The organism is Mogibacterium diversum (assembly GCF_938028775.1).
In the GTDB taxonomy this organism is placed as follows: Bacteria; Bacillota; Clostridia; order Peptostreptococcales; family Anaerovoracaceae; genus Mogibacterium; species Mogibacterium diversum_A.
On sequence record NZ_CALIZG010000018.1, the window covers coordinates 1 to 115,343 of the forward strand.

Here is a 115,343-nt window from a genome sequence, read left to right on the forward strand (position 1 = left end):
ATCGAGTAATCATAGATTACGAGGGAATACCACCAGATAACTAATGACAGGGGCGCATGCGCCCCTGTTTTTATGTGTTCAAATACATATAACATGTGGTATTCTATTATATAAACGATTTATAGTAATAAAATGATATGGGAGAATTTGAACCTTCAATATAGATCGAGCTAAGGAGAACTTTAAAATGCATAGTGGACCGATGAAAAGATCGCCGATGAAAAGATTTTTTAAGGCCATTTTTATAATCGTATTGATTGTAGCTATTGCCTTTGCAGGACTTATAGCATTTATATCTTTAACTGAATATAAGCCTGATAAGGTTGAAGGAGTAAGAATTTATGGGGATTCGTCTAAAGGAGTAAAAAAAGGCGATTCAATAAAGGTGATGTCTTGGAATATAGGATATGGAGCACTAGGTGACAATGCAGACTTCTTTATGGACGGAGGCAATCATGTTTTAACTTCTAGTAAAAATCGCGTTAAGAAAAATATTAAATCAATTTCTGGCGAGATACGTAAACAATCTCCGGATATAACCATGATTCAGGAAGTGGATAAGGATTCAAGACGTTCATATCACATCAATCAAGTTGAAAAGCTTGGGAAAGCCATGGAAGGAAGCGAATACTCCTATGCTAGGAATTATAAAGCGGCTTTTGTGCCATACCCGATACCGCCTCTTGGCAAAATGGATAGCGGCATAATGACTATTTCAAGATTTAAAGATAATTCTGCAAAGCGTGTGAGTCTGCCTGTTTCGTTTACTTGGCCAGTAAGAACGGTAAACCTCAAGCGCTGCCTACTCATATCCAGAACTAAGGTCAAGGGAACCGGCAAGGAACTTGTATATATTAATCTGCATTTAGAAGCATATGACAAAGGCGCAGGCAAAAAGGCGCAGACTAGAGCGTTGAACAGGGTACTTAAGCAGGAAGCTGCGAAAGGCAATTACGTAATCGCTGCGGGTGATTTCAATCAGACGTTTAATAATGTGGATGTAAACGAATATAAAGTAAAAAAAGGATTATGGAAACCAGGTATAATAGATATTAGTGAGTATGATTCCTCGTTAAACTTCGTTATGGATAGTACCACGCCTACATGCAGATCCTTGGATAGACCGCTAAAAGGTGCTAACAAATCAAAGTTCCAGTACTATGTAATTGACGGAATGATTTATTCTTCTAACATAGAGATGATTTATTGCAAAACGGCGGATCTTGGTTTTAAAAATAGCGATCATAATCCAGTAGTTGCCGAGATAAAGCTAAAATAAAGGAGGACACAATGTTACTACTTAATGAACAAGACATAAGAAAAGTTTTCGACATGAACGATGCTATAGATTCAAATATCGAGGCATATAAGATTTTTTCTAGTGGGAACGCAGTTGTACCGCTTCGTCAAGTTATCGCTGCTGATGAAGGAAGAGGCAACTTTGCGTTTATGCCAGCTTATAGCTCAAAGCTTGGAGCGGCGGGCATTAAAATCGTAAACATATTTCCGGGTAATAGAGAGCGTGGTGAATCAACAACTATTGGGCAGGTGCTACTCATGGATGACAAGAATGGGGAAGTATTAGCTCTGATGGATGGTAGCTTTATCACTAAGTTCCGCACAGGAGCAGCGTCGGGTGCAGCTTTTAAACTATTTGCAAGAAACGATGCAAAGATTGGCTGTCTTATTGGAACTGGTGGCCAGGCGGACTGCCAGCTTGAAGCTATGCTGGCGGCATGTAATCTAGATGAGGTTAGAATTGTAGCTAGAGACTTTGCCAAGACGGAGAAGTTCGCTGAAGAGATGTCTGAGAGATTCAAAGACAGCAGCGCTAAGCTGATTGCATACGATGATGCAAACGAAGCTGTAGATGGTGCCGATGTTATAGTAGTAGTGACTGTTTCTACGGAGCCAGTATTCGATGCTAATAGAGTAAAGAAGGGGGCTGTGGTGAGCGGCGTGGGGTCGTATACAGCTGAAATGAATGAGATTGATCCAAAGCTTTTTAAGCTAGCGGATAAGATATACTTCGACTCTAAGGATGCTTGTATTGCTGAGTCAGCAGATATCCAAATCCCTCTTAGGGAAGGATTAGTTTCATTAGAGGGACTTACGGGAGATATAGGAGAGTATGCGCTAGGGGAGATAAGCGGCAGAGAGGCTGACGATGAGATTATTATATTTAAGAATGTAGGGCTTGGAATACTTGATCTTGTAATCGCAAAGCTAATCTATGAAAAAGCAAAAAATAGAAAAATTGGCTACCAGTGGGGATAATTTATAAATAAAATAGTAAATATTACAATAACAAAGCGGTGGTACACATTAAGTTTGTGAAAATGTACAAATGAATTGTTGACAATTGAAATGCAGTCTACTATAATCATCTTGTCAATAAGTGAAAAGGGTTGAAATACAGATTTTAAGTATCAGGAATAGGGGAGTTCTTGATACATCTGAAAACGTTCGTTGTAGCCATTGCGAACAAAGCCGAAGGCGTAGCCTTCGGCTTATTTATTTGCTGACAATTTGCTCATTTCGTTGCCATACTTTTGGCACTAATATATAATTAAACCTTGGAGGCATTATGGCTAATTTTATTGAAGTAAAAGACTTAGTATATATATATTCTAAGGAGCAGGGCGATGATAATCTATGCCCTGCAATTGATCATGTTTCTATTGAAATTAAGCGCGGTGAATACATCGCTATAGCTGGATCTAATGGTTCCGGAAAATCCACATTTGCAAGATGCCTTAATGGGCTTCTACTACCGACTGAAGGCGAGATCCTTGTCGATGGGATGGATACTAATGATGATGATCTAATTTGGGACATTAGAAAGAAAATAGGAATGGTGTTTCAGAATCCTGATAATCAGATTGTATCATCCATGGTTGAAGATGAAGTGGCATTCGGTCCTGAAAACATAGGGATCGAGAATCCAGAGCTACGAAAAAGAGTAGATAATGCACTGAAATCAGTGGGCATGTACGAATACCGAAATCGTGAAGCTCATAAACTCTCTGGAGGACAGAAACAGCGAATTGCAATTGCTGGAGCTGTAGCTATGAGGCCAGATTGTATAGTTTTCGATGAGCCTACTGCAATGCTCGATCCCAAAGGGCGAAATCAGGTTATGAAGGTAATCAGAGAACTGAATGACCAGGGGATTACGATTATATTAATTACGCATTTTATGGAAGAGGTAGCAGAAGCAGATCGAGTGCTAGTCATGAAGTCTGGAAAGCTACTCGCTGACAGTGTGCCGGAAGATGTATTTGCCGATACGAACCTAATTGAGTCGGCAGGACTCGAGATTCCAGCTGCTGTCTTACTGAGAAATAAACTCATTGAGAATGGAATTAGTCTGTCGCATGAGGTTATAAATAAGGACGATTTGGTGGACGCTTTATGTCGATAATTGCAAGACATCTAACACATATATATTCAAAAGGACTCCCAGGGGAGACAGTAGCGCTGGATGATGTTTCGTTTGAAATTGCCAGTGGAGAATGCATAGGCATAATTGGACATACCGGGTCTGGAAAGTCGACGCTCCTTCAGCATATGAACGGATTGCTGAAGCCTCATTCGGGGGAAATAATTGTCTCTGACATGAATATCGGAGACGGTTCAGTCAAGAAGGTTGATATAAGCAAAAATGTAGGGCTTGTATTTCAGTATCCTGAGTATCAGCTCTTTGAGGAAACAGTTGCAAAAGACGTGGCTTTTGGACCGAGAAACCTCGGCGTGCCCGAAGATGAGATTCCTGGCATAGTAAGGGAGTCTATCGAATTGCTCGGACTCGACTACGATGCTGTGGCTGAGAAATCACCATTTGAGTTATCCGGTGGGCAGAAACGTAGAGTTGCCATCGCTGGTGTACTAGCGATGAAGCCAAAGGTTCTTATACTAGATGAACCAACGGCTGGGCTCGACCCCGCATCCAAGCATGATATGCTTGAAGTGATTAAGAGGCTTAGACAGGAAAGAAACTTAATTGTGGTATTCGTCTCACATAACATGAAAGATATAGCCGAACTATCTGACCGTATCATCGTTATGAATGGCGGAAAACTGGTGATGAACGGGAGCCCTAATGAAGTATTTGCAAGGGCTAGTGAATTAAAGAGCATGGGGCTTAGTGTACCGCCTGTGACAGAGATTCTATACGAAGTGTCGGAGAAGCTAGGGCTTGAGTTTAAGCCTATTTTTGAAGAGAGAGAAGCTGCTAAGTACATCGCGGAGCAGTTAAAGGAGAGGCAAAGGTAGTATGATTAAAGACATAACGCTTGGTCAGTATTATCCGGTGGAATCTCCGATTCATAGGCTGGAGGCGCGCACTAAGGTGCTCGGTGTATTTGCGTATCTCGTGGGCCTTTTTCTGGTAAATAAGCTTTGGGGATTTGCAGTTGCGGCGGTTGCAGTTGGAATAGTAATTAAGCTGTCGCGTGTTCCGTTCTCGTACATGGTGCGAGGGCTTAAGGCGATAGTGTTAATCATTGCATTCACTATGATTCTTAACATATTTATGATGGATGGAACCATACTTTGGCAGTGGAAATTCCTGAGGATTACCTATGAGGGACTATATAGGGCTGCATTTATGGGCATAAGACTAGTGCTGCTGATTATAGGCACTTCGCTTCTGACATTTTGCACAAAACCGACTGAATTAACAGATGGCATTGAGAAGCTCCTCAGTCCGTTCTCTAGACTTGGTCTTCCTGCACATGAGATCGCACTGATGATGACAATTGCGCTCAGATTCATCCCTGTATTAATGGACGAGGCGGATAAAATCATGAAGGCGCAGCAATCGAGAGGTGCGGACTTCGAATCTGGGAACATTATCCAGAGGGCTAAGAGTATGATTCCGATAATAGTGCCACTTTTCGTGAGTTCGTTTAGGATTGCGGGAGACCTTGCGCTAGCTATGGAGGCAAGGTGTTACCGAGGTGGTAACGGTAGGACGAAACTTAATGAGACTAGATTTGAGAAACGTGATGTAGTGGCGGCACTGATGCTGATAATATTCCTCGGGGTGCTTGTTGCCAGCAGGTTTTTAACCATATAATCTATATAAAACAGGAGAATATATGAGACAGAGAAAAGTGAAAAATCTGGAAGAGAAATACGCCAGATTCGAAGATATATTGGTATATAATCCAGCAGAGATACGCGGAAAATGGGCAGAGCGCGCTGGTGATAGCAAAGGGATTTATATGGAAGTGGGATGTGGTAAAGGTAGATTTATCTCTAAGCTTGCTTCCCGTGAACCAAATAATTTCTTCATCGCTGTAGAAGGTCATAAGAGCGTGCTACTCCGCGCAATGGAAAAAGTGCATGAGCTTGGACTGACTAATGTCGTGTTCATTCCAGAGTTTATCGAGAACCTGCACGAATGGTTTATCGATAGCGAACTTGACGGAATTTATCTTAATTTCAGTGATCCACTACCAAAGAACTACTCCGCCAAGAAGAGGTTAACTTACCGTGGCAAGCTCAGGCAGTATTTCGATGTGCTCAAGGAAGATGGGGTCGTTAGGTTCAAGACCGACAACACCGATTTATTCAACTACTCGATAAATGAAGTAATTGCATCGAATTTAAGAATCCGAGAGTTCACTAGGGACTTGCATGCTTCGCCTTATAATGAGGACAATATCATGACTGAGTATGAGGAGAAGTTTAGCGATAAGGGGTTCAATATAAAGATGATGGAGATTGGACGTATACGAAGGAAAGGGGAAAAGATGGGTTTAGCAGCACTAAATGGCAGAGAGATTCCGAAGCAAGATAAGGTATTCGGAATTAGTGGCAGAGCGAAAGCAGCTATAAAGGAGAAAGGACACGAAAATGTTGCGAATGCAACAATTGGAGCTTTGTTAGATGATGATGGGGGGTTAATAGTGCTATCTTCTGTAGATGAGGCGGTGAAGAGCCTTGAACCATCACAGTACGCTGAATATGCTCCAATTGCAGGAACTCCAGGGTTTAAGGAGGCGGCAATACAGGCAGCACTCGGTGGTTATGAAACATCTAGACATATAGGGATAGTTTCAACGCCAGGAGGTACAGGCTCGCTTAGAAATGCCATTGCGAATTATTCTTGTCCAGGAGATAAGATTTTGACTCACAACTGGTGCTGGCCGAACTACAAGAATATTGCGGCAGAGCAGGGACGTGGTTTTGAGACTTTTGAAATGTTCGATGAGGATGGTAAATTTAATCTAGCTGATTTCGAATATAAGGTGAACAAGCTGCTGCGTATACAGGATAGATTAGTTCTGATTCTCAATACTCCTGCGAATAACCCTACGGGATATTCGCTTTCTCTTGAAGAATGGAAGAGTGTAATTGAGATTCTTAACAAGGTGCCAGATGACAAAGTAGTGGCATTAGTTGTAGACATAGCATATATCGATTTTGCTGGGGATGAGAAGAAGGTTAGAGAGTTTATTCCAGAGCTTGAAAAGCTTAAAAGTAACGTGCTACCACTACTTGCATACAGCACTTCAAAGACGTTCACCTTCTACGGATTTAGGTGTGCGGCACTGATTTGTCTAGCTGACAGTGAAGAAATCGCTGATGAGTTCGTAAAGGTATGCTCGTATTCAAGCAGATCCACCTGGTCAAACTCACCTCGTGGACCACAGGAAGTAATCGCAAAGATTTACAGTGATAAAGAACTTCTGGCGAAGGTAGACGAAGAACGCAAGGAATTCCGTGATATGCTGCTGGCGCGCGGAAGAGCTTTTGAAGAGGAAGCTAAGAAAGTTAATCTCAAAATAGTACCGTTTAGAGCAGGCTTTTTCGTATCTATTCCATGCGAAAATCCAGATGCATTAAGTGCAAAGCTTGAGGAGAGTGATGTGTACTGCGTACCGATGGATAAGGGTGTGAGAGTGTCGATTGCATCCATATCTGAGGCTAAGTGCAGAAAGCTACCTGAAATTATTAAGCATGCACTTGAGAGCTTATAGCCTACAAAGTGAGGATTGTTAGTAAATAAAATAATATTCGGTTACCAATGTATTGAAATGCATACACCGCTGATATATAATTATTAGGTAAACAAGAGAATATAACGAGCAAGGGGAGCGGTATCGCTGAGAGGTGATGTTGAAATACATTACGACTCTGAACCTGATTTGGATAATGCCAACGTAGGGAGAGTGCTGAATTACATGTGTAATACCCAAGCTAGGGTGTTACACATTTTTTATTACACGAAATATCATAGCATTACATTAGGAGTTAAAACTATGAAAAAAACGGTTAAACAAGGATTAAGTAAGTCGTCCTTGCACGAAAAGCTTAGACTATATGGAATACTCGGAGGTGAAACTCTGCAGGGTATCACATATAGAGATGCCGCTATGCAAGCGATTGATGGCGGTATGACGTGTATGCAGGTTAGAGAAAAGCATTTAGATAAAGAACAGATACTAGATGTGATTTCGGAGATTAAGCCCATCTGTGACGAAGCAGGAGTTCCACTGATAATTAACGATGATCTGGAAATCTGCATAGCATCAGATGCAGATGGTGTCCATCTAGGACTGAGTGATGGGTCAATAGCTGAGGCAAGGAAACTTCTTGGCGATGAAAAGATTATCGGTGCAACTGCACACAATCTTAAGGAAGCACTAGCTGCAGAAGCTGAAGGTGCGGATTACGTAGGGGTAGGGGCAGCTTTTGGCTCTAATTCAAAGGGTAATGCTATAAAACTTCCAAGTCTTGAAGTATACGATCAGATAACCAGTTCTGTAAAAATCCCTGTCATCGCAATCGGTGGCATCAATGTCAATAATATCGGTACACTAGCAGGTCGTCATCTTGCTGGAGTCGCAGCTATTTCGGCTCTGTTCGGGACGCAGGATGTCAAGAAAAGCGCAGAGGATTTAAGAAACATGGCTGATAAGCTGCAGCACGAAAAGGTGAGGTCGGGGATATGAAAATTCCGACCGTTCTATCAATCGCAGGCAGTGATCCAAGCGGCGGAGCGGGTATTCAGGGAGATATAAAGACCATATTTGCAGAAGACTGCTACGGGATGGGGGTAGTCACCGGGCTTACGGTACAAAACACGCTTGGTGTATCTGATGTTATGCCAGTTCCGGCTGACTTCTTATATAGACAGATTGATGAGATTCTATGCGATATAAGACCGGATGCAATAAAGGTGGGCATGATTGTTTCGGCCGAGCAGATTGATGTAGTAGTGAAGTTAATTGAGCGGCATGGTCTTGAAAATATAATCGTCGACCCCGTAATCGCTCCGACTAGTGGAGTAGAATTTGCGGGTGATAAAGTGTTAAAAGCTTTGATAGAAAAGCTCTTTCCTTTATCGACTCTAGTGACACCCAACCTGCCGGAAGCTAAGAGAATATGCGAGATTATAGGATGTCAAAACCTTAAGTTAGAAGGTAATGGGCAGATGCAAGCTCAAGCTAAATCTAAATTTCTATCTCAAATTAAAACGCAAGTTCAGTCTCAATCCCAGTTCCAGTCTCAAACGCCGATTCATGGAAATTCAGCAAATCTATCAGCGCCCGAGCTAGCATGCTTCATAGGTCAAAGCTGTGGCTGTAATGTACTCATCAAAGGCGGTCATGCTGAAGATTACCATGCTACAGATTATCTGTGGACTGCTAGTGATGAGAATAGGATAGGATGCATGGTTGAATTTAAAGGCGAGAGGATAGATGCAACAAGTTCGCACGGGACAGGATGTGCTCTATCTAGCTCAATAGCAGCAAATATGGCGAAAGGGCTAACGCTTGAAGCAGCTATTGATAGAGGCAAGGAATACGTGACAGCAGCTCTTAAGAGTGATATGCACATAGGAACAAGTAATGGCTCGGTAGATCACGGAGCGCTCGTGAGACAATGAAAGATATTTTAAGGGGAATGGGAAAAGGGAAATTTATAATTGCAATTAATGGTCTGAAAAAGGCGGAAAAGAGGAAGAAATGACAAGAACTTATTCGACACAAATAGAAGCAGCAAGAATGGGAATAGTTACACCAGAGCTTGAAACTGTTGCGGCAAAAGAAAATCGATCGGTAGATGAACTGCTACCACTGCTTGCAGAGGGCAAGATGGTTATACCAGCAAATATACATCACACATCAATCGATCCAAATGGTGTTGGAGGAATGCTGAGGACGAAGGTGAATGTTAACCTCGGCATAAGCAGGGACTGCAAGGACTACAATATTGAAATGAAGAAGGTTATGAGCGCGGTTGAGCTCGGTGCGGAATCAATCATGGATTTATCAAGTCATGGTGACACGCAGCCCTTTAGAAGGAAACTCTGCACCGAGTGTCCAGCGATGATCGGAACAGTTCCGGTATACGATTCTGTAATCCATTATCAGAGAGATTTAAATACTCTCACTGCACAGGATTTCCTAGATGTCATCAGGATGCATGCTGAAGACGGAGTTGATTTTGTAACTCTGCACTGCGGAATAACACGCAAGACGATTGAGCAGATTAAGAACGGTACTCGAGAGATGAATATAGTCAGCAGAGGCGGAAGCCTTGTATTTGCATGGATGACCATGACGGGTGAAGAAAATCCATTCTATGAGTACTTCGATGAAATCGTAGAAATTTGTCGTGAACACGATGTAACGATAAGCCTTGGGGATGCATGTAGACCGGGATGCCTCGCTGATGCAACGGATAACTGTCAGATTGAGGAATTGATTAGACTTGGTGAGCTGACAGATAGAGCATGGGCTAGGGACGTACAGGTTATGATTGAGGGTCCAGGCCATGTGCCAATGGACCAGATTGAGGCGAACATGAAGATTCAGGAAACTTTGTGTAAGGGTGCGCCATTTTATGTGCTCGGACCTCTCGTTACAGATATTGCACCAGGATATGACCACATCACTGCTGCTATAGGTGGTGCTATTGCTGCCTGGTCTGGTGCTGCGTTCCTATGTTACGTTACACCGGCAGAACACCTTGCGCTGCCAAATGTAGATGACGTTCATGACGGTATCATCGCTAGTAAAATAGCTGCTCATGCCGCAGATATTGCCAAGGGGATTCCTGGAGCCCGTGACCAGGACGATAGAATGGCGAAGGCTAGAAGAAAGCTCGACTGGGATGCACAGTGGCTCGAGGCGCTTGATCCAGAGACTGCAAAAGCAATAAGAGAGTCAAGAATGCCAGAGGAAGACCACTCCGATACTTGCAGTATGTGCGGAAAATTCTGTGCGGTTAGAAGTATGAATAAAGCGCTTTCTGGTGAGGTAATAGACATCCTATAAGACCAAGCTCTATATAAATTACATCCTAAATAGTCATAAATATAAAAGAAGTGAGCTTAAATGCTCACTTCTTTTATCTGGTGGCTGCTTTTCTCAGTTTACCAAAGCTAGGTCGTTCAAAGCTGATAGGTATTAATTTAATTCTTAAATCACCAGCTTTGATATCATCACCGATAAACACACAACCTCGCTTTGACTCTGGTTCCGCCTGAGAAATAGCATAGTTACCATCGGAGACATCGAATCTGATCAAGGTGTCCGAAACAACCATAGTACCTTTGGCACGAATGATATTCCCGTATCTTTTTCTAATCAAATCCTCTAGGAATAATACAGCATTGCCAATATAAGGCAACTCTGCGTTTGAAACACTGATACTCTCGAACTCAGTTTCTTCCTGGGGTTCAGGAATCTCAATGCTGCCATCTCTCTTTCGAAGCAGAAACTCTTCCCATGCGGTGTGAGGCAGACTGCTGTAATGCTTGCTGATAATATTTGCATCAGCGTTAATAGCTTTTACCTCAGAGACAACAGTCTCTATATCAACATCGACCGACTTATCACACTTTGATAAAATAATAGTATCTGCACATTTTATCTGGTCGGTAAGCAGTTCGTGATATTCACGCATATGCTCGAAAAACTTATTTGGATCGATAATAGTAATCGGTGCTAGCATTTCAATCTGCTCATATTCAATCTGCGAAATGTTGTTTATTACATTAGAAAGGTAGCCGACGCCAGTAGGTTCAACGATGAGATATTCTGGGGCAATGGAATTCGCAATTGTAAGGATGTTTAAGGCAAAATCGGTCTTGCCAGTGCAGCAAATGCACTTTTCGGTGAGTTCCCATACACTAAGTCCCGATTCTTCTTTTAAAATATCTTCATCAATGTTAAGCGATGCATATTCGTTCTCGAGTATTACGAAATCTCGATTTAATGTATTTGACATCGCCTTGATAAACGTGGTCTTCCCAGCTCCTAGAAAGCCAGAAATAATCAGTACCTTCATAAAAATACAATCCTCTTCGCAATAGTTTCCGCTTCGAATATATTAAACCCCCGGCCGCAGGGGAAATGCCCTAAGACATCCATCAGGGCCGGGGAATTCAGCTCTATTTGCCGATATTAACAACTGGCTTGATTAGGTCAGCAGGCTTATCCTTCATGAGCATAAGCGCATCCTCAACATGCTCAAAGCCATCAAATCTGTGTGTGATTAGGTGTCTAACATCGAGCTTACCAACTTCGATTAGGCTAGCGAGCTTCTCGAGTCTTAGTCTACCACCAGGCATTAGTCCACCTGTGATCATCTTGTGACCCATTCCGCATCCCCACTCAACTCGAGGAATTGTTACGTAGGTGCCGGAACCCAGGTAGTTTACGTTACCAATCTTTCCACCTGGCTTAAGAGCCTTGATGATAGGATCAAAGGATTCAACTCCGCCACCAGCAACGATAGCCTTGTCTACTCCTTTGCCACCAGTTAGTTCAAGAACCTGCTCATCGATTGAGCCTTCCTTGTAGCTGATAAAATCAGTTGCACCGTATTTCTTAGCAGCTTCTCTGCAAGCAGGTCTTGTTCCTACACAGATAATTCTTGAAGCGCCCTTTAGGTTTGCTCCAGCAACACTCATCAGACCAACAGGACCAATTCCGTTTACTAGTACAGTGTCACCGAACTGAATATCTGCAAGCTCAACACCGTGGAATCCAGTAGGAACCATGTCAGATAACATACAAGCTTCTTCTGGAGAAACAGCCTCTGGCATATGTGCGAGGTTTCCGTCTGCATCATTTACATGGAAATACTCACCGAATACACCGTCTTTGAAGTTCGAGAACTTCCAGCCTGATAGCATTCCGCCAGAATGCATAGGGTATCCACCCTGAGCTTCTAGCGAAGACCAATCTGGAGTGATAGCAGCAACCATTACACGGTCACCAACCTTAAAATCTTTAACGAGCTCACCAACTTCTTCGACAACTCCACAGCCTTCGTGACCTAGAATCATGTTGTGTCTGTCTCCTAGTGCGCCTTCCCATACGGTGTGAATATCAGAAGTGCAAGGGGATAAAGCTAGCGGTTTGATAATAGCATCAAGCGGTCCGCACTTTGGACGTTCCTTTTCAATCCAACCAGTCTTACCAATTTCTAGCATTGCAAAGCCTTTCATCGTGTTACCTCCAGTTTTTAAATTTTGTTACTTTCATTAAGAATTTTATGTGCAAGCATTCTCTAAAAGTGAGAATACCTGCTATTTGTTAATATATTGACATGAATTTGAAAAGAAAGCAACAAGATTATATTGTAAACAAAATCTAAAAATATTGGAATTTTAAGGGTTATAAAGAGCGACAGAAGGCGATAAGTCTTATATACAAATGAATACATAGGTTATAAAATAAATTTAAATCTTGATATTGATAATTATCTATCAATATCATATATAACTTTAATCGTTAAAATCATCAATTAAAATGAGCAGGTAGAGTGATATTTGGCACTAATAGGTAGATATAGATGTATGAACTATGCAAAATGAATGATGAATATCGATAGCGTGATATATAATTGCGTAATCTAAAAAAGGGATTGACATTCACGATATCAAAGGTTATATTGTGAGTAAGAGAGGACTAACTCTCATAAAAATATTTCTGCATTTAAAGACAGGTATGTAATTCACAGCCTGCCTTTTGAAAAATGCATGAGTTAGATAGAACTAACTAAATAAAGGAGGATATTGGTATGTCTTTAATTAATAAAGAAGTAGCGGATTTTTCAGCTCAGGCTTATGTGAATGATGAGTTTAAAACTATTACCAAAGCGGATATATTAGGAAAGTGGAGCGTTTTCTTTTTCTACCCAGCTGATTTTACTTTCGTGTGCCCAACGGAGCTCGAGGATCTTCAGCTAAAGTATTCAGAGTTCCAGAAAGCTGGATGCGAGGTATATTCAGTATCTTGCGATACTCACTTTGTGCACAAGGCATGGCACGATAATTCGGAGAGTATTGGCAAGATTACTTATCCGATGCTCGCCGACCCTACACAGGCTCTCGCAAGAGACTTTGAAGTTCTAATCGAAGATCAAGGCATTGCAGAAAGAGGAAGCTTCATAGTGAATCCTGAGGGAAAGATTGTAGTATATGAAGTGAATGCAGGAAATGTTGGAAGAAATGCAGAAGAGCTGTTAAGAAAGCTTCAAGCCAGCCAGTTCGTAGCTGAGCATGGTGATCAGGTTTGCCCGGCTAGATGGGCTCCGGGTGCAGCAACACTGAAGCCTGGAATTGATCTAGTAGGGGCTCTATAGATATAGCTAGAGCAACTAAAGGGCAACTAGGTTGACTAAGAATTAGCTAGAGCGGATAAGTGATAACTAGAGTGATTAAGAGATAGCTAAAGCACCTGTAGATCACATATAGGCCACATGAGTAGCAAATCGTAACGAAAAAAAGTGGGGATGCTAATGCATCCCCACTTTTTTAATATTTGGTGGTATATCTCCGATTATCAGAGCTTATACAATGCCCTGCATCATCATAGCTTCTGCAACTCTCTCGAATCCAGCGATGTTAGCACCAGCTACGAGGTTTTCACCGAGGTTGTACTTAGCACAAGCTTCCTCTGTGATCTTGAAGATGTGAACCATGATGTTCTCTAGCTCAGCGTATACTCTCTCCTTGTTCCAGATGAGGTGCTCAGCATTCTGTGCCATCTCGAGGCAAGAGCAAGCAACTCCACCAGCATTAGCAGCCTTGGAAGGAGCAACTACGCAACCATTCTCCATGAGGTACTGAACAGCCTCGTTTGTTGTAGGCATGTTAGCTCCCTCGATGAGGTATCTAGCTCCGTTAGCAACCATTTCCTTAGCCCAATCCATAGTGATGTCGTTCTGCATAGCGCAAGGTAGGTATAGATCAGCCTTAACTTCCCAAGGTCTCTTTCCAGGGATGAACTTAGCGTTAGGGAACTTCTCTACGTAAGGTGCACAAACGTTCTTTCCAGAGTTACGTAGCTCAAGAAGTGTATTAATCTTCTCTGGTGTTGTGATTCCTTCCTCGTCGAGGATGTATCCGTCTGGTCCAGAAATTGTGATTGGCTTTGCACCTAGTTCAACTAGCTTAGTGATTGTTCCCCAAGATACGTTACCGAATCCGGAAACAACTGCAGTCTTTCCTTCAAGGGAATCACCGAAGTGGTTGAGGACCTCTCTAGCGAAGAATACGATACCGAAACCAGTAGCTTCTGTTCTTCCGTTTAGTCCGCCGTTTGTAGTTCCCTTACCAGTCCATGTTCCGTCATACTGGTTAGTCATTCTCTTGTACTGACCCATCATGAAACCGATTTCTCTGCCGCCTACACCCATGTCTCCAGCAGGTACGTCAGTGTTAGGTCCGATGTGCTTGTAGAGCTCTGTTACGAAGCTCTGGCAGAATCTCATAACTTCTGCATCCGACTTTCCAGCTGGATCGAAGTCAGAACCACCCTTACCACCTCCGATTGGAAGTCCTGTTAGGGAATTCTTGAAAATCTGCTCAAATCCGAGGAACTTAAGGATTCCTGGATAAACATTAGCCTGGAATCTTAGACCACCCTTATATGGTCCTAGAGCGCTGTTGAACTGCACTCTGTATCCTCTGTTAACCTGAACTTCACCATTATCATCAACCCAAGGAACTCTGAACGAAATCATTCTTTCAGGCTCGATAAGTCTCTTTACAAGACCAGCCTTCTCATACTCAGGATGAGCTTCAAGAACTGGCTCGATTGATAGTAGAACTTCTTCTACAGTCTGAAGGAACTCAGGCTCGTTTGGATAGTTCTTCTTAGCGATGTCGATGTACTTTTGTGAAATATTAGCCATTTTAAACTCCTTACAAAAAATACAATATAAAAATATATAAATTCTGGTGCCTATGCACCATATAGTTGAATTTTAGCACTCTGATAATACGCTGTCAACGTGTATACAATATGCAGAAATGCGCTATAAATAAAGTCAGAATGATGATTATTCAATACTTTGACAGATTTTTAATATTAGATTAATGCAGGGCACTATGATAAAATTAAAAGTAATTATTTTATGGAAGAAAGTTGAGAAAAATGGATCTGAGCAGACTTAATAAAGAGCAACAAGAAGCGGTAAAGCATATGGAGGGACCACTGCTGATTTTGGCAGGTGCTGGAAGCGGTAAGACCACTATGATGACTCACCGTATAGCATACATGCTAGAAAATGGGGTGAGCCCTTATAATATCTTGGCTGTTACATTTACAAATAAAGCTGCCGGGGAGATGAAGGATAGAATTGAGTCGCTGACTGGAGGTACTCGAGGCATGTGGGTGATGACATTTCACGCCATGTGTGTTCGCATACTCAGAAATCATGGAGAGGTTCTAGGATTTAAAAACGGATTTTCGATATACGATGAGTCAGATAAGAAGGCTCTTCTCAAAAGAATCGTCAAAGACCTTAAGATTGATGAGAAGATTTATCCGGTTTCTTACCTTGGGAGTGTAATAAGCTCTTGTAAGGAGGCTGAGGAAGATCCCGACGATTATATAGAGAACAACTCTATGAATTTCAAAGCCGAGACGGTCGCAAAGGTATACGCGAGATACATGGAAGATCTACAGCAGAATAACGCTATGGATTTTGATGACCTCCTCTGGAATGCAGTCAAGCTGTTTGAAGCGAGTAGCGAGGTTCTTTCGTATTACCAAGAGAGATTTAAATATATAATGGTAGATGAGTATCAGGATACAAATTATCTTCAGTACAAACTCATACATGCTTTGGCCGAGAAGAGCCATAATCTATGCGTGGTCGGTGATGACGACCAATGTATATATCAATGGAGAGGTGCAGATATTAGGAATATTCTCGACTTCGAGAAGGATTTTCCTGAAACCAAGGTCATCAAACTAGAGCAGAACTACAGGTCCGATGCCAACATACTAGATTTAGCTAACTCTGTCATTGCTAACAATAGAAACCGTAAGGCGAAAGAGCTTTGGACGGACAGGAATGAAGGCAGCAAGATAACGTACCGAAGACTCGAGGATGAACAGCGAGAGGCTTGGTATGTAGGCGGTGAAATTCAGCGTTTGCATGATGAAGAGGGTATTCCGTTTAACGATATGGCCATCCTGTACCGAAAGAATGCACAGTCTAGACCGTTCGAAGAAAAGTTTTCATTTAGAGGCATCCCGTACAGGGTTTTAGGCGGCACTAGATTTTACGACCGCAAGGAAATCAAAGATGTGATGTCATACATGCACCTCGTCGAAAATCCCAGTGATGATGTGGCTATGGCGAGGATAATAAACGAGCCTAAGAGGGGACTAGGGCCGAAGAGCCTCGGCGGAATAGTTTCATATGCCAAGGCATACAAACTAAGCATATTTGAAGCACTCAAGGAGCAGGAGGTTCTGGGTTCGCTGTCAAGGAAATCGAGAGCTGCAGTAGAAGATTTAGTTACGATGCTCGATGAACTAGGAACTGAACAGGATAATATGGAGCTTTCAGATATATATGACAATCTGATTAGACGCTCAGGTTATCTGACAGCACTCGAAGCAGAAAATACAGTAGAAGCGGATGCGAGGATAGAGAACATCCTGGAGCTGCGCTCGGTGATAGTAGAATTCGAGGAAAAAGCAGCAGGCTCAGTGCTGACAGATGAAGAAGACGAGTTCAGAGAGGAGAGAGATAGGTTAAGAGAAGATGGATTTGATGTAAAAGAACCCACCTTGCTCCAGTCATTCCTCGAGAGAATCGCACTGCTATCGGACATAGATAATAGAGATGAGAGCGAAGATGCGGTTGTGATGATGACACTGCATAGCTCTAAGGGACTTGAATTTCCAGTGGTTTTCATGCCGGGTATGGAAAACGGTTTGTTCCCAGGGTCAGCATCTATGGATGATCCAAGCAAGATGGAGGAGGAGCGCAGGCTCTGTTACGTTGGAATTACAAGAGCTATGAGAAAGCTTTACCTAACAGGTGCGCAGACTAGGATGCTCTACGGTAGGACGGACTTCACGATTGAATCGGAATTCATGAGAGAGATGGACACAGATCTCCTAGATGGTGATCCGACAGTAGCAGAGAGGTCGGCTAATGCAGGCGGAATCTGCGGAGACGGCGGAATACTCGGAATGAGAGAATTCAAGGGGAGATATGAAGGTAGTGCAGATGGCTATGATGCCAGCTTCTCTAAACCATTTGATGCACTGAAATTCGCTAAGAAACAGGCTTCCAAGGGTATAAGCAACGAAGGCTTTGAGGCAGGAGACAGGATTCGCCATCCGAAGTTCGGAGAAGGTCTGCTCATAGATCAGGATGCTAAAACGCTGACTATTGCCTTTGATTCCGTTGGGATTAAAAAGCTTGGCAAGGGCTTCGTCAAGCTAACTAAAGTCGAGTAGTTACTACCTAGGCAATGGGATTTACAGGAACGAATTCACTAACAGTAAGAGAATTAAATAGGGGACATTATGAATCTTGATGACAAGAAGAGAAGGATAGAGGAGTTAATAGAAACTCTTAACGAGGCTTCGGCAGCGTACTATGACGAGGCTAGTGAGATTATGAGCAATTACGAATACGATGCGCTGTACGATGAGCTTGAATCACTTGAGAAGGAGACGGGGTATACTCCTCTTAATAGTCCGACTAAGAATGTAGGATACACAGTTCAGTCGGAGCTCCCTAAGGAAAGGCACAGAAGCCGTATGCTTAGCCTTGATAAGACTAAGAGCCGTGAGGAGCTCGCGGCTTGGCTTGGAGATCATGAAGGACTTTTATCGTGGAAGCTTGACGGTTTAACTGTAGTTCTCACATACGAGGGAGGAGAGCTAGTTAAGGCCGTGACACGTGGAAACGGGGATATTGGTGAGGTTATCACGCCTAATGCACGGGTGTTTGTCAATGTACCAAAGCACATTCCTTACAAAGGACATGTCGTAATTCGTGGTGAGGCGGTTATCACCTATGAGGAATTTGATAGAATCAATGAGGCGATTGACGACGCAGATGCAAAGTATAAGAATCCGAGAAACCTATGCAGCGGTAGCGTAAGGCAGCTAAATAGCAAAATTACAGCTGAGAGAAATGTTAGGTTCTATGCTTTCACGCTCAGCGAAGCGGATGGCGTTGATTATGAAGGGCTGAGATCCAACCAGATGAAATGGATGGCGGAGCAAGGCTTCGACGTGGTTGAATTCGTGAAAGTGGATAACAAGAATATTTTCGAAGCGATAGACAATTATGCAGAGAGAGTGCATAGTTTCGAGATTCCGTCTGATGGTCTCGTACTGACATTAGAGGATTTAGAATATGCGGCTACACTTGGAACGACCGCGAAATTTCCGCGTGATTCTCTGGCTTTCAAGTGGGCAGATCAGCAAGCGGAGACAATTCTCCGTGAAATCGAATGGAGCCCATCGAGAACTGGTCTGCTAAATCCAATTGCTATATTTGACCCGGTAGAACTCGAAGGAACCACAGTTAAGAGAGCATCGGTTCATAATCTTAATATAATGGAAACCCTGAAGCTAGGCATCGGTGATACTATCACCGTATACAAGGCGAATATGATAATACCGCAGATTGGCGATAACCTTACTAAGAGTGGGAATATTGAGCTTCCTAGCCATTGTCCAGTGTGCGATGGTGCTACAGAGATAAAGCTTATGACAGGCACAAAGGTGCTTACATGCACAAATCCAAATTGCCTGGCTAAGCAGGTGAAGAGATTTTCCCTATTCGTATCGAGGGATGCGCTTAATATCGAGGGACTATCTGAACAGACCTTGCTAAAGTTCATAGGACTCGGTTATATCAAGTCTTTCGCTGATATATTCCGACTAGAGAATCATAGGGATGAAATCGTAGAATTAGATGGTTTCGGTAAAAAGTCATATGATAAATTATCATCATCGATAGAGAAGTCTCGCCATACAGTACCAGCTAGGATTCTTGTTGCACTTGGTATACCTGGAGTTGGTGTTACTACTGCAGCGCAGATTGCGAGAGCGTATGAGAATAAATGGGCTAAAATTTCTTCGCTCACTTACGATGAACTTATATCCGTAAGTGGCATCGGAGAAGTTATGGCTAGAGACTATGAGGCTTTTTTTGCAGATGAACACAACAAGTCTGTCGTTTTGGATCTAGTGGGCGAACTCGACATCGATGAGAGCTATGAGCAGGTGGGGACAGCTTTATCGGGTGAAACCTTTGTTATAACTGGCAGCCTTGAGCATTATAAGAGCCGCACCGAACTCAAGAAGGAGATTGAGACGCAGGGAGGGAAGGTTGCAGGAAGCGTTAGTAAAAACACTAGCTATCTCGTGACCAACAATCCTGAATCAGGTTCGTCAAAGAACAAGGCAGCGGCGGAACTCGGTGTAAAAATCATAACAGAAGACGAAATTCGTATGATGCTCGGATATTAGGGGTTATCGAAAAGACTATTTCGATATATAATGAATATTCGCAGTACTAAATTATAGAATGAGGAGGAGGCCAGTGGAAAATACAAACTTGATTGACCAGGAACAGGCTTTTGAAGAAAGCAAAGAAAAGATATTCGAACTCCTCGAAGAAAAGAAATATTTCCGTTGTAGGGATGAACTGTTAAAATTCAACGCAGTAGATATTGCTGAGCTACTCGAAGAAGTGATGCGAAAGTATAGCATGCAGACAGCTATCATACTGTTTCGCACGCTTCCAAAAGATATATCGGTTGAGGTATTCGCACACTTTGATGTTGACGATCAGGTTGAGATTATCAACATTATCACTGATCCCGAGATCAAATACATAATCGATGCTCTGGACTTCGACGATATGATCGACGTGCTCGAAGAACTTCCAGCCAACATCGTAGATAAGATTTTAGATAAGACGCCTAAGAACGAGCGTAGGCAGATAAATACATTCCTTATGTACAAGGAGTATAGTGCTGGCTCGCTGATGACTCCGGATTATATAAATTTGCGCAAGAATATGACTAAGCGTGAGGCTCTCGACCATATTCGTGATGTGGGAATGAATTCGGAGACGATTTACTCCTGTTACGTTCTCGATGGTGGTCGTAAGCTAGTCGGAGTAGTTTCGCTCAGAAGCTTGGTGCTCGCAGATGAGAATACTAAGGTCTCCGATATTATGAAAGAAGACATCATCTTCGCTCATGTTGATGATGACCAGGAAGAAGTATCTGAACTATTTAAGAAATACGGATTTATCGCGATACCGGTAGTTGATAATGAAGACAGATTGGTCGGAATCATCACTTTCGACGATATCCTCGACGTAATCGAAGAAGAGAACACCGAGGATATGGAGCGTATGGGAGGTGTCATCGATAACACAGACAAGGACTACCTCGATACACCCGTCCTTATGCACGTCAAGGCTAGACTGCCATGGCTACTAGTGCTCATGGTATCTTATGTATTTACCGGAGGCATGATTGCTAGTTTTGAGAAATCACTTTCTGCAGTAATCGCGCTAGTAGCTTATATGCCGATGCTAATGGGCACTGGTGGTAACTCAGGAACTCAGTCGTCTACAGTAATTATCACAGGTATGGCTACGGGAGACCTCGAGTTATCGGATGTTCTTAGAGTTCTATGGAAGGAATTTCGCATAGGAATTATAGTCGGCATATGTGTCAGCATATTGAACTACATGAGGATAGTGGCATTTGACCATAACGGCTCTTTGGTAGCGCTTACGGTGTGCCTGTCGATGGTATTAATCGTTATCATCGCAAAATGCATCGGTGCTCTACTGCCTATGATTGCTAAGAAAATCGGCATTGACCCGGCTCTTATTGCTGGCCCGATGATGGCTTCACTTACCGACATGGTCGCGCTCGGCACGTATTTTACGATGGCAAGGCTGGTGCTTAAAATCTAGAGATGAAAGCGACTGCCTTACATACCGGGAAGACAATTTCAACGACGACTACAACAATTAAATTATCAATAACAAATAATATATAAAAAGCTTCAAGATATTTCTATTTAAATATAAACACAAATAACACAATTAGTTTTCAAAATTTCATTGTAGGAGGATATGGTGAATACTAACAACTATGCTGAGCTCGCTGAAAAAGCGCGCAGAATCAGAATCAATGCTCTAAAGGCAATTCATGCCGCAAAGTCAGGTCATCCGGGAGGTTCATTATCTTCTGCTGATATTCTTGCAACGCTATATTTTGGTGAGCTAAATATCGACCCAAAGAATCCGAAGATGGCAGATAGAGATAAATTTGTGTTATCCAAGGGACATGCGGTTCCTGCGCTTTATGCAGCACTCGGGGAGAGAGGCTTTTACGAAGTAAACGAAATGATGACGCTCAGACAGGTGGGCAGCAAATTCCAAGGACATCCTAATATGAGCAAGGTTCCTGGGATTGAGATGTCGACAGGCTCGCTCGGACAGGGATTTTCTGCTGCAGTAGGAATGGCTATCGCAGGTAAGATTGATAAAAATCCTGGTAGAGTGTATGCGCTCACTGGTGACGGAGAACTTCAAGAGGGAATCGTGTGGGAGGCTGCGATGCAAGCGGCTCATAGGAAACTCGACAACTTAGTTGCAATCGTTGATCTGAATGGACTTCAGATTGATGGCAAGGTAAGCGATGTAAAGTGCGTGTGCCCGGTAGACGAGAAGTTTAGGAGCTTTGGGTGGAACGTGATAAACGTAGATGGTCATAATTTTGAAGAACTGACCACGGCATTTGATGAAGCAAAGAAGTGCGGTGGAGTTCCAACTGCAATTATCGCTCATACACATAAGGGGAAGGGTGTATCATTTATGGAAGATAATGCTGGCTGGCATGGTAAGGCGCCAAGCGACGAGGAGCTAGCTGCTGCGATAAAAGAACTTGGAGGTGACAACTAATGGCTGATAAGATTGCAACTAGGGCTGCATACGGAGAATTCCTGGTGGAAAAGGGCAGGGAGCGCGAGGATCTTATCGTTATGGATGCAGACCTATCTGGTTCGACCAAGACTAAGGGATTTGCACAAGCTTATCCTGAAAGATTCGTAAACTGCGGCATTGCTGAACAGGATTTAATGGCTGAGGCAGCGGGAATTGCTCTTTCAGGGCATGTTGTGTGTGCTAGTACATTCGCTATGTTCGCTGCAGGCAGGGCATATGAAATTATAAGAAATTCAATTGGTTATACAAATGCAAATGTAAAGGTGTGCGCAACTCACGCAGGTATTACAGTAGGAGAGGATGGTGCGAGCCATCAGACTTTTGAAGATATCGCGCTTATGAGGGAGATTCCTGGTATGCTCGTTGTAAATCCTGCTGATGCTGTAAGCGCCAAGAAACTATTAAATGAAGTGGTTGATACAGAGGGCCCTGCGTACGTTAGACTGGGCAGATCTGGTGTACCAGTGATTTATGATGAGAGTTCTGATATCAAGATTGGGAAGGCAAATGTAATTCGGGAAGGCAGCGATGTGACGATCATTGCAACTGGAATCATGGTATCAGATGCGCTTGAAGCGGCTGAAGAGCTTGCTGGTGAAGGAGTCTATGCTCGTGTAATCGATATGCATACCATCAAGCCGATTGATGAGGCGGCGATTATAAGCGCAGCCAAGGAGAATGGTCCGATTGTAACTGCAGAAGAACATTCAATTATAGGTGGACTCGGTTGTGCAGTGGCAGAAGTCGTTGTTAAGAATAAACCTGTGAGAGTTGAAATGGTAGGTCAGAAGGATACTTTTGGAGAATCGGGAAAGCCTGCTGAGCTCAGAGAAAAATACGGACTTACAAAGGCTGATATCGTTAAAGCCGTTAAGAAAGTAATCGCGTAAAGATTAAAAATAATAAAAGAACTTGAAATTATAAAAAAATAGCAACTCTTTTAGTGAATTATTCTTCACACAAGGGTTGCTTTTTCTTTTGCAAATACTAAGGTTCAGAGTGGATTTTGTTTTTAGCTAGTAAAAATTTAACAAAATAATATGAAATTAGTACAAATTCAATTTACAATGTGATGAATAAGTGATATAGTATGAATTGTTTTATAACATATGGACTCGAGGGAATTGGGTTCAAGAGCAATTGGCGAAACGTATTATATTAATACCTAATATATATTCGTTACTTGCAATTATATTTTTATTACTTTAGGAGGTTTGAAAAAATGGAAGCTACATCAAGAAAACTCCCTTTTGGGTTTTATGTATGCGCCCTCTCTTTTTCGTTTGAGAGACTTGCGTACTATGCAGCTAAATGGGGAATGGTGGTTTTTGCCGTTTTGAAAGTGGCAGAAGGAGGTCTTGGACTCACTAAGGGTGAAGGTGCACTTTTACAGTCATGGTTGGTTGCCTTCACATATATTACACCGCTAATTGGCGGCTGGATTGCTGACAGATGGATAAGTCCTAGAATACTTGTACCAGTTGGAGAACTATTGATGGGTGCAGGATACTTTGTTGCATGGCAAGCAAATAGTAAAACGAGCTTAATACTGTGCATTGCTTTGGTAGCGATTGGAACAGGATTTTTTAAGGGTGTATTGTCTGGCGTAAACGGAAGACAATTTGAAGGAGAAGATCAATTACTTATCAAGGTATTTAGTTGGCAGTATTCATTTGTTAACATTGGCTCATTCTGTGGAACGACATTCCTGTCTTTGATTGCATTAAAGTACGGATACAGAAGTCTATTCCTTGCGTGTGGAATATTTATGGTTATAGATACACTCTGGTGGATTTTCGGAGTTAGATTTTTAAAGAATGATGCAGGAAAGAGACCATTCAAAGTCGATAATAGATCCGAAGAAACAAATGAAACTGTGGAGAAGACTGCTGAACCACTTACTTTAAGAGAAAAGAAACGTGTTGCAGCAATCGTTATAGTAACTGTATTTTCTGGAATTTTCTGGCTCATATGGTATATGGTATACATGCCTGTATACTATGAGTTTGGACCAGCTGGACAAGGCGGTAGAGGATGGGCTGATTGGACTATAGGTAATTTCACTATGCCTACAGCGTGGTTTGATTCTGCGAACGGTCTATTCTGTATAATTCTTTGTCCAATATTTGCGACTATTTGGTATAAGATGTCCAAACGCGCTAAAGGTGACTGGAGTATGTGGAAGAAGACTGCAATAGGTATTCTGCTGCTAGGATTCTGTATACTTTTCATGGTATTTGCTGCTATGCTAGCTAAGGAAGGTAAGGGTACTCCTGTTGGAATCTGGATTATCATATTAGCTGCTTTATCTATGACCGTAGGAGAAGTTGTATTTTCTCCTCTTGGAAATGCGTTCATTAATGAGTATGCACCTAAGCAGTTGCTAGGGACACTTTTAGGTGTTTGGCCGTTTGTAATTTTCTTTGCGGGTCTTGGATATGGACCACTGTATAATTTCCTTGAGAGATTTTCGTTTATTAAGGCTTATGGTGTAGTTGCTGCTTTAATCCTTGCATGCGGTTTTGTTATGCTGGCATTTGATAAGCGTTTCATGAGACTTGTAAATGACGAGGATGAGAAGTAGGTTTATATATTGATGTCTAATTTGAAAAAGAGATTTTTCAAATTAGAGTGCAATGTAGGTTTTTAGAGAAAATATGTTGATGCTAACCGCTACATCTGTTGGAATTTCAACGGATGTAGCGGTTATATATTTTTTGAAAGAAGATACAGGGTGGACAAACAGAGTTGGTGAAAATGCTTGTAACTCTTGAAATTTCAAGGTGTATTGGGGTTATTTACTCCATAGAAATAGTATTCTGTGAGAATTGTAAACTGTGTGATATCTGTATATATTTTTTGATAGCGCGTTCAAGAAATATATACATAAGATGTTGAAACAAAAGCTATATTATATATTGCAGTTTATTAATTAAAAAAATAATACAATCAATCAAAATATATATTGACAATAAATTGTCACAGTGATAAATTTTAGACAAATAGAAACGAGTTATTTAAACAGTAATTGATAGGTGAGACGTTTGAAACCAAGTATAAGACCAGGTCAAATAAGCAAAAGTATAATATTATCAGTTTCCGAAGTTCTGAAGCATAGCAAAATCTTTATATTTTTGACTTATATAGTCATGATAATTAGTGGAATAGCACCAATTATATCGATAAAAATTATACAAAGGTTAATGAATAATTTGCAAGATGTACATGGATCATTCAGAAGCATAGTAGTATTGCTAATTGTATATTGTATTGTCAATTTAACATTAGGGCTGATACTTAGTATGTATAACTATTACAGTTCTTTATTTGAACAGGAGTTTAATAAGTCGTTAAGTATTAAGATGTTAAAAAAAACAGATGAATTTAATCTTAAAGATTATGAAAATCCTGATACATATAACTTGATTACAAGAGCGCAAAGTCAAAATGGGACAGCAATCATTTCAGTTGTAAGAAGAACTGGTTCTATAGTTAGAGATTTTGTTTCAATAATAGGAGCCGTATCGATATTAATAAGCTTTAGGTGGTGGATTATTATCCCTTGCGTGGGAGTCCCAGTATCAAAAGCATTTGTTTCATATAAAATAGATAAAAAAAGATTTATTATTCATTTTAATCGAACAATAGAAGAGCGAAAGGCTTGGTATATAAAATATTTATTAATGATGGGACGCGGTATCAAGGATATTAAATTTCTAAATTTAAGTAGATACTTTGTGAATAAATATGATGATTTTCAGACTAAATTTAATGAACAAGATCGATATATATATCGAAGCAATTTATTAATAAGCATCTTGTTTGATGGAGTTTCATGGGTTTTAAATGGATGTATACTCTTATTTATTATCGTAAAAACCTTTTTGCGCGAATTGATGATAGGTGATTTTAGTGCGTATGTTGACTGTGTAAGTAATATATTTGATAGTACAGAAAATATATGTGATGGAGTGGAAGAACTAGCGAGTGAAGCACTGTATGTTTCAATGTTGTTTGATTATCTGAATTATGATTTAGATAACAGTACTGTGCAGTCACAACGTGATATCAATTTAAAAGATATTAATTCTATTGAATGTATTGAGCTGGAAAATGTTTCTTATAAATATGGGGATATTGTTGTACTGAGTAATTTAAATGCAAAGATTAAAAAAGGAGAACATGTGAGAATACAGGGCTGTAATGGCTCTGGCAAAACAACATTGATTAAAATATTATCGGGACTATACACTGACTATGAAGGAACTATAAAAATCAATGGTATTGACTTGAAATTTATAAATTTAGATACATATAGAAAATGTATAAGTTGTGTTTTTCAAGATTATGCTAAATTTGAATCAAGTTTTTTAGACAATGTAACATATTCAAATATTTATTCGACTATTGATTACGATAGAATATTTGACACTTTAGTCAAAGTGCAATTAAATGATAAAGTTCAGGACATAGGTATAAACACATTAATTGGAAGTTGGTTTGGAGAGACAGATTTATCAGGAGGAGAATGGCAACGACTGGCCATTGCAAGAGCATTATATAGAAAGGCTGATGTTTATATTTTTGATGAAATCGATGCATCCTTGGATGAAGAAGCTCGAAAATCAATTAGGAATTATGCTATAGATTCAGTAAAGGAAAAAATAATTATAGAAGTATCTCACAGAGAAAGTGCATATGATCAAATTACTAATGAAATTTATCTAAAATATGTGTAGGAGACTATGTGGAGGCCGTATGTATGGTTAACAAAAGGAAAAACATACCATTTATTCACGTTTTCAGAACATCCGTAGGAAATTATTTTTACGATGTAAATAAAAATGAAATAGTAAGAATATCAGAAGAGGTATTTGAAATTCTTTACAAATGTGAAAATAATAATACGATAGATGAGAGGTTTTACTGCAATAGTGAAATTAAGCATCTGATAAATCGTGGATATTTGAGAAGTGATAAAGTCATGTTATCAAAACATCCTGATTTAGATTATATTCAATTTTTCTTACAGAACCATTTAGATACACTTTTGCTTCAAGTTTCTCAAGGATGTAATCTTAGATGCGGATATTGCATATATTCTGGAGGATATGATAATAGGACACATCAGAATAATATGATGAGTTGGGATACGGCAAAAAGGTCTATAGATTTTATTGTGGAGCGATCTGCAGATTGTAAGACACTTTACTTTGGGTTTTATGGAGGAGAACCATTATGTAACTTTAGTTTGATTAAAAGATGTATAGAGTATATTAAGCAAGTATGTACAGACAAAGCATTGTATTTAAATATTACAACAAATGGCACTCTTTTATCAGAAGATATTTCTGATTATTTTGTTAAAAATAATGTTTCGATAATGGTGAGTTTAGATGGACCAAGAGATGTTCACGATGCTTCACGACGATATGCTATTTCAAATAAAGGAAGTTTCGATGATGTGTGGAATAATATTAAATACTTATATGAAAATCATCCTGAATATTATCGAGAAATGGTTCATTTTAACACTGTTTTAAATAGCGAAGGATACAAAACAGTTGAGGAGTTCTTTTCCAATGAACCAATGTTATCTGATTCGGTTATAACTTCTAGCTTTATTTCTAACAATTATAGTAAAAAAGCTAATAGTGTTTCTAATAAATTTATGGGGGAGTATTCTTATAATGAATTTGTTTGCTTTTTATCTAGATTAGGTCTAATAAATGAAATCCCACATAAATTATTAGATTTAAAGTTTTTAAGAATTTGTGAACTAGATGAACGGTTAGGAGGAAGGGAATTTTTACCTTGTGAGGGGCATAGAGCCGGAGGATGCATTCCTGGTGTTCAGAAGCTTTTTGTAACAGTTGAAGGTAAATTTTATCCATGTGAACGTGTCAGTGAAATTTACGATACAACGAATATTGGTAATATAGATACTGGACTAGATATTGATAAAATAAAAGCACTTTCCAATATACAAGACTACACGTTTGAAATCTGTAGAGAGTGTTGGGCATATTCTTTTTGTGAGATATGTTTAACAGGAGTAGAAGATGCGGATGGTATTTCTTCGAAAAAAATTCTTAATAAGTGCAAGGCAACAAGATGTTCAATTGAAGATACATTTAAAGATTACACAGTCTTAAAGCATGTGGGATTCAATCTAGATAAGGAAAACAGAAAAAATTTTTGTTTAAATTATGATTTTGACAATATCGATTCCATGAATTATGAAGTAGAAAGTCAAGAACTTTATAGTATTTCAACTCCAATTGTGTTCGTAACAGGACTTTTTAACGGACTGGATACAAATGCAACGATTAGGATGTTACATAAGTCCTTAATTGAAAAAGGGTACAAAGTAACTTCCTTTGTTTGTGATTTTGAGGATAATGACAATAAAGTATTTTCGATTAAGCATTTAAACAAAATATGGGAGATTCCAACTAGTTTAGGATTAGTATTAAATATTAATCATGCGATTAAATTTGTAGAATATACCCAAGATGTAGATTTAATTTTACTAGAAATACCAAGTGGTATAACTCAGATGACAAATAAAGTTGTGAAGTGTATGGATGATTATTTATTCAATGCAATAAGGGCAGTAAATCCTGATTGTATTACAGTAAATATTCCGTTTAACAACTATCTTGATTGCGATATTGATTACATCATCAAAGATCTTAGTGAAAGATATGGGAAAACATTTGATGTATGCAATGTAACAAATAAAAAAGTTTGCTTGGAAGAATCAGAAAGATATAATGAAGCAACATATCTCAGTATAGATAGAGAATTTGTAAAGACCAACTTAAACGAAATCGTGCAAAAGAATAGTAAAGTGGTGTTTGATAACGGCAAGGATGGTGACAGCTTAGCAGATGCTATAATAGGTATATTGCATGGTTTTTATTTGGAGGAAATTAGCGATGAGTAATAATTCATCAATACATGAAATATTAATAAAAATATTTCAAAAGCGGGTAAATATAAATTTTGATGAAAGACAAGATTTGAGATGTCACAGTCTTTTTGATGAGACACTGCAAATTCCGATTAGAGAACTTGTTCTTGTAGTAATTGATATTAAAGAAAAATTAAATTATGAATTTACAGATAACGATTTGAAAAAAGGGAGCTTTGAAAATTTTGAATCAGTAGAGCAAACCATTATACAGAATTCTTTATCAACATAATATGTTGACAAATATATAGAAAGAAAGGAGGTGTGTATAATGTTAGAACTAGCGAAGAAGAGTGTAGGATCCAGAGAGATTACACCTATGTCACAATGCTTATTAATTTGTGTTTCTGGTTGTAAGAGTGGAGCAATAGCACAATGCAAATGCTCAAAGAAGAGAAGTAAAGCTAAGAGTTATGGCTCAAAATATAACTCGTTCCACCTTTATATGCTAAGTCCAGATGGAGGTTAGACACCTAAATAGTTCTATTTGTTTTTGATATACAAGTATTGTATAAGAGAACGTTTAGAATTAAAACAGATGATAATCATTCGATAAATGCCCTCTTTACTAAGGAATTAGGTAAGGAGGGTATTTTTAATATAGTGTATTTGTTCCCTAGATTCATCTCGTCTTTTATATTCCTTTTTGTAAGTTTCTAAGAAATATGTCAAGAGAATGAATGAGCCATTGCATTACGTGAAAAGAATCTACTACTGATACAATATTTGGGAAAGGCATTGTCTTCTATGTCAAGTAAAGATGTGATAATATTCATATGAATTCCTTTCTCAGATGTTTACCCAAAAACATATTATGAGAAAGTGAAAAGCGGGGCAAGAGTAAAAATTGCCTCGCTTTTCATATACAAAATTTGCCCCTAAAATATCTAGCCCCTAAAAAACTTTGCTCACCTTGCAGAAGGTGAGTTTTTTATTCATATGAGAAATTATGCACGCCCATTTATCTGCATAAATATACTAATATACTAAAATAAATACAATAAATTATTGATTTACAGATAAAATGGTGTTACTATATTCATATCGTTAAATGATTATAGAAAGTAAGGAATCAAAATGGATGCTTATATCACAGGTTTTCTAGTTTCATGTAAGGGAATTCCCGCAACTGTATTTGTAAGCGTATTATCAGTTGCCATAGGCTCGGTAGTCGGACTACTGATTGCTCTCATGAGAACATCAAAGAATAGATTTTTAAGTGGGATCTCAAAGCTATATGTCGATATAGTTAGGGGTACCCCTATGCTCGTGCAGGCGCTTATATTCGCCTATGGAATACCGGAGTTCATACAAACACATCTGTTTTACTTCAAATGGGCAAACCTAATCATACCTGCTATAATCGTTTGTGGGCTTAATAGTGCCGCATATATGTCTGAGGTAATTCGCAGCGGAATCCAGGCTGTGGATAAAGGACAGATGGAAGCAGCGAGGTCGCTCGGTATGAGTAAGACTATGGCTATGAGACTTATCATCATTCCGCAGGCTGTTAAGATTATACTTCCAGCGGTTGGAAATGAGTTTGTAACACTTATCAAGGAGACATCTGTTCTGAGTTATGTAGGAGTACATGAGATTTTGCGTAAGGGTACACTGCTTAGCGCAGCAACATTTGAAGCGTTTCCAGCATACATAGGCGTAGCGTTAGCTTATCTGTTACTAACACTGCCTCTTTCTAAGCTAATCGCTGTTCTTGAGCGACGTGGCAAGGGAAGTGAGAAGAAGATAGGGGAAGAGAAAAACAAACCAGTGCTCGAGGGAGGAGCAGCATAATGATAGAGATTAAGAAGCTATATAAATCATATGGAGATAATGAAGTGCTAAAGGGCATCGATCAGACAGTAAGCGAGGCGGAGGTGCTCTGCATAGTAGGACCTTCAGGCTCTGGAAAATCCACGATGCTTAGATGCATCAATTTACTTGAAATTCCTACATCCGGAGAAGTATACATCGATGGAGAACTCGTGACGAGCCAGAATATCAATGAAATCAGAACTAAGATGGGTATGGTGTTCCAGAACTTCAACCTCTTCCCGCATATGACAGTACTCGAGAACGTGACCTGTGCACCTATCAATGTTAAAGGTGTGAGCAAGGCTGATGCTGAAGCAAAAGCCATGGAGCTTCTTACGCGAGTTGGACTTGATAACAAAGCTAATGCCTATCCGCGCTCCCTATCAGGAGGTCAGCAGCAGCGTGTTGCGATAGCCAGAGCTCTAGCTATGGATCCTGAGATAATGCTCTTTGACGAGCCTACATCTGCACTTGATCCTGAGATGGTAGGAGAGGTTCTAGATGTAATGAAGGACTTAGCCAAGGAAGGGTTGGCGATGATTGTGGTCACTCACGAGATGGGGTTTGCCAAGGAGGTAGCTGATAAGGTCATATTCATGGATGATGGCGTTATCGTCGAGCAGGGAACACCCGAAGAGGTTCTTGTAAATCCGTCAGAGGAGAGAACGAAGAACTTCTTATCCAAGGTTTTAAGTTAATATTACGCAATTCAGATAATGCATAAAAGCTATGGTGGTTGTTAAATGCTGATATGTAGTGGCTCTCGAAGTACGCACAACAATATTTTGCGCTATTCAGTTTTTGTGTGAAGATTTGCGATTGAATTTGTTGAAAAATGGCACGGTATAGTGACTCTGTACCGTGCTTTTGTAGTGCCTTTTGTTTATTTTTCAGCGTTTTTGGTGTATAATACTACAATCTGTTGGTGTATCTAGGAGGTCATATGATCGAATTTAAGAATGTTACTAAACATTATGGCAACAACGTAGGACTAGAGAACGCAACTGTTCGTATTGAGAAAGGTGATTTCGTCTTCCTCGTTGGACCGAGTGGTGCGGGCAAGACAACCTTTGTAAGGCTTATACTCAATGAAATTAGCACAGACAAGGGAACCATTGTAGTTGCCGGTAAGGATATAACAAGATTGTCCAGAAGGGAGATCCCAGAACTGAGGCAGAAGATTGGAATGGTGTTCCAGGATTTCAGACTTCTTGAAAAGAAGACAGTGTATGAAAACGTCGCTTTTGCTATGGAAGTAGTACATGCTAAGCGCAAGGATATCAGGAGACAGGTCCCATACGTACTTGACCTAGTCGGCATTCTTGATAAGCAGGATAGATATCCTAATGAGCTCAGTGCTGGTGAGCAGCAGCGTGTCGGCATCGCTAGAGCGATTGTCAATAATCCTAGAGTACTTATCGCCGACGAGCCAACTGGAAATCTTGACCCTATTACGGCCATGGAAATTATGGAAATCCTGGATAAGATTAATCTTCGTGGTACCACAATCCTCATGGTTACGCATGCGAAGGACATCGTTGACCAGATGAATAAGCGTGTAGTAGCGATTGAAGATGGTCATATTGTCCGTGATGAGCAGGGGCAATATGGATTCTATAACGAAGAAGAATACTACGATTACGATGAGGGGGTAGATAAATATGTTTTCTAGAGCAAAGTACACTCTCAAGCAGTCGGTTTCGCAGATTGGTCGTAACAAGGGTATGAATATCACTGCCGTACTTGCTATTTCGGCGATGATGCTTATCCTCGGATTATTCTTCGTAGCATTTGTAAACGTTGACCTTTTTGCCAATGTTATCAAACAGGATTACAATATCGTTGAGGTCTTCTTAAACGATAACAATACAGATGCTGTAAATAATGATATCGGGAGCAAACTTAAGTCCACAGAAGGTGTGGACAAGGTTGAGTTCAGATCTAAGGCAGATGCGATAAAGATCATGAAGAAACGCTGGGGAGATAACGGTTATCTTCTCGATAGCCTTGCGGATAACCCGCTACCTAACTCATATCTCGTGTATGTTAAGGATAAGTCGGTAGCAGATAAGCTTTCCAAGAGTGCAACATCCATTTCTGGTGTTGAAGATATTAAGTACTATCAGGATACAGTTGAGAAGCTGCAGAGGATAACGAATTTCATTCAGACAGCGTCGATTATTACAATGATTTTCCTTATAATCGTATCGGTTATCATCGTTGCTAATACTATTAAGCTAACTGTATTTGCACGTTCTAAAGAGATAAGCATAATGAAATACCTTGGAGCGACGGACTGGTTCGTAAGAGGACCGTTCTTGTTTGAGGGGATTATTCTCGGGTTTGTGTCTGCGACCATTTCAACGGCGCTAATGTTTGTTATATATTCGAGACTCATCGGAGTAGTTGGACCTGATATCATGAGGATGCTATCGGTGCCTGTAGTCCCAACAGGATACCTGATTCCTAACGTAATGCTCATATTCATTGCGCTTGGAGTAGGAGTAGGTACCTGTGGCAGTATAATCTCGATAAGAAGGTTCTTAGATAGATAAGGAGGAGACGAATGACTAGGGTGAATAAAACAAAGTGTGTAGTGGTTTCGCTGCTCGCCTTAACTATGGTTGTATCGGCATTTGTAACATCTGTGCCGTCATATGCAACTAGCGCTGCTCAAAAGAAGAAGGAAGCGGCAGCAGCAGGAGCGAAGTCTGAAGAGTTTAGTGCTAAAGTCGGTGAAGCGACTAAGAAGGTAGAAGAACTAGAAGCTAATATCAATAATGCGCAAGCGGAGATCAATGCGACGCAGGCAAAGCTCGAAGCAAAGAAGGCTGCTGTAAGCAAGCAAACGGAAGCTCTAAATTCAAGGCTTAGAGCTATGTATAAGACGGGTACAGCAGGCTTTATCAATGTAATCTTGAGTTCAGGCAATGTTAGCGAACTGATAACAAACGTTAGTATGGTGCAGAGGGTGCTCTCTAGTGACAAGAAGCTTCTCAGCACACTTCAGAAGGACTATAAAGAGATTGAATCGCTTCAGGATCAGCAGATTAAACAGGAAAAGATTCTGGAGAAGAACAAAAAGGAAGTCGAAGCAACTCGTGAAAAGTACAAGGGGCTTGCGGATGAATATTCTAAACAGCAGGATCAGCTAAATGCTGAGGGCGATAAGCTAGCAGCAGAGGCAGCAGCAGCTCAGGCAGCAGCAGAGGAAAAGCTTAGAAGACAGCAGGCTGCACAGGCTCAGAGCCAGTCTTCTTCGAGTAGCTCGAGCAGTTCAAGCAGTTCAAGCTCAAGCTCAAGTTCGAGCAGCTCAAGCAGCTCGAGCTCAAGCCGACCAAGTGCGCCAACTACTTCAAGCGGATATCAGTGGCCAGTAAGTGGTGGAACTATAACTTCTCCTTTCGGATGGAGAGTTCATCCAATATTCAAGACAAAGAAGTATCACGATGGTGTAGATGTATCAGGTCTGAGAACGGGTACACCTATTAGAGCTATCGCTAACGGTTACGTTACCAAGGCATCGTACTATGGTGGCTACGGTAACTGCGTTATGATTTCAATCGGAAACGGATATACCACCCTATACGGACATATGAGTGGATTTGCGGTATCCAATGGGCAGTATGTAACTAAGGGGCAAGTTGTTGGATACATTGGAAGTACGGGTTGGTCAACAGGTCCGCATCTTCATTTCAGTTTAATCAAGAACGGCACGTATATTAACCCAATGAGTTTATTCTAATTATATGAATATAGATATTTTTAAAAGCACTCCAGTGCTGAGTGAATTATTAAGAAAAAGAGGGATTGAAGGAGATGCGGAGCTCGAAGAGTTCCTTTCTCCGAGTCCTAAGCTCGCATATGATCCATTCCTGCTAGCAAACATGCATGCGGGAGTGGATTTGTTGTTAGATGCTATATACAGCGGATCTAAAATAGTTATATATGGTGATTATGACTGTGATGGCGTAACTTCGACAGCTCTTCTGATGAAGGTTATCGGCTCTCTCACAGACAATGTGACTTACTATATACCTTCCAGACTTGATGAGGGCTATGGACTTAATAAGTCAGCCATAGACCAGATATATCAGGACGAAGGCGAGGTTATCGTCACAGTCGACTGTGGGTCTGTGTCAGCCGAAGAGGTTGCGTATGCGAATAGCCTTGGCATCGAGACAATTGTGACTGATCACCATACTATAAAAGATGTGATTGCGCCAGGAATCGTCATTAATCCCAAGGCGCCAGAAGATGCTTATCCCTTTAAGGGCCTTGCAGGGGTAGGGGTAGCATATAAACTTGCATTAGCACTTAGTCGTAACTGTGAAATCCCTCGCAGCCTTATTACAGAAGTGCTCGAACTCGTTGCGGTTGGAACTATCGGAGATGTAATGCCGCTCACAGATGAGAACCGCTCGCTTGTAAAGTATGGTCTAAGACTCATGAGACTTGGATTTAAGAACAAGGGACTAAGAAGGCTTGCAGAACTATCAGGTGTAGATTACAACAATATTACTTCTACGAACGTTGCTTTTTCGTTAGTTCCTAGGATTAATGCTGCGGGTAGACTTGGTGATGCCTCGCTTGGAGTTAGAGCATTGCTATCTGATGACGATGATGAAGTAGAGCGTCTATGCACAAAGCTTATGGAGACAAATGCGAAGCGACGTGAGTTACAGCAGGAAGCTTTTGAAAACTGCATAAGTCTTGTGGATGATGAACTCGAAAAGGGTGATTTCGTAATGATTGAGGCCGACCATGCTCACGAGGGAATCCTGGGAATTGTAGCTGGAAATCTCAAAGAGCGCTACAATAGACCAGTTGTTATTGTGTCACCAAACGATGGGCTCCTCAAAGGAACTGGCAGATCTATCGAGGGGATAGACTTGTATTCTCTGCTGAATCGTCATTCAGAGTATTTTGTGAAGTTCGGTGGGCATAAGGCTGCTTGCGGATTCACGATGGAGACTGAGAATCTTGAAAAGCTCAGGACTTCGTTAAATGAAGATGTGGCCGGACTGCTTGCGGATAATGAAAAGTTATTTGACAAGACGATAGAGGCGGACATGGATATAATAGTTCCGGATACAAGTATAGAGCTTGCGCGAGCGCTAGAGCTTTTTGCACCGTTCGGAGCAGGAAATCTAGAACCAGTGTTCAGATTCGAGAAGGCGCAGGTTGTAGACTTAAAATTCCTATCGGATAATAAACATGCGAGATTTTCTGTGATGCAGCACGGAAGTGCTATTCAGTGCATAATGTTCAACAAAGCGATGGACGCGTATAGCCTGATTGCTAGCAATAAACCTCTGACAGTTTACGGAGTGATGGACATAAATAGGTGGAAGGACAGAGAGAATGTTCAAATCAGAGTCCTCGATATTGAGGAGGCATAGAACATTATTAATCGCATTTGCCGCAGGGTTTGGAACTGCGGTGGTTTGCGCTGTGATTTTCATGCATATTGTGCTTGGGGGGAGACTGATATCTCAGTACAAGCTCGACCAATATGAGGCCTTAGATGATGAGTTCGGCAAGTACTATGACATTCAGAAAATAATCAATAACAAGGCATACTACAAGCAAGACACCGACGAAGTCGATAAAGCTGTAGCACTTGGTATGCTAAAGACGCTAGATGATAAATACGCCGAATATATGACGGAGAAAGAGTACGAGGCATTTGAACGCAGGTATTTAACATCATATTCTGGCGTCGGAGTAGCTCTTAAGCTTGATGAAAATAATAAAATCGTGGTTAATAGGGTCCTATCTGGAAGCGATGCAGAACAATCAGGGATTCTAGCGGGGGACGAACTCCTTAAAATTAATGGCAAGAATGTAAAGAGCCTAAACGATGCAGCCGAGCTAATGGAAGGCGGCGGAGACAACGATGTCGAATTTACTATCTCGCGAGGGGGAGTCGTTAAGAAGTACAAGCTCACTCGTTCTAAAGTTGAAGATGATGGCGTGACTTATGAGGTGAAGGATTCATCAAAACACATAGGATATATACGCATCAGTACATTTAGAAAGGGAACTTCAAAATCATTCAAAAACGCTATAGAGATGCTTAAAACCGAGGATTGCAATAAGATCATCGTTGATATACGCGGCAATACCGGAGGGGTAGTCGAAGAAGCATTTGGTTCAGCAGACGAGGTTCTTAAAAAAGCGAAGCTTGGCAAGATAGTTTCCAAGAAAAAGACCAAGAAATACACTTCGGATGACAGTTCGGCTGATGTAAAGCTTGCAGTCCTTGTAGATCAAGATACAGCAAGTGCGGCGGAGATATTTGCGGCTGCACTAAAAGCAAACGATGTGAAAATAATTGGAACTAAGACGTACGGAAAAGGTGTAATACAGACGATTTTTAAGCTTAAGGGTGGATCTGTGGTGAAACTGACGACTGCAGAGTATATCGATCCAAATGGCAAAAAGATAAATGAAAAAGGCGTAATGCCTAATGTGGAAGCAAAGTCTGGAGATGTAGCAATCAAGGAAGCGATGAAGCTGTTTGAGAGCAAGTAGGGGGCTCGCAATGTATTTATTCTATACAAATGAATACAAGAGGAATTCTGCGCATAGTAGAGAACTCCTTGCAAGGAGTATTAGAAAGCTTGCTGGGAGTGGGTGTAAATTAGATGTTCTTCCTGAATTAGCTACACGTACAGATGGAGAGCTTCTAGGTTATATATCGGATAATATCGAGTTCAATAAAAATGGAAAGCCTCATATCGCTGGGATTCCAGACTATTCGATCTCTCATAGCGAGAATACTTGGGCAATCATTTTTTCAGATGCACCATGCGGCCTCGATATACAGTATAATAAAAAAGCGAAGCTCGAGAAGATTGCTGTAAAGTTATATCAGGAAGATGAGCAGGAGAGCGCAAATAGACTAGGGATAGATGAGTTCTTCCGCATATGGTCAAGGAGAGAGGCGCTTATCAAAGCTGCCGGAAGCTCTGTCTTCTACGATGCTCCTAGCACAATGTGGGGAAGCGCTTCATATGAAGGCTATCTATGGCGCATCTATGATGTTTCGCTAGGCGCTGAGATATGCAGTGCTGATAATGCGGAGACTATACATAGCGATAAGCAGTGCAAGAGAGAGGGACTACCTCATGTAGCAGTAGCGGTAAGAGATGATTCTGCATTTGGAGGAACTAATAATCTGCAGGTATCTACGCTTGATTAATAAACATGGGTGATATATTAGCGCCTAAGGTGCACGGTAGCAAGTATACTTACGTAAAATATATTACCGATAGGAGTATATGGGGATATGAGCAAGAAACGCGGCGTCGGTGATGAGGCTATGAGATACCTATCGCACCGCATGAGAACTGAGCAGGAGATGCGTCAGCACCTCAAGGAAAAGGAATATGAGGACTCCGAGATAGAGGGCGCAATTGATGACCTTAAGGCTCACCACTACATAGATGACTATGAATACGCGCTTGCTTTCTACAGGAATTCCTTTGAGAAGCTTAGGGGCGGTATGAGAGCGAAGCGTGAACTTGAGCAGAAGGGTGTCGATGTTCTAACTGCAGAAAATGCTTTAGAAGATTATAAGTACGAAGCGGGCGTAAATGAGCTTGCAAATGCCAGGCGAATAGCGGTAGAGAGCATATACGGTTCCGAAGCGATGAGAGGGTACGAGAACTCGGTAGAAACCGTGCTACTGGATCCTTCATATAGCGAAGAGGCAGAATATCTGGATGAACGCAAGATAGCATCTATGGCTAGAAAGCTAGAGAACAGAGGATATACCAGCGGTGTTATCTATAAGATAATCTCCGAGATGCGTAGCTGGAAGGTCAAAGCAAAAAGGTAAAGCAATAAATATATGAATACTATTATGATATTGTTATTAATTATTTGTCTAGGGTCGATGCTCATGAGCATCCTCGTTCTGATGCGCACGAAAGGCAATGAGGAGCGAATGGATACGTATTTTAAGGCGTACGGCGATGCTATTGCCAAGAGTCAGATGACGATGTCCGAGCATCAGGATTTGAGGCTCAAAGAGCTCAATGACAGCATGGCGAGGCTTCGTGCTGAGAATAACACGCAAATCGAAAACATACGCCATACGGTCGACGAGAAACTGCAGACGACTCTGGATACAAGGCTCACAAAGTCATTTGGATTAGTGAACGAGAGACTAGAGCAAGTGTACCGAGGACTCGGCGAGATGCAGTCAGTTGCACAGGGAGTTGGTGACCTCAGAAAGATACTGTCTAATGTAAAGACTCGCGGTATTCTCGGCGAGGTGCAGCTTGGGTCTATTCTCGAGCAGATGCTTCCGCCTAGTCACTACGTTAAGAACGCGAGGCTTAAGGAGAACAGCAGGGAGAATGTCGAGTTTGCGATTAGACTTCCTGGAACGGACGATCACGATGTGTTCCTCCCTATCGATGCGAAGTTCCCTGGAGATGCTTATAACGCACTGCTTGAAGCGTATGACCTAGGGGAGAAAGAGGCGATTAGCGAGGCGAAGAAGAAGCTCGTTAATAGAATCGAGAGTGAAGCCAAAGACATCAACTCGAAGTATATCAATCCACCGATTACAACGGATTTTGCAATACTCTTCCTTCCGTTCGAAGGACTGTATTCTGAAGCGATTAATGCTGGACTCATCGAACCACTGCAGAGGAAGTACAAGGTAACCATTGCTGGACCGACCACGATGGCAGCACTTCTTAATAGTCTTCAGATGGGCTTCAACACTTTAGCGATAGAGAAGAAGAGCAGTGAAGTGTGGGAGCTACTGCACGCTGTACAGAAGGAATTTGAAAGATTTGAGGTGGTTCTAGCCAAGTCGCAAGGGCACTTAAAGCAAGCTAGTGATGATATCGATGAGCTGGCAGGCGTGCGCATGCGCCAGATGAAAAGGGCGCTTCAGAGAGTAAATAATATTGAAGGCGAAGAGGAATAAGTATGAAAATATACGCCATTGCGGATCTTCATCTTTCCTTTGATGAGAGAATAGATAAGCCGATGGACGTCTTTGGACCTGGCTGGGGAGACCATGCAGAGCGAGTAAAATCCGCTTGGACTGAGCTGGTTACAGACGATGACATTGTAATAATTGCAGGAGATATATCGTGGGGGCTGAAGCTAGACGAGGCGATGGCTGACCTGGAATGGATTCATGAGCTGCCTGGTCAGAAAGTGCTCCTGCGCGGAAATCATGATCTATGGTGGTGCAGGATTCAGTACCTGAGGACACTCTACGACGATATGCATTTTCTGCAAAATGACTGCTACTATGTAGAGGAACTAGACCTTGCTATTTGCGGCTCACGCGGCTGGCCGACACCTGACGCTGCTACGTATACCGAGCATGATGAAAAGATGTATTTGCGTGAGCAAGGCAGACTTAGAAATAGCCTAGTAGAGGCGAAGAAAAAGGGCGCATCGAGAATTATCATGGCGATGCACTATCCGCCGGCTAAGATGGAAGAGACGGAATTTACCAGGATTATGCAGGAATACGGTGTTATGCAGTGCGTCTATGGTCACCTTCACGGCATGGTCGCGTGGACCAATGGTATCAAGGGCGAGCATGGTGGTATAGACTATAAACTCGTTTCACTAGACTACCTCGGTGCGAAACCAAAGCTAATTTATGATAGTGAACAGGAAATGTAACGATAAATTAAAAAAGAGGGCATTTATAAGTGAAATATGCATTTATCATTAATCCGATTGCTGGAAATGGCAAGAAGGCAGACAAGCTGTGCAAAGAAATCAGTGCAGCGGCGCTAGATTCGGAATTCGACATTGAGCTACATTATACGACTGGACCAGGTTCTGCGACGCACATCGCAGATAAGGTAGCGACCGCAGCAGAGCGTGATGGTGAGGAAGTCAGAATCTATGCATGCGGTGGAGATGGTACTGTAAATGAAGTTGCAAATGGCGTCTATGGCCATGTAAACGCAGCACTCGGAGTTATCCCGATTGGCAGTGGAAATGACCTTATCCGTAACTTCGGGGGCGCTAAAGCTACGGATTATAAAGATCTCATGTCCCAGCTTTTGGCTGAGGAGGAAGTAATTGATGTTATGTCGTACTCATACAATAGAGACGGAGAGAACTATAACAGAATCGGACTCAATGCGTTTAATATCGGTTTTGACGGGAACGTTGCGATATTGGCGACTTATTTTAATAAAAAGACTTTTATCGGTGGATCGTTGTCATACGGACTGTCGATTTTTCTAAACCTCATCGAGAAGTCGGGACAAAATCTACAGGTTACTATAGATGGAGAGCAGCTTTTTAAGGGCCCACTTATGATGTGCACCATTGGAAACGGTAGGTTTTGTGGTGGCGGAATTGAGAGCAGCCCAAAGGCGAAGCTAGATGATGGACTTCTAGATGTGCTGGTCGTGCATAGGATTCCAAGGCGTACTGTGCTGAAGGTTCTACCAAAATTCTCAAAAGGAAAGCTTAATGAGATAAAGGGAATAGAGAAGATTACTGAGTTTAAGCAAGGAAGAAAGATTGATATCATCCCTAGAAGTGGACACATGAAGTTTGTCGTAGATGGCGAGATAGCGGAGACTGACGAGCTTAAGATAGAGGTTAAGGATAGGGCTATGCGGGTGCTAGTGCCGTATCTTCAGGTTTAGCTGAAGGTCTAAGGAGCTGATTGAGCGCATCGCTTCGATGCACATCAGTAAAGAAAAATCTTGATTGGAGATTAGAGATGAAAGCATGGGATAATCTCAGGAAGAGTTTTAAAATAGCGATATTGACGGTGCTGTGCATAACTATGGTCTTCAGCACCGGTTTATTATGTATATTTTCATATGGTGCTAGCGATAAAAGCTCATCTAAATCTTCGCAGCAAACGGAATCAGCTAAGAAGTCAAACGAAGCCAAGAAGGTGCATGAACCTGAGATAAATGCAAAGAGTGCGGTTTTATACAGCGAGAATACGAATACTGTGGTGTTCTCGAAGAATAAGGATGAACGCGTAGCTCCATTTAGCACTACGAAGCTGATGACGGCGCTACTAGTCGTTAAGCACATCAAAAATCTTGATCAGAAAGTCACGATATCGAAGGAAGCAGCTGCCCTCGGTGGTTCTTCAATGGAGCTAAAAGAGGGTGAAGTTGTAACGGTTAGGCAGCTTCTGTATGGACTGATGATATTGTCGGGGAACGATGCCGCGTATAGCCTCGCAGAGGTCGTATCGAACGGTAATGTCGATGAATTCGTTAAGATGATGAATGACGAAGCAAAGGCTTTAGGCTGTAAGGATACTAATTTTGTAAATCCGAACGGGATGAAAGAAGAAAATCATTATACTACAGCTAGCGATTATATGAAGATTGCTAGGGCAGCGCTTAAGAACAAACAGGTCTATAAATTTGCAAGCACTAAAAAATACGAGATGGGAGCGACCAACCTAAACGAAGCGCGCGTCATGAAATCCCATACCGACCTGATCAACACCAGGAACTCGGGTGTAGTTGCTGGCAAAACTGGTTTCTGGAACGGTGAAGCTTCGATTGTGCTCGCTTATGATAAGAAAGATCTGAAGATGCTACTCGTGATGTTCGGTGATGATAAGGAAAATCGTCCGAAGGATGCAAAAGCGATTTTTGAATATGCATACAAATATTTAAAGGTGAATAAGCCTGTCGCAAAAGGTAAGAAGGTCACAAAGGTTCTAGTTCGCGGTGGTAAGAACACCATAGTCGATGCCTATGCAAGTGAGACGGCTTACGCGTATACCGAGAAGGGTGATCGTGCAAAGGTAACTGTAAAAATAAAGCGCGATTGGTCCGTCAAGGCTCCGCTAAGGAAGGGAGATCAGGTGGCGGTTGCAAAGGTGTATGTCGATGGTAAGTATGTGTCTGATGCACCTCTTATCGTGAAGCAGAATGTGACTAAGGGCTGGATTACATCCGAAGCCTACATCTCTAATCTAGGCGCAATGGTATTAGGACCAACTCTAGTTGTTCTAATCGTGATTGCTTGCCTAGTTAAAAGGCGCAGAAAGAAAGCTGCAGTGCCAATTGGGAAGCATGATAAGGGCAGGGATAAGTAGCTAAGCGCATCGTTGCGTCGCTTGCGACTACTTGCGTGCACCATAAGCCTATGCTATAATGACCTTCGCGGTATCCTGCAGAAGCTTCCGCCCCCGTCTTGGGCTTAGTTTCTGGTTGAGGCTTTTGACCCTTATTGGTCGTTAGTCTCCAGGATATTATTTGTGGAGAGGTACCCAAGAGGCTGAAGGGACTGGCTTCGAATACCAGCAGGCGGGTAACTCCCGTGCGAGGGTTCAAATCCCTCTCTCTCCGCCATAAAAAATAGGTAGCACTTTATGTGCTACCTATTTTTTATGTAAAGACAGGGATTTGAATCCCTAGGGGTTCTGCGGATGTTGGACAGTCCGAAGTGGCAAGGCGAAAAGCATTGAAAACAGGACTATCTCAAAAAATACTAATGCAGACACAACTAATAAGTTGATATGGAGGATTTTTACAGTGGTTTGTATTATAATAAGAAATATAAAACTTCTGTAAAGGAGATAAACTATGGCACTTAGCTATAAACCCTTAGTAGATACTTATCTTGATTTAGGAACATTTTTAGCTAAAAAATTTGATTCTGTAGATGCTGTTCCTAATAACGGTTACATTGAATTATGATAGCGATAACCATAATTATGGCTATTAACATAGTGGCATTGTTGTTTGTGCCTTTCTCACCTTTGGTTTTTTTATCAACATTGTTAATAGCAAAAAAATATAAAAATAATGACTATGGTGATTTGTTGTCAAAGAAAAATCGTATCGTGAGCTTTGTGGTAACAGTTGCAATAGGAGTAGCATGTGTGGTGTTGGCATACATACTGCCGTATCATGAATATTATCCCAACATTATTAGAAGATTGTGTGAAACAATTGGAACAATAAATATATATTTCGCAATAAATATATTTATTACAAAGAAATCGGTGAGAAGATATTAGTAGGCATGAATTATGGGAAGTAAGTACAGGTATGTTCTATCAATACTACAAATAGTAGTTGGAATACTTGCCGCAATGGTTTTTATTAAAACTATTGTATATGGAGGCAAAGTGGAATTGAAACTAATATCGCTAATGGCAATGATATTAGGTGTAGCAAATGGAGTTCGAGGTATACGTGAAATAAATAAACATTGATAACAATGATTATTGCAACTCATGATGATAGACTATCCTAATCATGCAACAAGATAATTTCAATGTAAATATAACGAAATATTTATAAATAATTCAAAAGGCTATTTATCTATTAAAGATATTTAGCTTTTTGTATTTTATAAAATTTGAAAGGAGAATTAAAAATGAAAGAATTAGAAAAAGTAATGGAACAATAGTGAAGATTAAAAATAAAGATTAGACAGGTGGCTTTTATGAAAACTAAATATATTAATTCGCATCGAAATTAAGAAGTTTTTCCTTTTCTAACCTTTATTGTCAAATTATGCTTATAATAATATAAGACGATAAATAAAAAAGCAGCAACAAGGCTGAAATACTTAACCTCATCACTGCAACTATCAATTTGATAGCTTCACTAGCTACATTGATTATAGCAATAAGGTATGGTTAAGGCAAGGGGGATAACAATGACTAGCTTTTATCTAAACTAGCTAAGCCTATTAGATTAACATGTGGGAGGTCTAAACTACCTACCACACAGTTGATCCCTAAAATAATCCTTCTGACTTTCGAACATCTTTACAGCCCTGTCGTAGAGACTTGTACCTCCAAACACATCCTCGATAGTAATCGGTAGATGAATCAATGCGATATCAACACATAGCTCATAATATCCCATTTTGTCGAGATCCTTTTTAATTTCATCGACCATCCAAATGTATAAAGCGTAGTCAATGCCGCGGTCGACGCAGTTTCTTTCAAATCTTGCTCCCGCTTTAGTATTCTTTTTGAGTTTAGTTACTTCATCAGCAGCCAACTGGCGCTTGTGATATGTGTTACTATCGATAGCCCAAACTACGAAGAATAATATAGGCAGACCGAAAATCGTAAATAAAACTATACCCTTTGAAGCGTAGTCAACTATTACGGCTCCTATACCATCACCATAATGAACCCATTCAGGAACTTGATTGCTCATATAAAAGTTCTCCAGTCTGTAAAGGTAAAATCTAACTATATTTTAAATCTTTTGACCGTAATTTGATGCATTTTAATTGTATTTATACTCCACATACATCCTGCAATAACTTTAATTCCAATCGCTTATAATGTATCATATTAAGTACTTATGAAGAGCGTTATCGGAGGACGGCACATGTATAGAGAAGAGATCGCAGCTATTTCGAATGGAGCAGAAGCTAAGGTTAGACTTCTTAGAGAAAACCCTGGCGGATATATTATTATGTCACTACTCGGAGGAATATACATAGGCTTCGGAGTGCTGATTTCGTATACTCTAGGCGGGCAGCTCCAGGGCCAGCCGTATGCTAAGCTCGTCATGGCTATATTCTTTAGCGTAGCTCTCAGCCTTATAATAATCGCTGGTGCAGAACTCTTTACAGGCAACAATATGGTTCTTGCTGTCGGGTATATGAAGCGTAAAGTGACGATATTGGATGTCATCAAGATATTTGTCATCTGCTGGCTAGGCAACGTTATAGGTTCGGCACTTCTCGCTGGACTGTTTAATTTGACCGGTCTATATATAGATGGTACTCAGGCAGCGGTAGTCGGTGCAGCAGCGGTAAAAATGAACCTTTCGCCTATTGCGCTTCTTACGAGAGGTGTGCTTTGTAACTTCCTCGTGTGTCTTGCGGTGTGGTGCAGCTTTAGATGCAAGACCGATGAAGGCAAGCTCATCATGGTATTCTGGTGCATCGTTGCGTTCTTTGCCACTGGGTTTGAGCACAGCGTAGCTAATATGACGATTCTTGCTCTTGCACTTATTAATAATGGTGGGAATGAAGCTGTTACTGTCGGTGGATACTGGTATAATCTCGGGCTAGTGTCGCTTGGGAATATGATAGGTGGAGTGCTATTTGTAGCAGTTCCGTATATCGTGGCATCTAAAGAGAAATCCAAGTAAATTCATGAGGCGACAAGTAAATTCATAAAATAGGATAAAATAAAGTTAGCGTTAATAGACTAAAAGAGGGGTGGCTTGCCATCCCTCTTATCGCATTTAAAGTTTTTAATTATAAGGTTGTGCTACTCTTCATCATCAAGCAGAGCAAATTCCCCGTAAACTGGTCTATATAGTTTGTAGTGGCTCGATGCTATTAATTTTCCGGTGCTCTGTTCGTACATCTTAACCTCATATTCTTCGACGGTATATACAGCTCTGAAACCGATATACTGTACCTTTCCTTTTTCGCCATTTAACACGACTGGAGCAGTTCCTTTATTATTAATGTCATTAACAAATAAAGGCGTATAAGGTATATTACCAGTCATACGTTTATTAAGCGCATCAAGGGTATTTCTGTTCGTAAAACAGTTATCTATAGAAGCTTTATTCTTCACACGGTAACCAAGCGTATCGCCAGTTACGTATGCACGAAAAGTCACAGCCCTATCTGGTGTAATTGGGGCACCATCTACAGCACTCTTTGCGTTGCTAGATGAGCGTTTATAGGAGCTGTAATGTTTGTATTTTCTTATTAGCGTATTTCTGTAATAAACTCCATGGTACTGTTCAGACTTAGTGACATGTTCGTTTGAATGTCCAAGCTTAGCGTTACCATAAATTGAAAGTACAGGCAGAGCTAAAACAATAGCAATCGCTATAGCTAATGCTTTTGATTTCTTCATAATTCTACCTCCAGTGCTTAAAGTGCATTTAAAATATAGAGGTGTTAACTGCTTGTACCATATAATTACCATATAAACTGATTAGTGTAAATGGGGGGTAGAAAAAACAATTTAATACAAAAAAGCAGCAATTACTGCTGCTCATTTTTGTACTGCTTTAGCGCTTTGGAAAGCTGGTCCGGACATGATGTATCTTTGAATCCGCATTTTATACCCTCTAGTCTTTCGATTACATCATCGACCGGCATTCCTTTTACTAGACTGGCTAGTCCCTGGGTGTTTCCAGCGCAGCCACCTATAAATTCAACTGATTTTACTATGCCGTCCTCGATATCAAGATTCAAGAGCTGGGCACAGACACCTTCTGGCTTATATATCATACTTTCTTCCTTTCTTCCGTTCTTTCTCGTCTCAGTTTCAGCCTACGCTTCACTATTAGCTGATAAGCGGCAGCTGTTGCAACGTCTTCAATTACTCTAAAATAATCCTGGGCAGGTTTGGTGTGAGAGATGCTGTCTGCATATGTCGCATCAATCGCAGCCTCAAGTGTACTGCAGTACAGGTCGTAAGATTTGGAAATCTCATATCCGAGGCTATTGTCATCATCGATAGCTGAAATCAGCTCGGCGATCTCTTGCACGTTAAATATAGACTTGAGCGTGACAATTACGAAAAGCCGCGAGATGGCCTCCTTGCCGTACCTACGCTTTACAGGAGAGGGGACAACCCCAAGCTTAACGTAATTATTAACCATAGTGCTAGTCAGCAAATAGCTATCACCGTATGTGTCTTGAAAATGAGGATTTATCAGCGATAGCACCTGATCCATATATAGCGATATATCTGGCAGCTCATCCCAGCGCGGGAGGTGAAGCCTTGTGCTGTCCTGCATCATTTCTCTTTGTTCCATAAGTTCCTTCCAGTTGTGCTTCTATATAGGATAGTATCACAGCTCGCCGTGAGCTTCAAATTTCTGATAACTTGTATTTTTCAACCATTTGCACATGTATGCCTGTATAAAAATCAAATTAAATATTGCTAAATCGTGCTAAATGGAGTATCATACAGCATATACCTAGATTATAATACTAAATAATATAGTTTTCAAAACTATTTTATAATTTTTTCGCAAATCGTGCTCCCTCGGCATGCCGGAACACTACGCTCTAGTGGATTTTGGTGGACGGTGTTTTTGTAAGGGGCAGGTGACAGTCGGATAAACGGAGGTAATTTTGGAGAATATTAGAGAGATAATGGAAGCTGCTGTTAGCGAGTACGGGGCTAACAAGGCGTTCACACTCAAGCTTGGTGATGGAGAGTATCGTGATATTTCCTACAGCAGATACTATGAGGAGATTAGATGTCTCGGAGAGGCGCTACTATGTAGAGGCTTCTCGAATACTAGAATCGTTATCATCGGCAAGAATAGCTACAACTGGTATCTCGCCAATATGGCAACTTTGTTAACAGGCAACATAACTGTGCCGCTCGATAAAGAGCTAAAGTACGATGAGTTTGAAAGCTCGCTCATTCGTAGTGAAGCAGAAGTTATCTTCTATGATGAGAAGGAGTCGGAGTCCGTCACTAAAGCAATTTCTAGTGGTAAGACTCGTATTAAGGCTGCATTTCCGCTATTCAAAGTCTCTGACAAGACGGATATATATGACCTCACAGTAGAAGGTAGGGAACTCGTTGATGGAGGCTCTCGCAAGTATGATGATGTTGTAATCAATCCAGATGCTATGTCGTTCATGATTTTTACATCTGGAACGACTTCACAGTCCAAGATTGTAATGCTTTCGCAACGTAATGTTGCTTCTAATGTTGTCAATACTATCGCCTCTGAGCAGATTTATGATACAGATGTCAATATTTCGCTTCTACCATATCACCACACCTTCGGTCTTACATGTCAGATTATCATGTTTGCTGCGGGTGCGTCGACTGTTTTCTGTGATGGGCTTAAGTATATCCAGCAGAACTTCAAAGAGTATGGAGTTTCCATCTTCGTAGGAGTACCGCTTCTCATCGAGACTATGTATAGCCGTATACTTAAGAAGGCTGAGAAGGAAGGCCTTTCTGGCAGGCTCAAAACAATGGGGAAGGTTGTAAGGGTTCTTGGAAAGGCACATATAGACATCAGAAGAACTGTATTTAAGGGAATTCTCGAGGCGTTCGGTGGAAAGCTTCGCATGGTAATCCTCGGAGCCGCGGCTGCTGATCCAGAGTGCATTAAGGGCTGGAATGACTTCGGAGTTATATGTCTACAGGGATATGGTCTAACTGAGACCTCGCCAGTACTTTCTGCAGAGAGACCTGCGTATAGAAGACCTGGGTCCGTAGGAATTCCAATCGAAGGTGTTGGAATGGACATCTACGAGCCTGATGAGAACGGCATCGGAGAGATAATCGCTCGCGGCGAGAACATCATGCTCGGTTACTACGAGAATGAAGAAGCTACGAACGAGTGCATTTACGATGGATGGTTCCACACAGGAGACCTCGGATATAAGGATAAGGACGGATACTTTTATATCACAGGCCGCAAGAAGAACGTAATCGTACTGATGAATGGAAAGAACGTATTCCCTGAGGAAATCGAGCAGGAGCTAAATGTACTTCCATACAAAGAAGAGGCGATTATCGTCGGTATTCCGAGTGCTGAGGATGAGCGTGACCTAGTAGTTACACTAAAGCTCGTGTATAACCCAGAAGGATTTGAGGGCAAGACGCCTGAAGAAATCAATGCGATAGTAAAGGCTGATGTTGAGAAAATCAATGACAAACTTCCTCCGTACAAGAGAATCAAGAGAGTATACACAACTGATGAACCTATGGAGAAGACAAGTACCCAGAAGGTAAAGAGATTCGTTGAGACTCAGAAGATTATCGATGAGGAGAAGGCTGAAAAGCTACGCAGGGAAGAGGCTAAGTCTGAAGAGGCATAATGGTCTCAATCTTAGAAATGCAAAAGATTTAATAATAGCAGCGGGGATATTTGTTGCTATTGTAGGAGTAGCTTTTTTCTATAACTATATAAAGCAGGAGGACATGCGGCATAGCGCTGTCCTCCTGCTTTGTCTTTTGTTTATTGAATTCTTGTATCGCTCAGCTTTAAAGCTCTGTTCTAGGCATCGATCAGCAGCTCAGCAATCTGCACTGCGTTAGTTGCAGCACCCTTACGAACCTGGTCTCCTGCGCACCATAGGTTGATACCGTTCTCGCATACAAGATCACGTCTGATGCGTCCAACAAATACGATATCCTGATCGCTAGTATCGATTGGCATTGGGTAGCTAAGTGATTCAGGATCATCTACGAGCTTACAGCCTTTAGCACTTGCGATAGCCTTTCTAACGTCATCAAGCTCTAGTCTATCTTCTGTGATTACGTTTACAGAGATTGAGTGCGAACGTTCAACAGGAACTCTTACGCATGTGCAAGATACCTTTAGCTCAGGAAGGTGAAGGATCTTACGACCTTCGTTCTGAAGCTTCATTTCCTCAGATGTGTATAGGTTGTCTCCAAAACCTCCAATCTGCGGAATTAGATTAAAAGCGATCTGGTGCTGGAATACCTTTGGCTCTATTGAGCTACTCTCTCCATCTAGTACCTGCTTCGTCTGCTCGAATAATTCAATCGGTCCACCTGCACCAGCTCCGCTCACTGCCTGGTAAGTCGAGGCATAGAGCCCCTTGATAGGGGAGAGCTTATTGATTGCGTTTATAGCAACAAGTGTGATTATAGTCGAGCAGTTTGGGTTCGCAATAATTCCACTATGCTTAAAGGCGTCCTCTGGATTGATCTCTGGAACAACTAGAGGTACGTTATCATCGAGCCTATATGCGCTAGAATTATCAATATACGTAGCCCCTGAAGCCTTAATTGCATCGGTAAATCTAATTGAAATATCGTTCTCCGCAGCACCGAGCACGAAGTCTAGTCCTGCAAATGCGTCATCAGTTGCCTCCTGAATCACGACTGTTCCGTACTTCTCAGTTTGAACTTCCTTGCCAGCACTTCTCTTGCTAGCGAGTAGTCTGAGCTCTGATAGAGGGAAGTCTTTCTCTTGAAGTACCTTTAGCATCTCTTGTCCAACGGCACCAGTAGCACCGAGTATTCCTAATCTGTATTCTTTCATATCTTATCTACTGGAATCTGACCGATCCCAAACCCCTTTCTTGCTACTTTGCAAAGCTTTCGTATAACACGCGAATCGCTTTTTCAAAATCTTCGTTAAACACACCAATCATTATATTGATTTCATCCGCACACTGCTCAATGATACGAATGTTGATCTTGTTAACACCTAGCGCTCCGAATAGCTTGCCGGAAATTCCTGTCTTGTATGCCATCTGTCTGCCGACGATAGCAATCATGCTGATACCCTGGTCAATCTCGGCATCGATGCCACATTCTTTCTTGATAGCCGAAAGCACATCGTATTTGCACTGCTCGAGCTTGGATGATGGAGTGATGATTGAGAAGCTGTCAACACCGCTAGGAATCTGCGATATAGGCACATCGTGCTGCTCGCATATGTTGAGAACCTTACGGAGTGTATTTAGATTCTCTCCGATATTTCCCTTTGTTATCTTGATTAATGAGAAATCACGTTTGCCGGTAATTCCCGTGATGAATCTGTTGCTCTCCTCTGGGCTATCTTCGCCGAAGCTCTCGCGGATTATAGTACCTGGATTATCAGGCTCGTTGGTATTCCTGATGTTGAGCGGAATATCCTTAGCTCGTACAGGAAAGACTGTGTCTTCATGGAGAACAGCAGCTCCCATATAAGAAAGCTCTCTGAGCTCTGCGTATGTAACGCGGGCGATGCTCTTTGGGTTTTCAACTATGCGAGGATCTACCATCAGGATGCCGCTGACATCGGTCCAGTTCTCGTACACATCTGCGTCTAGTGAAGCCGCTGCGATAGCCCCTGATACGTCGGAGCCTCCTCGGGAAAATACTTTGATATCGCCATTTGGAAGGCTTCCGTAGAATCCCGGAATTACGATTTTGTTATATACATCAAAGATTTCTTTGAAGTTCTGTTCTGTCTTCTCCATATCTACATCGCCGTTGTATTTGAAACTGATGAGAGCTGCAGAGTCCACAAATTGGTATCCAAGATACTCAGCCATAAGCTTAGCATTGAGAAATTCACCCCGAGATGCTAAGTAGTCCATGGAGATATTTTTATCTAGCTTACTTCTGATAATCTCAAACTCCTGATCGAGGTCGAGTGAAAGGTCACATTCAGAGCGGATGTCCATGTAGCGCTGTTCAATCATCTCAAATATACTGTCATAAGATACATCATATTTGATGTGTGCTTTCACTAGGTATAGAAGGTCTGTCACCTTGTTGTCGTCCGAAGTGCGGCGACCTGGTGCCGAAACCACTACCACTCTGCGACTAGGGTCCTGTTCAATTATATTTTTTACTTTGGCAAACTGCGCACCATCACTGAGCGATGAGCCGCCAAACTTTGCAACTTTAATCATTAGTATATATCTACTCCCTTATTCCTGCCATGAAGAAATGCTCGTCGCTGCTCTCGGAGGCTAATCTGTGTGCCTCGGTAACGCTTAGTGGCCCTGTAATCTTGCATGAACCGTATTCCCTTACGTAATATCTATGAGCTTCAAGTCCGTTGTCAACAGATACATCGTTCTTCTCACTCTTGCCTGAGAACTTCCAGCCGTTTTCAATGTCTAGCACATCCTGAATCACTGAAGTTCCGGTAGGGTACTTGCCAGCACCTTGTCCGTAGAAACTGAGTGTACCGATGTGATTTCCCGTCAGGCTGATGAGGTTGTTATTCGCTGGAACGCTGGACTCGAGTGCGCCTCTACTAACAAGGGTAGGCTCAACATATGCGTAAGCACCAGCATCGGTCTGACCTGCATTCATGAGCAGCTTACAAGTGTATCCGTGTTCATTGAAATACTTGATGTCCCCAGCTGTGATATTCTGAATTCCGAACACAGGTACATCTTCTTCGGAAATACTTGTGCCAAAGGCGAGGTTCGCTGAAATCACGCACTTGCGCTGTGTATCGAAACCTCCGATATCTGCAGTCGGATCCTTCTCCGCATATCCGAGCTCTTGCGCCTTTGCAAGGATCTCTGCAAAATCAACTGGCTCGTTATGCATAGTATCCAGAATGTAGTTGCATGTGCCGTTAACGATACCGTTTATAGATAAAATCTCATCACTTCTCGACTGGCGCCTTAGATTGAAAAGCCATGGGATGCCGCCACCAGCAGAAGCTGTGTAGCGGAATTCAGCTCCATGCTCTCTAGCGAGATCGTGTAGTTCGTCCCAGTATGCTGCAACCAGATTCTTGTTAGGTGTTACTACGTGCTTGCCACTCTTAAGAGCAGCAGATACATATTCGTATGCTGGGTGGAGACCACCTATGCATTCTGCAACTAGCTCAATCTCCTCATCATTCAAAATATCTTCGTACTCAGTAGTTACGATATCTCCGAGTTCATCTATCGGCCTCTTGTAGAGCACGCGTTTTACTTCTATATTATGAGCAGCTTGCGCGACTTCGTATGCGCCGCTTCCGACTACTCCGTATCCGAGAATTGCAATCTTCATATTTATATACTCTTTAATCCTCTCCGTGTCCATTTTTGTATGTCGTGTCCTTGTATGAAAAACACTTGTATTCCTATGAGGAATAATGTATCATAAAAACACAAAATACGCAACAGAAAAGAGAGATAAAATGTTGAATTATATAAGTACAAGAGATGTGAATCACAAGGTTTCTTCGTCACAGGCAGTACTCGATGGACTTGCTAAAGACGGGGGACTTTACGTTCCAGAAGACTTAGCCGAACTAAAGCTGGATTATAAAGAGGTAATAGCCGAGGACTACCGTGGTATGGCTAAGAAGGTGTTCGGGAAGTTCTTTCCTGATTATGGAGAAGAATTGATAGATTCTATCGTCACGAGAAGCTACAAGGATAAGTTCACAGCAGAAGAAATTACTCCTCTAGTAAGCGTAGATGGTAGATATATACTAGAACTCTTCTGCGGGCCTACTTGTGCGTTTAAGGATGTCGCGCTCTCTGCGCTTCCTAACCTAATGTCAGAGGCAGCAAAGCTCAATGATTTTAAGGATGAGATCTTAATACTGACAGCTACTAGCGGAGATACGGGCAGCGCTGCACTTCATGGATTTTCAGATGTTCCAGGGATTAGAATAGCAGTATTCTATCCGGATAAAGGTATATCTGAGACTCAGCGCCTTCAGATGGTAACTCAATCAGGCGCTAATACCAAGGCGTTCGGAGTGAGAGGAAACTTCGACGATGCTCAGACAGGGGTTAAGAGATTATTCCAGGAGATTCCGAGACCTTGTGAAGGAGTTTCGCTGTCGAGCGCTAACTCCATCAATATAGGAAGGCTAGTTCCGCAGGTGGTATATTACTTCGCAGCTTATAAGAGTCTTGCGGATGCAGGCGAGATTAAGCTAGGTGATGCAGTTGATTACACAGTTCCTACTGGAAACTTTGGAGACATCATGGCTGGATACCTCGCTAAGCAGATGGGGCTCCCGGTTGGAAAGTTAGTTTGCGCCTCCAATAAGAACGATGTTCTTACAGAATTCCTCGAGACGGGCCATTACAATAAGAAAAGGGAATTTTACAAGACATCATCACCGTCAATGGACATTCTCGTATCAAGTAACCTTGAGAGGCTACTATTCTTCGTGTGCGGTGCCGACAAGACTAAGGAGTACATGAAGTCTCTTGCTGAAACTGGAGAGTATCAGATAAGCGAAGATGAGCTATCTGAGATCAAGAGAGATTTTGTAGGCTATGCATGCTCGGATGAAGAGGGGGCAGCTGCTATTGGTAGACTGTTTAAGGATGCGAGCTACGTCATGGATACACACACTGCCATCGCCTGGGCTGCATCAGACAAGTATTTGAGAGATGGTGGGCTACAAACAAAGAATGTGATTCTATCAACCGCTTCTCCATATAAGTTTACGGGTTCAGTGCTTGCGGCACTCGGAGAAGAAGCATCAGGAGATGATAAGGCAGACATGGAGAAATTGTCTGAAATTACTGGTACAGAGATTCCTAGCCCACTTCGTGCGATATTTGAAAAGGAAGTTAAGCACAGGGATATCATCGATGTGGATGAGATGATGGATGAAGTTAAAAAGTACGCTAGTGAAGGCAAGGAGTAGAAGGTGGATAGCAGGTATCTAATAGTAGATAAAAAAATTCTTCCTGAATACTTTGAGAAGGTTGTTGAGGCTAGCAGACTGCTTGCAGAAGGCGAGGTCCCAGATATAAGTGAAGCTGTGCGCACTGTGGGAATTTCACGAAGTACGTACTATAAGTACAAGGATTACGTGATGGAACTCAGCGCCAAGAAGACCAGCAAGAGGGCGATAATCTCTATGCAGCTACGACACGAAACTGGCGTGCTGGAGAAGCTGATCCGCGTGATTGCTAGTCACTCATACAGTATATGGACGATAAATCAGAGCCCGCCTGTAAATAACATTGCGACTATCATGATAGCCCTCAACATGGATGATGCAACATGTGGTCTTGAGCAACTAATACTCGACATGAGGGAGACGGAAGGTATAAAAAAAGCTAATCTTATCGGTGTAGAATAGAATTTTTCAATAGCAAACCCGTATATAATGCTGTTTGTTTGACACGATATTGCAAATAATATACTATTTAGAATAGCTAACAGGAGTGTTTCATTAGCGAGGCGCTCCTTTTTATTTAAGGGTTAGTGGAGGAAAGATGGATTTTAAGCAAATTGAAGCTTTTGTAAATGTTGTTAGGTTTAAGAGCTTTAGTCGTGCAGCAGATGCGACATTCTTTACCCAGCCGACTATCAGTACACATATAAGCTCTCTTGAGAAGGAGCTCAACACTAAGCTGCTCGATAGAAAGGGCAGAACTGTTGAGATGACGCCTCACGGTCAGAAGTTCTATCAGTATGCTGTTGAGATGGTGAATGCTAGAGCGCAAGCAATCGAAGCGCTTGATAATGGCGACGATAATCTGGACGGAGTTTTAGAGCTTCAGACTTCGACAGTGCCAGGGATCGCATTCCTGCCTGAGATTATCCGCAAGTTCACAGATGCTCATCCTTTTACCCAGTTCTATATTGAGATGAATGACAGCAAGGCAACAGTTGAAAGCCTTCTTGAGAGACGTGGTGAGATTGGTTTTGTAGGAGAGTACGTTGCAGAACCAGGTATTGAAGTGCATGAAATCTTCCATGACCGCCCAGTACTGCTAGTTCCTGGTACTTATGAAACTGATAAGGATACGATTACCCTAGAGGAGATGTCGAAGCTCCCGCTTATCTGGAGAGAAAACGGATCTGCTACCCGTAAGTCTTTCGAGGACACGGTTGCCTCTAAGGGTTTTGATAAGAATAACTTTAGAGTTATTTCTAGAACTAATGACCTTAACATGATAATGCGTCTCGTTGCAAATAATGTTGGTGCATCGATACTTTCCGAGAAAACCGTTAACAAGGTTGTGAGGTCAGACGAATTTAAGGTTCTTAAGATTGATGGCTTCGACAAGCTTCGCAGCTTCTATATGATTACACTCAAAAACGTATTTCTTTCACCAGTTGCCGAGGCGTTTAGGAAGTTCGTACTTGAGAATGCGGAGCAGCACAAGTAGGTTGCTTTGAAACATATTAATTAATAAAGAAATCAAATTAGAAAAAAGCAGGAAGACGATGAAATTCGCTTCCTGCTTTTTTATGTCTTGAGCTTGTCTACTAAGTCCTGAACGTAGGTAGCATCAGAGCTACTTGTTCAGAATTTCAATATAGTGTGAAGTACGCTTCTTGAACCTTCCGATTATGGCGTTCTCACAGCCTTTCTCTCCGAGTTGGTACTGGAGTCTTTCAAGCTCAGGTTCCTTAACAGCTAGGAGCAGGCCTCCAGAAGTCTGTGGATCGTAGAGCATGTCAAGCTGAGCCTGTTTTAATCCGACACTGTAGTCGATTACATCCTTCTCTAGGTATGTCATATTGTTATGAGCGCCACCAGGAAGAATTCCCTGTGACGCGAACTCAAGTGCATGATCCATCAGAGGTACTCTCTCCGTAAAAATCTCAAGTGTCACATCGCCTGACTTAGCCATCTCAGCACCGTGACCGATTAATCCGAAGCCGGTGATGTCTGTGCAGCCGTTAACCTTTACACCAGCAGTAGCTTCAAAGGCGTATCTGTTAAGCTCTGCCATAGTATCGCTGAGGGCTTTGCTCTCTGCTTCGCTCAGTAGGCTTACCTTATCAGCACTTGTGAGTACACCAGAACCAATTTTCTTGGTAATTACGAGGTAGTCACCCTCAGAAGCACTGTTGCTCAGGATATCGTCAGGATGTGCAAATCCTGTTACGCTGAGTCCGTACTTAGGTTCTTTATCGTTTATGCTATGCCCACCAGTTGTCATAGCTCCAGCTTCATTCACTTTATCGTTTCCGCCTTCAAGAATAGCTTCAACAGCTGCTATTGGAAGCTTTTCGGGGAAGGTGAGTAGGTTCATCGCTAGCTTAGGGGTTCCACCCATCGCATATATATCGCTGAGTGAGTTAGCTGCGGCGATCTGACCAAACATATATGGGTCATCGACAATCGGTGGGAAGAAGTCGATGCTATTGATGATAGCGAGATCATCACTTGCTTTGTACACGCAAGCATCGTCGCTGCTATCAAATCCGACCAGAACCCTCTCATCTCGAATCTTAGGTAGCTTAGATAATATGTCGCTTAGGACTCCCGGCCCTACTTTAGCTCCTCATCCGCCAGCGGCAGTCATCTCTGTAAGTCTAACATCTTCTAGTGCCATAGGCATGGCACAGCAAGATTTCTTTTCGTTATCTCCCATTATCCTTTTCCTCTTTCTGTTATTGAATCTAATTAAGTCATACTATGGTAAAAATCAAAATGCATTAAAATATCTATACGTTGCTCGCCAGCGCAAGTTCCTCAATCGCCTTAAGAGCTGTGTCAATTTCATCCTCGGTGTTAAATGGTCCGATCGAGAATCGAACAGTTCCTTCTGGAAACGTATGTAGAGACTCGTGCGCAAGCGGTGCACAGTGTAGTCCAACTCTTGTGTTAATCCCGTACGTATGCTCAAGGTTGAACGCACAGATACCATTGTCTTCCTCTGTAAAATCGATGGAGACAACGCTTACTCTGCCGTCTGTATTGGGAATTCCAGCAAGACGTACACCTTTTATATTAGCGATTCCACCTAGCATCCTCGCGGTAAGCTTCTCTTCATGTGTACGAACCTCGTCAAAATGCTCTTGAACCCACTTGAGAGCCGCATGAAGCCCGAAGATTCCTGGTAAGTTGAGAGTGCCGCTCTCGAATCTGTCCGGAAGTTCTGAAGGCATATCAGCCATATCAGAGTGACTACCGGTACCCCCTGAAATTATAGGGATGATGTCATCTTTGATCGCTGGGTTGATGAGCATAACGCCAATACCCTGTGGACCGAGAAGTGATTTGTGGCCTGGAACAGTAAGTCCGTCAATATGGCATTTCTGCATATCAATAGGGGTGTTTCCTGCTGTTTGCGCTGCATCTACTATGAAGAGCACACCTTCCTCGTGACATTTTCTTCCTATATCTTCGATGGGAAGTATGGTGCCACTCACATTAGAAGCGTGAAGCATGACAACAGCCTTGATATCTGGAGTGATCATATCCAGAGCTTTATCAAGATCGAGCTGTCCAAGTTCGTTACAAGGCATGCATTCATACTCAATTACACCATCTTCCTGAAGCTGGTGCAGCGGTCTATAGACTGCATTATGTTCCATGTGACTAGTGAGGAATTTATCTCCTGTTCGAGCTAAACCCTTTATTAAAAAGTTGAGCGCATAAGTGTTGCCAGGTGTAAATATTGCATTGCGCGCGCCATATCCATTCATCATCGAGTCGATCATCTCTCTGGTCTCGAGGACTACTTCGGCAGCCGAATAAGCTTTTTCATAACCTCCTCGGTTGATATTGCTTCCAACCTTAGTCATATATTCATAGACTGCATCAGCAACTTCCTGTGGTTTAGGGAAGGAAGTGGCTCCATTATCTAGATAAATCATCAAAAGCCTCCCACGAAATAATAGTTCCATTATTAGAAATGAATGTTTCTTATTATATCATAAAGAGGTTACATAGTTGATGTGGTGCTTATTAATATACATGCGAATCTTTATAAAAAGCGATGATAAATGAGTTATGCGCTAATAAAAAATTCTGTTATAGTATCCGCAAATGGCGCATATCCTATCAACTATCTGTTGATAGGCTTTAGCTTTGATGATATAATGACAAAGTATGTAACTTGGGGGTGGATAGGTGCTGGTGTGCCTTACGGTCTTCAAAACCGATATGAGGAGCTGATACCTTCTCGGGTGGGTTCGATTCCCACGCACTCCCGCCATTTAAGTTTGCATGGGAGTAATAATATGAAAAGAAATGAAGTTTTACGGCAGATTCCGAAGATAGATGAGGTGCTTAAAGAGCACCTCTTTTCTAATGCCTTCGAGAAAAGTGGAAGAGATGTTGTAACATCTATGGCCAGAAAGGTTATAGATGGGGTGCGTGCTGAAATTCTTGCTCTAAGCGATGATGAACTAGAGAATTATGACGTAATGAAACTAAGCATCTCGTATATCGCTGATGAGATTAAGGATAGACTCGAAGCTGACGAAGTGAATCATCTGCACGGAATAATTAACGCGACAGGAACCATCTTGCACACGAATCTTGGCAGAGCACCACTCTGTGAAGATGCAGTGCGCAATGTAGAGATGGTTTCACGAGGATATTCGAATCTCGAATATGATGTTAAGCTAGGAAAGCGTGGTTCAAGACATGATATTCTGCAGGAACTCATGGTTGAACTTACCGGTGCTGAGGATGTCATGATCGTCAACAACAACGCATCTGCTACGATGCTTGTGCTTTCTGCTATGGCGGAGGGCCATGAGGTCGTGGTATCGAGAGGTGAGCTAGTCGAAATCGGAGGAGCTTTTAGAATTCCTGATATCATGGAGCAGAGTGGCGCGACTCTACATGAGGTTGGAACTACCAACAAGACTAAGCCTAGTGATTATGAGAAGGCGATAAATGAAAACACTGGCGCCCTCATGAAGGTCCACACCAGCAATTATAAAATCATGGGATTTACTGAAGAGGCTGAACTCGATGATTTAGTTGATATTGGCAAGGAGCACGATATCCCGGTTATCTTCGATATGGGTAATGGACTCATGGTGAACCTCGCTGAATATGGACTTGATGAGCCTAATGTTCCTGCCTCTCTAGATACGGGAATCGATGTCATTCTATTCAGTGGTGATAAGCTGCTTGGTGGTCCTCAGGCTGGGATTATCGCTGGAAAGCGAAAGTTTATCGAGAAGATGAAGAAGCATCCTCTGGCACGTGCACTTAGAGTGGATAAGATGACTTTTGCAGCGATGGAAGAGACGTTAAAGAAATATAGGGATACAAAAGTTGCGATGCGTGATATCCCGGTGCTCCGCATGATTACGACAACTCACGAAGTTCTGCTCGAAAGAGCTGAGAGTTTAGCCGACAAGATCCGTACGGCGAATAGCAAGCTCAATGTTAAAATTGTTGATGCAGATGACCAGATTGGTGGTGGTTCTGCGCCAATGGTATTCCTACCAGGGGTTGCGGTAGCTGTAACGTCTACGGAGACTACGACAAAGGGACTTGAGAGGGCACTTAGAAAACATGAAATTCCTGTAATCGCAAGAATTCACGAGGATGAACTGCTGTTCTCGGTAAGAACTGTGCTTGACCGCGAGCTTGAAGATATCGCAGCAGCGCTAAGGGAAGTGGAATAGATGAAGAACGTAATTATTGGCACAGCTGGTCACGTCGATCACGGCAAGACTCAGCTGATTAAAGCTCTTTCTGGCATCGATACAGATAGACTATCCGAAGAGAAAAAGCGTGGAATTACCATCGAACTCGGTTTTGCTCACATAGATAATGATGCAGGCTATAATATCGGTGTAATTGATGTGCCAGGGCATGAGAAATTTATCAAAAATATGCTTGCTGGAATCGGTGGTGTTGACTTCGTGCTATTTGTAGTTGCAGCAGATGAAGGTATCATGCCACAGACTAAAGAGCATTTTGAAATATTGCAAGCGCTCGGAATCGATGATGGCATCATCGCAATCACCAAAAAGGATATGGTGGACGAGGAGTGGCTTGAAATGCTAGTCGAGGATGTAAAGGATTATTTTAAGGGCTCTTTTCTTGAGGGAAAACCCATGATAGCTGTTTCGTCTAAAACTGGAGAAAATATTGATGCGCTAAGAGATGAAATAATAAAGAAGTGCGACCGTGAGTCAAAGAGGCGCGAGGAGCCGGAGCTATTCAGACTGCCTATAGATAGAGTTTTTTCTATGCAGGGATTTGGAACTGTAGTCACAGGAACTCTAGTGGATGGTGTGTTAAAACTGAATGATGATTTGAATATATATCCTGAGGAATTACCTGTGAAGGTAAGAGGAATCCAGACTTATGGCAACGATACTGATGAGGCGGTTGCTGGACAGCGAACGGCTGTGAACCTATCTGGTGTCAAGAAGGAAAATGTGCTTAGAGGCTCTGTATTAGCTGCATCAGGTGCGGTTACTGTGACCAATATGCTCGACGTGGAAATGAGCATTTTTAATAGCAGTGATAGGCAGATACTTAATAACAGCAGAGTTCATCTTTACACTGGTAGTAAGGAGGTTTTAGCTAAGGTCATTATCATGGACCGCGATGTTATGGTGAGTGGGGACAAGGCCTTTGTGCAGTTAAGACTCGAAGAACCTATAGCGGTTAGGAGAGGAGATAAGTTCATTATCAGATTTTACTCACCAGTAATTACAGTTGGTGGTGGTAGAGTGCTTGATGCAAATCCAGAGAAGCATAAGAGAAATCGTGACGATGTGCTTGCTGACTTTGAGATACTTGCTGCTGGCGATATAGGGGATATCATTCATCTAAAGACCGGAAGGTGGAAGTATTATAAAGAGTGTGAGCTTGGGCAGGAGCTTGGACTCACGGCTGCCGAAATAAAACAAGCTATTAAATCACTCGCAGGCCAAGGCAGGGTGGTAATACTTGCAGATGGCTCTATCGTAAACGAGGATAAGTTAAAAATACTCGAGGATACTGTTTCAAAGATAATCGAAGAGTATCATAGCCAGAATCCTATGGTAGATGGAATCCCTAAGAGAGAGCTGCTAAGCAGGATTAAGGAGTATCGCCATATCGAGGATGATAAGCTAGGACAGGCGATTATTTCTAAGTTCTTAGATTCGGGAATGCTTGAGGACAAGGAGAAGACGATTTCGGTTGCAGGTTTCAAGGTTGAGTTCTCAGATGAGCAGCTTGCCCTGATGGATGAGATTAAGAAAATGTATGATAAAGCTGGCGTCGAGACGATTAAAAATGAAGATATATATGAATTCGCAGGTAACAAAGATATTGCTAGCGCCATTCAAAATGAGCTCGTGTCACGAGGGGAGATCTTTAAACTCGATGCAAGCTACTATATCGATACCAAAGCATGGGATATAGCAACTGCAGCTGTACGTGAACTTGGAACTGAAAAGCCAGAAGGATTTACCCTCGCTGATTATCGAGATAAGCTTGAAATTTCAAGGAAATACGCCTCTATCTTATTATCCGCACTTGACAAGTACGGTATAACAGTGTTTAATGGAGAGTGCCGAAAGGCGATAAAATAGTCACGAAAGGGAGAACTATAATGAAGAAAAAGACACTACTTATTGTGAGCATGCTTGTACTAGTTATGTTTGCGCTAACAGCTTGTGGCAGCAAGTCACCTAAGAGCGTTGTAGAGGATAACCTCAAGCAGATTAAGACTGAGAAGACTTCTTCGAACGTTTCTAAGCTATTCAACGACAAGACTCTAGAGCAGAAGTATGGAAAAGAGTATGACAAGTTCATCAAGAAGGTTCAGGACTTCGATTATGAAGTAAAGGACGAGAAGGTTGATGGAAAGAAAGCGACTGTAAAGGTTGAGATTAAGACATACGACTTCGGTGCAGCTTACAAGACTACTTATGATACCGTAGTAGCTGACGCTAAGAGCGGAAAGATCACTGCAACAACAGATGTTAAAGACTATGTTTACAATCTGATGTTCCAGAACCTAAACAGCGTAAAGGATAAGTCTTACAAGAAGACAGTTACTATCAACTGTACAAAGAACGACAAGGGCGAGTGGACAACTGATATTAATAGTAACGTTGACTTCCTAGATGCAATGATGGGTGGAATGTTCACAGCAATCAAGTCTGTTCAGGCAGGACAGGCAGCACAGTAGCACCTGCTTATCGGCTATCCGATAGATTAAGCGAATAATAAAGACCGTGGCTGCAAAGCCACGGTCTTGTTTTACATAGAGATTGTGTGTTTGGATTTAGCATTAAAAGTGCAAGTCCCTGCTGTCATGATATTACTTGACAGGGGAAGCAGCTTACTTCATGAGCTTACAGATCCTCTCTCCAAATGCTAGCGGATCTTCAACTGGCATACCTTCGAGTACAAGCGCCTGATCATACAGGAGATTTGCATAGTCATTCACTTTGTCACTATCTCCGGCTTCTACGGCCTTCTTAATAGCATCAAAGAACGGTAGGTCGCCGTTAAGCTCAAGGACTTTATCTGCTTCAACGCCTGATAGTTCTTTGTTACCAGACATTGCTGCTTGAGCTTTGAGGATCTTCTCCATCTCAATAGACACTCCGTCAGATGTTGCGAAGCATACAGGGTGATTCTTGAGTCTGGTCGATAGGATTACAGATGATACCTTATCGCCTAGGGCTTCTTTGATCGCACCCAGTGTACTCTTCGCTGCTTCGTTTTTATCCGCTTGAGCTTTTACCTCTTCTTCAGTTTTCTCAAATCCTAAATCCTTGTCGGATATATTCTTGAACTCTTTGCCATCGTATTCTCTCATCGCCATAAATGCGAATTCGTCAATATTATCAGTACAATAAAGAACTTCATAGCCCTTATCTTCAAAGAGGTCCATCTGCGGCATCATCTTAATTTTACTTCTCGACTCACCAGCAGCATAGTATATGTATTTCTGGTCGTCAGCCATCCTGGAGACATAGTCTTTCAGCGTAGTCATGCTTTCGGTGGTACTACTATAGTATAGAAGCAAGTCTTTAAGCTTATCCTTATCTGCTCCGAAGTTATCATATACTCCATATTTGAGCTGTATTCCAAAGTTCTCAAAGAACTTTTCATACTTCTCGCTTTCTTTATCTCGTATCTCTCCGAAAGTCTGTAGCAGTTTCTTCTCTAGCCTCTGTGCGATAGCACGAAGTTGTCTATCTTGCTGGAGCATCTCTCTTGAGATATTTAGCGATAAATCAGGAGAATCAACTAGACCGCTGATAAATCCAAAGTAACTTGGTAGAAGATCCTCACATTTATCCATGATTAGGACGCCACTCGAGTATAGCTGAAGTCCTGATTTAAAGTCTTTGTTATAGTAATTAAAAGGCACGTCGCTAGGCACAAATAGCAGTGCATCATATGATATTACCCCCTCAACATTAGTGTGAATCACCTTTAGGGGATCGCTCCATGCCATGTATGTCTTTTTGTAGAAGTCACTATACTGTTCATCCGTTATTTCGCTTTTTTTCATCCTCCATAGAGGCACCATGCTGTTGAGCTTTTCGTCCTCAGTATAAGTCTCGTACTCAGGCTTATAATCCTCAGAATTCATCTCATCCTCGGAGGCTGGTTTCTGTCGCTGCTTTGTGACGTTCATTACGATCGGGTAACGGATGTAGTCGGAATACTGCTTAATGATGCTTTTAATCCTAAACTCGTCTAGGAACTCGGAGTATTTATCGTCTTCAGTGTCATCCCTTAGATATATGATTATGTCAGTTCCGACATCTGTACGCTCTGTCTTGTCGATTGTGAAGCCTTCAGCACCCTCGCTCTCCCACATATATGCCTGGTCGGAACCATAGGCCTTAGAGATTACTTGAATTTTCTTCGCAACCATAAATGCGCTATAGAAGCCGACACCAAATTGACCAATGATATCTACATCCTTCATAGATTCAGCGTTATCTGCTTTAAATTTAAGCGAACCGCTATTAGCAATTATTCCTAGGTTATTTTCAAGTTCCTCTTTGCTCATACCGATTCCGTTATCTGAGATGGTTAGAGTTCTTGCGTCTTTATCAACTGCAATTCTGATTTCGTAATCATCTCTAGATTTTCCTGTGCAGCCATCTTCGGCTTCCTTATAATAACGTTTATCAATCGCATCGCTCGCATTGCTGACAAGCTCTCTCATAAATATCTCGCGGTTGGTGTAGATAGAGTTGATCATCATATCTAAGAGCCGCTGCGACTCTGCTTTAAATTTCATTTTTTCCATATCAAAACCTTCTTTCATAAGATTATTTATCCTGCTATTAGCACTCTCTAGTGATGTCTGCTAATAATATACTACTAGTCGTCAGATAATTCAAGAATTTATCATAAAAATGATATAGTTCTAAACTATAAAATTAGATTGCGCAAAATTAAAAATCACAGAATTTTCATAATCCGTAAAGTTCATGAGGTATAATGAACTTAAGATGATAACGGTGTGCTATAGGTTCATCGTAAGAATACATACATAAGGAATCAATTATACGGAGGTACTAGAGATGGGAAAGAAGTATGATGTTGCAATTATTGGCGGAGGACCAGCCGGCCTTACTGCAGGAATATATGCAGCTAGAGCTGGCAAGTCAACTGCAGTTATCGAGCGTGGACTTATAGGAGGACAGATTACCTTTACTGATTCTATAGATAATTTTCCTGCTGCGCCGGGAATGAATGGTGCAGAGTACGCGATGAAGATTCAGTCGCAGGCTGAATCGTTCGGCGCAGAAATCATCATGGATGAAATAACTGAAGTAGCCGCTCCTGAGACTGAGGGAGGAACGTTCAAGATTAAGGGTAATAGCGACGAGTATGAAGCTACTGCTGTTGTGCTTGCCACTGGACTTGATAATAGAAAGATGGGAATTTCTGGTGAAGATGGTCTAATCAGCAGAGGCATTTCTTTCTGCGCAGTGTGTGACGGTGCGTTCTTCAGAAACAAGGAAGTCGCAGTATACGGCGGGGGAAATACAGCTGTAGAAGATGCGGTATTTCTCGTTAATATCTGTTCGAAGGTCACTATAATTCATAGAAGAGACAGATTTAGAGCAGAGCAGGCAGTTATCGATGAACTCAAGGCACATGATAACGTAGAATTTGTCATGAGCAGCAACGTAGTAGGGGTAAACGGCGATAAGGCGCTAGAGTCAATTACTGTTAAAAACAATGAGACAGGTGAAACTAGGGATATCGCTGTCAGTGCTCTCTTCGTAGCTATCGGTAAGATTCCAAATGGAAAGCCTTTTGCAAACCTAGTTGCTACCGATGAAGCGGGATACTTCGAAATCGGCGAGTCTTGTGAAGCAGGAACTCCTGGAGTATTCGTAGCTGGAGATGGCAGAGCTAAGGAATTAAAACAGCTGACTACCGCAGTATCTGACGGATCCATTGCTGCAACGAAGGCTTGTCACTACGTTGATAGGATGAACGGACAGGAATACGTTTAGGAATTTGTGAATTTGTAGTACAATAAATGAGCACGATTAACATATAAGTAATTGGATATATAGGAGGAATGAAATGGCAGATAATATGCAGACACCTGAATCCTGCAGCCATGATTGTTCAAGCTGCGGGTCAAGCTGCCCATCAAGAGAAGGCGGTGCGCATGGTGGTCATGAGAAGCTAAATGAGCACAGCAGTGTTAAGAAGGTTATAGCCGTTGTCAGTGGTAAGGGTGGCGTTGGTAAATCGATGGTTACCGCATTATCAGCTGTAACGGCTAATAGAAACGGATGCAAGGTTGGAGTTATGGATGCTGACATCACAGGACCTTCAATTCCAAAGATGTTCGGTATACATGAGAAAGCTTACGGAAGTGAGATTGGTATTATTCCAGGTAAGAGTGCATCAGAGATTAAAGTTATGTCGCTCAATTTGCTCACAGAAAACGAAAGTGACCCAGTAGTGTGGAGAGGCCCTGTAATCGCAGGGGCTGTAACACAGTTCTGGACAGATGTAGCATGGGGGGACCTCGATGTGATGTTCATCGATATGCCACCAGGAACAGGAGACGTACCGCTGACAGTGTTCCAGTCACTTCCAATCGATGGAATCATCGTAGTTACATCACCACAGGAGCTTGTATCTATGATAGTTGAGAAGGCAGTCAAGATGGCGAAGATGATGAATGTTCCTATTCTCGGACTCGTTGAGAACATGAGTTACTTTGAGTGCCCGGATAACGGCAAGAAGTACGAGATCTTTGGAAAGAGCCATGTAGACGAAATTGCATCAGAGAATGGGCTCAAGGTGCTTGCAAAGCTCCCAATCAATCCTGATCTAGCTACACTGAGCGATCAGGGACGAATCGAGTTTGCTGACACGACAGCTCTCGACGAGTCTATAATGCAAATGCTGCACGATATTGAGAAGTAGTGTCACGCATCTTTATTGATACTACATATAGAAAAAAAGCCTCAGAAATCTCGAGAGAGAGGACTGGGGCTCTTTATTTGTCTAGATACGTTGTTTAATATATTGAGATTTATGATTAATATATTGACACTGTAGTTAATGTGATTATAATAGTGATGTTGGTTTACAAATACTAAACTAATTATTTATTATAATGCATAGCAGTAAATAATATTACAAGACATTTTTATGTGGATATACTGCAAATACAAAGCATTTAGATTGGACGATAGATGGAAATCGGAGAGAAAATTAAAGAGCTTAGAATAGAACGGGGACTCACTCAGGAGGAACTCGCAGATAGAGCAGAACTATCTAAGGGGTTTATTTCACAGGTGGAGAGAGATCTGACCTCTCCATCGATTGCGACACTAGAGGACATCGTTATATCTCTTGGCACAGACCTCACGTCGTTCTTCTCAGAGAAGGAGAGACCGCAGGTCGTATTTAACAGAGAGGATTACTTCGTTAAGGAAGATGAGCGTCACAAAAGTACTATAGAATGGATTGTTCCCAATGCACAGAAGAACAATATGGAGCCTATCAGAGTGACCATAGGTGCTGGTGGCACCACGATACCTGATAACCCTCATGAAGGCGAGGAATTCGGATACGTCATCAAAGGTAGTATAGATGTGCATATAGGTAGTGACGCATATCATGTGGGAAAGGGCGAGTCGTTCTATATATACCCAGAGCAAGAGCATTATATAAGCTCTGGTAAGGGTGCGGAGATTATATGGGTGAGTTCGCCACCTAGTTTCTAGAACTTAATGATAATGCTTATAACAGCAACATTGGAGGAAGATTTTGAACGAGTTAATCAGACTTGATAACATAGGGAAGAGCTACGGCGACCACGAGGTGCTAAGCGATATCTCGCTCTCAATCAAGGAGAACGAATTTGTAACACTGCTAGGACCATCGGGATGTGGCAAGACCACTACCCTGCGTATCATCGGAGGATTTGAGACTCCTGATATAGGGAAAGTAATTTTTGACGGCAAGGATATAACCAATGTCCCACCGAATCAGCGTAATGTAAATACAGTATTTCAGAACTATGCGTTGTTCCCGCACATGACAGTGCAGGAGAACATCGCTTTTGGGCTGCATGTAAGCGGTAAATCCGAACAGTACATAAAGGATAAAATCGCATACGGACTTAAGCTCGTTAATCTCGACGGTTATGGAAATAGAAGAGTCGACAAGATGTCAGGTGGTCAGCAGCAGAGGGTTGCTATGGCGCGTGCGATAGTTAATGAACCTAGAGTTCTGCTACTAGATGAGCCACTAGGTGCTCTTGATCTTAAGCTCAGACAGGAGATGCAGTACGAGCTCGTTAGACTCAAGAAGGAACTAGGCATTACATTTATATTCGTTACTCATGATCAGGAAGAAGCCCTAACGATGTCAGACACTGTCATCGTTATGAACAATGGCTACATTCAGCAGATGGGAACACCTGAAGAGATTTATAATGAGCCTGAAAATGCTTTTGTAGCAGACTTCATCGGAGATAGCAATATCGTCGATGCCAAGATGGTTGATGATAAGCTCGTTGAGATAGACGGGCATGTATTTAAATGTATTGATGGCAGGGAAAATGGATTTAATGTCGGTCAGCCTGTCGATGCGGTAATTAGACCTGAGGATATAGAGATTCGCGAGTATGGAGAAGGCATTATGAACGGCAAGATTATCAGCAAACTGTTCATCGGCGTTCACTACGAGATGCTCGTACAGAGTGAGGACGGTAAGGTGGAGTGGCTACTCCAGAATTATGATTCACATGAAGTTGGTGAGACGATAGGTATGTATGTGCGACCGGAGAACATTCAGATAATGCACAAGCCTACATCAGAGGACGAGGAGGCACAGGAAGTTGATATCTAAAAAAGGATATACAGCACCTTTTGTTATCTGGATAATCGCAGGGACTATAATCCCGATTTTGACAATTGCGTATTACGGAATAACCGATAGAAACGGTGCCTTTACATTTGAAAATATCACGGCGATGTTTAATTCGCAGCACCTAGAGGCGCTCGCCATGTCGCTGCTGCTCTCAGTTGTGAGCACGGTGGTATGTCTTGTACTGGCTTTTCCTATGGCTTTAATTTTGAGGGAAAGCAGGTTTGGCAAGCAAGGTTTCATGATATTTGTCTTTATACTTCCTATGTGGATGAATTTCCTGCTCAGAACTATGGCATGGCAAGTTCTCCTCGAGAGACAGGGAGTAATCAATTCTGTACTCACATCCATAGGACTAAATAGACAGGAGATGATGGGAACACCCGGAGCAGTGGTGCTCGGTATGGTATACGACTTCCTGCCATTTATGGTGCTTCCTATTTATAACGTCGTATCCAAGATCGATAACCGCCTGATTGAGGCAGCATATGACCTTGGAGCAGGCAAATTCTACGTGTTTAGAAGGGTTATCTTCCCGCTAAGTATCCCTGGAATTGCAAGTGGAGTGACTATGGTCTTTATCCCAGCACTCACTACATTCGTAATATCTAACATGCTTGGAGGTGGCAAGGTTAATCTAATCGGAAATATTATAGAACAGGAATTCACTGTGAACTCAAACTGGTATCTAGGCTCTGGACTTTCACTAGTCATGATGGTATTTATCATCGTCAGCATGCTTATAGTCCAGAAGTTTGGCGGTGGAGAGGAGGATCATTTATTATGAAGAAAATCTTCGGAAATATGTATTTGATAATAATAATGCTCTTCCTGTATCTGCCGATTCTAACGCTCATATTCCTATCATTCAACGAGAGCCGTTCGATGTCGGTATTTACGAGATTTTCGCTTAAGTGGTACCAGGAGATGTTTCACAGCAGACTCATACTGGGAGCTATTGTAAATACATTTTCGATAGCTATCTTAGCTTCCCTTATCGCAACTGTAATCGGTACTTTGGCAGTGCTCGGAATTGAGTCGCTAAGACCTGGTGCGCAGCAGACTCTCCTTGCAGTGAACAACATACCTATGCTTAACGCTGATATCGTAACTGGTATCTCGCTGATGCTATCGTTCCTGCTATTTGGAGTATCGCTTGGCTATATGACTATACTATTCTCGCACGTTACGTTCTGTATACCGTACGTGATACTTTCTGTTCGGCCGAGACTTAACAAGAGGACGGATACACTCTTTGAAGCAGCGATGGACCTCGGGGCTTCACGTTCATATGCTTTTAGAAAGGTCGTTCTTCCTGAACTCATGCCGGGAATACTATCTGGTGCACTTCTTTCGTTTACGATGTCAGTAGACGACTTCGTAGTTACACACTTTACCAGGGGTGCAGGTATCAACACTATATCGACACTCATATATAGTGAGGTTAAGATCGGCATCAGGCCGTCGCTATATGCGCTATCTACGATTATATTTTTGATAGCTCTAATAGCACTATTGATCGTCAATGTGAATAGGGATAAGGAGCCAAAAAGAGCATGAAAAAGTTGATAATGGGCTCTCTGTTACTGCTGCTACTTCTTACAATGACAGGGTGTAGAAGTGGCGAAAATGGAGAGGTTTATGTATACAGCTATGGAGATTACTACGACCCGGAGGTTGTTGCTGATTTTGAAGCTGATACTGGGATAAGAGTAATTCAAGATACGTATGATACTGCAGAGGAGATGTACCCTATAATAAAGAATGGCTCTGCGAACTACGATGTGGTGTGCACGTCAGATTATATGATAAGCAAGATGAGGGACGAGAATCTGCTGCAGAAATTGGACAAAAAGAATATCAGAAACATTAAAAATCTTGATGAAGACTACATGAGAAAAGCCGAGGAGTATGATCCAGGCAATGAATATTCTGTTCCATATCTGGTTGGTGTATCGGGGATTCTATACAATAAGAAGATGGTGAAGGGCAAGACGGTAGACTCGTGGAACGTATTATGGGACCCTGATTTTAAGAACAACATAGTCATGCAGGATAGTGTACGCGATGCTTTTGCAATCTCGCTCCTCAGACTTGGTTATTCACCTAACACCACAAATCCTAAGGAAATTGAAGAGGCGAAGAATGCACTTAAGGAGCAGAAGAAGCTAGTATATAAATACGCAAATGATTCGGCAAGAGATCTGCTAGCAGATAAATCAGCTGCAATTGGCGTTGTGTGGAATGGTGAATACAACTATACGCACGATCTCAATAAAGATATTGAATTTGTGGTTCCTAAGGAAGGGTCGGAGTTCTTTATCGATTCTTGGGTTGTACCTAAGAGTGCTCGCAACAAGCGAAATGCTGAAAGATTCATAAACTACATGTGCAAAGCGAAAGTGGCTAAGCGAAATTTTGACTACATATATTATACGACGCCGAACACTGCAGCGATTAAGATGATTCCCTCAAAGTACGTTTCAAACCCTGCGCTATTTCCTAGCAAAGAGACGATTGCTCGCTGTACGCTGTTAAGGAATCTCGATCCTGATACGACTAAGTTATATAGCGATAGTTGGAAGGAAGTAAAGTCAAAATAGGATACACATAAAGCGGAGATAGACGATGAACGATAGACAGATAAAAGCTTTTGTAGAAGCAGCAAGGCTTCTTAATTTCACAAAGGCCGCTGATAAGCTATACGTGCCACAATCTCAAGTCAGTCGTGCGATTAAGGGACTTGAGGATGAACTAGGGGTTATATTATTTAACAGGGAAAACTCTAGAAGCATAAAGCTATCACTCGCTGGTGAGAAATACTATAGTCTTTTTAAGAGGTTCGATGCTGAACTTGCCAAAACGAGAGAGTCACTTAGGGATGAGACGCATGAGCTGAGGCTCGGATACAACATCGGGTGGAATATATCACATTTTCTCCCACAAGTAATAGATAAATGCCGTAAGACATACGATGATTTCTCGGTTAGAATTGAATGCCTTAGCTTCGAGACACTCATGAACAAGCTTCAGTCAGGACAACTAGATGCGGTGTTATCACTGGATGATTATATGCAGGGCACTTCGGAATTGGGAATCAAATACGAAGTCGTGACCGAGGTTAATCGTTCTATAATATATTCGCATAAACTTCTAGATAAGAAGGTTACTAGTCCAAAGGAGCTAAAGGGTGTAAAGATGTTTGTCGCTGAAGATCCAAAGCTGCGTGAAATTATCTCACTCATAGGGTTTAATCTTAGGCCGTACAACTTCATACCAGAGATTGAAGTGGTCCCTAATCTTGAGTCGATGTTTGCAAATGTGCAAAATGCAAGAGGTATCATGCTGGCAGACGAATGGGTAGCTATGGGAGGCGGAACGGAAATTCACTCGATTGGGATAAGCAGTAAAGCAAATGTCGCCTTGGCTTGGCACGAAAACGCATTGAACAGAGAGGTTGCATTATTTAAAGAAGAGCTACAGGAATACTTTAAAGATTAGATATTCATAGAATATAAATAGCAAAAATGTTGATGTATGATAGATATCAATGCAAAATACGCATTGATATCTATTCGTTTTTTGTGGGTTCTAATAGATCGACTTAGGTGATAGTCTATAGTCATTAATTAGTTAAGTATGAGATTTATATATAAAATATAAGGAGGGTAACATGTCTAGAAGAGAAGAGATGCTTTTTAAAAACACTGAGTTCGTAGGTTATTCGGATTTGAACAAGAAACCTGGTTTTCAGATGGGAATGCACCGTACTAAGGATGGCAGATATTATCTTTATACCGCTTGCTTCCGTGACAATGGGTTTAACATCGTAGATGTTACAGATCCTGCAAATCCAGTTGCAAAGTGGGTTGAGGGAGACTGGGTTGGTGAAGTTCATGACGGGCAGAGTCTTGCTAAGCTGCAGGTAGCTGATGGCAAATTGATCGCTTGCTATGGTGGTACTATGAGAGTTCTACATGGTACTCACGAGCAACCATATTGGGGTGGGTTCAAGATTTACGACATAGAGTCGGATCCTTTAAATCCTAAGCTGCTCGGACAGTTTGAGTGCGAAGATGGACCAGGAGTTCATCGTAGCTTCTACAATGGTGGAGACTACGCATATATTATGGGTAGTAAACGTAACTTCAGAGGGTATATCCTAAGAATTGTAGATATCTCGGACCCAACTAATCCAACTGAAGTAGGAAGCTGGTGGGCAGATGGACAGTATCTCGGTAACAAGAAGGCATCTGACATGCCGGAGGTTGGGACTGAACCATTTATGAAGCTCCCTAATGGACATGCAATAACGGTAAAAGATGATGTCGTATATGCAGCTTTTCCTAATGTAGGATTTTGCATGATCGATGTGCACGACAAGAGTAGACCTAGACTTCTTGGAAACGTCTCTCTAAATCCTCCATTCAGTAACGGTCAGTCGGGAGCAGCTGTGCATACAGCAATGCCTCTTGGGGATAGACCATTTGCCATTGTTACCACAGAAGGCGAGAGAACATGGTATTTCGATAACAATAGAGAAGAAGGGATGTTCCATAAGATTACTAGTCAGCCTATGAATATCATTGGAATGATTGAGACATCTGATAAAGAGAACCCAGCACTCATCTCGGTATTTCCATACCCAGAGGTACCAGAAGCGTATAAGAAGTGTCACGGCGAGAACTTCAACATCATCGATGGTCAGAGGGTGGTATTTGGACCACATAACATGTTCGATGCGTTCGGACAGGACTGCCTCGAGAGCAGAGATGACAGAGTGTATAACTGCCACTTCCAGGCAGGTCTTCGTATTTATGATGTTTCAGATCCGTTCGTACCAAAGGAGATTGCCTACTTCATGCCACCAGATCCAGAAGGTACTTGGTTTGATATCGATGAAGGTACGCTATTCCCTGGACCACATGTTGGACATGCTGAGGACTGTATAGTAGATGATAGAGGATACATCTACGTAGATACATATCAGGATGGACTCTATATCGTTCGCTGTACGGTATAGATATAGATTAAAAAATCTTAACTTACCGATAAGGATAACCGTGTGATTAAAATTTGGCGACTTCCACTATTAGGAGGTCGCTATTTTTTGTTACTTTTATTTGGTAAAGTGTCCGAAATAAAAAGGTATTGATTATTTTTATTTTAAGCCAGATAAATCATAGTAATAATTGAAGTTATTAATATAGCTAAAATTCTTTAGGTATTTAGAGTATTATTTGATACGATAGTCAAGAATGTATCACAAGGATGATACGTTTGAAGGTATGATTGGAGGTAACAAAATGAAAGTAAATGCAAAATCTATCGATTTAGCGAAGGTACAGGCTGAGGCTGAAGAGTCATATCGCAAGGGATTCTTCTGCTGTGAGGCAGTTATGGAAGTTATTATGGATAACTTTGAGCTAGATGTTCCACATGAGATTATCAAGATGGCATCTGGTATGGCAATCGGTGTTGGTAAATCTGGATGTATCTGTGGTGCTCTCAACGGTGGTGTGCTAGCAATAAGCATGTTCTTCGGTAGAGATGAGCAAAGGGGACCTAAGGATCCAGAGGTTGTAAAATGCATGAGCATGACAAATGAACTTCACGACTGGTTTAGAGAGAATAACACAAAGAAGGCAGCATGTTGCCGTGTTCTTACAAGAGAATTTGATATGAGCCAGGGTGGTCATAAGTCGCAGTGCATCTACTATACAGGAATGTGCGCTGCAAAGACCGCAGAAATACTCGCTCGTGAGCTTGGGATTGAGACCACTGGGGAAATCAAAGTCCTTTCTCATGACGACTATCTCAAGACTAGAACTACGCCACTTGAAGCTTAAAAATGTTTTGTAGAGAACGGAGAATGTGATTATGATTAAGAAAGTACCTTTTCCCATATGTGGTGTGATGCTTGGAACAGCTGCCCTCGGAAATCTACTGCAGAGTTATTCGGATACGGTTCGAAATGTCTGTGGAATCTTGGCGGCATTTTTGCTGGTTTTAATACTGATAAAGCTCATAAAATATCCGAGTACAATAAAAGAAGATTTGGATACTCCTGTAATGGCTGGAGTAGCAGCAACTTTTCCAATGGCGCTGATGATACTCAGTACATACGTTAAACCATTTATAGGGCAAGGCGCATACTTTGTCTGGATATTCGCTATAGTATTACATATTATACTTATCGTATATTTTACAGTGAAGTTCGTATTGAAGTACGATCAGAAAAAGGTCTTCACGACTTGGTTCATCGTATATGTAGGAATTGCAGTTGCAGGAGTAACTGCACCTGCGTATGAAAAGACTGGGTTTGGAGTAGCGACATTCTGGTTCGGCCTAATTATACTAATCCCACTTCTCATGATAGTTATCAAGAGGTATACAGTGCATCCACTGCCGGACCCCGTTAAACCGCTTACTGGAATATTTGCAGCGCCTATGAGTCTTTGTATCGCGGCATACATTCAGTCAGTTCAAGTTAAGAACTATACGCTGCTTATGGGGATGTTCGTAGTAGCAACAGTACTGTATGTATATTCTCTAGTTGTCTCTCTTGGATTACTGAAGAAGTTCTATCCGAGCTTTGCGGGATTCACTTTTCCTTTTGTAATCAGTGCGATTGCTACTAAGCAGACGATGGCGTGTTCTGCTCTCATGGGGCACCCGCTTCCATGGTTAAACAATGTCGTCCTAGCTGAAACGGTTATAGCAACAGCATTTGTAGCATTTGTTTATGTGAAGTACATGGTGTTTATATTTGCTGGAAATGCACGTCATGAAGGCAATTAGTGAAATCGCATCAATAAACAAAACTGTTGCAAAATGCAAGGAAACAAGATTTTCAAAAGAAGGATCTAATATGAAAATTGATAGACCTCGGACTATGTCAGAGGTCTATTTTAGTGTGAACATATACTGATGTGTACTTCACGAAAAAAACATATAGTAATCCATTTTATGTGTTGACACATTGAGTAAGTAATAGTAGACTATGTGTAGTGATTAGCACTCCATATTAATGAGTGCTAACAAAAATCTTGAGGACAGGAGGGAGAGCATTGGATATAAGTGAGAGAAAACTTCAGATCCTCCAGGCAATCATTACTGATTATGTTAAAAGTGCGGAACCTGTCGGCTCGCGGTCACTTGCTAAGAAGTATGGACTAGGCGTCAGCCCAGCTACGATTAGAAATGAAATGGCTGATTTAGAAGAGCTTGGTTACCTGACCCATCCTCACACTTCGGCAGGTCGTGTACCTTCTGACAAGGCTTACAGACTCTATGTTAATAATCTCATGAGTAAGCACGATCTTTCGCCAGAGGAAAAAGAGATTATTAACGAGAGAATGCAGGTGAGTGTGGCTGAGTTTAATCAGACACTTCAGCAGGCCGCAGAGCTTCTATCTGATATTACAAAACTTGCATCCTTTGCGATGACACCATCAGCAAGCTGCGACACGTTAAAGTTCATAAGGCTGCTTCCAGTAGATGAAGCCACAATCGTGTTAATGATAGTTTCGGATACAGGTAATGTTAACAATACTACGCTTAAAGTGGATGTTCCATATACACCTGAGTCTTTAGAGGTTTTGAGCAAGTCGATGACGTATAACTATAAGGGGACTACGATAGATGAGGCCCTTAAGAAATCGATTATCGCAGATTTCAATTCTGACCTTGAGGCGATGAGTCCGCTAGCAAGCAAGATTATGCCTAACTTTATGAAGACGCTTGAGGATATGCTCAATGTCAATCTATACATGGAAGGCTTGACCAATATATTCAATATTCCTGAGTACAGCAGCATTGATAAGGCAAAAGCTTTTATCGAGCTAGTTAGCAAGAAGGATGAATTTGCGAAGGACATGCTCCAGCGTGACGATGGAATAATCGTGACTATAGGAGATGAAAATACCGATTCTTCGATGAAAGATTGCTCGCTTGTAACAGCGACATACCATGTAGATGGTAAATTGATAGGAAAGATCGGTGTAATTGGACCGACACGTATGAACTACAGCGAGGTAACTTCAATTATGGAGTATCTGACAGAGAACCTCAGTAAATCGTTCTTGCTAAGTGAGGGAAAGGAAATTAAGGATGACTGAAGAGAAAAAGATTAATGGCGATCAAGCTGAAGCTCAGACGAAAGCGACAGAAGAGCTTAAGACTGAAACTTCAGATTCAATAGATAACAATATGGAAAATGAAACAATATCAAAAGAAGATGAGCAGCCTGAATCCTCCGAAGGTTCCGAGGATAATGCTTCGGAGGCCACTGCCGAAGATAATAGCAAGAAAGCGGAAGCTGAAGAAAATGGCGATGCAAAATACCTTAGACTGATGGCAGAGTTTCAGAATTATAAGAAGCGAGTTGCAAAGGAGAAGTCCGATATACATTCTTATGCAAATGAAAAGATTGTAACTGAACTGCTCGAGGTGCTTGATAATTTCGAGAGAGCGCTCGCGACTGATAATTCCACAGATGTAGAAGGTTATGCACAGGGCATGAAACTTATCTTTGATCAATTGCTCGGAGTGCTCACGAAGTCTGGACTTGTGGAAGTGAAGGCTCTTGGTGAAGAGTTTGATCCTAACATGCATAACGCAGTTATGACAGCAGATAGTGAAGAGTACGACAGCAATAAGGTTTGTAGCGTGCTCCAGAAGGGATATACCCTTAACGGAAAGGTCATTAGACCTTCAATGGTTACTGTCGCAAAGTAGTGCGGTAGCACAAAAGGCGAGTACATAAAATTAGTAAATTAAGATTTCTTATATGAAAGGAAGTAAATAAAATGAGTAAGATTATTGGAATTGATTTAGGAACAACAAATAGCTGTGTAGCCGTTCTAGAGGGCGGAGAACCAGTGGTAATCGCAAATGCGGAGGGTGCAAGAACGACTCCATCTGTAGTTGCATTCACAAAGAATGGTGAGAGACTAGTAGGAGAGACTGCTAAGAGACAGGCTATAACTAACCCAGATAGAACAATCGCTTCTATCAAGAGACACATGGGTGAGAACTACACTGTAGAGATTGATGGCAAGAGCTACACTCCACAGGATATCTCAGCTATGATATTAGGAAAGCTTAAGGCAGATGCTGAAGCTTATCTCGGAGAGAAGGTTTCAGAGGCTGTAATCACAGTTCCTGCATACTTCTCCGATGCACAGAAGCAGGCTACAAAGGATGCTGGTAAGATTGCAGGACTCGATGTAAAGAGAATCATCAATGAGCCAACAGCTGCATCGCTAGCTTACGGACTAGATAAGGCTGACGGATCACAGAAGATTCTCGTATACGACCTAGGTGGCGGTACATTCGATGTATCTGTACTTGAACTAGGAGACGGAGTATTTGAGGTACTAGCTACAAACGGAGATACACATCTCGGCGGAGATGACTTCGATAACGCAGTTCTAAACTTCCTAGCTGACTCCTTCATGGCAGAGCATGGAATAGATCTTAGAAAAGACAACATGGCTCTACAGAGACTAAAGGAAGCTGCAGAGAAGGCTAAGAAAGAGCTATCAAGTGCTCAGACAACTAAGATTAATCTGCCATTCATCACAGTTTCTGAAGCTGGCCCACTTCACATGGATATGGATCTTACAAGAGCTAGATTTGATCAGCTCACTAGCGATTTAGTGGATAGAAGTATTGAGCCTATGAAGAAGGCTATGGCAGATGCTGGAGTAACTAACGCTGACATCTCTAAGGTAATCCTCGTTGGTGGTTCAACTCGTATTCCAGCAGTTCAGGCAGCAGTTCAGAAGGTAACCGGTAAAGAACCATTTAAGGGAATCAACCCTGACGAGTGCGTTGCAGTAGGTGCTGCGATTCAGGCTGGAGTACTCACAGGTGAGGTAAATGACGTGCTTCTGCTCGACGTTACTCCACTATCACTTTCAATTGAGACACTAGGTGGTGTAGCAACAAAGCTGATCGAGAGAAATACTACTATTCCAACTAAGAAGAGTCAGATTTTCTCGACAGCAGCAGACAATCAGACAGCGGTAGATGTTCACGTAATGCAGGGTGAAAGAGAGATGGCTGCCGACAATATCACACTGGGCAGATTCCAGCTCACAGGTATCGCTCCAGCTCCTCGTGGAATTCCACAGATTGAGGTTACATTTGACATCGATGCCAACGGTATCGTAAATGTAAGTGCTAAGGACCTAGGAACTGGAAAAGAGCAGCAGATCACGATCACGTCTTCAACTAAGCTTTCTGAGGATGAGATTAACGCTAAGATCAAGGAAGCTGAGCAGTATGCTGAAGAGGATAAGAAGAAGAAGGAAGAAGTCGAGGTTAAGAACCAGGCTGAAGGAATGCTCTTCGAGACCGAAAAGCAGATGAATGAACTCGGTGACAAGGTTACAGCTGATGAGAAGTCTAAAGTTGATGCTGCAAGGGAAGACCTTAAGAAGGCAGTAGAAGCTAACGATGTTGAAGATATCAAGGCTAAGATTGAGGCTCTAACACAGGCATTCTATCCAATTTCATCGAGAATCTATCAGGAAGCTCAGCAGGCTCAGGCAAGTGCTGCAGGATCTGGTGAGCAGGCACAGGACAGCGCACAGAGTGCAGGTCCAAATGGCAACACTGTAGATGCTGACTATGAAGTGGTAGACGAAGACAAATAAGTCTAAATACAGCAGGTGATTACTGCCGGCACCTAGTGCCGGCAGTTCACTGATTTAATAAATTTATCGTTGGAAGGAAATAATATGGCAGAAAAAAGAGATTATTATGAGGTGCTGGGCATCCAGAAAGGTGCTTCCGAAGACGAAATCAAGAAAGCATATCGTAAGATGGCGATGAAATATCATCCTGATAAGAATCCAGGAGATAAGGAAGCTGAAGAAAAATTCAAGGAAGCCAATGAAGCATACGCTGTATTGTCGGATCCTGATAAAAAGAATAAGTATGACAGATTTGGACACGCAGGAGTAGATCCAAATGCAGGCTTTGGCGGTGGTGGCGCAGGAGCAGGCTTTGGTGGCTTCGGTGGCTTTGAAGATATATTTGATATGTTCGGCGGTGGCTTTGGTGGTTTCGGCGGACGCAGTGCTAGGAGGAATGGTCCTCGCAAGGGTAATGACCTGCAGAAGTCGATTACAATCGAGTTTACAGAAGCGATATTTGGCTGCAGAAAAGAAATCAAGCTAACCAAAGAAGTTAAATGTAAAACCTGTAATGGCGAAGGAACGGCCCCAGGAACACATAAGCATACTTGTGAGAAGTGCGGTGGAACTGGTCAGGTATCTAGCGTATCGCAGACTCCTTTTGGTACTTTCCAAAATGTGACTACTTGTGATGCGTGTGGTGGAACTGGTCAGGTAATAGACAAGCCTTGTCCTGATTGCCACGGCAAAGGTTCAGTTAGAAAGACTGTTACACTTAAAATTGATATTCCGGCAGGAGTTGATAGCGATAGCATAATTCCTATTCGCGGAGAGGGTGAACCTGGTGTAAATGGAGGTCCGTCCGGAGATCTGTATATTGTTATCAACGTAAAGCCACACAAGATTTACAAGAGACGTGGCGATGACCTATATCTGACGATGCCTATTTCATATGATCAGGCAGTTCTCGGTGACAAGGTTAAAGTTCCGGGTTTCAATGAAACCTATTCATACACGTTGGCTCCAGGAACTCAGACTGGATCCAACTTCAGGCTGAAGGGTAAGGGTGTTAAGAACCCTAGAACTGGCAGATATGGCGACCTCTATGTAAAGGTAAATATTGAGGTTCCGACCAAGCTCAGCGCTAAGGAGAAAAAAGCGATTAAGAACATGGCCGAGACATTCTCTGAGGATTCATATCCGCGCAAGAAGGAGTTTAGCAAACTCAAGTTTGATAAATAGTAATGAAATAGCTACAAGGCATGCCTTGTAGCTATTTTTTCTGACATTTAAATTGTATTTCAGCAGATTTTATCGGGTCGATGCATCTACTGTAGCGCCTCATCCAGCACATCCTTGATGTGACCTTTGCACTCCTCGTAGCTTTCAAATAGATGAGCCTCATACTTCTTCTCCCCATCGATAAACATCGAAGGTGTAGCATAGTAATCGTAGTTTGCGATGATCTCAGGATGTTCATTCTCCTCAATCCATTCGATTTCAACCTTGCCGTACTCTGGATTCTCTTCGATGAGATCAGCTAGAGCCTTTTTTCCTTGCACACAGTATGGGCATCCTGCATATTCAAATGCTGTAATCTTTTTCATAACTTTTTCCTTTCTTCTTTTGTATAAATATTAGCGTTAGTTTTAATTAAATAGCTTGATTTTCAAGTATTTTCATCATAAGTATATTTTTACTATCTAAATTATCATTGTACAATCGTTAATGTGGGAGCACATATATTGTGGCCACCAATGCTATTCAAGTACCAAGGAGACGGGGCAGTGGTCGCTGCCGTACACATCAGTTAATATAGAAGCCTCTTTGATTTTAGGTTCTAGCCGATTAGACACGATAAAGTAGTCTATGCGCCAACCAGCGTTGTTGGCACGGGCGTTGAAGCGGTATGACCACCAGGAGTACATGCCTGTCGTTTCAGGCTGTAGGTATCTAAATGTGTCAGTAAATCCCGCCTCCAGCAGTTCTGTCATCTTGCCGCGCTCCTCATCGGAGAAGCCAGCACTACCGCGATTGCTCTTTGGATTCTTGAGGTCGATTTCCTGATGTGCAACGTTGAGGTCGCCGCAGTATACGACAGGCTTCACTTTGTCTAGCTCAGTCATATAAGCTCGCAGGTCATCCTCGTATTCCATCCTGTAGTCAATGCGCTTCAGCTCGTTCTGAGCGTTTGGCACATATGCGCATATAAGGTAAAAATCATCATACTCAAGCGTGATTACACGACCTTCGTCATTATGCTTTCCCTCGATTCCGTATGCAACACTTAGCGGCTCTTCTTTTGCGAAAATCGCAGTTCCTGAGTAACCTTTTTTTTCAGCATAGCTGTAATATTCGTAATAACCCTCGGGGTGGAAGTCAGCTTGTCCTTCCTGCATCTTGGTTTCTTGAATACAGAAAAAGTCAGCATCGAGTTCATTAAAAATCTCTTCAAAGCCTTTCTTTAGAACAGCTCTGAAACCATTTACGTTCCATGATATAAATTTCATTTTACAATCTTCCTTTACCTTAACTGGTATATGCATATCTCATACAATTATAGAAGATCTGCATATGAGGTCTTGAGTCATCATAATAGCTTTTTGATTTTGAAGCTAGTCATGACTGAATCTTTATATTTTCCTATCCCTGTAACTATAGCATATCCAGTGCCTGGAGATGTGTTCTTAATGTATGCAACTCTATAATCTTTATCTTCGCTAAGTTCCTTGCCGTGGTCGTAAACAACGATACCAGGCTTAACAGCAAATCCGAGATACCTTGAACTATGGCTTTTAAGCTGCACATTGCATCTTTCAATTGACTTTTTGCCAATAGCTTTAGAACTTAAAGAGTGATATGTCTCCTTTGGATTTAGATACATGAAGTTAAGATCCACGTTCTTGCTTATGCCTGGAACAGTAGCTTTATCTGTACTCTGCCACATCATGTATTTACCTTTGTAGGTGGCCTTCGTATGATACTGGGCGAGCCAGATATTTGTACTCTTGGATAGCTCGTACCCACTCGCGTAGTGCATAAGGAAATCATAGTTTCCGTAGACCATTGTTTCGTAGCCACGCCCCCAGCCTCTCTTTGCAAATGCTAAAGCGTTCCTATTTATACCTGAAGTTCCAAGTGAGCCTGAGCTTATCGCTCGAGCGAGCCTGCCACCGTTATATAGCTCGTAGTCCATCACTAGTGGTAAATCTATGTGATATTTGTCTGCTAAGTCAGCTAGATAATCGGCTTCGGCTGCTGCTTCTTCAGTCGTTGTAGCTTGTGAGTATATATATACTCCGACCATTAGTCCTGCATCGTAGGCCCCTTTAATGTTCTTCTCAAACTTTGCATCTTTGTGAAGGTTTCCCTTTGACGCATCTCTGAAACCAGCACGTATATATACGAAATCAACACCTGACTTTTTAACTTTATGCCAATCGATATTATCTCCCTGTGCATATGAAACATCAATCCCCGTGGATATCACGTATCCTTTAAATCTAGCATCGTGCGTAAAATTGCCGTATTCGAATGGAGTGCCACGCATAGAGTGGAGAATAATCACAATCAAAATCGCTAAAAGCCCGATAATAGAAAATGTCACCTTGAACTTGTTTTTCTTTATCTTGCGCATAGCCTTGCGCTTAAATGAGCTCCATTTTCGTTTCCAATATTTCTTAATCCTTGATCGTAGTCCATCTCGTTTTCTCGTAGATTTTCTGCGTTTTTGTCTTGATGAACTAGTTTGTCTGTGCCTCATTTTAATCCTCGTCAATCCCGATATCGTTTCCGATCACGTGCGCAAACTTTATCGATGATTTCCCAAATTTATCCCTTATCTCATCCATCGCTTTAGCTATATTTTCATCTTTTTCACTTCTCTGTTTCTCGTCTGTGGTAGCACCCATCGTAAATATGGTGAGCTGACCATCGTCCGGAAAATCTGTCAAATCTATCGCTGTTACAGTAAGAAGTCTTATTGGCTTATTCGTATAATTCAGCTCGCTAATTAGCTCTACTGCAGTATTTCTAAATGCTGCAGGGCTACTGATTGGGCTCGGTAATCGCTTTTGTCTCGAGAGCCTTTTAAATTCAGGCGTAGTGATCTCTATTTTGACACCTCGTGCCCATTTACCATGCCTTCTTAAGCGAGTGCTGACTTTGTCTGTTAATTCTGTCAAGGCAATCCCTACGTCGTCGGCACCCTTTAGATTGCGCCTAAATGTCATGCCGTGTCCAACTGACTTAATATCATCTCGATTGTCATATGCTCTAACGGGGTCATCATCTAACCCATTTGCATACTTGTAGAGATTTACGCCATGTACTCCAAAAGTCTTGGAAAGCAGCAATTTGTCTGCATGAGCTAAGTCGCCGATGGTGTGAATTCCAAGACTGCTTAGCTTAGTAGCCGTCGATCTACCTACAAAGAACATTTCAGAAACAGCCATCGGCCATAATAATTCCTTAAAGTTATTTCTTGAAATAACCGTAGTCGCGTTAGGTTTCTTGTAATCGCTTCCCATCTTTGCAAATATCTTATTGAACGAAACTCCTGCAGAAAGTGTGAGACCAAGTTCACGGTACACGCGCTTTCTGATATTGTCCGCTATAATCTTCGCCTCGCCGAGCAGCATTTCGCTAGCGGTCACATCTAGCCATGATTCATCAACACTGAATGGTTCCACAAGATCTGTATACTCCAAATATATCGAGTTAAGCATATGACTATACTCACGATATTTGTCGTGATGGGGAGGTATTGTTATAAGTTCTGGACATTTTCTCTTTGCAGACTGAATAGTCTCGGCTGTTACAATACCAAACTTTTTTGCAAGTTCATTCTTGGCTAAAATTATTCCGTGCCTACTATCTGGGTCTCCTGCGACTGCAACGGGTTTCTCTTTTATATCGGGGAGTGATAAAAGCTCGACAGAAGCATAGAAGCTATTCATATCACAATGTAGTATTCGTCTATCTGAGTTCATCCCAAAACCCTCTCGTAATTTGCTGTTATACTATTATAAACGATTTTTGAAGTATGCGAACAGGCGTTTTTAAATATAACAAAGGCGAGCTCAAATGAGCTCGCCTGATATTTTTATTCAATACACTACTTATAATAAAGTCAACTTAATGAAATCCAATTCCAGCAATTAGTGTGCCGATTCTAAGTGCGAAGAGGGCGAAGGAAATCCACATTACTGGGGAAACCTCCTTAATCTTTCCACCGATAACCTTAAGTAGCACCCAAGAAATCATACCGAACATGATTCCGTTTGCTATGGAATAAGTGAAAGGCATGAAGGTGATTGCGCAGAATGCAGCAGCAGTATCAGCGATATCAGAGTCAAAGTCGATATTCTTGATAGATGATACCATCAATAACCCTACATACATAAGTGCTGGAGTTGTAGCAAATCCAGGGATAGCTAGGAATACTGGTGAGAAGAATAGTGCTACTGCGAACATAACAGCAGATGTGACGGCAGTAAGACCGGTTCTACCTCCAGCAGCTACACCGGCACTTGATTCAACATATGAAGTTACTGTTGAGGTTCCCACGATAGCTCCGAATATTGTACCGAATGCGTCAGCGAGAAGAGCACCTTTAGCACGAGGGAGGTTTCCGTTTTCGTCGAGAAGATTTCCCTTAGATGCAACTCCGATAAGTGTTCCTACGGTATCAAATAAGTCAACGAACAGGAATGAGAATGTGATAACTAAGAAGTTAATCAGATTCTGCGATATCCAAGCGAAGTCAAACTGCCCGATGTGCGGTGCGGATGGAATACTGAAAATCTTTGCAGGTACTAGTGAGAATGCGCCAGCAGCAGGATCTACGTGGTACCAACCAGTCTTTTCAGCGATAATTCCGAGAATCCATGTGATGAGGATGCCCCATAGAACTGCACCAGGGATATTCTTGCGAACCATAGCACATATGCAGAAGAATCCGATCATAGCGAGGACAAACTGAGGTGTTCCAACATGACCGAGATCAACAAGTGTTGCAGTGCTGCTGATTACAATACCTGCGCCTTTGAGTCCGACGAGTACGATAAACAATCCTATACCAGCTGTGATTCCGTACTTTAGGTTAGCAGGTACTTCGTTAACAAGCTTTTCACGGAAGCTAGTTAGTGAAAGGAGAACGAATACTATACCTTCTATAAGTACTGCGGCAAGTGCGATTTTCCATGGGTCATTAATTCCAGCCTTTGCCATTGGAATGCAGACAGAGAATGCGAAGTATGCATTAAGTCCCATTCCTGAAGCTAGGGCAACAGGGTAGTTTGCGAAGAATGCCATGAATAGAGTAGCTACGGTTGCAGAAATTGCAGTAGCTGTAAATACAGCAGCTCCATCCATACCTGCTGCAGATAGGATGTTAGGATTTACTGCCAGAATATATACCATCGATAGGAACGTGGTAATTCCGGCGATAATTTCAGTACTTGTGGTAGTACCATGTTCTTTAAGTTTAAAAAACTTTTCCATAAAGATAACTCCTTCTAGTGATAAATAATTTCTTTTAGATATTTGAATAGCTCATATAATAGCCTATTCGTGATAGAATAATTATAGGTTGCATAAAGACCGACTTCAAGAAAGGTTCACACAAATTAGTGGCCTAAAATGATATATCAGTCATAAAAAATGATTTTTCCGAACTTTGCAATGTGTAAAGTGGTGGAATGTTCAAGATAACGGCGAATGTTATCAGGATACCATGTATTTGTTTTAACTATATAATAGACTTTGGTATTGAGAAAATCTATAATGTATCACCATAAGCAATTTTAGAGGTTATTTATACGGTATTGAGGTTGGAAAAATGTCAGATATTAATATTGATAACAAAGCTTATAAGAAAAAAATTCTGCTCACTGGTGGCGCCGGGTATATTGGCAGTCATGTTGCTGTTGCGCTTCTCGAATCGGGATTCGATATCGTAATAGCTGATAACCTTAGCAATTCCAGTGAAGAATCGCTCTCGGGAATTCGAAAAATTACGGGAAGAGATTTTTCGTTCTATAATATAGATGTTTGCGATAAGTCACTCCTTGTGGATTTATTTGAAAGAGAAGAGTTAGATGCTACTATACATCTAGCTGGATACAAGGCTGTCGGAGATGCGGTTAAGTCACCGCTTAAATATTACCGAAACAACATTGCGTCTACCACATCATTGCTCGAGGTGATGGATAATTACGGTGTGCGCAAGATTATACTTAGCTCATCCGCAAATGTATATGGCGAGTCAAGCGTTGTGCCAGTTACCGAGGGTTGTGAGACTGGTAATTGTACAAATCCCTATGGTAGGACTAAGTGGGTACAAGAGGAGATGCTAAGGGATTTATTCACCGCTGACGATAGGTGGAATATAGTGATTCTCAGATATTTCAATCCGGCAGGCGCCCATGAGAGTGGCCTGATTGGAGAGATGTATGGAAAGTTTCCAAGCAATATCGTCCCATCGCTTGCTCTTGCAGCAAATGGAGACATTCCGTACTTTAGAGTGCTAGGCACTGGCTATAATACACCTGATGGTACAGGCGTTAGAGATTATATTCATATAACGGATTTAGCTAATGGACACGTTATGGCTATAAAAAAACTTTATAGCCAGCCGAATGTATATACATATAATCTTGGAACTGGTCGTGGATACAGTGTGTTAGAAACCATTAAGGCTTTTGAAAAAGCCTCAGGGAGAGAGATCCCATACAAGATAGAAGCTGCAAGAGATGGTGATATCGCAGAAATGTATGCTTGCAGCGACAAGGCTAGAGAGGAGCTTGGATGGACTGCAAAGTACGGGATAGAGGATATCTGTAGATCGGCTTGGAATTGGCACAATAAAATATATTAATTTAAATTAATAAATCTACAGGTGGTGTATGAAAATAAATACATGCATCACCTTTTAAAATGGAATATTGCGTGTAGACTTTAAGTCTAACAGGCTGTAAAATTAGTCTAACAAATTACTCGTTAAGTTTTAGCGGCAGAGTATTGCTGCTTTTTTAATAGAAGGAGGAGAATTAAGATGAAGGCAAAGAGATTGTCTAAGAAGCTTCATGCGCTAATAGTCGTTGCTGCGATGATGGTTGCTCAGCTTGCTGCTGTGCTTCCAACGTCTGCTGCAAGCAACGTGTTACCTGTTGCGCAATATGTTACACAAGTAGGAAGTTCTACTGGTGGAGCAGGTGGTAACAGTTCGACTTATAACGGAACTGTGAAGCTAAAGATTCCAATGTCAAAGGTTCTTGAACCTAATGAGACAGAGATGGCAAACGCAGCTGCAAATGGTCTGTACCCACACGGAAGAGAGGGGAAAAATAGAATAGCTTACATCGAGTACAATGTGACTTTTCCTGAAGATGTGAACCTCGGCAACATATCTGTAGCAAACTCTGTATCATACATCAACAGTAACAGAATAGTTAAGACTGTTAATGGCAGGACTGTAAACTTCAAGATGTATCTGAACGATGTTAACTGGCAGGGCATCTATAATGCATATCTTGCAGATAAGGCGAATCCAAATGCTCATACTGTAGATATCAGCATTCCTTATAGTGTTACAGCTAACGATAAGGCATCAGCTGCTAGAATGGAGGGAGAGCGCATCGTTGGAAAGGGTGATTTCTCGTTCTATCCATCTGGCTTTTTGGCATTGATTGGTTCTGGTCTTGAGACATACAACACTGACGTAGCAAACGTTGGTTTTACAAGCAATCTAACACAGTATTTTCCTCAGGATTTGACTAATACAGGAAATCTCGAGGGAGACATCCTTGTTGGCAATGAGACTGAACACAGTGCCGTGTATGTGGCAGAGAAGGATGATACTATCGACTTCACAGGAAACCTCAATGTAAAGCCTATCAAGGATGAACTCACAAGACTTGAGAATCAGTTTAACGGAGCTGTGGCTGCTGGAATTAATGTTGAAAATATCGACACAACCTTTAATGCTTCAATTGAACTTCCTTCTGGAATGAAGTTCAAAGATGCGAACCCAGCTGTCCAGCTACTTGGAGCAAATGGCAAGTTTGAAATTACTAATTCTTCGTTAAATGGTAATAAGGTTGATGTTACCATTAAGCTTAAGAATTCTAATAACATTAGAACTTACAACGAACTAAAGAGTGCGGTGTCCGCAGTGGACGACAACTTAAAGGTTGTTGTTAAGGGTGCACAGTTCACATCTGCTGCAACTGCAAACACAAACTATACGGTAATTGGAAAGGTTAGTGGAAGTTTCAAAGCAAAGGCTACCAATACAGTAAGCAACAAAGTAATAAACTTTAACTATGCATGGAACGGGAAGCAAAGTGCAGCAGGTTCAGATGCAACTAACCCATCTGACCTAAGCAGGATATCTTTCACTCTTAAATATAAGCAAGCGCCTACAGTTGTAACAGACGTTAGAGACCTTGAGGGCGATATACTCATCGGAAATGAAACAGAGCACAATCAGGTATATGTATCAGGTAGAAATGACACGCATGAGGTCACTGGTCTGCTAAGAGTGAAGCCTGTAAAGGATCAGATGACTCAGATTGAGAACAACTATAGCAACCCTATTGCTAATCAAATCAGTCTCGAGGATGTAGATACAACCTTTACTGCAAGCCTTGAATTGCCAAATGAAATGACATTTGGTAGCGGCACTCCAAGTGCAGCTCTTGAAGGCGGTAATAATGTGTTCAAAATCACTGATGTTACTCGCACAGGCAACAAGGTTGTCGTTACTATCAAGCTTGCAAAGAATTACACTAACTATGAAGATCTAGCTAGAGATATCAGATCCGTAAGCGATGATCTAAAGGTGAAAGTCGGTGGAGTTAAGTTTACAAATGCAGCATTTGTAAACACCAACTATACGATGAGAGGCGAAGTCGGTGGAGTATTTAAGGCAAAGGCAACTCATATACCTACTGGCAAGATTGTAAACTTTAATCTAAAGTGGAACGGTAAGCAAACTGCAGATGGAGCGGATGCGATTGCCCCAACAGATCTCAGCAAGATTACATTTACTCTAAAGTATGCTCCAGAGACGACTCCTGTTACACCAGTGAAGCCAAATAAGCCTGCTAAGCTTGGCAAAGTTGTTAAGACTGGCGATGCTTCAGATGTTATGCTGTATATGCTCATAATGGGTGGTGCGTTAGCAGGTATTGCCGGTGCAGCTGGACTCAAGAGAAGAGAAGAGAGATAATTAATCATAAGATTTCTCAAAACAATTTAATAGTGACAAAGACGCCGATTAGTCGGCGTCTTTTTGTCTGCATATTTATTTAATTAGTATCTATATAAATTTTTAAACATAAGCGGATAGGTATATGCATAATCAATCAATTACCAAGGTGGTCAGCAACCTTTGGTGGATGTTTATTAACGCCTTATACTAGAAGTAATAATATTTTTCTTGAAAATTTAGTGTGACATATGAATATTAATATGCTACATTTGTAATGATGACAAAATAGGTCAACAATGTGCGTATTTTTATAAGGAGGAAATTATGAATGCGAGATTTAAAGCCATAACTAAGAAGCTTATTGTAGTTGTCTTGTCATGCATCATGCTACTCGGCATAATGCCGATTATGGGAAAAGCTTTTGCAGAGAGCTATCATAATGATGTAATCACGGATGTAAAACTTACCAAGGCGGATTTAGTTACGCCGGCAACGTGGGCTGATGTAACAACAAGGATGCAGCTAGTAGTTAAGTTTGCTTTGAATAATAGAGTTCATGCGGGAGACAAGACTATTATCCATGTCCCTAATGAATTTGAAATCGTGAAGAGAGAGTCTTTTGCTATCAAGAGCCCTTCAGGCGAGACTATCGCTAATGCGGTTACTGACCCTGATGCGAAGACAGTTACGATTACATATGCCAATTATGTAGATAGTCACTCTGATATATCTGGCTCACTCCATGTCACCGTAAAAATTGATACAGATGTCGTTACATCTGGTCAGACGATGAGACTCCGCTTAGTTATGGACGGTGGACGTGGCTTTGACATCAATCCATTTGTATATGCTGGCGTTCGTGGAGATAATCCGGATGAACACCTGTATAAGAGAAGCTACTTCGATAACAACGATCCTACAATTGTTCGCACCAGAATCCGCGTGAATGGTAAGGGTGGTAATTTTCAGAAACTCACTGTAAAAGACACTATTGAAACTCCTGCAGTTTCCTATTCAAAGGATAGCTTTAGGATTACGAAGGGAAAGTGGGAGATTGGGGCGGATGGATACTTTACTCTAAAAAATGAGATTGATGTAACTAATCAGTTCCCAATCAACTTTGACGGCAATAGCTTCACTATTGATTTCAACAATGTGCAGGGAGAAGGCTACTACATCAAGTATGATATGAAGCTTTCATATAGACCTGTCAATCAGGAAATTGTCAACAATAGAATCAGCGGCTATAACGATGCCCAGGTAATTATGGATGAGGTAATCAGAGCTGTATATCAGGAGTCTGGCGGTGAGGCAAACGGCTACCACTTTACTATCAAGATCCACAAGGAAAATGAAAATGGTGATAGTTTGAGTGGTGCTGTTTTCGAAGTTATCAGAGAGTCTTCGGGCGTTAAAGTTGGGGAGATTACTACAGATAGCAATGGTAATGGCAGCCTTGGCGGACTGCTGAAGGATAAGTATACGATTAAAGAGAAAAAAGCTCCAGAAGGATATATGCTATCCGCGGATGCTGTAAGAGTAGCGCCTGAAGAATTCGGACCAGATAAGTCTGTTACGAAGACAATTAAGAACAGCTACGCTCCAGACGAGACTAGCGTAACGGTGACGAAACGCTGGGATGACGGGAACGATAAGGATAAACTGAGACCGGAAAGTGTCAAAGTGCAGTTATATGCTAACGGAGTGAAAAAGGGCGCTGAAGTAACTCTTAAAAAGTCTGAAAACTGGACTTATACATGGAATAACTTGCCTGAAAAGAAGAGCGGACAGAAAATAAAGTATACAGTGAAGGAAGTAAACAGGCTTCCAGGTTACGTAGCGAGCGTTGATGATGCTAATCATGGAAATATTATAATCACTAACACTCATACACCTAAGGAGACACCTAAGAAAGACATTCATAAAAAAGGCAATAGTCCTAAGACTGGCGATTCAAGCAAACCTGTTCAATCTGCATTTGTGCTATGTGCCTCTTCGGTTATGCTCGCAGTAGTTGCAGCTAAAAAAAGACGTAAAAATATTCAGTAGCAAGTTCGGTAATAAGACCATTGAACTTTTACAATGATGAATAGCTATGCAAGCAGGTGCTCGAATACTTACGAGTTATGAAATAAGGTGGCAATCAACTAGATGTTAGATGATTGCCATTTTTTTATATACAGGCTTGAAAAATAATCATATATACTTGCAATAATAAGGCTCGTGACCTATAATATATAGGCATCTTTGTGTTCAAATGCATGGATGTAGTAAGTAATAATCACATCGTGAAGTTGCCGCGGTGCCTATTGAAGGTTGAAGGCTAGTGTTCACGGTGGAAGTAACAACCGGAGGTTAATTATGTCAGTAGTATCAATGAAACAGCTTTTAGAAGCAGGTGTTCATTTTGGACACCAGACTAGAAGATGGAACCCTAAGATGGCTCCATATATCTTCACAGAGAGAAATGGAATCTACATCATCGATCTTCAGCAGACTATTCAGAGAATCGACGATGCTTATGATTTCATCAGAAAAGTAGCAGCAGATGGAGAGCCAATCCTGTTTGTAGGAACAAAGAAGCAGGCTCAGGCTGCTATTAAGGACGAGGCACTACGTTCAGGAATGTACTTCGTTAACGAGAGATGGCTCGGTGGTATGCTCACAAACTACAAGACTATCAGCAAGAGAATTGCTAGACTAGCTGAGATTCGTGAGATGGAAGCCGACGGCACTATCGATAAGTATGCTAAGAAGGAAGCTCTCAAGATTAGACAGGAAGCTGATAAGCTAGAGAAGTTCCTCGGCGGAATCAAGGACATGAAGGGCATGCCTGGTGCAATGTTCGTAGTAGATCCTAAGAAGGAAAAGATTGCTGTTAAGGAAGCAAGAACACTTGGAATTCCAGTTGTAGGTATCGTAGATACAAACTGTGATCCAGATGATGTTGATTACATCATCCCTGCTAATGATGATGCTATCAGAGCTGTTAAGCTAATCACTTCTGCAATGGCAGATGCTGTAATCGAGGCAAAGCAGGGCGAGAGCTTCGATGCTAGCGAGGTTCCAGCTGAGGAAGCTGAGACTGAAGCAGAAGCATAAATTAAAGAGATTTTTATAAACGCATAATATAACAAGTGAATGCCGTCCGGACCGAGAACTAACCCGGCTCGGGCGGTTATTTAGTAAGGAGGACACAATGGCTGTAACAGCTGCACTAGTCAAGGAGCTTCGTGAACTTACAGGTTCCGGAATGATGGATTGCAAGAAAGCACTAGTTGAGACAGAAGGAGACATAGATAAGGCAGTAGACTGGCTTCGTGAGAAGGGAATCATGAAGGCACAGAAGAAATCTGGCAGAATTGCTGCTGAAGGACTCGTAAGAATTGCTTTTGGCGAAGGCAACAAGGTTGCTGCAATCGCTGAGGTTAACTCTGAGACTGACTTCGTATCAAAGAACGAAGAGTTCGTTGAATTTGTTGAAGCAATTGCTGCTGAAGCACTTGTAAAGGGTGACCTAGATATGGATGTTTTCTTAGAAGAGCCATTCCAGGGATCTACTGTTAAGGAAGTTCTGACAGCAAAGGTTGCTAAGATCGGAGAGAATCTTAACATCAGAAGATATACTAGAGTTGAGGAAGATGGCGTTGTTTACACCGGCTACATCCATGGTGGCGGCAGAATCGGTGTTGTTATTGGAATCAAAACTGATGCTACACCTGCAGAGGTAGAAGCTTGCGGCAGAGACGTTGCTATGCAGGTTGCTTCTATGAACCCTAAGTTTGTAGATGAAGATGGTGTTGATCCTGAGTACATCGAGAACGAGAAGAAAATCCTCACTGAGCAGGTTCTAAACGAAGGTAAGAAACCTGAGATGGTTGAGAAGATTGTTGCTGGCAAAATCAAGAAGGAACTCAAGGAAGTTTGCCTTGTTGACCAGCCTTTCGTTAAGGACAGTGACCTAAGCGTAGGACAGTATGTTGAGAAGTGCGCTAAGGAAATCGGCAAGGATATGAAGGTTGTATCCATGGTAAGATTCGAAGTTGGCGAAGGAATCGAGAAGAAGGAAGATGACTTTGCTGCTGAAGTTGCTGCAGCTGTTCAGGGCTAACCTATACTCGTAGCAAGCACTATACAAATAGAATTAAATTCTCGATGTTCGTGATATGTCGGGTAATGACACAGCGTGGCCAATGGCTGCGCTGTTTTTTATGAATAATTTATAATTCATAGACAATAATCTGCAAAATGACAATTGTAGACGAATCATATTGAACTTGTATGCACAAATATTTATAATTGTTTTTGTATATAGTACATAAATCTACGATTATGACATTATGGAGGTTTTCAATGAGTGACGTAAGCAAGCTAGCACCACAGGAAGTGTTTAGATATTTCAAGGAAATCAGTGATGTTCCTCGTGCATCAGCGCACACAGAGAAGATTAGCGCATACCTCGTTAATTTTGCTAAGGAACACAGTCTGGAATACTATCAGGACGAATCTGGGAATGTGATTATCTGGAAGGATGGAACTCCTGGGTATGAAAACTCTGACACGGTTATGATTCAGGGTCACATGGATATCGTTGCAGAGAAGACCGAGGACAGCACTCATGATTTCCAGAATGATCCATTAGAGCTAATTGTTGATGGTGATACTCTAACTGCTAACAAGACTACGCTTGGAGCTGATGACGGGGCTGCTATTGCAATGGGACTCGCTCTCCTTGATTCGACAGATATACCTCATCCACCACTAGAATTCATCGCTACTGTTGATGAAGAGATAGGTATGCTAGGTGCGTACGCGCTGGATGGATCGAAGATTAGATCTCGTAAGGTAATTAACATTGACTCTGAGGAAGAAGGTATAATCACTGTTGGATGTGCAGGTGCAGTGGATATCTTTACAAGTTTCCCTGCGGATAAAAAGCTTGTTAATGGCGTTAAGTACAAGTATGTAGTTGATGGACTCCTTGCAGGTCACTCTGGACTAGACATTCATCAGGAACGTGCTAATGCTGGTCAGATTGTCGCTAGATTATTCCTCGACGCTAGAGAGAAGGCTGAACTTAACATCGTATCAATCAATGGCGGAAGAGCTACTAACGTAATCCTCGGAAAGGTAGAGGGTGAAGTAATAGTTGCTACATCGGATGCTAAAGCATTTGAAGAAAGCATTGAAGCATCTACTGAGGAAATTAAGGCTGAATACCGCACCTCGGACCCAGGAATCACTGTATCTATAGAGGCTATAGGTGAAGCGTCGGAAGAGGCTGTAGATACTGTATGCCAGGATAATTTCTTTAAGTTCTTAGTTGCTTGTCCGACAGGAGTGGAACACTATAGTGTAGAGCTCAAGGGACTTGTTGAGACATCTCACTCAATCGGTATCGTAAAGCTTGAGGACGGCAGATTAATCACTAAGTCTATGTCACGTTCAAGCGTGAACTCGCGAAATAGATTGCTCGCAAGAAAGATTGGAATCCTTGCAGAAGCTCTTGGAGCAGAGGTTGAACATGGTAGCTCGTACGGAGCATGGGAATTCAACAATAAATCAGATCTCCTAGATGTGTGCATAGCTGCATATAAGGAGCAGTATGGTGAAGAGCCAGTGGTAAGCGCAATGCACGCTGGAATTGAGTGCGGAATCTGGGCTGAAAAGGTAGGAAAGGTCGATGCTGTTTCTATCGGTCCAGACATGACAGGCGTACACTCGGTGAATGAGGAACTTTCAATCCCTTCGACAGAGAGAACTTGGCAGTATCTAAAGCTAATCCTATCTCACTGCAAGTAATTGCTAGGGGATAATTGAATTAAAAAGCCGTATTGAATCGTTAAATAAATAGTGATATATTAATAAAGACAGGAATAGTTGCATGATTATTCCTGTTTTTTAAACCAGCTGAGTTAGATGAACCTAACTCGCGCTTATCAAATAATGCTCACTAATTAATGAGGAAAGCAGAGGATAGAACATGTATCTTAAGATTGACAACATTAAGAAAAGCTATGGCACAGGGGACAGCCGTGTAGATGTTCTAAAAGGGATAAATTGTGGCGTTAATAAGGGAGAAATATGTGTACTTTTAGGTCCGTCAGGGTCTGGAAAGTCGACACTACTAAACATACTCGGCGGCATCGATAAGGCTGACAGCGGGTCTGTTACAATCGGGGAAGATAAAATCGAAAACTTTAATGATAAACAGCTCTCTCAATATAGGCGCAAACATCTCGGCTATATATTCCAGTCATATAACCTTGTTCCTAATTTAACTGTGAGAGAAAATATTGAAGTAGGAGCGTATCTCAGTGACAAACCGCTTCCTATAGATGAATTGATTGAGCTGCTTGGCCTTGAAGCACATAAGAACAAGAAACCGAACCAGCTCTCAGGAGGTCAGCAGCAGCGCACCTCCATAGGCAGAGCTATTGTAAAAAATCCAGATTTATTGCTCTGCGATGAACCTACAGGTGCACTTGATTACAATACCTCTAAGGAGATACTTAAGCTCATTGAAGATATTAACAACAAGTATGGTAGCACTATAGTTATAGTTACACATAATGTCGCAATCAGCCAGATGGCCCATCAAGTCATTAATCTCCACGACGGTCGGATCAGAAGCGATGAGAAGAACAATAACAGGCTAGCTGCAGAACTTATAGAATGGTAGGTGCGGCTATGAAGAACCCAATTTACAAGAGAGTCTTTAGAGAACTTTGGGCCGAGAAGGCAAAGTATTTAGTGCTGTTTCTTTTTCTTGTGTTCTCTATCGGTTTCACGAGCGGATATCTTGTTGCCGATGGTAGCATGATACGCACATACAACAAGAGCTTCGACAAATACGCTGTTGAAAACGGGCATTTTAATATCGCTATGAAGCCAGGTTCAGACTTTAACAAGATAATTAATAATCTTGAACAGAATCAAAAAATCACTGTACAGGAACAGTTCTACAAAGAACAGGAAGTGACAGCAGGAAGGCACAAGGGAGATACATTCCGAATTTATAAGGACAGGAAAACTCTAAACAAGATATCTGTTTTATCGGGACACCTACCTAAACACGATAATGAAATTGCTATAGATCGTTTGTATGCCGAGAATAACGATATTAAAATCGGTGATGCAATATACGTTAACGGGCGAAAATTCAAGGTTTCTGGCCTCAGCGCATTTTCCGACTACAGTGCGATGTTCAGGAACAATGCGGATATGATGTTTGATGCGCAGAACTTTTCCGTCGTAGTTGTAACAGGCAAAGCTTGGGATAAACTCGGAGATAATGGAATCTTCTATTCTTATGCGTGGAGAAATAAAAATCAAAAGCTGTCTGAAAAAGCGCAAAAGGACAAAGCCGTAGATGTAAAGAACGAACTTCTGGACGAGCATGTAATGCTGACAGATATAGTCGCTAGACCGGATAATAATGCGATTATGTTTACTGGAAATGACTTTGGAAACGATATGGCAAGCATGCAGATGATGCTTTATATAATAATGGCTGTTATAGCATTCATTTTCGCAATTAGCGCTAGAAATGGGATTGAGAAGGAATCAAAAACTATTGGTACGCTAAGAGCTACCGGCTACAAGAGGAGAGAGCTTCTGTCGTACTATTTAATGCTGCCGATGATAGTATCCCTGGTGGCTGCGGTCACTGGAAATATCCTCGGATATTCATATCTAAAGGGAATTATCGCAAAAGCATATTATCATAGTTATTCGCTCCCGATGTATACGACTTATTGGAATAGTGAAGCGTTCATCAAGACAACTCTCGTTCCAATAGTGATAGTATTTATCGTAAACGTCGTTGTACTGACACTAGCTCTTAGAACAGAGCCTCTGCAGCTACTGCGAGGTGAAGTGAAGAGCAAGGTGGGTACCAGAAATCCGGTGCAATTACCGAACTGGAAGTTTATCTCAAGGTTTAGAGCGCGAATTATTCTTCATAACATAGGTGCATATATCACACTCGCGATAGGAATATTGATGGCGAGCATATTGATGATATATGGAACTATGTTCGGTCCGATGCTGACTCACTTTAAAACGGATGTGCAGAAAAGTCAGATTGCTAAGTATCAGTACGTTCTTAAAGCTCCATTCGATGTTAAGTACGATAAGGCGGAGAAATACGCATACTCTACGCTTAAAAACAATAGAGATGAAGATGTGTCGATATATGGAATCGAAGATAACTCAAGATATTTTAAGGGAAAGCTAGTAAACATAGATACTAATAAAGTTGATACTGCTGATTCAACAAGTTCCAAAGCAAAGTACAATCGCGGAAAGAAGGAAATAGAAGTACTCGCAGCAAGCGGATATATGGAGAAATACAGACTAAAAGATGGGGCCAAGATTAAGCTTCATGATAAGTTTGGGGATGGCAAATACACATTCGTACTGAAGAGGACATATAAATACCCTTCGTCACTGACACTCTTTATGCCTATAGGCGCATATAATAAAGTATTTGGAAAGGATGCAGGGAATTACACGGGCTACTTCGCAGATAAGAAGCTGGATGAGATAAATAAGGATTACATTGCATCGATTATTACGAAGCAAGATCTCACCCTTGCTGCCAACCAGCTAGAGTCATCTATGGGTGAAATCTTCAAGATGTTCGGTGCGTTTGCCTGCACACTATATTTGCTATTTCTTTATTTACTTGCCAGATCAACAATCGAGAAGAGCGTTAATTCAATCTCGCTCGTCAAGATACTTGGCTACTCGGACGGTGAAATAGGAAAATTGTACAATTATGCAACAGGGATTGTGGCGATATCCTCGCTGGTGATTTCAGCATTCTTAGGAGAGCGAATCATTAGAGAACTGTTTTATTACATGATGCTTGGGTATAGTGGATGCCTCGAATATTACATAGAACCAAAGGTTTATATTGAATTTCTCGCTATTGGTATAATTGGGTATCTCTTGATATCAAATGTGTTAATGCGTCAGATTAAGAAAATTCCAATGGCGATTGCTCTAAAGCAAGCGGAATAACGCTATATACCTTATACAAATAACTAGCCTCATTAGTGCATAGGAAAAGCCGTACATCAATTGAAATTTCAGTTGACGTATCGGCTTTTCTGCTATGTTATAAAATTTTAGATAGCATTATTAAAAGTCAAAATTTTCATAAAAGCACTTTATTTTCGAACGAGGTCCATAATATCAATACTCTATAATAGTTGCTGCGAGCTTTTTCTCCTCAGAAATTATCAAAGCACAAGAACTCTTACTTCCGCCCCTAGGGTTAGTGAGGCTGCCGGGATTGATAAACCTTATACCAGAAGAAACTTCGTTTACAGGAACGTGCGTGTGACCGAAGCAGACAGCTACACATTTATGCTGCATGGCGAGATACTTTAGGTTCATGAGCGAAAATTTTACATTTTCCATATGACCATGAGTGATCATGATTTTACCAGCAGGACTATCGATAATCTCGAAATTCTCTTTGTTACAGCCATCGCAGTTGCCCGGCACAGAGCTAACAGGGATGCCAGTTTGAGCTTCAATCTCATGGGCATCCTTAATGAAATCACCGCAGTGGATGATGCGGTCTATTATGCAAATCGAAGTCGATATGCGCTCGTACATCTCGAGTGCGCGGTCTAACTCGCCATGTGTATCACTTAAAACTAAAATATTCATAGTAATATTGTAATACACTAGATATATCTCATATACTTGTTTTGAATGTCATCAGGAATTAAAATATATGGTAATAAAGCTTATTGGAGGAATATCGTGATTACACGTGGAGTTACGATTAGAGAGGGATCGCTCGCAATACACGGAAGGTGGTATATGGATGGGCGCGAGGAGAAGCAACCTACCATCATAATTTGCCATGAGTTCGGAACAAATATGAGGTTTACAAGCAGGTATGCTCAGATGCTGTGCAAGCAAGGGTATGCCGTATTTATATTTGATTTCTGTGGATCTGAAAGCGGGACTAGTAGAGGCAGAAAGTCGACTGAAATGAGCGTAACGACTGAGGTGATTGACCTCCTCGTGGTGCTTGACTATGTGCAAGACCGTCCATTTGTGAATAAGAATGCTGTATTTCTCATGGGCTGCTCGCAGGGTGGGCTCGTCGCTTCACTTGCTGCCGAGAAGCGAAAGAATGAAGTTAAGAAGCTCGTACTTTATTATCCCGCATTGTCCATACCGGATGATGCTCGTAAAGGCTCTATGCTAGGGGCGGAGTTTAGCGGGGAGGAAATTCCTGATAGCTTTAAAGTTATGAACGATAAGTTTAGAGTTGGTAAAAGATATGTTGCTGATGCTATTGTGCTCAGCGAGTGGCGCGAAATGATGCGGTACAAGAATCCTGTGCTCATAGTACATGGAACGGATGATGAGCTTGTGGATATCGATTACGCACGTAAGGCTGCAAAGATATTCCCAAATGCTAAGCTCGTAGAAATCAAAGGCGGTAAACACTTATTTCCGTCACTTGAGGAAAGAAAAATTGCTGTTGCCGAGACGATAAGATTCCTTTGGGAGTAGCGAGACGCGTCAAATGGTGATACAATCTATAGGTACAGATTTTTAAGCTGTTTAAAACGCTAGGAGGAAGCAAAATGCAAGAGTTTAAACCTTTTAAGGCTGGTAAGGTAAGAGAGATTTACGATAATGGTGACAACCTAATCATGGTTGCTACAGATAGAATTTCAGCATTTGATCACATTCTTAAGAATGATATAGTTGACAAGGGTGCAATTCTCACACAGATTTCTAAGTTCTGGTTTGATCTGACTGAGGATATTGTTCCAAATCACTTGATTTCGGTTGATAATGATGACATGCCGGAGTTCTTCAGAAGCGAGAAGTTTGCTCGTCGATGCACTATGTGCCGTAAGCTAGATATGCTACCTTTAGAGTGCATCGTTAGAGGGTACATTACCGGTAGTGGATGGGCTAGCTATCAGAAGACCGGTGAGGTTTGCGGAATCAAATTACCGGAAGGGCTTAGAGAGTCTGAGAAACTTCCTGAGGCTATTTATACACCTAGTACAAAGGCGGAGATAGGCGATCACGATGAGAATATCTCATATGAAAAGAGCGTTGAAGTTTTAGAGAAATCATACCCTGGAAGAGGTGAAGAGCTAGCTCAGAAGGCGAAGGAGCTAACACTCGCTGTATATAAGAAGTGTGCAGATTATGCGCTCGAGAGAGGTATTATAATCGCCGATACTAAGTTTGAATTCGGACTCGATGAAGAGGGTAATGTTGTACTTGCTGATGAGGTTCTTACACCTGACAGCTCAAGATTTTGGCCGGTAGAGGGATATGAAGTAGGTAAGTCACAGCCTTCTTATGATAAGCAGTTTGTAAGGGATTGGCTGAAGGCAAATCCTGATAGCGATTATAAGCTTCCTGACGATGTAATCGATAAGACAATCGAGAAGTATAAGGAAGCATATAAGCTTTTGACAGGTAAGGACTTCTAGGCTGTTGCAATATGATTTTCTATGGGAGCCGTGATTACGGCTCTCATATTATGTGGGACAATTATGAACTTGATTTTTATTATTGCTAGCATACTTCTAGGTGTTGGTCTTGCGATGGATGCATTTGCGATATCAATCGCCAATGGCATAAGTAGACCAGATGCTGAGTGTAGATATGTAATGAAAGTTACAGCGGTATATGCATTCTTTCAATTTGCAATGCCAATGATAGGGTGGGTTATGGTGCACGAAGCGGCAAAGGCTCTTGGCGTTTTCAACAAACTCGTTCCATGGATTGCTTTGGTATCGTTAGCCTTTCTTGGTGGTCGCATGATCCTCGAAGGCGTTAGATGCGGAAAATCAAGAGCAAAAGTCTGTAGTGATAGTGGAATGGTGAAGGCTAGTGATACAGAGGTCTGTAGAATGAGTGAACTTTCAGAAGTAAGTGAAACTAATCCAGCCAATCTTACAGGCATGACTCTGTTTATGCAGGGAGTTGCGACCTCTATTGATGCTTTATCGGTGGGATTTACTATTTCTAGCTATGATGCAGAAGCCGCCATAGTCTGTTCGAGTATCATTGCAGCAGTCACGTGGATTATGTGCTTTATTGGCATGCGTATAGGTGCGAAGGTCGGTGAATTGTTTTCTGCTCATGCTGCAATTGTTGGGGGTGTAATTCTTGTAATTATTGGCATAGAAGTGTTTGCAAAAGATGTATTACTGTAATAGAATTACACTGCATGGGTATTACATTCTAAAGACGAAATATTTAATGTAAGGAGATATCAGATTGGAGATTTTCTTTAAAATCGTGAGTCTGCTCGGCGGACTAGCAATGTTCCTATATGGAATGCGCATCATGGGTGACGGCCTTAAGTCAACATCTGGAGGTGCAATGAAGGCTGCTCTTGCAAGGGTTACGGATAAGCCTTTTAAAGGTTTTTTACTTGGGCTTATAGTAACGTGTATGATTCAGAGCTCAACGGCAGCCATCGTACTCACTGTGGGTCTTGTTGGAGCCGGATTCCTGACATTCAGACAGTCAATCGGAATCGTGCTTGGTGCCAACGTAGGAACTACGATTACAGCACAGATTATCAGATTGATGGACGTAAAAGCAGGGTCTACAAGTTTCCTGTCTTTCTTCAAATCAGACAACTTAGCGCCTATGGCACTTGTTATAGGTATTATTCTGATAATGTTTGTAAGCTCGAGAGCTGCACATACCGTGGGAACAATCCTGATGGGATTCGGAACACTTTTCGTGGGGCTTATGAACATGAGCGCAGCAGTTTCTCACATGGGTGATACTCTCAGCAGACTGCTCGTTTCTTTTGAAGGGAACCCGGTGCTAGGATTTTTCTCTGGTGTATTCGTTACAGGAATCATCCAGAGTTCATCGGCCGTAGTCGGAATACTGCAGTCAATTGCAAGTACTATAGGAATTAAATTCTGCGGAGTATTCGCAGTAATCATCGGTATAGATATTGGTGACTGCTTGACCACATATCTGGTATGCCGAATAGGTGCAAAGCCTGAGCAGATAAGGACTGCACTCGTACATATTCTTTATAATTTTACAGCATCTACACTTCTATTTATAGCCGTAGGTGTGCTTAGAGGTACAGGTGTTATCGATGATCATATATGGTATATGACGCTCCGCGCAGGTGGTGTTGCTAATGTTCACGGACTATTTAAGTTAATACCAGCGCTATTATTGCTTCCTTGTGCTGGGATTTTTGCAAAGGTTGCAGAGAGGCTCGTTCCAGACCAGCCAGAGGATCCAGAGGATACGATGATCAAAGAGAGTATAAAGCAGCTTGACCTCAGACTCATCAACAATCCTCGTATCGCACTTGGAGAGACACACTCGATGACGAGCAACATGTTCGAGGTTGCGCTCCACAATTATACAGCTTGTATACAGCAGATGTATGAGTATGATCCAAAGCGTAACGAACGTATGAATCAGCGAGAAGATATGATTGACAAGATGACAGACGTTGCTGATAAGTATGTAGTCGAGATTTCACCGCATATCACATTGGATTATGATGACAGATTCCAGAGTTTCCTCATGAAAGGATTAGTAAGCATTGAAAGAATCGGCGATCTGGCAATTAACATCATGGACGCTATTAAGAATATGAGGGAAGAAGATGTTGAATTCTCAAGGGCTGCTATGGCTGAACTAAGGGTACTGCTGACGGCCGTAAACGATATACTCGAACTGACGGCTGATGCGTATAAGGAGAGTAGCTACGAAAAGGCTCAGAGGATTGAGCCTCTTGAGGAAGTTATAGACGAGCTTGTGGATGAAGTTAGACGTAGACACATGTGGAGAATGAAGCACAATCTGTGCGATGTAGTTAAGGGCATAAGTTTCCAGAATATCTTACAGAACCTTGAACGTATCTCCGATCAGTGCTCCGACCTTGGTGTTAATATACTTGGTATCGAAGATGATAATATCTATGGAAATGAGCACCAGTACTTACGTGATATTCATCACTCTGACGATGATCTATATAATCAGCTATTTGAAAGATTTAAGGCTAAGTATATGGGCGTGCTTGACTCGATGTCAGCAGACTCTACAGAGCATGATGATTCGGATGTGGAGAGACAGCTTCAGGTCGATGTTGTAAATTAATAAAGCGTGTATGAAAACAACTAACAAACTGATTTTTGAATTAAAGGACGGAGTGTACGATTCGCTTCTCAAAGATGCGGCAAGCTCTGATGATATTACGAGGCAGAGAGGGAGACTCTGTGATGCCATCAGTGGATTTGAGACGGATTTCGGTCAGATGGAGGTTTCCGTATATTGTGCTCCGTTTACGATTCCGCTGCTCGGAGACTTCACGGAAGCTCAGAATGGTGCGGTGCTTAGTGCGGCCATAAATAGCGAGCTTGTAGTTGTTATATGTGAATCTGAGGACAAGATGGTCCATGTGTATTCTGAGGCAGAAGGCATACTCGAGTTAGATCCTTGGGGGCTTAGGCGAAATGAGAATGAAATACATACCCTGAAGGGGCTCGTTAGAGGCATACTCGCGGAGCTGAAACTGAGGGGGTATGAGATAGGTGGATTTAATGCCTATGTTCTAGGACATGCACCTTTTGAGCTCGATGATATATATGTGCCAACCTTTGAAGTCTTGATGACGAGAGCTATATTTGAGATATTTAATCATGGTGAGCTTAACAAGTATGAACTAGCCGAGATAGGTCAATGTGCATCGAACTCACATTATGATGTACCTAGCGGTACTTCGAGGCAGCTCGCTTCATGTATGGGTGGATTTAGCTTTGCGGATTTCAAAAAACCAGGTGTTCCTATTTCTAGCAAAGTCATCGGTGAGGTGCTGCCGAGAGATTACAGATTAGTGCTCACTAAGCTTTATCCAAAGGCGATTCTAAGTGAGCGAACTGATATCGCAGCACTTGGAGATATCGTCCATGAGCTCAGGCAAGTTGCAGGGATTATCGGAGCGAGAGTGCTTAGAGATGTAAATAGCGATGTGCTATTAGAGCATGCGGAGCAGATAAGAGATGAGCTCGGCGATAGGGCACTTCTCAGAGCATTCTGCTATATGGGCGAGATCATCAGGACGCTAGAGGCTAGTAGTTACATAATTACTGATGACATAGAGAGGTTTATAAACACTTTTAAATCTGCAAGTGACTCAAGATTTAAATACCTTCAATCTTATGGGGTTGTAGGTGCGCCGACATTCGAAGAGCTTGCGATTGCAATATCCGTGAGTGATGAGCTTCTCTACGACAGCGGTGCTACTGCTATCATAGGTGATGGAAGACAGGGCATATCTGCTGCTATTGCAGCGATGGGAAGAGTAGAATCGTATATCAAGTCTATGCAGAAGATATTTGGTGATGATGCTGGAACTGAGATATCTGAGATATATGAGTTCAGTAAGACCAGGCAGTTTAGGTTGATTTAGCGACAGACACAAATATACAGACAAATAAAAGAGCTCCAAGTAGATTTTATCTACCTTGGAGCTTTTCTGCTATAGTAGCCTTGATTCATAACAGGATAGATAACCGGCTTCCTGCCAAATTTAATATTGCTGCCGAGTTTTCCGGAAATTATTCTATATACTTCAGTATCGCAAGATAGTTTGTACGGCGTATAATAATAAATTCCAACCAGACCAAATGTAACGAGGCTTCCAATATACCAACCTATGAACGACAAGTCATAGTTAAACATTTTTTCTTTATTACCATGCATCATATCTTCTGAAAGTTTTAGAGCTGCATGAGTGTCAATATCTGGGTTTTCAGCTAGAATATAAGGTACCATTCTGTATTTGTATGCCTTAACAATTCCTGGGATGATGAATAAAATTGACCAACTAAGAATCCGAATGTTCCTTGCGAACATAGTCTTAACAATATTGATGTAGCTGCTCTTAAATCCATCTATAAGGTGTAGTCCGTAATGGTCACCTGCTGCATTATTCAGAAAAAAAGATCTAACGCTGATATTGAGCGGGTTAATGAAGAATATTTTTACCGCTATCAATAGAAGCAGTACTAATATCATTGCGATAATTGGAAGTGAAGTAAGACGCGTGTAGAATGGGTCTTGTGCGAAGGAGTAGTCAATAAGATTATTTCCGCCAAAATCAGTAGTAACCATCTCAAAGCGATGGGCTAATGATAGTAAACCTCCAGCAATGAACATCCTGTAGATTATTCCGATCATTACCTTATTCCAATAACTTGGATTATGTCTAAATTTTATTTTGTATTTGAGCGCTAATGCATCTATGTACATAATTTGTTCCATAAGTTAAGTTTCCTTCTTTAATTGATGATTCATTATAGAATATAGTTTAATGCTAGTAATGTCAAATTTACTCTCATAAATATTGATAACACAAAATATCCATTAGACTAGAAATATTAATACAACTTAGTACAGAAAAAAGACCTCCTTATATATGAAGGAGGTCTTTTAATGTGCTTGTTTAAAAGCTATGCACTGCACCTAAGCGCTATTCGCCAGGTTTATATTCGATAGTATCCTCTTCAGATACGACACCATCTGACTTTGTTTCACTAGAATGTGAAGAAGTTGATGGGGTGCTGCTTGAAGCCTGCTCTCTTGTTGCTGCCGAATCATTTCTGCCAAATCCAGGTGCGTAGTATGACGGCTCTTCGTAGCCTGAAGGACCTGCGCCAGTTCCCTCAACTCCAAAGCTGTAGTCCTCGCCACTCTTTCCTGCTAATAGCCTATACAGCTCTGCGTCGCACGAGAGCTTGTATGGCCAAACCCAGAAAACTGGAAGTATTCCGTAGGTGAATATGCTAAGAATGTACCAACCTATAAAGGAAAGATCATATATAAATGTTTCCCATTTATTACCACGCATTAGCTGCTCAGAACGCATTAGCGCCTCGTTGGTATCGATATCAGGATTCTCTGCGAGTATGTATGGAACCAGTCTATAGGAGTAAGACTTTATTATGCCTGGAACGATAAATAAAAGCATCCACAGCAGTATCCATAAATTCATAAAGAACATGGTCTTTACAACATTAAGATAGTTGTACTTGAATCCATCGCCCAGGTGGAATCCTTCAGCCTCGCCGGATGAGTTGCGAAGGAAGAATGTCTGGACGCCAACATTTATTGGATTAATAACAAATATAGCAAAAGCAAATCCAACTGCAACAGCTATCAATATCACACCAATTGCGAGACCAGTAATCCACTGCAAAGTTGGGTCATCAGCAAGCGAGTAGCTAGCATTGTAAGAAAAGCTGCTGTTTGTCGTCGTTGTGGTAGTATTAAAACGGCGTGAAATAGTTACAGCACCTCCATTAAGTAGAAAATATACTAATGCTACTAGTACCGCATGCCAGTAATTAGCTCGGAATCTAAAGCTGCCCCGATGCTTTAATTCTCCTCTGTTAATATACATAGTAATCTCCTTATGTCTCAAAATCTTCAAGTAAATGGTTTAGTATAGGATAAAATGTAATAATTATAATGTCAAATTATCGCGAAAACTTTAAGAAAATATTAAAAGGCGAGCTAAGGTAGTGCTCGATATCCGATGCAGAACCGTAGCTCGCAAGAGTTGTGTAGTGAATATATATTATATTTTGTTCAATAGCTTATTTGCCAATATATCTACTTTCGATATAGTAGCGCTTCTCGTTAGCTTCTCCCATCGAGAAAGTCTTTCTTGGAAGAGCACCATCGGATGCAACTGCTGGGAAGAGCATGAACTTATCCATGGCTGGAAGTGCGAAACCTGCATTGCCAGCTTCAGCGGATAGAGATTCTAGAGCCTTTGTTCCGTGGATGTAGTCTATATCTACGGATTTTCTCTCCTTAACCATTACGTCTAGTGCATTCTGTAGCACTCCCACCTCTAGCTGAGCGGAAGGACCTTCAACGATGATAGTTCCTCTCTGTTCCCCAGCTAGGCAAGGAATAGCGAAGCCTCCCTCAGGAGCAGCAGTTCCCTCTGGAGCGATGTAAGCCTTTTCGTTTTGATCGTCTAGTAGAGCGACAGCTTCCTTAACTAGTTCTTCACCAGACTGCCCGTTCTTAGCGAAGATTACACGATGAATTGGCTCAAATACGATGCCCTCATCATGAATGTTTTCAATCTCACAGAGAGCGTATCTAGCCGGGTGGGTAGCAGCTTCCTCTGGTGAGAGATTCTTCTTGATGTTTTCCCAGTTAGTCTTAGCAGTAGCAAGTGAGTGATTTCCGTCTCCCATCGCCTGGAAGATGACATTGCCTTCTCCGTACTTCTCTACTGCCTTATCAAATAATTCAGATAGAGCATCCTTAGCACCATCAAGATCTTTCTCTTCGATGAAGCATCCGGTGATGTGCCCTCCTTCGAGCATTAGGTCTGTATCGTAAATCTGCTTCATAGGAGCATTTACCAATGGCTCAATTACACTCTTCTCTGGATCATCGATAAGAATCAAAATGTGTGGTAGCTCGATAGGAGCACCTTCTCTTATTCTTAGTCTTGGCGGGATTCTCTCTACTACAGTTCCCTCAGTTGCTCTTGTAAGGGATTTAGAGCCCTTGTTGAAATCATATGCTTCAAGATCAGTAGCTAATACAAGCCCAAGGCGAGTGCGTCCTTCAGCAGTTCTTTTAACAAGCATGCATCCTGGAGCAAGAGTTTCAAGTGTTCCGTCAGCCATGTACTTATCCATCGTCTCACGGATATCCTTGATTCTTTCAGCTTCACCTTCCTTATCTAGGAAAATCTCTGGTAGCATAAGTCGGAGTGTAGATGGTGCATCACCAACGATTTCTTCTACCTTTTCCCAGTATTCCGGTTCTGAAGTATACTGGTCACATGCAACTACAGCCCACTTGCTGTAATCAGTGCCAACCTTAGGTACCATTATTTCAGGGATGTGAAAACCAAATTTATCCCAATTGTACTTTGCCATTGCTTTAATACCTCCTATGGTCATTACAATCAAATTCTCTTGATAATTCTATTATTTATTATCAGAGGACAAATTGCAATAATTCAATTTTATTTATGTTCAAAAACAAAAATTTTATTTGAACTCAGTAAAACTAACACAGGTTATTCGATAGAATTTGCTATTGATATTTGTTATAATTGAATAGGGCTTTTAGAGATTATTAATATAGGGGAAATTTTCAATCTATTAAGTCAACGTAGCGCGTCACTATGAGCGGAGGGATTGTATCTGTTTCCGTTTATGGGTGAGTGCGTTTTTTATTGGGAATATATAATGGGATCAGAAAATGGATGATTTTAACATTTTAGATAATGATAACGTGAAGATAAAAACTAACTACGTTATAGCAGTTACTATGCTCGCTGTTGGAGTTCTGATGCTAGTGTCGATTAAGACGAATATGGCATATGTCTTTATCTCCGCTGGAATATTGCTATTATACGTAGCTACTGCTAAGAGGCATGACCGTAAAAAGGAACTGGATAAGGTAAGAGATATGAAGGCGTTCCGTGCTGAGCTACAAAGAGGTTTTAAGTTCTACGGTCTGGGGCTGATGATTACGGAAGAATACGCTATAGTCGTAAGACCTTCGCTAAAGATATATGCATTTGATGGGATGGCTAAGTTCGAGGTAGGTATTGCAGAAGGCAAAGAGAAGGCGTTGTTCTTGACTGATAATGTTGGAGGTAGACACAGAATCGCTAGAACTGTAACTGGTGATGGTAAACAGTCAGACTTCGATGACGCGTATAGAATAGTTAAAAGCAAATTTGCCAGATAATGAAAGGAAGAATGATATGAAAATCGGATTTATTGGTCTCGGGATTATGGGACGACCTATGGCAAAACACCTTGTAAATGCAGGCTATGACGTGATGGTTACTGATTTAAATCAGGAGCTCGTAAGTGAGCTGGTTGGCATGGGTGCAGGTACTGGTAGCTACAGCGAAATCGGCTCACAGTGTGACATCGTGATGATGATTCTGCCAAATGCAGATATCGTTAAGTCTGTAATCTTTGATGAAGGTGGAATCGCTAGTTCGATGAAGAAAGGAAGCATCATAATCGATCACAGCTCGGTAACACCTGTTGAATCAAACGAATGCTACTACGAGCTTAAGGAGATGGGAATCAGTTTCCTGGACGCACCAGTTTCTGGCGGAGAGCCGGGGGCAATAGCTGGCACTCTAGCGATAATGGTTGGGGGAGACCAGGAAGCATTTGATGTAGCTGAGAAATATATGGATGCATATGCTTCTTCTATGATTTTGACAGGGCCAAGTGGTAGCGGCAGTGTTACGAAGCTTGCCAATCAGATAATTGTAAACAACAACATCGCAATCGTATCTGAGGCACTCGTATTTGCATCGAAAGCTGGAGCTGATCCAGAGAAGGTATACAAGGCGATTCGCTCTGGACTTGCAGGCAGTGCCGTGCTGGATGCAAAAGCCCCTATGATGATTGATAGAAACTTCGTGCCTGGAGGAACTATAAAGGTCAACCATAAGGATATAACCAATGTAGTTAAGACAGCACATTCGATTGATGCACCGATTCCATACAGCGCGCAGCTATATGAGATAATGCAGACTCTCAAGGTTCACGGCCATCTAGGTGACGACCATGCGGGAATCGTTCAGTATTTTGAAGCTCTTGCAGACTGCAAGGTTGAGAAGAAGGAGAACTAAGATGTCAATCAGCGCTGACGTTCTAAGGTCATACAGATCAATAGATGAAAAAACAGTAGACGAGCTACTGGCTCAAGAGATTAAGAATAATAATAAAAAGATAGTTGTTCTCGACGATGACCCAACGGGTGTGCAGACCGTTCACGACATATCTGTATATACTGGATGGGATGCTGATAGCCTAAGGGAAGCTTTTGCAGAAGAGAACAACCTGTTCTATATACTCACCAATTCTAGAGGCTTTACTGAGGAACAGACGAAGGCAGCTCATCTTGAGATTGCTGATGCTGTTGATAGGGCGGCTAAGGAAGCATCAAGGGATTATATATTTATAAGCCGAAGCGACAGCACGCTGCGTGGTCATTATCCTCTAGAGACGAAGCTACTTAAGGAATGCTATGAACGAAATACAGGTGTGAAACTAGATGGTGAGATTTTGTGCCCATTCTTCAAAGAGGGTGGAAGATATACGATAGGGGATGTACATTATGTAAAGTATGGTGATGAGCTTGTTCCCGCGCATGAAACTGAATTCGCTAAGGATAAAACATTTGGATATACAGCAGAGAATCTTCCAGATTATGTTGAAGAGAAGACTGCAGGTGAATATAAGGCAAAGGACGTAATCAGCATTTCGCTTGAAGATATTCGCAGCATGGATTTTGACAAGATTGAGTCGCAGCTGATGTCAGCTGAGAATTTCAATAAAATAATCGTTAATGCTATTGATTACTCTGACATCAAGGTGTTTGCCGTTGCCCTGTTTAGGGCGATGAATGCTGGCAAGATGTTCATGTTTAGAACAGCTGCCGCACTTGTAAAAGTGATGGGTGGGGTGTCTGATATGCCGTTATTAACCCGTTCAGATATGATAGTTAATGAGACCGAAAATGGTGGCATCATTGTCGTTGGTTCTCACACAGCAAAGACAACCTCTCAGTTAGAGTGTCTCAAGGAAATTGCAGACATAGAGTTTATCGAACTCGATGCAAATCTCGTCAGGGACGAAGAAGGATTTGCTAATGAAGTAGACAGATGCTTAGCACTTGAAGGGGAATATATTGAGTCCGGGAAGACAGTTTGCTGTTATACTTCAAGATCACTAGTTGTCGCTAACACTGGCGATAAGGAAGATGAACTCAGACTTTCTGTTAGAATTTCCGATGCGGTACAGTCGCTAGTGGGAAGACTCGCAGTTACGCCTAGCTTCGTAGTTGCCAAAGGTGGAATAACTTCGAGCGATGTTGGTGTAAAGGCTTTAAAGGTTAAGAGAGCCACAGTTCTAGGGCAGATTAAACCTGGAATCCCAGTATGGCAAACCGGTAGCGAGAGCAAGTTCCCTGATACCCCATACGTTATCTTCCCTGGTAATGTCGGTGAGGCGACTACTCTAAGAGAAGCTGTAGAAGAGCTGATGAACAAGAGATAAGGAGACAAAAATGTCAGAATGCGTAGTAATTGCTGATGATCTTACAGGTGGTAATGCGACTGGAGTATTGCTTAAAAAGATGAAATACAAAGCGCATACCGTGATCAACCTAGCCGCAATAGAACCAACTCAGCTCGCTGAATGTGATTGTGTGATTTACCCTACTAACAGCAGGGGACTTACATCTGAAGTGGCATATGACAAGGTGTATGAGGCATGTGCAGCACTAGCTACAGAAGGAACGACCCTGTATTCACACAGAATAGATAGCACACTAAGAGGTAATCTTGGAAGTGAAACGGATGCGATGCTAGATTTTCTCGGAGAGGACTATATAGCGATTTGTGCACCGTGCTTCCCCGCTACTGGTCGTATTGTCTGCGGTGGGTATATGCTTGTAGATGGGGTACCACTACATAAAACCAATATCGCTATCGACCCAAAGACGCCTGTAAAAATATCTGAGGTAGCCGAGCTATTCCGTCAACAGAGCAAGTATGGAGTGGTTTCAGTTAGGCTAAAGGAGCTTATGCACGGCAAGCATTATCTTGCAGATATTATAAATTCAAATGTAGAGCAGGGGAACCGGATAATCTGTTTTGACTGTATAAGCCAAGAGGATCTCGATTTGATTGCAGATGCCTGTATAACCAGCAAGAAGAAGATAGTGGCAGTTGATCCAGGCGTGTTTACAACGACACTTGCCAGAAAGCTAATCGTGCCGAAGGATCAACAGGTGGACAGCAGAATACTTGCAGTTGTAGGAAGTGTAAATCCAAATGCCAAGGTTCAGATGGAAAACTTATGGCTTGCTCAGCGTACGCATAGAGTCATGGTCGTTACCAAAAGGTTGCTCGAAAGCGAGGCTGCTCGAAAGCACGAGATTGAAAGAGTAATCAAAGAAGTCCTTATCGGCTGTAACAAGAGGCAGGTGACGACTGTAGTTGGGGACGGCATTTATCCCGAAAATCGCATAGATTTTAGACCCTATATGGATTTGCTTCAGTGCTCGATGGATGAAGTGTCTTGCATAATAAATGATTCTTTTGCAGAAATCGCTTATGAGGTGTTTAAGAAAGAGCCATCTTTTAGAGCCATGTATACAAGTGGAGGAGATATTACAGTTTCTGTCTGTGATAGGTTCAATACTGCGGGTCTTAGACTACGTGATGAAGTTCTGCCTCTTGCCGCTTATGGTAAATTCCTCGGTGGAGAATTCGACGGGGTTCACCTGATTACGAAGGGTGGAAGTCAAGGCGGACCTGACGCAATCAACTTATGTATAACGTATCTTAAGGAGAAGCTGTACATTTAAAAATAATATCTAAGAAAGGAAATATGTATATGGAAAAGCCAATTATTGCGGTTACGATGGGTGATCCAGCTGGAATCGGTCCAGAGATTGTTGCAAAGTCCATCGCTGACAAAGCAACATTTGATGTAGCTAGATGCATCGTAATTGGAGACAAGAAGGTCATGGAAAAGGCCATTGAAATCGTTGGGGCTGACCTCAAGGTTAATGTAGTTGAGAGTCCTGCAGATGGAGATTATTCTTACGGCGTTCTCAACATGATTGACCTAGATAATATAGATATGAGCAGGTTCGAATATGGCAAGATAAATGCTATGTGCGGACAGGCTGCATTTGACTACATCAAGAAAAGTATCGAGATTACTATGGATAAGCAGGCTGATGCGGTTGCAACGACTCCTATTAATAAGGAATCGCTACATGCTGCAGAAGTTGACTTTATTGGGCATACGGAGATATTTGGTGCCTTAACGGGCACAGCGGATCCGCTTACAATGTTCGAGACAAACGGGTTAAGGGTGTTCTTCCTCACAAGACATAAGTCTCTAAGAGACATGCTCGATGATATCAAGAAGGATAGAATTATAGATTATGTAGAGAGATGTACAGATGCACTGAGAAGGCTCGGTGTTAAGGAGGGTACGATGGCTGTTGCAGGTCTTAACCCTCATTCTGGTGAGCACGGGCTCTTCGGATGGGAAGAGGTCAAGGAAATTGCTCCAGCTGTTGAGGAATTAAAGGAGAGCGGATTTAATGTTGCAGGACCGGTTCCTGCTGATTCTGTATTCCATCAAGCAGCGCAGGGGAGATTTAACAGCGTCCTATCCCTATATCATGATCAGGGGCATATCGCTACTAAAACACTGGACTTTGACAGAACGATTTCTATCACTAACGGAATGCCAATTCTACGTACATCCGTAGACCATGGTACGGCATTCGATATTGCTGGCAAAGGCATTGCAGGTGCTGTCAGCATGGAAGAGGCTATTAGATTGGCTGCAAAATACGCACCATTCTTTAAGCAGTAATATATTATTTTCTTAAGGAGGACTATTATGATTAATGGCCTAGACGGGCAGAGGATGCTGATTGCACTTCTAATCGGTATTGCAATACTTATTATCCTCGTGCTTAAAACCAAGGTGCAGGCTTTCTTGGCACTTATTGTCACCACAGTTATCGTCGGAATAATCGGAGGGATGCCTCTAGCTACCGAGATGATTAAAGTCGATGGCGTCGAGAAGCCGTTTGGTATTGTAAATTCCATCACAACTGGATTCGGAGGTACCCTAGGTAACATCGGAATCATCATCGGGTTTGGAGTTATGATGGGAGAGATTTTCGAAGTCTCTGGAGCAGCGAAGCGAATGGCTTATTCGTTCCTAAGACTGTTTGGAAAGGGAAGAGAAGAGGAGGCGCTTGCGCTAACTGGATTTTTCGTATCGATTCCAATTTTCTGCGACTCAGGATTCATCGTACTTGCACCTATCGCAAAGGCTCTATCAGAGTCAACTAAAAAGTCTGTAATTGGACTA

The 115,343-nt window shown here is 41.8% G+C and carries 98 protein-coding genes, 2 tRNA genes, 1 pseudogene and 1 riboswitch (1 of these 102 running past the window's edge); of the genes and pseudogenes, 79 read left to right on the forward strand and 22 right to left on the reverse strand.

Going from position 1 to position 115,343, the window contains the following annotated elements; all coding sequences use genetic code 11:
• The first annotated feature begins 187 nt into the window (after positions 1-187).
• The 9 genes from Q7O90_RS04365 (at position 188) to thiC (ending at position 10,295) form a co-directional block, all read left to right on the forward strand.
• On the forward strand, positions 188-1,279 hold the full coding sequence (locus Q7O90_RS04365) for an endonuclease/exonuclease/phosphatase family protein (RefSeq protein ID WP_304127965.1): 1,092 nt from the start codon (positions 188-190) through the stop codon (positions 1,277-1,279).
• 11 nt (positions 1,280-1,290) lie between these two features.
• On the forward strand, positions 1,291-2,277 hold the full coding sequence (locus tag Q7O90_RS04370) for an ornithine cyclodeaminase family protein (RefSeq protein ID WP_304127967.1): 987 nt from the start codon (positions 1,291-1,293) through the stop codon (positions 2,275-2,277).
• 310 nt (positions 2,278-2,587) lie between these two features.
• Entirely contained in the window at positions 2,588-3,424 is an 837-nt protein-coding gene (locus tag Q7O90_RS04375) for an energy-coupling factor transporter ATPase (RefSeq protein WP_304127969.1), read from the forward strand.
• Positions 3,415-4,275 carry an energy-coupling factor transporter ATPase gene (locus tag Q7O90_RS04380; protein ID WP_304127972.1) on the forward strand — a complete coding sequence of 287 codons (861 nt, stop codon included), beginning with the start codon at positions 3,415-3,417 and terminating at the stop codon, positions 4,273-4,275. Before Q7O90_RS04375 ends, Q7O90_RS04380 begins: the two co-directional genes overlap by 10 nt.
• 1 nt (position 4,276) lies before the next feature.
• Complete coding sequence (locus tag Q7O90_RS04385) at positions 4,277-5,080, forward strand: energy-coupling factor transporter transmembrane component T family protein (RefSeq protein WP_304127975.1); 804 nt, start codon at positions 4,277-4,279, stop codon at positions 5,078-5,080.
• Positions 5,081-5,102: 22 nt separating this feature from the next.
• Complete coding sequence (trmB, locus tag Q7O90_RS04390) at positions 5,103-6,989, forward strand: tRNA (guanosine(46)-N7)-methyltransferase TrmB (RefSeq protein ID WP_304127978.1); 1,887 nt, start codon at positions 5,103-5,105, stop codon at positions 6,987-6,989.
• Between the two features lie 101 nt (positions 6,990-7,090).
• A riboswitch (TPP riboswitch) is annotated at positions 7,091-7,197 on the forward strand.
• A 74-nt stretch (positions 7,198-7,271) separates the two neighbouring features.
• Entirely contained in the window at positions 7,272-7,964 is a 693-nt protein-coding gene (gene thiE, locus Q7O90_RS04395) for a thiamine phosphate synthase (protein ID WP_304127980.1), read from the forward strand.
• Positions 7,961-8,902 (forward strand): bifunctional hydroxymethylpyrimidine kinase/phosphomethylpyrimidine kinase, encoded by a 942-nt coding sequence (gene thiD / locus Q7O90_RS04400; RefSeq protein ID WP_304127983.1) that lies wholly within the window; start codon positions 7,961-7,963, stop codon positions 8,900-8,902. Before thiE ends, thiD begins: the two co-directional genes overlap by 4 nt.
• A gap of 79 nt (positions 8,903-8,981) precedes the next feature.
• Entirely contained in the window at positions 8,982-10,295 is a 1,314-nt protein-coding gene (thiC, locus tag Q7O90_RS04405) for a phosphomethylpyrimidine synthase ThiC (protein WP_304127984.1), read from the forward strand.
• Positions 10,296-10,368: 73 nt separating this feature from the next.
• Here thiC and Q7O90_RS04410 read toward each other — a convergent pair whose 3' ends face one another.
• Together Q7O90_RS04410 and Q7O90_RS04415 are read right to left on the reverse strand one after the other, a co-directional pair.
• Positions 10,369-11,310 (reverse strand): GTP-binding protein, encoded by a 942-nt coding sequence (locus Q7O90_RS04410; protein ID WP_304127986.1) that lies wholly within the window; start codon positions 11,308-11,310, stop codon positions 10,369-10,371.
• 103 nt (positions 11,311-11,413) lie between these two features.
• Positions 11,414-12,475: an NAD(P)-dependent alcohol dehydrogenase gene (locus Q7O90_RS04415; protein WP_273066968.1), complete on the reverse strand. Its 1,062-nt coding sequence runs from the start codon at positions 12,473-12,475 to the stop codon at positions 11,414-11,416.
• 575 nt (positions 12,476-13,050) lie between these two features.
• Here Q7O90_RS04415 and ahpC point away from each other — a divergent pair.
• On the forward strand, positions 13,051-13,614 hold the full coding sequence (gene ahpC / locus Q7O90_RS04420) for an alkyl hydroperoxide reductase subunit C (protein WP_273451794.1): 564 nt from the start codon (positions 13,051-13,053) through the stop codon (positions 13,612-13,614).
• Between the two features lie 207 nt (positions 13,615-13,821).
• On the opposite strand, the gene gdhA is transcribed toward ahpC, so the two are convergent.
• Positions 13,822-15,168 (reverse strand): NADP-specific glutamate dehydrogenase, encoded by a 1,347-nt coding sequence (gdhA, locus tag Q7O90_RS04425; protein WP_106056166.1) that lies wholly within the window; start codon positions 15,166-15,168, stop codon positions 13,822-13,824.
• A gap of 242 nt (positions 15,169-15,410) precedes the next feature.
• Here gdhA and Q7O90_RS04430 point away from each other — a divergent pair, with 242 nt between their 5' ends.
• From Q7O90_RS04430 to Q7O90_RS04555, 26 genes are all read left to right on the forward strand, one after another.
• Positions 15,411-17,738 carry an ATP-dependent helicase gene (locus Q7O90_RS04430; RefSeq protein WP_304128210.1) on the forward strand — a complete coding sequence of 776 codons (2,328 nt, stop codon included), beginning with the start codon at positions 15,411-15,413 and terminating at the stop codon, positions 17,736-17,738.
• Between the two features lie 69 nt (positions 17,739-17,807).
• Complete coding sequence (ligA, locus tag Q7O90_RS04435) at positions 17,808-19,769, forward strand: NAD-dependent DNA ligase LigA (protein WP_304127994.1); 1,962 nt, start codon at positions 17,808-17,810, stop codon at positions 19,767-19,769.
• Positions 19,770-19,842: 73 nt separating this feature from the next.
• Positions 19,843-21,237 carry a magnesium transporter gene (gene mgtE / locus Q7O90_RS04440; protein ID WP_304127995.1) on the forward strand — a complete coding sequence of 465 codons (1,395 nt, stop codon included), beginning with the start codon at positions 19,843-19,845 and terminating at the stop codon, positions 21,235-21,237.
• Between the two features lie 162 nt (positions 21,238-21,399).
• On the forward strand, positions 21,400-22,230 hold the full coding sequence (locus Q7O90_RS04445) for a transketolase (RefSeq protein WP_304127998.1): 831 nt from the start codon (positions 21,400-21,402) through the stop codon (positions 22,228-22,230).
• Complete coding sequence (locus Q7O90_RS04450) at positions 22,230-23,162, forward strand: transketolase family protein (protein WP_304128001.1); 933 nt, start codon at positions 22,230-22,232, stop codon at positions 23,160-23,162. Before Q7O90_RS04445 ends, Q7O90_RS04450 begins: the two co-directional genes overlap by 1 nt.
• A 332-nt stretch (positions 23,163-23,494) precedes the next feature.
• Positions 23,495-24,856, forward strand: coding sequence for a peptide MFS transporter (locus Q7O90_RS04455; protein ID WP_304128005.1), 1,362 nt, complete (start codon positions 23,495-23,497; stop codon positions 24,854-24,856).
• Between the two features lie 460 nt (positions 24,857-25,316).
• Positions 25,317-27,011, forward strand: a complete 1,695-nt coding sequence (locus Q7O90_RS04460; RefSeq protein ID WP_304128008.1) for an ATP-binding cassette domain-containing protein — start codon at positions 25,317-25,319, stop codon at positions 27,009-27,011.
• A 23-nt stretch (positions 27,012-27,034) separates the two neighbouring features.
• Positions 27,035-29,221, forward strand: a complete 2,187-nt coding sequence (gene ccpM, locus Q7O90_RS04465) for a Cys-rich peptide radical SAM maturase CcpM (RefSeq protein ID WP_304128010.1) — start codon at positions 27,035-27,037, stop codon at positions 29,219-29,221.
• Positions 29,214-29,480: a hypothetical protein gene (locus tag Q7O90_RS04470; RefSeq protein ID WP_304128013.1), complete on the forward strand. Its 267-nt coding sequence runs from the start codon at positions 29,214-29,216 to the stop codon at positions 29,478-29,480. The genes ccpM and Q7O90_RS04470 overlap by 8 nt, the downstream gene beginning before the upstream one ends.
• Before the next feature lie 39 nt (positions 29,481-29,519).
• Complete coding sequence (locus Q7O90_RS04475) at positions 29,520-29,717, forward strand: hypothetical protein (protein ID WP_304128015.1); 198 nt, start codon at positions 29,520-29,522, stop codon at positions 29,715-29,717.
• Between the two features lie 608 nt (positions 29,718-30,325).
• Positions 30,326-31,042, forward strand: coding sequence for an amino acid ABC transporter permease (locus Q7O90_RS04480; protein ID WP_106056184.1), 717 nt, complete (start codon positions 30,326-30,328; stop codon positions 31,040-31,042).
• Positions 31,042-31,761 (forward strand): amino acid ABC transporter ATP-binding protein, encoded by a 720-nt coding sequence (locus Q7O90_RS04485; protein WP_304128020.1) that lies wholly within the window; start codon positions 31,042-31,044, stop codon positions 31,759-31,761. Before Q7O90_RS04480 ends, Q7O90_RS04485 begins: the two co-directional genes overlap by 1 nt.
• A 245-nt stretch (positions 31,762-32,006) precedes the next feature.
• A complete protein-coding gene (ftsE, locus tag Q7O90_RS04490; RefSeq protein ID WP_106056188.1) occupies positions 32,007-32,735 on the forward strand; it encodes a cell division ATP-binding protein FtsE in 729 nt (242 codons plus the stop codon).
• Positions 32,725-33,618, forward strand: coding sequence for a permease-like cell division protein FtsX (ftsX, locus tag Q7O90_RS04495; RefSeq protein WP_106056190.1), 894 nt, complete (start codon positions 32,725-32,727; stop codon positions 33,616-33,618). The genes ftsE and ftsX overlap by 11 nt, the downstream gene beginning before the upstream one ends.
• 11 nt (positions 33,619-33,629) lie before the next feature.
• Positions 33,630-34,808: a murein hydrolase activator EnvC family protein gene (locus Q7O90_RS04500; protein WP_304128025.1), complete on the forward strand. Its 1,179-nt coding sequence runs from the start codon at positions 33,630-33,632 to the stop codon at positions 34,806-34,808.
• Between the two features lie 4 nt (positions 34,809-34,812).
• Positions 34,813-36,465, forward strand: coding sequence for a single-stranded-DNA-specific exonuclease RecJ (gene recJ / locus Q7O90_RS04505; RefSeq protein WP_304128027.1), 1,653 nt, complete (start codon positions 34,813-34,815; stop codon positions 36,463-36,465).
• Entirely contained in the window at positions 36,428-37,600 is a 1,173-nt protein-coding gene (locus Q7O90_RS04510) for a S41 family peptidase (protein ID WP_304128030.1), read from the forward strand. Before recJ ends, Q7O90_RS04510 begins: the two co-directional genes overlap by 38 nt.
• 10 nt (positions 37,601-37,610) lie before the next feature.
• Positions 37,611-38,270, forward strand: coding sequence for a 4'-phosphopantetheinyl transferase family protein (locus tag Q7O90_RS04515; protein ID WP_304128032.1), 660 nt, complete (start codon positions 37,611-37,613; stop codon positions 38,268-38,270).
• A gap of 87 nt (positions 38,271-38,357) precedes the next feature.
• Positions 38,358-38,909, forward strand: coding sequence for a regulatory protein RecX (locus Q7O90_RS04520; RefSeq protein ID WP_304128033.1), 552 nt, complete (start codon positions 38,358-38,360; stop codon positions 38,907-38,909).
• Between the two features lie 108 nt (positions 38,910-39,017).
• The gene (locus Q7O90_RS04525) at positions 39,018-40,013 is read left to right on the forward strand and encodes a DNA recombination protein RmuC (protein ID WP_304128036.1); all 996 of its coding nucleotides are present in this window, start codon (positions 39,018-39,020) and stop codon (positions 40,011-40,013) included.
• Positions 40,014-40,015: 2 nt separating this feature from the next.
• Complete coding sequence (locus Q7O90_RS04530; RefSeq protein ID WP_304128039.1) at positions 40,016-40,729, forward strand: metallophosphoesterase; 714 nt, start codon at positions 40,016-40,018, stop codon at positions 40,727-40,729.
• Positions 40,730-40,758: 29 nt separating this feature from the next.
• Complete coding sequence (locus Q7O90_RS04535; RefSeq protein WP_304128042.1) at positions 40,759-41,715, forward strand: diacylglycerol/lipid kinase family protein; 957 nt, start codon at positions 40,759-40,761, stop codon at positions 41,713-41,715.
• Positions 41,716-41,792: 77 nt separating this feature from the next.
• The gene (locus Q7O90_RS04540; protein WP_304128045.1) at positions 41,793-43,142 is read left to right on the forward strand and encodes a D-alanyl-D-alanine carboxypeptidase family protein; all 1,350 of its coding nucleotides are present in this window, start codon (positions 41,793-41,795) and stop codon (positions 43,140-43,142) included.
• Between the two features lie 164 nt (positions 43,143-43,306).
• Positions 43,307-43,398, forward strand: a tRNA-Ser gene (locus Q7O90_RS04545).
• A gap of 365 nt (positions 43,399-43,763) precedes the next feature.
• Complete coding sequence (locus tag Q7O90_RS04550; protein WP_304128048.1) at positions 43,764-44,069, forward strand: hypothetical protein; 306 nt, start codon at positions 43,764-43,766, stop codon at positions 44,067-44,069.
• 12 nt (positions 44,070-44,081) lie between these two features.
• A complete protein-coding gene (locus Q7O90_RS04555) occupies positions 44,082-44,267 on the forward strand; it encodes a hypothetical protein (protein WP_273451812.1) in 186 nt (61 codons plus the stop codon).
• A gap of 508 nt (positions 44,268-44,775) precedes the next feature.
• On the opposite strand, the gene Q7O90_RS04560 is transcribed toward Q7O90_RS04555, so the two are convergent.
• Positions 44,776-45,228 carry a hypothetical protein gene (locus Q7O90_RS04560; protein ID WP_304128049.1) on the reverse strand — a complete coding sequence of 151 codons (453 nt, stop codon included), beginning with the start codon at positions 45,226-45,228 and terminating at the stop codon, positions 44,776-44,778.
• Positions 45,229-45,405: 177 nt separating this feature from the next.
• Here Q7O90_RS04560 and Q7O90_RS04565 point away from each other — a divergent pair, with 177 nt between their 5' ends.
• Positions 45,406-46,176 carry a formate/nitrite transporter family protein gene (locus tag Q7O90_RS04565; RefSeq protein ID WP_304128051.1) on the forward strand — a complete coding sequence of 257 codons (771 nt, stop codon included), beginning with the start codon at positions 45,406-45,408 and terminating at the stop codon, positions 46,174-46,176.
• 122 nt (positions 46,177-46,298) lie between these two features.
• Here the strand turns inward: Q7O90_RS04565 and Q7O90_RS04570 are convergent, their stop codons facing one another.
• The 3 genes from Q7O90_RS04570 to Q7O90_RS04580 form a co-directional block, all read right to left on the reverse strand.
• On the reverse strand, positions 46,299-46,901 hold the full coding sequence (locus tag Q7O90_RS04570) for a hypothetical protein (RefSeq protein ID WP_304128054.1): 603 nt from the start codon (positions 46,899-46,901) through the stop codon (positions 46,299-46,301).
• Between the two features lie 131 nt (positions 46,902-47,032).
• The gene (locus Q7O90_RS04575; RefSeq protein ID WP_304128057.1) at positions 47,033-47,281 is read right to left on the reverse strand and encodes a TIGR03905 family TSCPD domain-containing protein; all 249 of its coding nucleotides are present in this window, start codon (positions 47,279-47,281) and stop codon (positions 47,033-47,035) included.
• The gene (locus Q7O90_RS04580) at positions 47,278-47,811 is read right to left on the reverse strand and encodes a DUF1836 domain-containing protein (RefSeq protein WP_304128059.1); all 534 of its coding nucleotides are present in this window, start codon (positions 47,809-47,811) and stop codon (positions 47,278-47,280) included. The genes Q7O90_RS04575 and Q7O90_RS04580 overlap by 4 nt, the downstream gene beginning before the upstream one ends.
• A 322-nt stretch (positions 47,812-48,133) precedes the next feature.
• On the opposite strand from Q7O90_RS04580, the gene Q7O90_RS04585 reads away from it, so the two are divergent.
• The gene (locus Q7O90_RS04585) at positions 48,134-49,849 is read left to right on the forward strand and encodes an AMP-binding protein (RefSeq protein ID WP_304128062.1); all 1,716 of its coding nucleotides are present in this window, start codon (positions 48,134-48,136) and stop codon (positions 49,847-49,849) included.
• Positions 49,850-50,028: 179 nt separating this feature from the next.
• Here the strand turns inward: Q7O90_RS04585 and Q7O90_RS04590 are convergent, their stop codons facing one another.
• From Q7O90_RS04590 to Q7O90_RS04600, 3 genes are read right to left on the reverse strand one after another with little or no spacing between them, the layout of a single operon-like run.
• Positions 50,029-51,042: an aspartate-semialdehyde dehydrogenase gene (locus tag Q7O90_RS04590; protein WP_304128065.1), complete on the reverse strand. Its 1,014-nt coding sequence runs from the start codon at positions 51,040-51,042 to the stop codon at positions 50,029-50,031.
• A 43-nt stretch (positions 51,043-51,085) separates the two neighbouring features.
• Positions 51,086-52,405 (reverse strand): aspartate kinase, encoded by a 1,320-nt coding sequence (locus Q7O90_RS04595; protein ID WP_304128068.1) that lies wholly within the window; start codon positions 52,403-52,405, stop codon positions 51,086-51,088.
• Positions 52,406-52,415: 10 nt separating this feature from the next.
• Positions 52,416-53,510, reverse strand: coding sequence for a homoserine dehydrogenase (locus Q7O90_RS04600; RefSeq protein WP_304128072.1), 1,095 nt, complete (start codon positions 53,508-53,510; stop codon positions 52,416-52,418).
• A 130-nt stretch (positions 53,511-53,640) separates the two neighbouring features.
• On the opposite strand from Q7O90_RS04600, the gene thrC reads away from it, so the two are divergent.
• The 3 genes from thrC to Q7O90_RS04615 all read left to right on the forward strand — a co-directional run bounded on the left by thrC (position 53,641) and on the right by Q7O90_RS04615 (position 56,593).
• A complete protein-coding gene (thrC, locus tag Q7O90_RS04605; protein ID WP_304128075.1) occupies positions 53,641-55,116 on the forward strand; it encodes a threonine synthase in 1,476 nt (491 codons plus the stop codon).
• Between the two features lie 3 nt (positions 55,117-55,119).
• Complete coding sequence (locus Q7O90_RS04610; protein WP_273068158.1) at positions 55,120-55,557, forward strand: ACT domain-containing protein; 438 nt, start codon at positions 55,120-55,122, stop codon at positions 55,555-55,557.
• Positions 55,558-55,693: 136 nt separating this feature from the next.
• Positions 55,694-56,593: a selenium metabolism-associated LysR family transcriptional regulator gene (locus Q7O90_RS04615; protein ID WP_106056229.1), complete on the forward strand. Its 900-nt coding sequence runs from the start codon at positions 55,694-55,696 to the stop codon at positions 56,591-56,593.
• A 129-nt stretch (positions 56,594-56,722) separates the two neighbouring features.
• Here Q7O90_RS04615 and selD read toward each other — a convergent pair.
• Together selD and Q7O90_RS04625 are read right to left on the reverse strand one after the other, a co-directional pair.
• Positions 56,723-57,706: pseudogene (selD, locus tag Q7O90_RS04620) on the reverse strand (selenide, water dikinase SelD); the annotation flags it as partial.
• A 175-nt stretch (positions 57,707-57,881) separates the two neighbouring features.
• Positions 57,882-59,036, reverse strand: a complete 1,155-nt coding sequence (locus tag Q7O90_RS04625; RefSeq protein ID WP_304128078.1) for an aminotransferase class V-fold PLP-dependent enzyme — start codon at positions 59,034-59,036, stop codon at positions 57,882-57,884.
• 244 nt (positions 59,037-59,280) lie between these two features.
• Here Q7O90_RS04625 and Q7O90_RS04630 point away from each other — a divergent pair.
• The 4 genes from Q7O90_RS04630 to Q7O90_RS04645 all read left to right on the forward strand — a co-directional run bounded on the left by Q7O90_RS04630 (position 59,281) and on the right by Q7O90_RS04645 (position 63,319).
• Positions 59,281-59,377 (forward strand) — tRNA-Sec (locus Q7O90_RS04630).
• 25 nt (positions 59,378-59,402) lie between these two features.
• A complete protein-coding gene (gene selA / locus Q7O90_RS04635; protein ID WP_304128081.1) occupies positions 59,403-60,809 on the forward strand; it encodes an L-seryl-tRNA(Sec) selenium transferase in 1,407 nt (468 codons plus the stop codon).
• Positions 60,810-62,717 carry a selenocysteine-specific translation elongation factor gene (gene selB, locus Q7O90_RS04640; RefSeq protein WP_304128084.1) on the forward strand — a complete coding sequence of 636 codons (1,908 nt, stop codon included), beginning with the start codon at positions 60,810-60,812 and terminating at the stop codon, positions 62,715-62,717.
• 20 nt (positions 62,718-62,737) lie between these two features.
• A complete protein-coding gene (locus Q7O90_RS04645) occupies positions 62,738-63,319 on the forward strand; it encodes a hypothetical protein (protein ID WP_304128087.1) in 582 nt (193 codons plus the stop codon).
• A 153-nt stretch (positions 63,320-63,472) separates the two neighbouring features.
• Here Q7O90_RS04645 and htpG read toward each other — a convergent pair whose 3' ends face one another.
• Positions 63,473-65,407 carry a molecular chaperone HtpG gene (gene htpG, locus Q7O90_RS04650; RefSeq protein ID WP_304128090.1) on the reverse strand — a complete coding sequence of 645 codons (1,935 nt, stop codon included), beginning with the start codon at positions 65,405-65,407 and terminating at the stop codon, positions 63,473-63,475.
• A gap of 277 nt (positions 65,408-65,684) precedes the next feature.
• Here htpG and Q7O90_RS04655 point away from each other — a divergent pair, with 277 nt between their 5' ends.
• The 15 genes from Q7O90_RS04655 to dnaJ all read left to right on the forward strand — a co-directional run bounded on the left by Q7O90_RS04655 (position 65,685) and on the right by dnaJ (position 81,401).
• The gene (locus tag Q7O90_RS04655; RefSeq protein WP_304128093.1) at positions 65,685-66,629 is read left to right on the forward strand and encodes an NAD(P)/FAD-dependent oxidoreductase; all 945 of its coding nucleotides are present in this window, start codon (positions 65,685-65,687) and stop codon (positions 66,627-66,629) included.
• Positions 66,630-66,702: 73 nt separating this feature from the next.
• Complete coding sequence (locus Q7O90_RS04660) at positions 66,703-67,560, forward strand: Mrp/NBP35 family ATP-binding protein (protein ID WP_304128096.1); 858 nt, start codon at positions 66,703-66,705, stop codon at positions 67,558-67,560.
• Positions 67,561-67,832: 272 nt separating this feature from the next.
• The gene (locus tag Q7O90_RS04665) at positions 67,833-68,366 is read left to right on the forward strand and encodes a cupin domain-containing protein (RefSeq protein WP_273067184.1); all 534 of its coding nucleotides are present in this window, start codon (positions 67,833-67,835) and stop codon (positions 68,364-68,366) included.
• A 40-nt stretch (positions 68,367-68,406) separates the two neighbouring features.
• On the forward strand, positions 68,407-69,495 hold the full coding sequence (locus Q7O90_RS04670; RefSeq protein ID WP_304128216.1) for an ABC transporter ATP-binding protein: 1,089 nt from the start codon (positions 68,407-68,409) through the stop codon (positions 69,493-69,495).
• Positions 69,485-70,300 (forward strand): ABC transporter permease, encoded by an 816-nt coding sequence (locus tag Q7O90_RS04675; RefSeq protein WP_330667049.1) that lies wholly within the window; start codon positions 69,485-69,487, stop codon positions 70,298-70,300. The genes Q7O90_RS04670 and Q7O90_RS04675 overlap by 11 nt, the downstream gene beginning before the upstream one ends.
• Positions 70,297-71,073, forward strand: coding sequence for an ABC transporter permease (locus tag Q7O90_RS04680; RefSeq protein WP_297966554.1), 777 nt, complete (start codon positions 70,297-70,299; stop codon positions 71,071-71,073). The genes Q7O90_RS04675 and Q7O90_RS04680 overlap by 4 nt, the downstream gene beginning before the upstream one ends.
• A complete protein-coding gene (locus tag Q7O90_RS04685) occupies positions 71,070-72,116 on the forward strand; it encodes an ABC transporter substrate-binding protein (protein ID WP_304128102.1) in 1,047 nt (348 codons plus the stop codon). Before Q7O90_RS04680 ends, Q7O90_RS04685 begins: the two co-directional genes overlap by 4 nt.
• A 25-nt stretch (positions 72,117-72,141) precedes the next feature.
• Positions 72,142-73,014, forward strand: a complete 873-nt coding sequence (locus Q7O90_RS04690) for a LysR family transcriptional regulator (RefSeq protein ID WP_304128105.1) — start codon at positions 72,142-72,144, stop codon at positions 73,012-73,014.
• A gap of 172 nt (positions 73,015-73,186) precedes the next feature.
• Complete coding sequence (locus Q7O90_RS04695; protein ID WP_304128108.1) at positions 73,187-74,536, forward strand: LVIVD repeat-containing protein; 1,350 nt, start codon at positions 73,187-73,189, stop codon at positions 74,534-74,536.
• Between the two features lie 283 nt (positions 74,537-74,819).
• Complete coding sequence (locus Q7O90_RS04700) at positions 74,820-75,362, forward strand: C-GCAxxG-C-C family protein (RefSeq protein WP_297966566.1); 543 nt, start codon at positions 74,820-74,822, stop codon at positions 75,360-75,362.
• A gap of 31 nt (positions 75,363-75,393) precedes the next feature.
• Positions 75,394-76,314: a TDT family transporter gene (locus Q7O90_RS04705; RefSeq protein WP_304128111.1), complete on the forward strand. Its 921-nt coding sequence runs from the start codon at positions 75,394-75,396 to the stop codon at positions 76,312-76,314.
• 269 nt (positions 76,315-76,583) lie between these two features.
• Positions 76,584-77,633 (forward strand): heat-inducible transcriptional repressor HrcA, encoded by a 1,050-nt coding sequence (gene hrcA / locus Q7O90_RS04710; RefSeq protein ID WP_304128114.1) that lies wholly within the window; start codon positions 76,584-76,586, stop codon positions 77,631-77,633.
• The gene (grpE, locus tag Q7O90_RS04715) at positions 77,626-78,252 is read left to right on the forward strand and encodes a nucleotide exchange factor GrpE (RefSeq protein ID WP_304128117.1); all 627 of its coding nucleotides are present in this window, start codon (positions 77,626-77,628) and stop codon (positions 78,250-78,252) included. The genes hrcA and grpE overlap by 8 nt, the downstream gene beginning before the upstream one ends.
• Positions 78,253-78,323: 71 nt before the next feature.
• On the forward strand, positions 78,324-80,177 hold the full coding sequence (gene dnaK / locus Q7O90_RS04720) for a molecular chaperone DnaK (RefSeq protein WP_304128120.1): 1,854 nt from the start codon (positions 78,324-78,326) through the stop codon (positions 80,175-80,177).
• Positions 80,178-80,261: 84 nt separating this feature from the next.
• Positions 80,262-81,401: a molecular chaperone DnaJ gene (dnaJ, locus tag Q7O90_RS04725; protein WP_297966579.1), complete on the forward strand. Its 1,140-nt coding sequence runs from the start codon at positions 80,262-80,264 to the stop codon at positions 81,399-81,401.
• Positions 81,402-81,487: 86 nt separating this feature from the next.
• Here the strand turns inward: dnaJ and Q7O90_RS04730 are convergent, their stop codons facing one another.
• From Q7O90_RS04730 to Q7O90_RS04750, 5 genes are all read right to left on the reverse strand, one after another.
• Positions 81,488-81,766: a thioredoxin family protein gene (locus Q7O90_RS04730; protein WP_297966581.1), complete on the reverse strand. Its 279-nt coding sequence runs from the start codon at positions 81,764-81,766 to the stop codon at positions 81,488-81,490.
• Positions 81,767-81,919: 153 nt separating this feature from the next.
• Positions 81,920-82,669 (reverse strand): exodeoxyribonuclease III, encoded by a 750-nt coding sequence (locus Q7O90_RS04735; RefSeq protein WP_304128122.1) that lies wholly within the window; start codon positions 82,667-82,669, stop codon positions 81,920-81,922.
• 80 nt (positions 82,670-82,749) lie between these two features.
• Positions 82,750-83,922, reverse strand: a complete 1,173-nt coding sequence (locus Q7O90_RS04740; RefSeq protein WP_304128126.1) for a GH25 family lysozyme — start codon at positions 83,920-83,922, stop codon at positions 82,750-82,752.
• Position 83,923: 1 nt separating this feature from the next.
• The gene (gene dinB, locus Q7O90_RS04745) at positions 83,924-85,150 is read right to left on the reverse strand and encodes a DNA polymerase IV (RefSeq protein WP_304128130.1); all 1,227 of its coding nucleotides are present in this window, start codon (positions 85,148-85,150) and stop codon (positions 83,924-83,926) included.
• A gap of 145 nt (positions 85,151-85,295) precedes the next feature.
• Positions 85,296-86,663, reverse strand: coding sequence for an NCS2 family permease (locus tag Q7O90_RS04750; RefSeq protein ID WP_297966592.1), 1,368 nt, complete (start codon positions 86,661-86,663; stop codon positions 85,296-85,298).
• Between the two features lie 337 nt (positions 86,664-87,000).
• On the opposite strand from Q7O90_RS04750, the gene galE reads away from it, so the two are divergent.
• The 8 genes from galE (at position 87,001) to Q7O90_RS04790 (ending at position 99,402) form a co-directional block, all read left to right on the forward strand.
• Positions 87,001-88,038 (forward strand): UDP-glucose 4-epimerase GalE, encoded by a 1,038-nt coding sequence (galE, locus tag Q7O90_RS04755; RefSeq protein WP_304128133.1) that lies wholly within the window; start codon positions 87,001-87,003, stop codon positions 88,036-88,038.
• 177 nt (positions 88,039-88,215) lie between these two features.
• Complete coding sequence (locus tag Q7O90_RS04760) at positions 88,216-90,393, forward strand: hypothetical protein (protein WP_304128136.1); 2,178 nt, start codon at positions 88,216-88,218, stop codon at positions 90,391-90,393.
• A 306-nt stretch (positions 90,394-90,699) separates the two neighbouring features.
• The gene (locus tag Q7O90_RS04765) at positions 90,700-92,424 is read left to right on the forward strand and encodes a Cna B-type domain-containing protein (protein WP_304128138.1); all 1,725 of its coding nucleotides are present in this window, start codon (positions 90,700-90,702) and stop codon (positions 92,422-92,424) included.
• A gap of 312 nt (positions 92,425-92,736) precedes the next feature.
• Positions 92,737-93,477, forward strand: a complete 741-nt coding sequence (gene rpsB, locus Q7O90_RS04770) for a 30S ribosomal protein S2 (protein ID WP_106056288.1) — start codon at positions 92,737-92,739, stop codon at positions 93,475-93,477.
• Between the two features lie 97 nt (positions 93,478-93,574).
• On the forward strand, positions 93,575-94,486 hold the full coding sequence (gene tsf / locus Q7O90_RS04775) for a translation elongation factor Ts (RefSeq protein ID WP_304128141.1): 912 nt from the start codon (positions 93,575-93,577) through the stop codon (positions 94,484-94,486).
• Positions 94,487-94,728: 242 nt separating this feature from the next.
• Positions 94,729-96,177, forward strand: a complete 1,449-nt coding sequence (locus Q7O90_RS04780; protein ID WP_304128144.1) for an aminoacyl-histidine dipeptidase — start codon at positions 94,729-94,731, stop codon at positions 96,175-96,177.
• Between the two features lie 181 nt (positions 96,178-96,358).
• Complete coding sequence (locus Q7O90_RS04785; RefSeq protein ID WP_304128147.1) at positions 96,359-97,057, forward strand: ABC transporter ATP-binding protein; 699 nt, start codon at positions 96,359-96,361, stop codon at positions 97,055-97,057.
• Between the two features lie 8 nt (positions 97,058-97,065).
• On the forward strand, positions 97,066-99,402 hold the full coding sequence (locus tag Q7O90_RS04790; RefSeq protein WP_304128149.1) for an ABC transporter permease: 2,337 nt from the start codon (positions 97,066-97,068) through the stop codon (positions 99,400-99,402).
• Between the two features lie 174 nt (positions 99,403-99,576).
• On the opposite strand, the gene Q7O90_RS04795 is transcribed toward Q7O90_RS04790, so the two are convergent.
• Positions 99,577-100,077: a metallophosphoesterase family protein gene (locus Q7O90_RS04795; protein ID WP_304128151.1), complete on the reverse strand. Its 501-nt coding sequence runs from the start codon at positions 100,075-100,077 to the stop codon at positions 99,577-99,579.
• Positions 100,078-100,155: 78 nt separating this feature from the next.
• Here Q7O90_RS04795 and Q7O90_RS04800 point away from each other — a divergent pair, with 78 nt between their 5' ends.
• The 5 genes from Q7O90_RS04800 to Q7O90_RS04820 all read left to right on the forward strand — a co-directional run bounded on the left by Q7O90_RS04800 (position 100,156) and on the right by Q7O90_RS04820 (position 105,835).
• The gene (locus Q7O90_RS04800) at positions 100,156-100,920 is read left to right on the forward strand and encodes an alpha/beta hydrolase (RefSeq protein ID WP_158696642.1); all 765 of its coding nucleotides are present in this window, start codon (positions 100,156-100,158) and stop codon (positions 100,918-100,920) included.
• Between the two features lie 74 nt (positions 100,921-100,994).
• Positions 100,995-101,864 carry a phosphoribosylaminoimidazolesuccinocarboxamide synthase gene (locus tag Q7O90_RS04805; RefSeq protein WP_304128155.1) on the forward strand — a complete coding sequence of 290 codons (870 nt, stop codon included), beginning with the start codon at positions 100,995-100,997 and terminating at the stop codon, positions 101,862-101,864.
• A 63-nt stretch (positions 101,865-101,927) separates the two neighbouring features.
• Complete coding sequence (locus Q7O90_RS04810; protein ID WP_304128157.1) at positions 101,928-102,593, forward strand: manganese efflux pump MntP; 666 nt, start codon at positions 101,928-101,930, stop codon at positions 102,591-102,593.
• Positions 102,594-102,657: 64 nt separating this feature from the next.
• Entirely contained in the window at positions 102,658-104,523 is a 1,866-nt protein-coding gene (locus Q7O90_RS04815; RefSeq protein ID WP_304128159.1) for a Na/Pi cotransporter family protein, read from the forward strand.
• Between the two features lie 10 nt (positions 104,524-104,533).
• Positions 104,534-105,835, forward strand: a complete 1,302-nt coding sequence (locus Q7O90_RS04820) for a galactokinase (protein WP_304128160.1) — start codon at positions 104,534-104,536, stop codon at positions 105,833-105,835.
• A 50-nt stretch (positions 105,836-105,885) separates the two neighbouring features.
• Here Q7O90_RS04820 and Q7O90_RS04825 read toward each other — a convergent pair whose 3' ends face one another.
• From Q7O90_RS04825 to Q7O90_RS04835, 3 genes are all read right to left on the reverse strand, one after another.
• A complete protein-coding gene (locus tag Q7O90_RS04825) occupies positions 105,886-106,689 on the reverse strand; it encodes a DUF975 family protein (RefSeq protein WP_304128162.1) in 804 nt (267 codons plus the stop codon).
• A gap of 208 nt (positions 106,690-106,897) precedes the next feature.
• On the reverse strand, positions 106,898-107,827 hold the full coding sequence (locus Q7O90_RS04830; RefSeq protein ID WP_304128164.1) for a DUF975 family protein: 930 nt from the start codon (positions 107,825-107,827) through the stop codon (positions 106,898-106,900).
• 196 nt (positions 107,828-108,023) lie between these two features.
• On the reverse strand, positions 108,024-109,334 hold the full coding sequence (locus tag Q7O90_RS04835) for a DUF1015 domain-containing protein (protein ID WP_304128167.1): 1,311 nt from the start codon (positions 109,332-109,334) through the stop codon (positions 108,024-108,026).
• Positions 109,335-109,662: 328 nt separating this feature from the next.
• Between Q7O90_RS04835 and Q7O90_RS04840 the strand changes: the two genes are divergently transcribed.
• The 6 genes in view from Q7O90_RS04840 to Q7O90_RS04865 are tightly spaced (at most 29 nt apart) and all read left to right on the forward strand, a layout consistent with a single transcriptional unit that may run on beyond the window.
• On the forward strand, positions 109,663-110,157 hold the full coding sequence (locus Q7O90_RS04840; RefSeq protein ID WP_304128169.1) for a hypothetical protein: 495 nt from the start codon (positions 109,663-109,665) through the stop codon (positions 110,155-110,157).
• 16 nt (positions 110,158-110,173) lie between these two features.
• Complete coding sequence (locus Q7O90_RS04845) at positions 110,174-111,064, forward strand: NAD(P)-binding domain-containing protein (RefSeq protein WP_304128171.1); 891 nt, start codon at positions 110,174-110,176, stop codon at positions 111,062-111,064.
• A gap of 1 nt (position 111,065) precedes the next feature.
• On the forward strand, positions 111,066-112,493 hold the full coding sequence (locus tag Q7O90_RS04850; protein WP_304128173.1) for a four-carbon acid sugar kinase family protein: 1,428 nt from the start codon (positions 111,066-111,068) through the stop codon (positions 112,491-112,493).
• 10 nt (positions 112,494-112,503) lie between these two features.
• Positions 112,504-113,808 carry a four-carbon acid sugar kinase family protein gene (locus tag Q7O90_RS04855; RefSeq protein WP_304128175.1) on the forward strand — a complete coding sequence of 435 codons (1,305 nt, stop codon included), beginning with the start codon at positions 112,504-112,506 and terminating at the stop codon, positions 113,806-113,808.
• Positions 113,809-113,837: 29 nt separating this feature from the next.
• Positions 113,838-114,836: a 4-hydroxythreonine-4-phosphate dehydrogenase PdxA gene (gene pdxA / locus Q7O90_RS04860; protein WP_304128177.1), complete on the forward strand. Its 999-nt coding sequence runs from the start codon at positions 113,838-113,840 to the stop codon at positions 114,834-114,836.
• A 27-nt stretch (positions 114,837-114,863) separates the two neighbouring features.
• Positions 114,864-115,343 carry the start of a GntP family permease gene (locus Q7O90_RS04865; RefSeq protein WP_304128180.1) on the forward strand. The gene runs 933 nt beyond the window's last position, so only the first 480 of its 1,413 coding nucleotides appear in the window; the start codon lies at positions 114,864-114,866; its stop codon lies off the right edge, out of view.

Bases quoted from the DNA above. Each gene is read 5' to 3' on its own strand.
- Q7O90_RS04365 (WP_304127965.1), top strand. From the start codon at position 188: ATGCATAGTGGACCGATGAAAAGATCGCCGATGAAAAGATTTTTTAAG.
- Q7O90_RS04370 (WP_304127967.1), top strand. From the start codon at position 1,291: ATGTTACTACTTAATGAACAAGACATAAGAAAAGTTTTCGACATGAAC.
- Q7O90_RS04375 (WP_304127969.1), top strand. From the start codon at position 2,588: ATGGCTAATTTTATTGAAGTAAAAGACTTAGTATATATATATTCTAAG.
- Q7O90_RS04380 (WP_304127972.1), top strand. From the start codon at position 3,415: ATGTCGATAATTGCAAGACATCTAACACATATATATTCAAAAGGACTC.
- Q7O90_RS04385 (WP_304127975.1), top strand. From the start codon at position 4,277: ATGATTAAAGACATAACGCTTGGTCAGTATTATCCGGTGGAATCTCCG.
- trmB (WP_304127978.1), top strand. From the start codon at position 5,103: ATGAGACAGAGAAAAGTGAAAAATCTGGAAGAGAAATACGCCAGATTC.
- thiE (WP_304127980.1), top strand. From the start codon at position 7,272: ATGAAAAAAACGGTTAAACAAGGATTAAGTAAGTCGTCCTTGCACGAA.
- thiD (WP_304127983.1), top strand. From the start codon at position 7,961: ATGAAAATTCCGACCGTTCTATCAATCGCAGGCAGTGATCCAAGCGGC.
- thiC (WP_304127984.1), top strand. From the start codon at position 8,982: ATGACAAGAACTTATTCGACACAAATAGAAGCAGCAAGAATGGGAATA.
- Q7O90_RS04410 (WP_304127986.1), bottom strand. From the start codon at position 11,310: ATGAAGGTACTGATTATTTCTGGCTTTCTAGGAGCTGGGAAGACCACG.
- Q7O90_RS04415 (WP_273066968.1), bottom strand. From the start codon at position 12,475: ATGAAAGGCTTTGCAATGCTAGAAATTGGTAAGACTGGTTGGATTGAA.
- ahpC (WP_273451794.1), top strand. From the start codon at position 13,051: ATGTCTTTAATTAATAAAGAAGTAGCGGATTTTTCAGCTCAGGCTTAT.
- gdhA (WP_106056166.1), bottom strand. From the start codon at position 15,168: ATGGCTAATATTTCACAAAAGTACATCGACATCGCTAAGAAGAACTAT.
- Q7O90_RS04430 (WP_304128210.1), top strand. From the start codon at position 15,411: ATGGATCTGAGCAGACTTAATAAAGAGCAACAAGAAGCGGTAAAGCAT.
- ligA (WP_304127994.1), top strand. From the start codon at position 17,808: ATGAATCTTGATGACAAGAAGAGAAGGATAGAGGAGTTAATAGAAACT.
- Q7O90_RS04445 (WP_304127998.1), top strand. From the start codon at position 21,400: ATGGTGAATACTAACAACTATGCTGAGCTCGCTGAAAAAGCGCGCAGA.
- Q7O90_RS04450 (WP_304128001.1), top strand. From the start codon at position 22,230: ATGGCTGATAAGATTGCAACTAGGGCTGCATACGGAGAATTCCTGGTG.
- Q7O90_RS04455 (WP_304128005.1), top strand. From the start codon at position 23,495: ATGGAAGCTACATCAAGAAAACTCCCTTTTGGGTTTTATGTATGCGCC.
- ccpM (WP_304128010.1), top strand. From the start codon at position 27,035: ATGGTTAACAAAAGGAAAAACATACCATTTATTCACGTTTTCAGAACA.
- Q7O90_RS04470 (WP_304128013.1), top strand. From the start codon at position 29,214: ATGAGTAATAATTCATCAATACATGAAATATTAATAAAAATATTTCAA.
- Q7O90_RS04475 (WP_304128015.1), top strand. From the start codon at position 29,520: ATGTTAGAACTAGCGAAGAAGAGTGTAGGATCCAGAGAGATTACACCT.
- Q7O90_RS04480 (WP_106056184.1), top strand. From the start codon at position 30,326: ATGGATGCTTATATCACAGGTTTTCTAGTTTCATGTAAGGGAATTCCC.
- Q7O90_RS04485 (WP_304128020.1), top strand. From the start codon at position 31,042: ATGATAGAGATTAAGAAGCTATATAAATCATATGGAGATAATGAAGTG.
- ftsE (WP_106056188.1), top strand. From the start codon at position 32,007: ATGATCGAATTTAAGAATGTTACTAAACATTATGGCAACAACGTAGGA.
- ftsX (WP_106056190.1), top strand. From the start codon at position 32,725: ATGTTTTCTAGAGCAAAGTACACTCTCAAGCAGTCGGTTTCGCAGATT.
- Q7O90_RS04500 (WP_304128025.1), top strand. From the start codon at position 33,630: ATGACTAGGGTGAATAAAACAAAGTGTGTAGTGGTTTCGCTGCTCGCC.
- recJ (WP_304128027.1), top strand. From the start codon at position 34,813: ATGAATATAGATATTTTTAAAAGCACTCCAGTGCTGAGTGAATTATTA.
- Q7O90_RS04510 (WP_304128030.1), top strand. From the start codon at position 36,428: ATGTTCAAATCAGAGTCCTCGATATTGAGGAGGCATAGAACATTATTA.
- Q7O90_RS04515 (WP_304128032.1), top strand. From the start codon at position 37,611: ATGTATTTATTCTATACAAATGAATACAAGAGGAATTCTGCGCATAGT.
- Q7O90_RS04520 (WP_304128033.1), top strand. From the start codon at position 38,358: ATGAGCAAGAAACGCGGCGTCGGTGATGAGGCTATGAGATACCTATCG.
- Q7O90_RS04525 (WP_304128036.1), top strand. From the start codon at position 39,018: ATGGATACGTATTTTAAGGCGTACGGCGATGCTATTGCCAAGAGTCAG.
- Q7O90_RS04530 (WP_304128039.1), top strand. From the start codon at position 40,016: ATGAAAATATACGCCATTGCGGATCTTCATCTTTCCTTTGATGAGAGA.
- Q7O90_RS04540 (WP_304128045.1), top strand. From the start codon at position 41,793: ATGAAAGCATGGGATAATCTCAGGAAGAGTTTTAAAATAGCGATATTG.
- Q7O90_RS04550 (WP_304128048.1), top strand. From the start codon at position 43,764: ATGGCTATTAACATAGTGGCATTGTTGTTTGTGCCTTTCTCACCTTTG.
- Q7O90_RS04555 (WP_273451812.1), top strand. From the start codon at position 44,082: ATGGGAAGTAAGTACAGGTATGTTCTATCAATACTACAAATAGTAGTT.
- Q7O90_RS04560 (WP_304128049.1), bottom strand. From the start codon at position 45,228: ATGAGCAATCAAGTTCCTGAATGGGTTCATTATGGTGATGGTATAGGA.
- Q7O90_RS04565 (WP_304128051.1), top strand. From the start codon at position 45,406: ATGTATAGAGAAGAGATCGCAGCTATTTCGAATGGAGCAGAAGCTAAG.
- Q7O90_RS04570 (WP_304128054.1), bottom strand. From the start codon at position 46,901: ATGAAGAAATCAAAAGCATTAGCTATAGCGATTGCTATTGTTTTAGCT.
- Q7O90_RS04575 (WP_304128057.1), bottom strand. From the start codon at position 47,281: ATGATATATAAGCCAGAAGGTGTCTGTGCCCAGCTCTTGAATCTTGAT.
- Q7O90_RS04580 (WP_304128059.1), bottom strand. From the start codon at position 47,811: ATGGAACAAAGAGAAATGATGCAGGACAGCACAAGGCTTCACCTCCCG.
- Q7O90_RS04590 (WP_304128065.1), bottom strand. From the start codon at position 51,042: ATGAAAGAATACAGATTAGGAATACTCGGTGCTACTGGTGCCGTTGGA.
- Q7O90_RS04595 (WP_304128068.1), bottom strand. From the start codon at position 52,405: ATGATTAAAGTTGCAAAGTTTGGCGGCTCATCGCTCAGTGATGGTGCG.
- Q7O90_RS04600 (WP_304128072.1), bottom strand. From the start codon at position 53,510: ATGAAGATTGCAATTCTCGGATACGGAGTAGTCGGAAGCGGCGCATAC.
- thrC (WP_304128075.1), top strand. From the start codon at position 53,641: ATGTTGAATTATATAAGTACAAGAGATGTGAATCACAAGGTTTCTTCG.
- Q7O90_RS04615 (WP_106056229.1), top strand. From the start codon at position 55,694: ATGGATTTTAAGCAAATTGAAGCTTTTGTAAATGTTGTTAGGTTTAAG.
- Q7O90_RS04625 (WP_304128078.1), bottom strand. From the start codon at position 59,036: ATGATTTATCTAGATAATGGAGCCACTTCCTTCCCTAAACCACAGGAA.
- selA (WP_304128081.1), top strand. From the start codon at position 59,403: ATGAAAAGAAATGAAGTTTTACGGCAGATTCCGAAGATAGATGAGGTG.
- selB (WP_304128084.1), top strand. From the start codon at position 60,810: ATGAAGAACGTAATTATTGGCACAGCTGGTCACGTCGATCACGGCAAG.
- Q7O90_RS04645 (WP_304128087.1), top strand. From the start codon at position 62,738: ATGAAGAAAAAGACACTACTTATTGTGAGCATGCTTGTACTAGTTATG.
- htpG (WP_304128090.1), bottom strand. From the start codon at position 65,407: ATGGAAAAAATGAAATTTAAAGCAGAGTCGCAGCGGCTCTTAGATATG.
- Q7O90_RS04655 (WP_304128093.1), top strand. From the start codon at position 65,685: ATGGGAAAGAAGTATGATGTTGCAATTATTGGCGGAGGACCAGCCGGC.
- Q7O90_RS04660 (WP_304128096.1), top strand. From the start codon at position 66,703: ATGGCAGATAATATGCAGACACCTGAATCCTGCAGCCATGATTGTTCA.
- Q7O90_RS04665 (WP_273067184.1), top strand. From the start codon at position 67,833: ATGGAAATCGGAGAGAAAATTAAAGAGCTTAGAATAGAACGGGGACTC.
- Q7O90_RS04680 (WP_297966554.1), top strand. From the start codon at position 70,297: ATGAAGAAAATCTTCGGAAATATGTATTTGATAATAATAATGCTCTTC.
- Q7O90_RS04685 (WP_304128102.1), top strand. From the start codon at position 71,070: ATGAAAAAGTTGATAATGGGCTCTCTGTTACTGCTGCTACTTCTTACA.
- Q7O90_RS04690 (WP_304128105.1), top strand. From the start codon at position 72,142: ATGAACGATAGACAGATAAAAGCTTTTGTAGAAGCAGCAAGGCTTCTT.
- Q7O90_RS04695 (WP_304128108.1), top strand. From the start codon at position 73,187: ATGTCTAGAAGAGAAGAGATGCTTTTTAAAAACACTGAGTTCGTAGGT.
- Q7O90_RS04700 (WP_297966566.1), top strand. From the start codon at position 74,820: ATGAAAGTAAATGCAAAATCTATCGATTTAGCGAAGGTACAGGCTGAG.
- Q7O90_RS04705 (WP_304128111.1), top strand. From the start codon at position 75,394: ATGATTAAGAAAGTACCTTTTCCCATATGTGGTGTGATGCTTGGAACA.
- grpE (WP_304128117.1), top strand. From the start codon at position 77,626: ATGACTGAAGAGAAAAAGATTAATGGCGATCAAGCTGAAGCTCAGACG.
- dnaK (WP_304128120.1), top strand. From the start codon at position 78,324: ATGAGTAAGATTATTGGAATTGATTTAGGAACAACAAATAGCTGTGTA.
- dnaJ (WP_297966579.1), top strand. From the start codon at position 80,262: ATGGCAGAAAAAAGAGATTATTATGAGGTGCTGGGCATCCAGAAAGGT.
- Q7O90_RS04730 (WP_297966581.1), bottom strand. From the start codon at position 81,766: ATGAAAAAGATTACAGCATTTGAATATGCAGGATGCCCATACTGTGTG.
- Q7O90_RS04735 (WP_304128122.1), bottom strand. From the start codon at position 82,669: ATGAAATTTATATCATGGAACGTAAATGGTTTCAGAGCTGTTCTAAAG.
- Q7O90_RS04740 (WP_304128126.1), bottom strand. From the start codon at position 83,922: ATGAGGCACAGACAAACTAGTTCATCAAGACAAAAACGCAGAAAATCT.
- dinB (WP_304128130.1), bottom strand. From the start codon at position 85,150: ATGAACTCAGATAGACGAATACTACATTGTGATATGAATAGCTTCTAT.
- Q7O90_RS04750 (WP_297966592.1), bottom strand. From the start codon at position 86,663: ATGGAAAAGTTTTTTAAACTTAAAGAACATGGTACTACCACAAGTACT.
- galE (WP_304128133.1), top strand. From the start codon at position 87,001: ATGTCAGATATTAATATTGATAACAAAGCTTATAAGAAAAAAATTCTG.
- Q7O90_RS04760 (WP_304128136.1), top strand. From the start codon at position 88,216: ATGAAGGCAAAGAGATTGTCTAAGAAGCTTCATGCGCTAATAGTCGTT.
- Q7O90_RS04765 (WP_304128138.1), top strand. From the start codon at position 90,700: ATGAATGCGAGATTTAAAGCCATAACTAAGAAGCTTATTGTAGTTGTC.
- rpsB (WP_106056288.1), top strand. From the start codon at position 92,737: ATGTCAGTAGTATCAATGAAACAGCTTTTAGAAGCAGGTGTTCATTTT.
- tsf (WP_304128141.1), top strand. From the start codon at position 93,575: ATGGCTGTAACAGCTGCACTAGTCAAGGAGCTTCGTGAACTTACAGGT.
- Q7O90_RS04780 (WP_304128144.1), top strand. From the start codon at position 94,729: ATGAGTGACGTAAGCAAGCTAGCACCACAGGAAGTGTTTAGATATTTC.
- Q7O90_RS04785 (WP_304128147.1), top strand. From the start codon at position 96,359: ATGTATCTTAAGATTGACAACATTAAGAAAAGCTATGGCACAGGGGAC.
- Q7O90_RS04790 (WP_304128149.1), top strand. From the start codon at position 97,066: ATGAAGAACCCAATTTACAAGAGAGTCTTTAGAGAACTTTGGGCCGAG.
- Q7O90_RS04805 (WP_304128155.1), top strand. From the start codon at position 100,995: ATGCAAGAGTTTAAACCTTTTAAGGCTGGTAAGGTAAGAGAGATTTAC.
- Q7O90_RS04810 (WP_304128157.1), top strand. From the start codon at position 101,928: ATGAACTTGATTTTTATTATTGCTAGCATACTTCTAGGTGTTGGTCTT.
- Q7O90_RS04820 (WP_304128160.1), top strand. From the start codon at position 104,534: ATGAAAACAACTAACAAACTGATTTTTGAATTAAAGGACGGAGTGTAC.
- Q7O90_RS04825 (WP_304128162.1), bottom strand. From the start codon at position 106,689: ATGGAACAAATTATGTACATAGATGCATTAGCGCTCAAATACAAAATA.
- Q7O90_RS04830 (WP_304128164.1), bottom strand. From the start codon at position 107,827: ATGTATATTAACAGAGGAGAATTAAAGCATCGGGGCAGCTTTAGATTC.
- Q7O90_RS04835 (WP_304128167.1), bottom strand. From the start codon at position 109,334: ATGGCAAAGTACAATTGGGATAAATTTGGTTTTCACATCCCTGAAATA.
- Q7O90_RS04840 (WP_304128169.1), top strand. From the start codon at position 109,663: ATGGATGATTTTAACATTTTAGATAATGATAACGTGAAGATAAAAACT.
- Q7O90_RS04845 (WP_304128171.1), top strand. From the start codon at position 110,174: ATGAAAATCGGATTTATTGGTCTCGGGATTATGGGACGACCTATGGCA.
- Q7O90_RS04850 (WP_304128173.1), top strand. From the start codon at position 111,066: ATGTCAATCAGCGCTGACGTTCTAAGGTCATACAGATCAATAGATGAA.
- Q7O90_RS04855 (WP_304128175.1), top strand. From the start codon at position 112,504: ATGTCAGAATGCGTAGTAATTGCTGATGATCTTACAGGTGGTAATGCG.
- pdxA (WP_304128177.1), top strand. From the start codon at position 113,838: ATGGAAAAGCCAATTATTGCGGTTACGATGGGTGATCCAGCTGGAATC.